Annotated in this window: 98 protein-coding genes and 3 pseudogenes (2 of these 101 cut by a window edge); 53 read left to right on the top strand and 48 right to left on the bottom strand. The window is 73.7% G+C overall.

Annotated features, from left to right (window positions below; translation table 11 throughout):
* Both ACIOD1_RS11780 and ACIOD1_RS11775 read left to right on the top strand, forming a co-directional pair.
* A protein-coding gene (locus tag ACIOD1_RS11780; RefSeq protein WP_401901746.1) for an ACT domain-containing protein crosses the window boundary here: on the top strand, nt 1-399 show its 3' portion. It extends 9 nt beyond the left edge of the window; only the last 399 of its 408 coding nucleotides appear in the window; its start codon lies beyond the left edge, outside the window; its stop codon occupies nt 397-399.
* Between the two features lie 101 nt (nt 400-500).
* Nucleotides 501-3380 carry an ATP-binding protein gene (locus tag ACIOD1_RS11775; RefSeq protein WP_401901744.1) on the top strand — a complete coding sequence of 960 codons (2880 nt, stop codon included), beginning with the start codon at nt 501-503 and terminating at the stop codon, nt 3378-3380.
* Here the strand turns inward: ACIOD1_RS11775 and ACIOD1_RS11770 are convergent.
* Nucleotides 3359-3886: a toxin-antitoxin system, toxin component gene (locus ACIOD1_RS11770; RefSeq protein ID WP_365613344.1), complete on the bottom strand. Its 528-nt coding sequence runs from the start codon at nt 3884-3886 to the stop codon at nt 3359-3361. The two genes, ACIOD1_RS11775 and ACIOD1_RS11770, sit on opposite strands and share 22 nt — an antisense overlap.
* Before the next feature lie 14 nt (nt 3887-3900).
* Nucleotides 3901-4182 (bottom strand): hypothetical protein, encoded by a 282-nt coding sequence (locus ACIOD1_RS11765; RefSeq protein ID WP_365611938.1) that lies wholly within the window; start codon nt 4180-4182, stop codon nt 3901-3903.
* A gap of 380 nt (nt 4183-4562) precedes the next feature.
* On the opposite strand from ACIOD1_RS11765, the gene ACIOD1_RS11760 reads away from it, so the two are divergent.
* Complete coding sequence (locus tag ACIOD1_RS11760; RefSeq protein ID WP_365611941.1) at nt 4563-5063, top strand: hypothetical protein; 501 nt, start codon at nt 4563-4565, stop codon at nt 5061-5063.
* Nucleotides 5064-5114: 51 nt separating this feature from the next.
* On the opposite strand, the gene kstD is transcribed toward ACIOD1_RS11760, so the two are convergent.
* A complete protein-coding gene (gene kstD, locus ACIOD1_RS11755; RefSeq protein WP_401901741.1) occupies nt 5115-6908 on the bottom strand; it encodes a 3-oxosteroid 1-dehydrogenase in 1794 nt (597 codons plus the stop codon).
* Between the two features lie 209 nt (nt 6909-7117).
* Nucleotides 7118-8242 carry an aminoglycoside phosphotransferase family protein gene (locus ACIOD1_RS11750; RefSeq protein ID WP_401901740.1) on the bottom strand — a complete coding sequence of 375 codons (1125 nt, stop codon included), beginning with the start codon at nt 8240-8242 and terminating at the stop codon, nt 7118-7120.
* Between the two features lie 231 nt (nt 8243-8473).
* Here ACIOD1_RS11750 and ACIOD1_RS11745 point away from each other — a divergent pair, with 231 nt between their 5' ends.
* Nucleotides 8474-9970 carry a hypothetical protein gene (locus ACIOD1_RS11745; RefSeq protein WP_365611950.1) on the top strand — a complete coding sequence of 499 codons (1497 nt, stop codon included), beginning with the start codon at nt 8474-8476 and terminating at the stop codon, nt 9968-9970.
* Between the two features lie 104 nt (nt 9971-10074).
* Here the strand turns inward: ACIOD1_RS11745 and ACIOD1_RS11740 are convergent, their stop codons facing one another.
* Entirely contained in the window at nt 10075-11511 is a 1437-nt protein-coding gene (locus tag ACIOD1_RS11740) for a SpoIIE family protein phosphatase (protein WP_365611953.1), read from the bottom strand.
* A 211-nt stretch (nt 11512-11722) separates the two neighbouring features.
* Nucleotides 11723-11971, bottom strand: a complete 249-nt coding sequence (locus ACIOD1_RS11735) for an SCO4226 family nickel-binding protein (protein WP_365611956.1) — start codon at nt 11969-11971, stop codon at nt 11723-11725.
* Nucleotides 11972-12312: 341 nt separating this feature from the next.
* Here ACIOD1_RS11735 and ACIOD1_RS11730 point away from each other — a divergent pair, with 341 nt between their 5' ends.
* Together ACIOD1_RS11730 and ACIOD1_RS11725 are read left to right on the top strand one after the other, a co-directional pair.
* Nucleotides 12313-14559: a molybdopterin cofactor-binding domain-containing protein gene (locus ACIOD1_RS11730; protein ID WP_401901738.1), complete on the top strand. Its 2247-nt coding sequence runs from the start codon at nt 12313-12315 to the stop codon at nt 14557-14559.
* 31 nt (nt 14560-14590) lie between these two features.
* Nucleotides 14591-15046 carry a (2Fe-2S)-binding protein gene (locus ACIOD1_RS11725; RefSeq protein WP_365611962.1) on the top strand — a complete coding sequence of 152 codons (456 nt, stop codon included), beginning with the start codon at nt 14591-14593 and terminating at the stop codon, nt 15044-15046.
* A gap of 101 nt (nt 15047-15147) precedes the next feature.
* Here the strand turns inward: ACIOD1_RS11725 and ACIOD1_RS11720 are convergent, their stop codons facing one another.
* On the bottom strand, nt 15148-15561 hold the full coding sequence (locus tag ACIOD1_RS11720) for an SHOCT domain-containing protein (RefSeq protein ID WP_365611965.1): 414 nt from the start codon (nt 15559-15561) through the stop codon (nt 15148-15150).
* Nucleotides 15562-15792: 231 nt separating this feature from the next.
* On the opposite strand from ACIOD1_RS11720, the gene ACIOD1_RS11715 reads away from it, so the two are divergent.
* Nucleotides 15793-17742 carry an APC family permease gene (locus tag ACIOD1_RS11715; RefSeq protein ID WP_401901736.1) on the top strand — a complete coding sequence of 650 codons (1950 nt, stop codon included), beginning with the start codon at nt 15793-15795 and terminating at the stop codon, nt 17740-17742.
* Here ACIOD1_RS11715 and ACIOD1_RS11710 read toward each other — a convergent pair.
* Nucleotides 17651-18943: a PucR family transcriptional regulator gene (locus tag ACIOD1_RS11710; RefSeq protein WP_401901734.1), complete on the bottom strand. Its 1293-nt coding sequence runs from the start codon at nt 18941-18943 to the stop codon at nt 17651-17653. The genes ACIOD1_RS11715 and ACIOD1_RS11710 overlap by 92 nt on opposite strands.
* 340 nt (nt 18944-19283) lie before the next feature.
* A complete protein-coding gene (locus ACIOD1_RS11705) occupies nt 19284-20591 on the bottom strand; it encodes a M48 family metallopeptidase (RefSeq protein ID WP_401901732.1) in 1308 nt (435 codons plus the stop codon).
* A gap of 221 nt (nt 20592-20812) precedes the next feature.
* Between ACIOD1_RS11705 and ACIOD1_RS11700 the strand changes: the two are divergent.
* From ACIOD1_RS11700 to ACIOD1_RS11670, 7 genes and pseudogenes are all read left to right on the top strand, one after another.
* Nucleotides 20813-21070, top strand: a pseudogene (locus ACIOD1_RS11700) (helix-turn-helix domain-containing protein); the annotation flags it as partial.
* 232 nt (nt 21071-21302) lie between these two features.
* Nucleotides 21303-21716 (top strand): hypothetical protein, encoded by a 414-nt coding sequence (locus tag ACIOD1_RS11695; protein ID WP_365611976.1) that lies wholly within the window; start codon nt 21303-21305, stop codon nt 21714-21716.
* Nucleotides 21713-22489: a transcriptional regulator gene (locus ACIOD1_RS11690; protein WP_365611979.1), complete on the top strand. Its 777-nt coding sequence runs from the start codon at nt 21713-21715 to the stop codon at nt 22487-22489. The genes ACIOD1_RS11695 and ACIOD1_RS11690 overlap by 4 nt, the downstream gene beginning before the upstream one ends.
* Before the next feature lie 71 nt (nt 22490-22560).
* Nucleotides 22561-22989, top strand: coding sequence for a roadblock/LC7 domain-containing protein (locus ACIOD1_RS11685; RefSeq protein WP_365611982.1), 429 nt, complete (start codon nt 22561-22563; stop codon nt 22987-22989).
* A gap of 127 nt (nt 22990-23116) precedes the next feature.
* Nucleotides 23117-23491 carry a hypothetical protein gene (locus tag ACIOD1_RS11680; protein WP_365611985.1) on the top strand — a complete coding sequence of 125 codons (375 nt, stop codon included), beginning with the start codon at nt 23117-23119 and terminating at the stop codon, nt 23489-23491.
* Nucleotides 23492-23677: 186 nt separating this feature from the next.
* On the top strand, nt 23678-27244 hold the full coding sequence (locus tag ACIOD1_RS11675; RefSeq protein WP_365611988.1) for a bifunctional glycosyltransferase family 2 protein/CDP-glycerol:glycerophosphate glycerophosphotransferase: 3567 nt from the start codon (nt 23678-23680) through the stop codon (nt 27242-27244).
* 116 nt (nt 27245-27360) lie between these two features.
* Nucleotides 27361-27843: a VOC family protein gene (locus ACIOD1_RS11670; RefSeq protein ID WP_365611991.1), complete on the top strand. Its 483-nt coding sequence runs from the start codon at nt 27361-27363 to the stop codon at nt 27841-27843.
* A 49-nt stretch (nt 27844-27892) separates the two neighbouring features.
* Here ACIOD1_RS11670 and ACIOD1_RS11665 read toward each other — a convergent pair whose 3' ends face one another.
* The 3 genes from ACIOD1_RS11665 to ACIOD1_RS11655 all read right to left on the bottom strand — a co-directional run bounded on the left by ACIOD1_RS11665 (nt 27893) and on the right by ACIOD1_RS11655 (nt 29904).
* On the bottom strand, nt 27893-28225 hold the full coding sequence (locus ACIOD1_RS11665) for a hypothetical protein (RefSeq protein WP_401901729.1): 333 nt from the start codon (nt 28223-28225) through the stop codon (nt 27893-27895).
* A 126-nt stretch (nt 28226-28351) separates the two neighbouring features.
* Nucleotides 28352-29086 carry an SIR2 family NAD-dependent protein deacylase gene (locus tag ACIOD1_RS11660; RefSeq protein ID WP_401901728.1) on the bottom strand — a complete coding sequence of 245 codons (735 nt, stop codon included), beginning with the start codon at nt 29084-29086 and terminating at the stop codon, nt 28352-28354.
* A gap of 38 nt (nt 29087-29124) precedes the next feature.
* The gene (locus ACIOD1_RS11655; RefSeq protein WP_401901726.1) at nt 29125-29904 is read right to left on the bottom strand and encodes an aminoglycoside N(3)-acetyltransferase; all 780 of its coding nucleotides are present in this window, start codon (nt 29902-29904) and stop codon (nt 29125-29127) included.
* A 194-nt stretch (nt 29905-30098) separates the two neighbouring features.
* Here ACIOD1_RS11655 and ACIOD1_RS11650 point away from each other — a divergent pair, with 194 nt between their 5' ends.
* Nucleotides 30099-30563 (top strand): hypothetical protein, encoded by a 465-nt coding sequence (locus tag ACIOD1_RS11650; protein ID WP_365612003.1) that lies wholly within the window; start codon nt 30099-30101, stop codon nt 30561-30563.
* Nucleotides 30564-30605: 42 nt separating this feature from the next.
* Nucleotides 30606-31448 (top strand): GNAT family N-acetyltransferase, encoded by an 843-nt coding sequence (locus tag ACIOD1_RS11645; RefSeq protein ID WP_365612006.1) that lies wholly within the window; start codon nt 30606-30608, stop codon nt 31446-31448.
* Between the two features lie 163 nt (nt 31449-31611).
* On the opposite strand, the gene ACIOD1_RS11640 is transcribed toward ACIOD1_RS11645, so the two are convergent.
* The 3 genes from ACIOD1_RS11640 to ACIOD1_RS11630 form a co-directional block, all read right to left on the bottom strand.
* A complete protein-coding gene (locus tag ACIOD1_RS11640) occupies nt 31612-32055 on the bottom strand; it encodes a subtilase-type protease inhibitor (protein ID WP_365612009.1) in 444 nt (147 codons plus the stop codon).
* Between the two features lie 223 nt (nt 32056-32278).
* The gene (locus ACIOD1_RS11635) at nt 32279-32740 is read right to left on the bottom strand and encodes a Crp/Fnr family transcriptional regulator (RefSeq protein WP_365612013.1); all 462 of its coding nucleotides are present in this window, start codon (nt 32738-32740) and stop codon (nt 32279-32281) included.
* Between the two features lie 163 nt (nt 32741-32903).
* Complete coding sequence (locus ACIOD1_RS11630; RefSeq protein ID WP_365612016.1) at nt 32904-33206, bottom strand: hypothetical protein; 303 nt, start codon at nt 33204-33206, stop codon at nt 32904-32906.
* A 263-nt stretch (nt 33207-33469) separates the two neighbouring features.
* Between ACIOD1_RS11630 and ACIOD1_RS11625 the strand changes: the two genes are divergently transcribed.
* Nucleotides 33470-35449: a glycoside hydrolase family 5 protein gene (locus ACIOD1_RS11625; RefSeq protein WP_401901723.1), complete on the top strand. Its 1980-nt coding sequence runs from the start codon at nt 33470-33472 to the stop codon at nt 35447-35449.
* Between the two features lie 268 nt (nt 35450-35717).
* The gene (locus tag ACIOD1_RS11620) at nt 35718-38450 is read left to right on the top strand and encodes a DNRLRE domain-containing protein (RefSeq protein WP_401901721.1); all 2733 of its coding nucleotides are present in this window, start codon (nt 35718-35720) and stop codon (nt 38448-38450) included.
* A 115-nt stretch (nt 38451-38565) separates the two neighbouring features.
* Here ACIOD1_RS11620 and ACIOD1_RS11615 read toward each other — a convergent pair whose 3' ends face one another.
* Complete coding sequence (locus tag ACIOD1_RS11615; RefSeq protein ID WP_365612025.1) at nt 38566-39024, bottom strand: hypothetical protein; 459 nt, start codon at nt 39022-39024, stop codon at nt 38566-38568.
* A 92-nt stretch (nt 39025-39116) separates the two neighbouring features.
* Between ACIOD1_RS11615 and ACIOD1_RS11610 the strand changes: the two genes are divergently transcribed.
* Nucleotides 39117-39431: a hypothetical protein gene (locus ACIOD1_RS11610; RefSeq protein WP_365612027.1), complete on the top strand. Its 315-nt coding sequence runs from the start codon at nt 39117-39119 to the stop codon at nt 39429-39431.
* Here the strand turns inward: ACIOD1_RS11610 and ACIOD1_RS11605 are convergent.
* From ACIOD1_RS11605 to ACIOD1_RS11595, 3 genes are all read right to left on the bottom strand, one after another.
* Entirely contained in the window at nt 39398-39991 is a 594-nt protein-coding gene (locus ACIOD1_RS11605) for an adenylate kinase (RefSeq protein WP_401901718.1), read from the bottom strand. The genes ACIOD1_RS11610 and ACIOD1_RS11605 overlap by 34 nt on opposite strands.
* A 68-nt stretch (nt 39992-40059) precedes the next feature.
* On the bottom strand, nt 40060-40893 hold the full coding sequence (locus ACIOD1_RS11600; protein WP_401901716.1) for a MerR family transcriptional regulator: 834 nt from the start codon (nt 40891-40893) through the stop codon (nt 40060-40062).
* A gap of 73 nt (nt 40894-40966) precedes the next feature.
* Nucleotides 40967-41428 (bottom strand): hypothetical protein, encoded by a 462-nt coding sequence (locus ACIOD1_RS11595; protein WP_365612036.1) that lies wholly within the window; start codon nt 41426-41428, stop codon nt 40967-40969.
* 279 nt (nt 41429-41707) lie between these two features.
* Between ACIOD1_RS11595 and ACIOD1_RS11590 the strand changes: the two genes are divergently transcribed.
* The 4 genes from ACIOD1_RS11590 (at nt 41708) to ACIOD1_RS11575 (ending at nt 47217) form a co-directional block, all read left to right on the top strand.
* Nucleotides 41708-43060 carry an MFS transporter gene (locus tag ACIOD1_RS11590; RefSeq protein ID WP_401901715.1) on the top strand — a complete coding sequence of 451 codons (1353 nt, stop codon included), beginning with the start codon at nt 41708-41710 and terminating at the stop codon, nt 43058-43060.
* Between the two features lie 552 nt (nt 43061-43612).
* A complete protein-coding gene (locus ACIOD1_RS11585; protein ID WP_401901713.1) occupies nt 43613-44356 on the top strand; it encodes a peptidoglycan-binding protein in 744 nt (247 codons plus the stop codon).
* 368 nt (nt 44357-44724) lie between these two features.
* Entirely contained in the window at nt 44725-46077 is a 1353-nt protein-coding gene (locus ACIOD1_RS11580; protein WP_365612045.1) for a radical SAM protein, read from the top strand.
* 78 nt (nt 46078-46155) lie between these two features.
* Nucleotides 46156-47217 (top strand): DUF4241 domain-containing protein, encoded by a 1062-nt coding sequence (locus ACIOD1_RS11575; protein ID WP_401901711.1) that lies wholly within the window; start codon nt 46156-46158, stop codon nt 47215-47217.
* 89 nt (nt 47218-47306) lie between these two features.
* Here ACIOD1_RS11575 and ACIOD1_RS11570 read toward each other — a convergent pair whose 3' ends face one another.
* From ACIOD1_RS11570 to ACIOD1_RS11560, 3 genes are all read right to left on the bottom strand, one after another.
* Nucleotides 47307-48464 carry a DNA gyrase subunit B gene (locus tag ACIOD1_RS11570; protein WP_401901709.1) on the bottom strand — a complete coding sequence of 386 codons (1158 nt, stop codon included), beginning with the start codon at nt 48462-48464 and terminating at the stop codon, nt 47307-47309.
* Between the two features lie 235 nt (nt 48465-48699).
* Nucleotides 48700-49587 carry an SMI1/KNR4 family protein gene (locus ACIOD1_RS11565; RefSeq protein WP_401901707.1) on the bottom strand — a complete coding sequence of 296 codons (888 nt, stop codon included), beginning with the start codon at nt 49585-49587 and terminating at the stop codon, nt 48700-48702.
* Between the two features lie 180 nt (nt 49588-49767).
* Nucleotides 49768-50223 (bottom strand): hypothetical protein, encoded by a 456-nt coding sequence (locus ACIOD1_RS11560; protein WP_365612057.1) that lies wholly within the window; start codon nt 50221-50223, stop codon nt 49768-49770.
* Nucleotides 50224-50553: 330 nt separating this feature from the next.
* Here ACIOD1_RS11560 and ACIOD1_RS11555 point away from each other — a divergent pair, with 330 nt between their 5' ends.
* The 3 genes from ACIOD1_RS11555 to ACIOD1_RS11545 all read left to right on the top strand — a co-directional run bounded on the left by ACIOD1_RS11555 (nt 50554) and on the right by ACIOD1_RS11545 (nt 55552).
* A complete protein-coding gene (locus tag ACIOD1_RS11555) occupies nt 50554-51630 on the top strand; it encodes an RNA ligase (ATP) (protein WP_365612060.1) in 1077 nt (358 codons plus the stop codon).
* Nucleotides 51631-51803: 173 nt separating this feature from the next.
* Complete coding sequence (locus ACIOD1_RS11550) at nt 51804-54356, top strand: glycoside hydrolase family 3 C-terminal domain-containing protein (protein WP_401901703.1); 2553 nt, start codon at nt 51804-51806, stop codon at nt 54354-54356.
* A 23-nt stretch (nt 54357-54379) separates the two neighbouring features.
* Entirely contained in the window at nt 54380-55552 is a 1173-nt protein-coding gene (locus ACIOD1_RS11545; RefSeq protein WP_365612065.1) for a LacI family DNA-binding transcriptional regulator, read from the top strand.
* A gap of 52 nt (nt 55553-55604) precedes the next feature.
* Here the strand turns inward: ACIOD1_RS11545 and ACIOD1_RS11540 are convergent, their stop codons facing one another.
* On the bottom strand, nt 55605-57041 hold the full coding sequence (locus tag ACIOD1_RS11540) for an ROK family protein (protein WP_401901701.1): 1437 nt from the start codon (nt 57039-57041) through the stop codon (nt 55605-55607).
* A 192-nt stretch (nt 57042-57233) separates the two neighbouring features.
* Between ACIOD1_RS11540 and ACIOD1_RS11535 the strand changes: the two genes are divergently transcribed.
* The 5 genes from ACIOD1_RS11535 to ACIOD1_RS11515 all read left to right on the top strand — a co-directional run bounded on the left by ACIOD1_RS11535 (nt 57234) and on the right by ACIOD1_RS11515 (nt 62874).
* Nucleotides 57234-58553: a sugar ABC transporter substrate-binding protein gene (locus tag ACIOD1_RS11535; RefSeq protein WP_365612069.1), complete on the top strand. Its 1320-nt coding sequence runs from the start codon at nt 57234-57236 to the stop codon at nt 58551-58553.
* 10 nt (nt 58554-58563) lie between these two features.
* Entirely contained in the window at nt 58564-59538 is a 975-nt protein-coding gene (locus tag ACIOD1_RS11530) for a sugar ABC transporter permease (protein ID WP_365612072.1), read from the top strand.
* Nucleotides 59528-60391 (top strand): carbohydrate ABC transporter permease, encoded by an 864-nt coding sequence (locus ACIOD1_RS11525; protein WP_365612075.1) that lies wholly within the window; start codon nt 59528-59530, stop codon nt 60389-60391. The genes ACIOD1_RS11530 and ACIOD1_RS11525 overlap by 11 nt, the downstream gene beginning before the upstream one ends.
* Nucleotides 60392-60411: 20 nt before the next feature.
* Entirely contained in the window at nt 60412-61791 is a 1380-nt protein-coding gene (locus tag ACIOD1_RS11520) for a GH1 family beta-glucosidase (protein ID WP_401902337.1), read from the top strand.
* A gap of 165 nt (nt 61792-61956) precedes the next feature.
* Nucleotides 61957-62874 (top strand): NADP-dependent oxidoreductase, encoded by a 918-nt coding sequence (locus ACIOD1_RS11515; protein WP_401902335.1) that lies wholly within the window; start codon nt 61957-61959, stop codon nt 62872-62874.
* A gap of 161 nt (nt 62875-63035) precedes the next feature.
* Here ACIOD1_RS11515 and ACIOD1_RS11510 read toward each other — a convergent pair whose 3' ends face one another.
* From ACIOD1_RS11510 to ACIOD1_RS11490, 5 genes are all read right to left on the bottom strand, one after another.
* Nucleotides 63036-64754: a discoidin domain-containing protein gene (locus ACIOD1_RS11510; RefSeq protein WP_365613353.1), complete on the bottom strand. Its 1719-nt coding sequence runs from the start codon at nt 64752-64754 to the stop codon at nt 63036-63038.
* Nucleotides 64755-64809: 55 nt separating this feature from the next.
* Nucleotides 64810-65859: a DUF1996 domain-containing protein gene (locus tag ACIOD1_RS11505; RefSeq protein WP_401902333.1), complete on the bottom strand. Its 1050-nt coding sequence runs from the start codon at nt 65857-65859 to the stop codon at nt 64810-64812.
* Nucleotides 65860-66012: 153 nt separating this feature from the next.
* Nucleotides 66013-68169, bottom strand: coding sequence for a discoidin domain-containing protein (locus tag ACIOD1_RS11500; protein WP_365612081.1), 2157 nt, complete (start codon nt 68167-68169; stop codon nt 66013-66015).
* 594 nt (nt 68170-68763) lie between these two features.
* Complete coding sequence (locus ACIOD1_RS11495) at nt 68764-71730, bottom strand: poly(A) polymerase (protein ID WP_401901697.1); 2967 nt, start codon at nt 71728-71730, stop codon at nt 68764-68766.
* Entirely contained in the window at nt 71730-73496 is a 1767-nt protein-coding gene (locus ACIOD1_RS11490; protein ID WP_401901695.1) for an RNA ligase family protein, read from the bottom strand. Before ACIOD1_RS11490 ends, ACIOD1_RS11495 begins: the two co-directional genes overlap by 1 nt.
* Before the next feature lie 841 nt (nt 73497-74337).
* Here ACIOD1_RS11490 and ACIOD1_RS11485 point away from each other — a divergent pair.
* The gene (locus tag ACIOD1_RS11485) at nt 74338-74538 is read left to right on the top strand and encodes a hypothetical protein (protein WP_401901694.1); all 201 of its coding nucleotides are present in this window, start codon (nt 74338-74340) and stop codon (nt 74536-74538) included.
* Nucleotides 74539-74662: 124 nt separating this feature from the next.
* Here ACIOD1_RS11485 and ACIOD1_RS11480 read toward each other — a convergent pair whose 3' ends face one another.
* On the bottom strand, nt 74663-75184 hold the full coding sequence (locus tag ACIOD1_RS11480) for a hypothetical protein (RefSeq protein ID WP_401901693.1): 522 nt from the start codon (nt 75182-75184) through the stop codon (nt 74663-74665).
* Nucleotides 75185-75586: 402 nt separating this feature from the next.
* Between ACIOD1_RS11480 and ACIOD1_RS11475 the strand changes: the two genes are divergently transcribed.
* From ACIOD1_RS11475 to ACIOD1_RS11465, 3 genes are all read left to right on the top strand, one after another.
* A complete protein-coding gene (locus tag ACIOD1_RS11475) occupies nt 75587-76594 on the top strand; it encodes an NUDIX domain-containing protein (RefSeq protein ID WP_365612093.1) in 1008 nt (335 codons plus the stop codon).
* An 83-nt stretch (nt 76595-76677) separates the two neighbouring features.
* Entirely contained in the window at nt 76678-77208 is a 531-nt protein-coding gene (locus ACIOD1_RS11470; RefSeq protein ID WP_365612096.1) for an SRPBCC family protein, read from the top strand.
* A 222-nt stretch (nt 77209-77430) separates the two neighbouring features.
* On the top strand, nt 77431-77973 hold the full coding sequence (locus ACIOD1_RS11465; RefSeq protein WP_401901690.1) for a hypothetical protein: 543 nt from the start codon (nt 77431-77433) through the stop codon (nt 77971-77973).
* Between the two features lie 24 nt (nt 77974-77997).
* Here ACIOD1_RS11465 and ACIOD1_RS11460 read toward each other — a convergent pair whose 3' ends face one another.
* Nucleotides 77998-79125 (bottom strand): hypothetical protein, encoded by a 1128-nt coding sequence (locus tag ACIOD1_RS11460; protein ID WP_401901689.1) that lies wholly within the window; start codon nt 79123-79125, stop codon nt 77998-78000.
* Between the two features lie 278 nt (nt 79126-79403).
* Between ACIOD1_RS11460 and ACIOD1_RS11455 the strand changes: the two genes are divergently transcribed.
* Complete coding sequence (locus ACIOD1_RS11455) at nt 79404-80318, top strand: class I SAM-dependent methyltransferase (RefSeq protein ID WP_365613356.1); 915 nt, start codon at nt 79404-79406, stop codon at nt 80316-80318.
* 51 nt (nt 80319-80369) lie between these two features.
* Here ACIOD1_RS11455 and ACIOD1_RS11450 read toward each other — a convergent pair whose 3' ends face one another.
* Nucleotides 80370-81890 carry a DEAD/DEAH box helicase gene (locus ACIOD1_RS11450; protein WP_365612105.1) on the bottom strand — a complete coding sequence of 507 codons (1521 nt, stop codon included), beginning with the start codon at nt 81888-81890 and terminating at the stop codon, nt 80370-80372.
* A 344-nt stretch (nt 81891-82234) separates the two neighbouring features.
* On the opposite strand from ACIOD1_RS11450, the gene ACIOD1_RS11445 reads away from it, so the two are divergent.
* A complete protein-coding gene (locus ACIOD1_RS11445) occupies nt 82235-82438 on the top strand; it encodes a cold-shock protein (protein ID WP_365612108.1) in 204 nt (67 codons plus the stop codon).
* A 78-nt stretch (nt 82439-82516) separates the two neighbouring features.
* Here ACIOD1_RS11445 and ACIOD1_RS11440 read toward each other — a convergent pair whose 3' ends face one another.
* From ACIOD1_RS11440 to ACIOD1_RS11420, 5 genes are all read right to left on the bottom strand, one after another.
* Nucleotides 82517-83092 carry a TetR/AcrR family transcriptional regulator gene (locus ACIOD1_RS11440; protein ID WP_401901686.1) on the bottom strand — a complete coding sequence of 192 codons (576 nt, stop codon included), beginning with the start codon at nt 83090-83092 and terminating at the stop codon, nt 82517-82519.
* Nucleotides 83089-83442 (bottom strand): DUF1304 domain-containing protein, encoded by a 354-nt coding sequence (locus tag ACIOD1_RS11435; protein ID WP_365612114.1) that lies wholly within the window; start codon nt 83440-83442, stop codon nt 83089-83091. The genes ACIOD1_RS11440 and ACIOD1_RS11435 overlap by 4 nt, the downstream gene beginning before the upstream one ends.
* Nucleotides 83443-83576: 134 nt before the next feature.
* Nucleotides 83577-83771, bottom strand: a complete 195-nt coding sequence (locus ACIOD1_RS11430) for a ferredoxin (RefSeq protein ID WP_401901684.1) — start codon at nt 83769-83771, stop codon at nt 83577-83579.
* Between the two features lie 5 nt (nt 83772-83776).
* Nucleotides 83777-84961 carry a cytochrome P450 gene (locus ACIOD1_RS11425; RefSeq protein WP_365612120.1) on the bottom strand — a complete coding sequence of 395 codons (1185 nt, stop codon included), beginning with the start codon at nt 84959-84961 and terminating at the stop codon, nt 83777-83779.
* A gap of 155 nt (nt 84962-85116) precedes the next feature.
* Entirely contained in the window at nt 85117-85455 is a 339-nt protein-coding gene (locus ACIOD1_RS11420) for a thioredoxin domain-containing protein (RefSeq protein ID WP_365612123.1), read from the bottom strand.
* 240 nt (nt 85456-85695) lie between these two features.
* Here ACIOD1_RS11420 and ACIOD1_RS11415 point away from each other — a divergent pair, with 240 nt between their 5' ends.
* From ACIOD1_RS11415 to ACIOD1_RS11400, 4 genes and pseudogenes are all read left to right on the top strand, one after another.
* The gene (locus ACIOD1_RS11415) at nt 85696-86049 is read left to right on the top strand and encodes a hypothetical protein (protein WP_365612126.1); all 354 of its coding nucleotides are present in this window, start codon (nt 85696-85698) and stop codon (nt 86047-86049) included.
* 134 nt (nt 86050-86183) lie between these two features.
* Nucleotides 86184-86339 carry a hypothetical protein gene (locus ACIOD1_RS11410; RefSeq protein WP_365612129.1) on the top strand — a complete coding sequence of 52 codons (156 nt, stop codon included), beginning with the start codon at nt 86184-86186 and terminating at the stop codon, nt 86337-86339.
* Nucleotides 86297-87304: pseudogene (locus ACIOD1_RS11405) on the top strand (Dyp-type peroxidase); the annotation flags it as partial. The gene ACIOD1_RS11410 and the pseudogene ACIOD1_RS11405, both read left to right, overlap by 43 nt.
* Before the next feature lie 92 nt (nt 87305-87396).
* Complete coding sequence (locus ACIOD1_RS11400; protein ID WP_365612132.1) at nt 87397-87666, top strand: hypothetical protein; 270 nt, start codon at nt 87397-87399, stop codon at nt 87664-87666.
* A 34-nt stretch (nt 87667-87700) separates the two neighbouring features.
* Here the strand turns inward: ACIOD1_RS11400 and ACIOD1_RS11395 are convergent, their stop codons facing one another.
* Nucleotides 87701-88075 carry a hypothetical protein gene (locus ACIOD1_RS11395; RefSeq protein ID WP_401901682.1) on the bottom strand — a complete coding sequence of 125 codons (375 nt, stop codon included), beginning with the start codon at nt 88073-88075 and terminating at the stop codon, nt 87701-87703.
* Between the two features lie 223 nt (nt 88076-88298).
* Between ACIOD1_RS11395 and ACIOD1_RS11390 the strand changes: the two genes are divergently transcribed.
* Complete coding sequence (locus ACIOD1_RS11390; protein ID WP_365612138.1) at nt 88299-88655, top strand: YciI family protein; 357 nt, start codon at nt 88299-88301, stop codon at nt 88653-88655.
* 70 nt (nt 88656-88725) lie between these two features.
* Nucleotides 88726-89961 carry a DUF6596 domain-containing protein gene (locus ACIOD1_RS11385; protein WP_365613358.1) on the top strand — a complete coding sequence of 412 codons (1236 nt, stop codon included), beginning with the start codon at nt 88726-88728 and terminating at the stop codon, nt 89959-89961.
* Here ACIOD1_RS11385 and ACIOD1_RS11380 read toward each other — a convergent pair.
* The 4 genes from ACIOD1_RS11380 to ACIOD1_RS11365 all read right to left on the bottom strand — a co-directional run bounded on the left by ACIOD1_RS11380 (nt 89951) and on the right by ACIOD1_RS11365 (nt 98672).
* On the bottom strand, nt 89951-91489 hold the full coding sequence (locus ACIOD1_RS11380; protein WP_401901681.1) for a condensation domain-containing protein: 1539 nt from the start codon (nt 91487-91489) through the stop codon (nt 89951-89953). The genes ACIOD1_RS11385 and ACIOD1_RS11380 overlap by 11 nt on opposite strands.
* A gap of 102 nt (nt 91490-91591) precedes the next feature.
* On the bottom strand, nt 91592-92629 hold the full coding sequence (locus ACIOD1_RS11375; protein WP_401901678.1) for an ABC transporter ATP-binding protein: 1038 nt from the start codon (nt 92627-92629) through the stop codon (nt 91592-91594).
* Nucleotides 92626-95376: a hypothetical protein gene (locus ACIOD1_RS11370; RefSeq protein ID WP_401901676.1), complete on the bottom strand. Its 2751-nt coding sequence runs from the start codon at nt 95374-95376 to the stop codon at nt 92626-92628. The genes ACIOD1_RS11375 and ACIOD1_RS11370 overlap by 4 nt, the downstream gene beginning before the upstream one ends.
* 41 nt (nt 95377-95417) lie before the next feature.
* Nucleotides 95418-98672, bottom strand: coding sequence for an FtsX-like permease family protein (locus ACIOD1_RS11365; protein ID WP_401901673.1), 3255 nt, complete (start codon nt 98670-98672; stop codon nt 95418-95420).
* Between the two features lie 190 nt (nt 98673-98862).
* Between ACIOD1_RS11365 and ACIOD1_RS11360 the strand changes: the two genes are divergently transcribed.
* Nucleotides 98863-99612 (top strand): ABC transporter ATP-binding protein, encoded by a 750-nt coding sequence (locus tag ACIOD1_RS11360; RefSeq protein WP_401901671.1) that lies wholly within the window; start codon nt 98863-98865, stop codon nt 99610-99612.
* 88 nt (nt 99613-99700) lie between these two features.
* On the opposite strand, the pseudogene ACIOD1_RS11355 reads toward ACIOD1_RS11360, so the two are convergent.
* The 3 genes and pseudogenes from ACIOD1_RS11355 to ACIOD1_RS11345 all read right to left on the bottom strand — a co-directional run.
* Nucleotides 99701-99940 (bottom strand): annotated as a pseudogene (locus ACIOD1_RS11355) (STAS domain-containing protein); the annotation flags it as partial.
* 300 nt (nt 99941-100240) lie between these two features.
* Nucleotides 100241-101875 carry a hypothetical protein gene (locus ACIOD1_RS11350; protein ID WP_365612150.1) on the bottom strand — a complete coding sequence of 545 codons (1635 nt, stop codon included), beginning with the start codon at nt 101873-101875 and terminating at the stop codon, nt 100241-100243.
* Nucleotides 101872-102846 carry a LysR family transcriptional regulator gene (locus ACIOD1_RS11345; protein WP_365612153.1) on the bottom strand — a complete coding sequence of 325 codons (975 nt, stop codon included), beginning with the start codon at nt 102844-102846 and terminating at the stop codon, nt 101872-101874. The genes ACIOD1_RS11350 and ACIOD1_RS11345 overlap by 4 nt, the downstream gene beginning before the upstream one ends.
* 71 nt (nt 102847-102917) lie before the next feature.
* Between ACIOD1_RS11345 and ACIOD1_RS11340 the strand changes: the two genes are divergently transcribed.
* The 3 genes from ACIOD1_RS11340 to ACIOD1_RS11330 all read left to right on the top strand — a co-directional run bounded on the left by ACIOD1_RS11340 (nt 102918) and on the right by ACIOD1_RS11330 (nt 105745).
* Entirely contained in the window at nt 102918-103841 is a 924-nt protein-coding gene (locus ACIOD1_RS11340; protein ID WP_401901668.1) for an NAD-dependent epimerase/dehydratase family protein, read from the top strand.
* Between the two features lie 248 nt (nt 103842-104089).
* Nucleotides 104090-105472, top strand: coding sequence for an NAD(P)/FAD-dependent oxidoreductase (locus tag ACIOD1_RS11335; protein ID WP_401901665.1), 1383 nt, complete (start codon nt 104090-104092; stop codon nt 105470-105472).
* Between the two features lie 141 nt (nt 105473-105613).
* Complete coding sequence (locus ACIOD1_RS11330; RefSeq protein ID WP_401901663.1) at nt 105614-105745, top strand: hypothetical protein; 132 nt, start codon at nt 105614-105616, stop codon at nt 105743-105745.
* 136 nt (nt 105746-105881) lie between these two features.
* Here the strand turns inward: ACIOD1_RS11330 and ACIOD1_RS11325 are convergent, their stop codons facing one another.
* On the bottom strand, nt 105882-106301 hold the full coding sequence (locus ACIOD1_RS11325; protein ID WP_365612164.1) for a MarR family winged helix-turn-helix transcriptional regulator: 420 nt from the start codon (nt 106299-106301) through the stop codon (nt 105882-105884).
* 61 nt (nt 106302-106362) lie between these two features.
* On the opposite strand from ACIOD1_RS11325, the gene ACIOD1_RS11320 reads away from it, so the two are divergent.
* Entirely contained in the window at nt 106363-107157 is a 795-nt protein-coding gene (locus ACIOD1_RS11320) for an alpha/beta fold hydrolase (protein WP_401901660.1), read from the top strand.
* A gap of 57 nt (nt 107158-107214) precedes the next feature.
* Here ACIOD1_RS11320 and ACIOD1_RS11315 read toward each other — a convergent pair whose 3' ends face one another.
* Nucleotides 107215-107967 carry an SDR family NAD(P)-dependent oxidoreductase gene (locus ACIOD1_RS11315; RefSeq protein WP_401901658.1) on the bottom strand — a complete coding sequence of 251 codons (753 nt, stop codon included), beginning with the start codon at nt 107965-107967 and terminating at the stop codon, nt 107215-107217.
* A 93-nt stretch (nt 107968-108060) separates the two neighbouring features.
* Between ACIOD1_RS11315 and ACIOD1_RS11310 the strand changes: the two genes are divergently transcribed.
* Nucleotides 108061-108468: a helix-turn-helix domain-containing protein gene (locus ACIOD1_RS11310; protein WP_365613362.1), complete on the top strand. Its 408-nt coding sequence runs from the start codon at nt 108061-108063 to the stop codon at nt 108466-108468.
* A gap of 229 nt (nt 108469-108697) precedes the next feature.
* On the top strand, nt 108698-109021 hold the full coding sequence (locus ACIOD1_RS11305) for a hypothetical protein (protein ID WP_401901656.1): 324 nt from the start codon (nt 108698-108700) through the stop codon (nt 109019-109021).
* A gap of 129 nt (nt 109022-109150) precedes the next feature.
* On the opposite strand, the gene ACIOD1_RS11300 is transcribed toward ACIOD1_RS11305, so the two are convergent.
* Complete coding sequence (locus ACIOD1_RS11300; RefSeq protein WP_401902330.1) at nt 109151-110152, bottom strand: helix-turn-helix transcriptional regulator; 1002 nt, start codon at nt 110150-110152, stop codon at nt 109151-109153.
* 129 nt (nt 110153-110281) lie between these two features.
* Between ACIOD1_RS11300 and ACIOD1_RS11295 the strand changes: the two genes are divergently transcribed.
* Nucleotides 110282-110758 carry a DUF3224 domain-containing protein gene (locus ACIOD1_RS11295; RefSeq protein WP_365612176.1) on the top strand — a complete coding sequence of 159 codons (477 nt, stop codon included), beginning with the start codon at nt 110282-110284 and terminating at the stop codon, nt 110756-110758.
* Nucleotides 110759-110767: 9 nt separating this feature from the next.
* Here ACIOD1_RS11295 and ACIOD1_RS11290 read toward each other — a convergent pair whose 3' ends face one another.
* Nucleotides 110768-111520, bottom strand: a complete 753-nt coding sequence (locus ACIOD1_RS11290) for a GntR family transcriptional regulator (RefSeq protein ID WP_401901655.1) — start codon at nt 111518-111520, stop codon at nt 110768-110770.
* Nucleotides 111521-111729: 209 nt separating this feature from the next.
* Between ACIOD1_RS11290 and ACIOD1_RS11285 the strand changes: the two genes are divergently transcribed.
* Both ACIOD1_RS11285 and ACIOD1_RS11280 read left to right on the top strand, forming a co-directional pair.
* On the top strand, nt 111730-112899 hold the full coding sequence (locus tag ACIOD1_RS11285) for an ABC transporter substrate-binding protein (RefSeq protein WP_401901653.1): 1170 nt from the start codon (nt 111730-111732) through the stop codon (nt 112897-112899).
* A protein-coding gene (locus ACIOD1_RS11280) for an ABC transporter permease (protein WP_401901651.1) crosses the window boundary here: on the top strand, nt 112899-113210 show its 5' end (the start). 594 nt of this gene lie beyond the right edge of the window; only the first 312 of its 906 coding nucleotides appear in the window; the start codon lies at nt 112899-112901; its stop codon lies off the right edge, out of view. Before ACIOD1_RS11285 ends, ACIOD1_RS11280 begins: the two co-directional genes overlap by 1 nt.

The following is a 113210-nucleotide window of genomic DNA, read 5'->3' as shown; positions in this document are numbered from 1 at the left end:
GAGAGCGACCTGCGGAAACTGCTGAGCGGCATGCGCCCGGAGCTGAACGAGGGGCGGTACGTCTTCTGCACCCTCCCCGTCGACGCGGAGCCCCCGACCGGCCTCGCCCCCGTGGCCACCGTCCGCGAGGCCGAGGGGCTGACCCTGGTCCTGCGTCAGGAGGAAGCGGACGCGGCCGGACTGTCGTACTCCTACACGGCCGGCTGGATCACCCTGCGGATCCACTCCGCCCTCGACGCGGTCGGCCTCACCGGAGCCTTCGCCGCCGCGCTCGCCGCGCACGGCCTCAGCTGCAACGTGATCGCCGGATACCACCACGACCACCTCTTCGTGGCCGCCGACCGGGCCGCCGAGGCCGTCTCCGTCCTGGAGGAATTGGCCACACGTTCGGCGGAATAGCGAAATCCGAAAAAGATTCCGATCTTTCCCGACCGGAGTCCTTCCCCGGCGCATACGCGGGCGTACGCTGAGGCCCCGAACCGGCCTGGGGGGTACCAGCCATGACGGACCGCCGGAGCCGCACACGGCGCACGCTCTTCGAACGCGAATCGGAACTCGTCACGGTCGACGAGGCCCTGGAACGGCTCACCGATCCCGGACCCGACGCGGGGGGCGGCCTGCTCGCCCTCTCCGGCCCGGCCGGACTCGGCAAGACCACGCTCCTCGCCGAGGTGCGCCGCCGCGCGCTCGCCCGCTCCTGCACCCTCCTCGCCGCACGCGGAGGCGAACAGGAACAGGCCCAGCCCTTCCACGTGGCCCGCCAACTCATCCAACCCCAGCTCGCCGGACGCCCCGAGAGCGAACTGCGCGAGACCCTCGGCAGCTGGTTCGCCATCGTCGGACCCGCCCTCGGCCTCTGCGCCCCCGGCCAAGGCGCCCCGCCCGACCCCCAGGGCCTGCGCGACGGACTCGACTGGGTGCTCACCCACCTCACCGTCCAGCGGCCCCCCGTCGTCCTCGTCCTCGACGACGCCCACTGGGGCGACCCCGAATCCCTCGAATGGCTCGCCGCCTTCGCCCCGCGCGCCGAACACCTCGCGCTGCTCATCGTCGTCGCCTACCGCCCCGACGAACTGCCCGCGCACGCCGAGTCCTTCCGGACCCTGCCCGGCCGGGCCGGACAGCGCCCCCTGAGCCTGGCCCCGCTCAGCGCCGACGCCGTCTCCACCCTGGTCCGCGAGGCCGTCGGCGACCACGCCGAGGACGCCTTCTGCCAGGAGGCCTGGGCCGTCACCACCGGCAACCCCTTCGAAGCCGTCGAACTCAGCGCCCGGGTCCGCGCCAAGGGGCTCGACCCCACCTCGGCCAGCGCACCGCTGCTGCGCGACCTCGCCGCCGCCCAGCGCGGCGACGGCCTCGTCGCCCGCCTGCACAGCCTCGGCCCCTCCACCGTCCGCTTCGCCTGGGCCTGCTCCGTCCTCGGCACCGCCGTCCCGCGCGAGATAGCGGCCCGCGTCGCCGGCCTCGGCGCCGAGGAGGCCACCGACGCCACCGGACGCCTGCGCGACGCCCGCATCCTGTCCACCCCGGCCGAAGGGGACGCGGGCGGACTGGACTTCGTCCACCCCCTCATCGCCACCTCCCTCTACCGGGCCATCCCCGACGCCCTGCGCGTCGCCCTCCACGGCAAGACCGCACAGGCCGTCGTCGACGCCGGACTCGGACCCTCCGCCGCCGCCCGACACCTCATGGAGACCCAGCCCGAGAACGACCCCTGGGTGGTCCGCGTCCTGCGCCAGGCCGCCGCCGAGAACCTCCGCGCCGGCGCCCCCGAGGCCGCCCGCAGACAACTCGCCCGAGCCCTCCAGGAACCCCCGGACTTCGACGAACGCGCCGCCGTCCTCTACGAACTGGGCTGCGCCTCCCTCCTCACCGAACCCGCCAACACCGTCAACCACCTGACCGCCGCCCTCGACGAACCCATCGAGGACGACGCCCTGCGCCAGGGCATCGTCATCCGCCTCGCCCAGGTCCTCTCCCACAGCGACCACCTCGCCGAGGCCTCCTCGCTCCTCGCCGCCGAGATCCCGCACACCCAGGACGCCCGCGCCCGACTGCGCCTGCAGTCCGAACAGTTCATGTGGGACGCCTTCAACGCCGCCGAACCCGACTCCCCGGCCCGCTCCCGCCGCCTCGCCAAACTCGCCGACCACCTCACCGGCCGCGACCTCACCGAGCGCTACGTCATCGGACTGCGGGCCTGGGACGCCTGCCTGCGCGGCGAGCCCGTCGAGATCGTCCTCCACCACGCCGACCGGGTCCTGCGGACTCCGTTCAGCTGGGCCTACGCCGACCGGGGCTTCGAAGTCCCCGTCCTCGTCGCCATGGTCCACATGTACGCCGACCGGCCCGGCCGCGCCGAGGAACTCTTCGAGGCCGGCACCGCCGAGTTCGAACGCCAGGGCTGGCACGGCGCCCACCTCTCCTTCGCCTACAGCCTGCGCGCCTACATCCGCTACCGGCGCGGGCGTCTGGTCGAAGCCGAGGAACTCGCCCGCGCCGGCCTGCGCCTCGCCGAGCGCGTGGGACGCCGTACGCCCGTGCACTGGTACGCCATCGCCATCCTCGTCACCACCCTGATCGCGCGCGGCCGGGTCGACGAGGCCTGGGCGCTGGCCCGTGAGCACGAGTACGGGGAGCCCTTCCCCGCCGCCGTCGTCTTCCCCGACTCCCAGACCGTCTACGCCGAACTGCTCCTCGCCCTCGGGGACCGCAAGGCCGCCGCCGCCGAACTGGAGGCCGTCGACCGCCGGCTCACCCCGCGCGGGATTCAGAACCCCGCCTGGTGCCCCTGGCGCCTCCACCTGGCCCGCGCCGTCGCCCCCGACGACCCGGTCCGCGCCCGGAACCTGGCCGGCGAGGCCGTCCGCAGGGCCCGCGCCTTCGGTGCGCCCTCCGCCGTCGGACAGGCCCTGCGGGTCGCCGCCGAGGTGGCCCCGCCCGAGGACCGCGTCCCCCTGCTCACCGAGGCCGTCGCCCTGCTGGAGACCTCCCCGGCCGCCTACGAACTCGCCGGCGCGCTCGCCGCCCTCGGCCGGGAACTGCGCGACCCCGACGTCCTCACCCGGGCCCTGCTGACCAGCCGTGCGTGCGGGGCCGTCGGCCTCACCGCGAGCCTGACCGACCTGCTCCTCGAACTCGGCGGCGCCCTGCCCTACGGATCCGATCCGGAGGACGAGCCGACCCCGGAGGAACTCCGCGCCGGCGAGGACTCCGTACGCGGTGACACCGAACCGGCGGGACCCGAACTGGCCGCGCTCTGCCGCAAGCTCGGTACGGACCCCTCGGGCCTGTCCGACGCCCTGGCGGCGTTCGCCCGCGGTGCGAGCCGAGCGGGCGCGGGGACGGGATCGGGCCGTCAGCCCATCGGGCCGCGGTAGCCGAGCGCGTCGCCGATGCGCCCCGCGACGTCGTCGCGGCGGACCCCGCCGGGCTTGCCGCCGGTCAACCAGGAGCGGCACTTGTCGCCGAGCATCAGACCGAAGCTCTCCGCCTCGATCTCCTGGACGTCGCCGTAGTGCGAGCGCGCCGCGACACTGGCGTACGTCAGGTCCGACGCGTCCGGCAGCGAACGGGCGGCGGCCGCCGCGCCGGCGCCGTGCGCGGTGCAGTGGCCGGCCTTCATGTGCCACAGCTCGTGCCCGAGGATCACCAACTGGTGGTCCGGCGTCGTGTACTTCTCCACCACGACGATGTCGTAGTCCTCCATCTTCAACCACAGCCCGGACGTGGTCAGTTCGGTGGGGAACCGCTCGAACCGCAGCAGGATCGGGCGACCGCCGCGGCTGCGGCTCATGGCGTCGCAGAGGGCGCGGAAGAGGACCTGCGGGTCGGCCGGGACGTCCAGGTCCAGCGAGGAGGTCAGTGCGGCGCACAGCTTGCGCATCGAACGGGAGGTGTTCACCGGACCACCTCCGCGGACAGCATCCCGGTGATCATGCCGAGGAGGAGGGTCTCCTGGGTCCGCGTGAGCGGCCGGCCCCGGGTGGAGAGGGAGAGCAGGCCGTACCGGTCCACGAGGCAGGCCATCGGATCGTCGCCGGCCATCAGATCGTCCGATCCGTTCTCAAGGGAGTGGAGGGTGGGGCGCGGGGTCATCTCGTGCACGTCCAGTTGCCTCTCCTCGGCGAGCGCCCGTATCCGGGCGGGTGTCGTGGCGAGGGACAGGACAGACTCGGTCATCCGTCTGTGCTCCCATTGCTCCGAAGGGCCGATCCGTCCGCGCACCCGGAGTGACCGTAGACCCCCGGGCGCCATGGTCCACGGCACCGGTTCGATCGTTGACGAATCGAAAACGATCGAATGACGGTGGAGGGACGAACAGCAAGATACAGCCAGGACGGCGGGCGATGGCGGGAAAAGGGGGCCCTTCCCGGCCCCCGTGAGCGCCCGCGCGCCGGTCCCGCGCAGGCCACCGGCCCGGACCGCCACACGGGTAAGGAGTACCCCGTGTGGAAGCCCCATACCCGCAGGTCCGCGATCTTCGGGCGCGGTCCGTGGGGGGAGGCCCCCGCGCGGGGCCCCGGCGCCGGAAAACCCGCGCGGCCACGTACCATGGCGACATGTCCTTCCTCCGCCGCCACCGCGCCGCCACCCCCGCCGGCCCGGACTTCGACGTCCTGGCCATGGACCCGGGGGACTGGCCGGGCAACCTCGGGGCCGGGCTCCTGCCCGCCGCCGACGGCAGCTGCCAGGGTGTGTTCCTCCGCTACGACCTCTTCGGCGGACGCGGCCCCGCGATGATCATCGGCAACCTCCCCGAGGGATCCCCGGCCCGGGACCTCTCCGAGGGCGAGGTCCCCTTCGAGGTGGCGCAGCTCCTCGCCGCCCTGGAGAACGAGGAGGAGGTCGAGGTCACCGGTTCGGAGGACTGCCCCGTCATGCAGGGCGACAACCTCCTCATCGTGCGCAAGGTCAAGCTCTCCGAGGGCCGGATCTCCTGCGTCCAGTTCGACCGCAGCGACAACGTCCTCGTGACCATCGCGAGCTGGGACCGTCCCATCACGGACGACCTCTACGCACTGCTGAAGCCGCTCCCGGCCGAACTCTTCCAGCAGGGCTGAAGGAGCCGGCCGGGAGCGTGCACCGGCCCGCGTCCACGGGCCGGCCAGGGCCTACGCGTCCGCGATGTCGTTGGCCGCCACGTAGCCGAAGGTCATCGCGGGTCCGATCGTCGATCCGGCCCCCGCGTAGCTGTGCCCCATCACCGCCGCGCTCGCGTTGCCCGCCGCCCACAGCCCCGGGATCACCGATCCGTCGGCCCGCAGCGCGCGCGCCCGCGCGTCGGTGACGATCCCGCCCTTGGTGCCCAGGTCGCCCGGCACGATCTTGAAGGCGTAGAACGGCGGCACCCACACCGGCGCCAGGCAGGAGTTCGGCCGCACCGCCGGGTCCGTGTAGTAGTGGTCGTAGGCCGTGTCCCCCCGGTGGAAGTCCGGGTCGGCGCCGTTCCACGCCTGGGCGTTGAACCGGTTGAGGGTCGAGCGCAGGGCGCCCGCCGGAACGCCGATCTGGTTCGCGAGGGAGTCCCAGGTCCACGCCTTCTTCGCCGCGCCCGCGTCGTACCAGGCGTCGGGGAAGGGGAGCGTCGGCAGGATGTCCTTGAACAGGTACCGGTTGCGGTAGTTCTGGTCCACGATCAGCCAGGCCGGGATGTGCGAGCCCGTCGTCCCGCGGTCCTTCTCGTACATCACGTGCACCACGTCGCTGTACGGGGCGGCCTCGTTCACGAACCGGGCCCCCGCGCGGTTGACGACCAGGCCGCCCGGCAGGGTGCGTTCCGCGAGGCAGAAGTACGGCTCCCCGGGCAGCGGGATCGTCGGACCCCACCAGGAGTCCTCCATCAACGCCGTCGCCGCGCCGGCCCGTTGGCCCGCCCGGATGCCGTCGCCGGTGTTCTCCTTCGCGCCGACCGACCACTCGGTGCCGATCGGCTGCTGTTGGTACTGCGCCCGCATCTGCGCGTTGTGCTCGAAGCCGCCGGAGCCGATCACCACCCCCTTGCGGGCCCGGACCACGCCCCGTACGCCTTCCTTCTCCACGACGACCCCCGTCACGGCGCCGCCCGCCCCGCCCTCCTGCACCAGGTCGACCAGGGGGCTGTTCAGCCAGAGGGGGACCCCCGCCCGCAGCAGTCCGGCCCGCAGCCCGGTGGCCAGTGCCTGGCCCATGGTCAGCGGTTTCTCCCCGCGCAGGGCGGCCGCTGCTCCGCGCGCCAGGCACTCGGTCGACACCGCCAGGCCCTTGGCGCTGACCGCCGCCAGGTTCAGCCACTTGTAGTCCTGGCTGAACACCACCATCCCGGCCGGCACCGGCATGTACGCGGGGTTCAGGCGCGCCAGCTCGGCGCCCAGGACGTTCCCGTCGATCTGGTCCGGCTCGATGGAGCGGCCGTTCGGCAGCCCGCCCGGCAGGTTCGGGTAGTAGTCGCTGTAGCCGTCCATGAAACGGAACTTCAGCGGGCTGTTCGCCATCACGAAGTCCAGCATCCGGGGCCCGTTGGCGAGGAAGGCGCCCTGCCGGTCGGCGGGGACTGCGGGCCCCACCACCGCCGACAGGTACTGCGCCGCCTTCTGCGGGGTGTCCGGCACGCCCGCGCCGAGGATCACCGAGTTGTTCGGCAGCCAGATCCCGGCTCCCGAACGGGCCGCCGATCCGCCGAAGGTCGGGGCCTTCTCGACGACGAGCACGCTCAGGCCCCGCTTGGCGGCGGTCAGCGCGGCGGTCATCCCCGAGGCGCCCGAGCCGACCACGACGACGTCGTACTCGCCGAGCGTGGGCTCGGCGGCGTGCGCCACGGAGCCCGGCAGCACGGTGGCGGCGAGCGCGCCCGCCCCCGCCCCGGCCAGCACCGTACGGCGGGAGGGCAGGGCGGGACGGGTCGGTGATCTGTCCTGGTGCTCGGTCATGGGAAGGCTCCAGCGGGGTGGGGAGGGGACGGCGGCTCCAGCATTTCTGATGCTGAGTCAGAAAAGGTGTTCGGGGGATCATGTGAAGTCAAGGCACACGCACCCCGGGCCGACATTCCCCGGACCCGAAGAAACCCGTGGCCCACACACCGGGTGTGTGGGCCACGGGTTGCGCACGAGGTCCCGTACGGGCGCCCGCGGGCGCCGGATCAGCGGGTTCCCACCGCCGCGCGGACCGCCCTGCGCGCCATCCCGGCGTCGTCGTGCAGGCGGCGCAGCAGCAGACGCTGCTCCTCCCCGGAGGACAGGGCGCCGGTGGGCAGCGGCTGCGCGGGGCCGGCCGCCAGCATCGTGCGGTGCAGGGCCGTCTCGCACATCCGGATCTCCCGGGTCAGCACCAGCATCAGGTTCACCAGGAAGGCGTCCCTGGACGCCGGCCCCGCGGACTGGGCGAGCCGACTGATCTGCCCCCGCGCCGCCGGGGCGTCGCCGAGCACCGTCCACAACGTCGCCAGGTCGTAGCCCGGCAGGTACCAACCCGCGTGCTCCCAGTCCAGCAGCACCGGACCGGCCGGGGACAACAGCAGGTTCGACAGCAACGCGTCACCGTGGTTGAACTGCCAGGGGATCCCGGCCGGCCGCAGCCCGTGGAGCAGCTTCTGCAGGTCGCCGAAGTCCCGGTCGGTCAGCAGCCCCAGCCCGTGGTCCCGCGCGATCCGCCGCGCGTAGTCCAGCGGCTGCCCGAACAGGTCGGCCGGCGGACGCCACTGGTTCACCCGGCACACCGCGCCGAGGGCGGCCCGTACGTCCGTACGCGGCGGAGCCTCGACCGGGTGCCGCTGCAGGGCCGCGACCCGGCCGGCCATCCGCTCCACGACCAGGACGCAGTTCTCCGGGTCGGCGGCGATCAGCCGCGGCACGCGGACCGGCGGGCGGTGCCGGACGAAGGTCCGGTACGTCGCTATTTCGTGCTGGTACCGCTCGCGCCACTCGGGCGAGTGATCCAGTAAAATCTTCGCGACGGCGGTCATCCGTCCGGTGGTCCCCACCAACAGGACCGATCGGCCGCTGCGCCGCAGGACCTGTACCGGCGCGAACTCCGGACAGATCCGCTGCACCGACGCGAGCGCGGTGCGCAGTTGCGCGCCCTGCGGACCCGACAGGTCCAGTCTGCCGCTCAGCGGCTGCGATCCGGTTCCCGGCATCCGCCGCGACCGGACGCCGCTCTGCACGGGGGCCGACGGGCGGCCGGGTTCGAGGTAGGGGCCGCCGCCCGCCTGGAGCGTGCGGTGCGACCGTACGGGGGCGGACACGGAGGTCGTTGCTGCGTACATGGCGTTTACAGTTCCCTTCGTGCGCCGACGAGTTGCGTACGCCGCCCCGCCGGATCCCGTGCTTCACCCTGGGGAGTTCCGCCGGTGACCGGGTCGGGGAGGCGCATTCCTACCTGACACCCGGGGGTCCCTGGCGAACCACCGGGCGTGCCCTGGCGAACCCTGGCGAATAGTCGCTGGGCATCTGACGGGGGGCTACTGTCAACTCAGCCGAGAACCTGGGGGCTTGACGTGAGCAAAGGTCCAAACACCCGTCTGAACGACCTGTTCGGCCTGGCCGGCTGGTCCAAGGGCGAACTGGCGAGGATGGTCAACAGGCAGGCGGCCGCCATGGGTCACCCCCAGTTGGCCACCGACACCTCGCGGGTGCGGCGCTGGATCGACATGGGGGAGACCCCGCGCGAACCGGTGCCCACGGTACTGGCAGCACTGTTCACCGAGCGGCTCGGTCGTGTCGTGACCATCGAGGACCTCGGGTTCGTACGGCAGCGGCGCACCAGCAAACGGCAACCGGACGGGGCGAAGGAGAACCCGGACGGCCTTCCCTGGGCGCCCGAACGCACAGCCGCGGTCCTCACCGAATTCACGGGAATGGACCTCATGCTCAACCGTCGCGGCCTGATGGGCGCGGGAGTCGCGCTCACCGCCGGCTCAGCCCTCAGCAACGCCATGTACGACTGGCTGCACACCGACCCCGCCACCGCCAAGAACGCGCACCGCTTCGGCGACGCCCTCCAGGCCGATCCCGCCGGATACGACCGCTACGAGGCCGCGCCGATCGGCTCCCAGGAGATCGAGGCCCTGGAGCGCTCCGTCGAGGTCTTCCGCGCCTGGGACGCCTCCAGAGGCGGCGGACTCCAGCGCAAGGCCGTCGTGGGCCAACTGAACGAAGTGGGCGGGATGCTCGCCTACCACCACCCGGACCACCTGCAGCGCAGGCTGTGGGGGGTGGCGGCCAACCTGGCGGTCCTGGCGGGCTGGATGTCGCACGACGTCGGCCTCGAACCCACCGCGCAGAAGTACTTCGTCATCGCGGCCCACGCCGCCCGTGAGGGCGGGGACCGGCCGCGTGCCGGCGAGGCCCTGTCCCGAGCCGCCCGCCAGATGGTGCACCTCGGCAAGCCGAACGAGGCCCTGGACCTGATGAAACTGGCCCAGTCCGGTTCCGGCGAGCAGACCCTGCCGCGCACCCGCGCCATGCTGCACACCATCGAGGCCTGGGCGCAGGCCGCCATGGGCAAGGGCCAGGCCATGCGCCGCACGCTGGGCGAGGCCGAGGACCTGTTCGTCTCGGACAAGGGGGACGTGCCCCCGCCCTCGTGGATGCAGCACTTCGACGAGGCGGACCTGCACGGCATGCAGGCCCTGGCGTACCGGACGCTCGCCGACCACGACGCCTCGGCCGCGCCGATCGCCGCCGACCACGCCCGGGAGGCCCTGCGGCTGCGCGGCGACGGCTACCAGCGCTCGCAGATCTTCGACTACCTCTCCCTGGCCTCCGCCTGCTTCATCGCGGACGAACCGGAGCAGGCGGACCGCTACGCCCGGCTCGCCCTGGTCTCGATGAACGAGACCTCCTCGCACCGGACGTGGGACCGCCTGCGCGAGATGTACCGGCTCACGGGCCAGTACGCCGGGTACGCGCGGATCGAGGACCTCCGCGAGGAGATCGAGCTGGCCCTCCCGGACACCCCGGCGCAGCGCGTGGGCCGGGGCTCGGAGGTCTAGGGAAGCAGGGGGGCAAGGTGCGGCGGCAACGGAGAAGGGCCGCGCCATACGGCGCGGCCCCGAGTTCCGTACGAGGCCCGGTCGGCGCCTTCGGCCGGCTTCGGCTAGAAACCGATCCGGGCCACCAGTACACAGGCGTCGTCCTCGCGACCGCCCTCGCCGAACTCCTCGGTCACCATCCGCACGCAGTCCCGCGCCGAGCGCGCCGCGGAGAACCGAGGGGCGAGCGCGAGCAACCGCTCGGTCCCGTCCGTCCGTCCGAACTCGATGCTGCGCGGTGTCAGTCCATCGGTGTGCAGGACGAGTACGTCGCCCTCTTCGAGGAGTTCCTCGGCCTGCCCGTACACCGCGCCGGAGGTCGCGCCCAACAGCACGCCCTCCGGGGGCTGGAGCGCCCGGCCCTGGCCCCGGCGGAACAGCAGCGGGGCGGGGTGGCCGGCCTGGGCCCAGGAGAGGGTGCGGCGGGCGGGATCGTAGCGGCAGCAGACGGCCGAGCCGAGTGCCGGTTGGACGGAGGTCTCCAGCAGTTGGTTGAGCCAGCCCATCAGCGGGCCCGGTTCGATCCCGGCCATGGCCATCCCGCGCAGGGCGCCGAGCATCATCGCCATCCCGGAGGTGGCGCTCACCCCGTGTCCGGTGAGGTCACCGACCGTCAGGAGTGAGCGCCCGTCCGGGAGTTCGAGGGCGTCGTACCAGTCGCCGCCGATCAGGGCGCTGGTGGAGGAGGGCAGGTAGTGGGCGGCCACGTCCATGGTGCCGGAGCTGTCGTGCGGGAACCGCAGGGAGCCGCGCCACGGGGGGAGCACCGCTTCCTGGAGTTCGACCGCCAGCCGGTGTTCGGTCTGCGCGATCTCCCGCCGGCGCTGGAGCGAGTCCCGGGACTCGCGCACCGCCCGCTGGCTGCGGCGCAGTTCGCTCACGTCCCGCAACACCGCCCACATGGAGGCCGTGCAGCCGTCGGGGTCGAGGACGGGTTCGCCCCTCATATGGAGCGTCCGGACGCGTCCGTCGGCGCGGACGATGCGGAACTCGCCGTCTATCGGCCTGCCGTCGACCAGGCAGTCGGTGACCATCGTGGTCAGCAGCGGCTGGTCCTCGGAGAAGAGGGTGGAGCCCAGTTCGTCGAGGGGCAGGGCGCCGGCCTCGGGGGCCCTGCCGAAGATCTGGAACAGCTCCTCGGACCAGGTGACCTCGTCGGTGAGGAGGTTCCACTCGGCGCTGCCGACCCGCGTCTGGCGGTCCTCGGCCGTGGCCTCCGGCGGCGCCCCGTAGGGCGGCCCGGCGGGTCCGGTGGGTTCGGGGGCGGGCGGGAGCCCCTCCTTGAGCTGGCCGAGGTGCTGGCCGATGTCGTCCAGGTGGTGCACGGCGAGATCGCACAGCGCGCGCTGCCAGCGGCCCTGGGCGTCGTCGTCGTCCACGACGGTGTCGCGGCGCACCGCGTCCACCTCGCCCCGCAGCCTGCGCGTCTGCGAGATCAGCGCATCCACCGACCCGGGCTCCGGCGGTTGCGCGGGACGGTCCGCGTACAGGTGGGACGGCATGAGAACTCCGATACAGGCGCGGCACGGCCAGGTCTGAAAGAAGGACCGGTAACGACTGTTGCACAGCGGGCGATGGGCTGTAAGGCGTTTGGCAACATCCGTAACGGTCTTGCGTCGGGCATATGCCCGAGGCCTCCCGTGCCGCGTCATCGGCGTACGAACGAATCCGGTCAGCCGGGACGGCGCCCGACCGACCGGATGGCCGGCGGCCTCAGACGATCACCGGGACCGGATGGATCTCGTTCGCGGGGTGACCCGTCCGCTCGTGGATCCGCCGCACCGCGTCGGCGGAGGGCCCCGACGACAGGCAGTACACCGTGCCCGATTCGGGATCGGCCCAGGCCCGCTCGAAGTGCACGCCCTCTTCGCCTTCGATCGCCAGGTCAGCCTGGTGAGCGGCGAGCAACTGCTCGGCGGTGATGCCCTTCATGTCCGTGTGGACATCCATGAAGGTGGCCATGGTGGAACACCTCCTCCTTCTTTCTCTCATCGTCCGCCCGCGCGCGACTCCGGGCGACCGCTGGAAGCTCCCGCCGACCGGCCGGAAATCGGCGCTCCCGAAGAGGTGGATCGAGCGTACGGACGAGGTGTGCGAACGGCCCGCACCGTCGAGCGGGTGCGCCGTCCCGCTCGCGGCTCCCTCCGGGGTACCCCCCGAACGAAGGACCCCGTGGAGCGACCGTTACAGTCCGTCCTCCCCGAGACTTCCGCGCTCAGGCCATGATCGCTACCCTACGTGTCGGTAACGAGCCGGAGCGGCCCGCTCCCGCGGGCCCGGGGCAGGGCGGGGACACGCACCACATGACCGAACAGAGCACTGCGACCGGCCGGAGCGAGCCGGCCCGCCACAGCCGGCGTTCCTTCCTGACCCACCTCGTCGCGGCCCCCACCCTGGCCCTCGTCACCCGGGCCGGCGCCGACCTCCTCGCCCCGCAGCCCGCGCACGCCGTCATCCCGACCCTGCCGGCCATCGCCGACCTGGTGGACCTCGGCGACCTGTTCATCCTGGCCGGCGCCCCCACCTCCGCCCTGCTCGCCCTGTCCGTGGAGAGGGACGGCACGATCCGCTTCCGGCTGCCCCGCGAGGAAGTGGGCCAGGGCCTCACCACCGCCGTCGCCATGCTGGTCGCCGAGGAACTCGACGCGCCCCTGGAGACCGTCCGCGTGGAGCTGGACGACGCCCGCCCCGAACTGCTGTTCAACCAGCTCACGGGGTCGTCCAACGCGATCCGCTCCCTCTACGGGCCGGTCCGCCAGTGCGCCGCCACCGCCCGGGCCCGTCTGGTCGCGGCCGCCGCCGCCCGCTGGAACCTCTCCGCCTCCGGCCTGACCACCGCGGGCGGCGCCGTACGCGCCCCCGACGGCCGCACCGCGAGCTACGGCGACCTGTCCGCCGCGGCCGCCGCGCCCGGCCTGATCGTCCTCGGCGCCTCTCCGAAGCCGGCCGCACGACACTCCCTCGTCGGCACCCCGACCAGCCGGATCGACGCCCGCGCCATGGTCACCGGCGCCCAGCGCTACACCCTCGACCTCGACGTGCCGGGTGCCAAGCCCTGCGTGGTGCGCCGCCCGCCCAGCCTCGGCGGCACGGTCCGCGCGGTCTCCAACCTCGCCGCCGTCCGGGCGATGCCGGGAGTCCTGCACGTGGTGACCGTCCCGACCGGGGTCGCCGTCGTCGCCGAGACCTTCGGGCAGGCCCTCGACGCCAAGGCCGCCCTTCAGGTGAGCTGGGGTCCCGGCCCCGCCGACCACCTCTCCGACGCGCAGATCCGTACGAAGCTGCGCGCCGCGACCCCGCCCCTGCTCGTGCCCCCGCTGCTCACCCCGTACGTGGACGCCGAGTTCGACTTCGCCTTCGTCGGGCACGCCCCGATGGAGACCAACTCCGCCATCGCCGACGTGCGCGAGGACGGGGCCGAGATCTGGTCCGGGCTCAAGTCCCCGATCGTCGCCCGGGAGACCATCGCCGCCGAACTCGGCCTGCCGCTCGCCACGGTGCGGGTGCACGTGGTCCAGGCGGGCGGTTCCTTCGGCCGCCGGCTGTTCTTCGACGCGGCCCTGGAGGCCGCCCGGATCTCCAAGGCCTGCCGGCGTCCGGTGAAGCTGATGTGGACCCGTGTGGACGACACCCGGCACGGCCGGATGCGTCCGGCGACCCACCACCGGATCCGCGCCACCCACCTCCTCGGCGAGGTGCTCAGCTTCGAACACCGGGTCGCCGCCGTGGAGACCGACTTCCGCCACGGACTGGGCGAGATCGTCACCGCCACCGCGGCGAGCCTGCCCACCGGCATCGGCAACGCCACCCTCGCCCAGACCCTGTTCCTGACCACGGTCAAGTCCCCGTACCACTTCGGCCTCACCACGCAGGCGCTGACCGAGGTGCCCACCGGCATCCCCACGGGGTCCTGGCGCTCGGTGTACTCGGCCAACACCCGCGGCGCCGAGGAGATCGTGGTCGACGAACTCGCCGCCGCCACCGGCAAGGACCCGTACCGCTTCCGATGCACCTTCCTCAAGACCGACGCCCAGCGCGCCGTCCTGGACCGGGCCGCCACCGAGGGCGGGTGGGGCCGGGCGATGCCGGCGGGCTGCGCGCAGGGCATCGCCTTCCACGAGGAGTACAAGTCCCGTACGGCCTGCCTGGTCGAGATCGACTGCCGGGACCCGGAGCACGTCCGCGTCACCAAGGCCGTCATCGCGGTGGACGTGGGCCTGCCCGTCAACCCGCGCGGGCTGGAGGCGCAGATGATCGGCGGCCTCACCGACGCGATCTCCACGACCCTGCGGGCCGGGCTCCACCTGGACAAGGGGTTGCCGCTGGAGGGCAGTTACGGGCAGTTCCACTGGGCTCGCCAGCGCGACACCCCCCGCGAGGTACGGGTGGTGGTGCTCCCGGCGACGGGCACCGAACCCGGCGGGGCCGGCGAGCTGGGAGTCCCGGCGGCCGTCGGGGCCATCGCCAACGCCTGGGCCCGGGCCACCGGTTCGAAGCCGCGCAGCTTCCCCCTCGCCTTCGACGTCGACTTCGTTCCCTATCCGCGCTAGGGCAGCCCTAGCCCGCACCCAGGAGTACGCCGTGCCCTCGCACACCTTCACCGTCAACGGGCGGAGCGTCACCGTGGACGCGCCCGACGACCTGCCGCTCCTGTGGGTGCTCCGCGACCTGCTCGGGGTCCACGGACCGAAGTACGGCTGCGGGGTGGACGTGTGCAAGGCCTGCACCAGCCACCTCGACGGCGTGGACGTCCGCCCCTGCGTGGTCCCCGTGTCCGCGTGCGCGGGCAGGACGGTCACCACGATCGAGGGGCTCGCGGACGGGGAGCGGCTGCACCCCGTGCAGGAGGCCTGGCTCGAACAGGACGTCGCCCAGTGCGGCTTCTGCCAGCCCGGACAGATCATGGCCGCCGTGGCCCTGTTGGGGCGGACGAGCGAGCCCACGGACGAGGACATCGACGCCATCGCCAACATCTGCCGGTGCGGTACCTACTTCCGCATCCGGGAGGCCATCCGCAGCGCGGCCGCGAAGATGTGACGGCCGTCGACCGGGCCCGAGGCCGATGGCCCGGGCCCGGTCGACGGCATCGCGGGTGGTCGCGGGCGGTCGCGGGTGACGCGAGTGGTCGCGGGCGGTCCTCAGGCGAGCAGCTTCGCCTTGGCCTGTTGGAACTCCGCCTCCGTCAGCTCGCCCTTCGCCTTGAGGTCGGACAGCCTGCCCAGCTCGTCCGCGGTGCCCGTGCCGGGGCCCCGCGCGGTGTCACGGACGTAGGTGTTGAAGGCCTCCTGCTGTTCCTGCACGTGCTTGATCTCGCGCCTGCCCATGTTGCGTCCGCGGGCGATCACGTAGACCAGTACGCCGAGGAACGGGATCAGGAACAGCAGGATCAGCCAGGCCGCCTTCAACCAGCCGCTCATCTCGTGGTCGCGGAAGACGTCCACCACGATCCGGAACAACAGGATCAGCCACATCACCCAGAGGAAGATCCACATCACGGTCCAGAACGCTCCCAGGACCGGGTAGTCGTAGGCCAGGTAGACAGGAGCGTCCACGGCCGTCTCCTTCCGTCGAGGCGGCCGCCCCGCGCTGCTCGCACACGTCGACGGCCCGCCCGATCACCATCCCCCCACCCCCGCATGATCGCCACTGGGCCGGACGGGGACCCTCCGGCCGCCCGCTCGCCGTCCCGTACGCCCGGCCCCCGGCCGGGTTCCGGCGGGTTTCCCGTGGGGACACAGGCACAGAGCCTCGGGAAATCGACCGAAATGCACGAGTATGCCGGAATGAGGCGTATCAATGCGAAACGTGTGCTGGTCGGTGAACCCCTCGACACGGCGCGACTGGGCGAGACCCTGCTGCCCAAACGGCTCGCCCTGCCCATCTTCTGCAGCGACCCCCTCTCCTCGGTGGCCTACGCCACCGAGGAGATCCTGCTGATCCTCGCCCTCGGCGGCGTCGCCCTGCTCCACCTCACCTGGTACGCGGCCGCCGCCATCGTCTTCCTGCTCGTCGTCGTCATCGCCTCCTACCGGCAGACCTGCCACGCCTACCCGGGCGGCGGCGGCGCCTACATCGTCAGCTCCGTGAACCTCGGCCCGTCCGCGGCGCTCACCGCGGCCAGCGCCCTCCTCGTCGACTACGTGATGACGGTCGCCGTCTCCGTCGTGTCCGGGGTCGCCGCCGTCACCTCCGCGATCCCCTCGCTCAGCGACCACGAAGTCGTCCTGTCCGTGGCCTTCGTGGTGCTGCTGACCGTCATGAACCTGCGCGGAGTACGGGAGTCGGGACGCATCTTCGCCATCCCCACCTACGGCTTCGTCCTCGTCATCTACCTCATGTTCGCCTTCGCCGCCGTCCGCCTCGCCACCGGCGACACGATCCGGGCCGAGTCCGCGCACCTGCCCATCACCGCCGAGGGGACCTACACCGGCTTCGCCCTGGTCCTGCTCGCCATGCGCGCCTTCGCCTCCGGCTGCACCGCGCTCACCGGTGTCGAGGCCATCAGCAACGGCGTGCCCGCCTTCCAGAAGCCCAAGGCCAAGAACGCGGCGACCACCCTCGCCGCGATGGGCTTCCTCTCCGTGACCATGTTCGTCGGCATCACCGTCCTCGCCATGGCGTACAAGGTGCACGTCGCCGCCGACCCCACGGAGCTGGGCCTGGCCCCCGGTACCCCGATGTCCACCGCACTCGCCCAGATCGGCCGCGCCACCTTCGGCAGTTGGCACTTCCTCTTCTACCTGCTCCAGGCCGTCACCGCCGGGGTCCTCGTCCTCGCCGCGAACACCGCCTTCAACGGCTTTCCCATGCTGGCCTCCATCCTCGCCAAGGACCGGTACGCGCCCCGCCAGCTCTTCAACCGCGGCGACCGCCTCGTCTACTCCAACGGAGTGGTCCTGCTGGCCCTGGCCGCGATCATCCTCATCGTGGCCTTCGACGCCGAACTGACCCGCCTCATCCAGCTCTACATCATCGGCGTCTTCGTCTCCTTCACCCTCTCCCAGGCCGGCATGGTCAAGCACTGGCGCACGGAGCTGGCCTCACCCGACACACCCCGCTCCGACCGCGTCCACATCCACCGCCGACTGGCCATCAACGCGGTGGGCGCCGTCATGACCGCCGTGGTCCTGATCATCGTCCTGCTCACCAAGTTCACCCACGGGGCCTGGCTGGTCGTCATCGCGATGCCCGCGCTCTTCATCGGGATGAAGGGCGTACGCCGCCACTACGACCAGGTCGCCCGCCAAGTCGCCGTCGCCCCCGGCGTCCGACCGCGCAAGCCGACCCGCCACCACGTCGTCGTCCTCGTCGCCTCCGTGCACGCCCCCACCCTCAAGGCCCTCGGCTACGCCCAAGGGCTGCGGCCCGACACCCTGACCGCGCTCTCCGTCGCCGCAGACGAAGAGGACGCGGCCCGGTTGCGGGCCGCCTGGGCCGCGCACGACCCGGGCGTTCCCCTGAAGGTGCTCCACTCGCCCTACCGGGAAGTCGTCGGGCCGGTCCTCGCCTACGTCGAGGAGCAGGCCGCCGCCGAGGGGACCGACGTCCTGTCCGTCGTCATCCCGGAGTACGTCGTCGGCCACTGGTGGGAGCAACCCCTCCACAACCAGAACGCGTTGCGGCTCAAGGCGCGGCTGCTCTTCACCCCCGGGGTCGCGGTGATCGACGTGCCGTACCTGCTGGAATCGGCACGGAGCCAGGAGTCCCGGGAGGCCGCGGAACCGAAGGGGTAGGCCGCTGGGCCACCGCGGCGTGGGCCAGCGCCAGCTCCACCACGTGCGCCGGATCGGACAGGGCGCGTCCGGTGAGCTGCTCCAGCCGGCGCAACCGGTTGGACACCGTGTTGCGGTGGCAGTAGAGCCGCTGCGCGGCGTACGTGGTCGAGCCCCGGCAGGCCAGCCAGGTGCCCAGGGTGCTCAACAGGACCCGGGAGTCGTCGGCGGGCAGCGCCAGGATCGGCCCCAGCACCACCTCCCGCAGTCGGGCGGCGAGTTCGGGGTCGGCGGCCACCAACGCCGCCGGGAGGCCCTCGTCCAGCAGGGCGGTGGCCGGGCCGGCCGCCGCGGTCGCCGTGCGCAGGGCCAGGGCCGCCAGCCGGTGGGCCCCGGCCAGCTCGACCGGGAGGGCCACGACGGGACTGACGCCGACGCGGACCCCGAGCGGGGCGAACAGCTCGCGCAGGGACTCCAGCGGGTGGTGGCCCAGCTCGACCAGGCCGACCTCCCCGTCGGGCCGGATCCGCCACAGCAGCCGCGGGAACGGACCGACGCCCTCGGCACCCCCCGCGCCGGGGCCCCCGGCCGGGTCCCCCTCGGGTCGCGGCGCCGGGACACCGTCGGGCCCCGAGCGGCCGTCCAGGGCGACCACCGCGAAGCGGCCCCGGCCGGGCAGCCCCAGCCGACCGGCGGCCTCGGCCGCGTCCGCCTCCCCGGCCGCGCCGTCGAGCAGTACGTCCAACAGGGCGGCCCGGTGCTCCCGTTCGCGCTCGCCCCGACGGGCCTCGGCCCCCCGGTACGCCTCCGAGGCGGCGTCCGCCATCTGGTCCAGTACGTCCCACAGCAGGGTCGCCCCGGCCACCAGCCCCGGCAGCGCGGCCCGGTCGTGGGCGGTCACCGCCTCGGTCAGGCTCTGCCACAGCAGCCGCCCGCAGGACCGGTAGGTCCGCCGCAAGGAGGTGAGCGGCAGCCCCTGCTCGGCGCGCAGGGCGCCGGTGGCGTGGGGCTCGGCGAGGTCGAGGGGCAGCCCCCGTGAGCTGCGTACCAGCCCCTCGACGGCTTGGCGGAAGGTGTGGTGGATCCGCTCGCGCAGCTCGGTCCGCCCGAGCAGGGCGGCGTAGGCGGGATCCTCGGTCAGGGTCCGGTCGGTGAGCCGGTCCGCCGCGACGGCGATCCGGCGGTTCAGGTCCTCGCGTATCTCCTCGATGATCCGCTCCATGACGGGCAGCCTGACACGGGGGAGGGGTCGCTGGGGAGGGCCCGGAGGGAGTCAGGTCGGCCGGCGCGTCCCGAAACCGGCGCCAACGGCGCCCGGTTACGGCCGTCCCGGACCCGGACCGACCCGTGCCGGACTCGTCCCGTGCCGACCCGTGCCGTCCCGGACCCGTCCCGACCCGACTCGACTCGGCCCGTCCCGACCCGACCCGTGCCGTGCCGTGCCGTGCCGTCCCGGACCCGATCCGACTCGACCCGTCCCGGATCCGTCCCGACGCGCCCCACCCCCGCCCCGCCCCCGCCCCGCCCCGCCCCGCCTCCGGCCGCCGGTCGGACCCGACCCGTCAGCCCGCGTACTCGCGGATCACCAGCCGGGCCAGGGCCTCGCGGGAGGGGGCCAGCTCGGCGGCCACCGCCGCCGCGCGGGCGTCGTCGCAGGAGACCAGCGCGGCCACCGGTGCGCCCGCCGCCATGTGGCGCCGGCGCGCGTGCGTCGGGGGGTGGGTGTGGTCCACGCTGTGGCCCCGCAGGGCCGAGACCCGCCGCAGCCGCTCGTACTCCCGCTCCGGCACCGCCGCCACGCGCGCCGCCAGCCGCTCCCACAGGCCCGCTTCCGCCGCCTCGCGCACCTCCCGGCCCGTGCGGCCGCCCCCCATCCGCGCCACCACCGACTGCCGCCGCAGTTCCGCCTCGACCGCGTCCCCGACCAGGAGCCGGTCCATCAGGCCCACGGCCGCCCCGGGAGAGGCGGCCCGGACCGCGCTCGCGTCGGCCAGGTACTCGGCCCGTTGCGAGGCCCGCAGGGTCAGGCGGTCCAACAGCAGGAGCAGGCCGTAGGCGACCCACCGGGGCAGGAACGTCACCGCGTTGACGAACCGGTCGAGCAACCGCTCCGCCGGGGTCGGCGCGAGCACGTAGTGCCAGACGGCCAGGGCGTGCAGGGCGCCGCCGGTGATCCGTCCGTAGCGGATGTCGCCGTGCGCGAAGTGGCCCAACTCGTGTCCCAGCAGCGCCACCCGCTCCTGCGGCGTCAGCACCTCCCAGAAGGGCAGCCCGATGGTGAGCACCCGGCGACGGCGCACGCCGTACGTGGTCACCGACGCGTTGTACTCCGCGTTGACCAGGACGGTGTGCACCCCGGTCGTGCCGACCGCGCCCGCGACCTCGTCGACCAGCTCGAACAGGTGGGGGGCGTCGGCCCGGTGGAGCACCTGGCCGTCCTTCGGCAGCCGCACCGGCCGGGGGCGCAGCGCCGCCGCCAGGCCGAGCAGCAGGGCGCCGATCACGGGCTGCACGCCGGTGTCCCATCCCAGGAGCACCAGTGCGAGGCCGCCCACCACGAGGAGCAGCGTGACCGCGTGCACCAGGAGGGCCAGCCCGAAGGCCAACACGGCGGCCGGGTCCCGGTCCGGGCGGGCGCCCCCGGCAGCGGCCTCCTCGACCTCGGAGGCCAACTGCTCGCCGAGCTCCTGTACGAGGCGCCGTCGCGCGGCGGCGAGCCGGCCGGGCGCAGGGTCGGGCGCGGCCGGGTCCACGTTCCATCCGCACTCCGCGCACCAGTCGACGTACCGCTCCGCCACCGGGACCGCGCTTCCGCACTCCGGGCACGGTCGTGTCGCCTCCGGGGCCGTCGTGACCTCGGTCTTCTCCATGATCCCCTCCCCACCGGGCCCGTCGAGGGCGCGCGGCTCAGGAAGGATAGGAGGACCGGGCCGCGGGGGCGCCGGCAGGGGTCGGGCACGGCGCGGGCAGGGGTCGGGTGGGGAGAATGAGGCGATCTTATGCCCGGATTCAAGCGCGTCCGCTGGTTTCGTGGGGGATGAGCGACTTTGATGGTGGTTTCGGCAGGCGTCGTACGGCAGGGGGCCCCACCATGGACAACGGCCGCGAGCAGAAGGACGGCACACCCGCACCGAACTCCCCACCCGCATCCACCTCCCCACCCACGCTGATCTGTTCCGTCCAACGCGCCCTGCGCCTGGTCGAGGCCATGCACGCGGAGGGCGGGGTGACCGCCAAGCGGCTCGCACGGGTCACCGGCATCCCGTTGGCGACCGTCTACCACTTGCTGCGGACACTGAGCCACGAGGGCTACGTTGAACGGGAGGGCGGCGCGTTCCGGCTCGCGGAGGGCCTTCCGCTCGCCTCGTGATGTCCTTGGTCAAATTCCCGAGTGAACCGGTCCCCGGAATGCACTCTTGATCAAAAACGATCGCGTTCCGGCCAAGCCGGCACGTGCCACCGCGCATGTTCCAGCGGAAAATGCCAGAACGCCTTTTCGTAGTGCGGAAGTTGAGTAAGTTCCCTCCTGTCGCGCCGTACGACCGTGCACCTCAGCACGTCCGGCCGGGAGGGGAGTCCGCGTGCCCGGGATCGACGAATGCCTGCTCGAAGCCATGGCCCTGCCTGGCGCGAGGGGGGCCGCGCTGGTCGACTGGAGCAGCGGGCTGGCCCTCGGTACCGCCGGAGAATCGCCGGTCGGTGACCACGAGACCACCGCCGCCGAGACGGCCGAACTGGCAAGGGCGGCAGCCGAGTACGAGTCGTTCGCACCCGCGCCCGGCGAGGTCGGCTCCGCCGACGCGACCACCGCCGACGGACCGCCCGTCGAGGACCTGATCGTCACCACCCGCTCGGGATACCACGTCCTCCGCTTCGTCGAGACGAGCTTCGACAGCAGTGTCTTCCTTCACCTATGGCTCGACCGGACCGAAGGCAACCTCGCCCTGGCCCGGCACAAACTCCGCGCCCTGGCCGAAGGGCTGGTGCTGAGATGACCACCGGAACGGCCACCGCGGTCTCACCCCTGCTCACCCGACTCGCCGCCGAACGCGCCACCGGCGCCCTGCTGCGCGACCGCGGCACCCTTTTCCTGGAGGACGGTCGCGTCGTCCACGCGGAGAGCCCCTCGACCCCGGGCCTCGACGTGCTGCTCACGACGGGCGGGGGCCTCGCCCCCGAACGCTGGAACGACGCCGTGAACCAGGCGGGCGCCCGCCGGCAGGTCGCCCGGTTCCTCGTGGACAGCGGCGGCATGGCCGGCGGCGAACTGGAGATATGCCACCTCGCCGCCATCTTCGACGCCGCCTTCTTCGCGCTCTCGCCGGGCAGCGGACCCTCGCGGTTCCGTCGCGGGGCCACCCACTGGATCGGCTCCGTCCGCTCGGTGCCGGCGGCCGCGGTCGAGCGCGAGACGTGCCGCCGCCGGGAGCTGCTTGACGCGGTCTGGCCCTACCCCCTGCTCGACACCGCTCCGGTGGTGCCCCGCCCGGCAGCGCCCGGCCAGACCGTCACCGCCCGCCAGCGGATCCTGCTCGGCCAGGCCGACGGCGTCCGGACCCCCGCCGATCTCGCGTGGGTACTGGGCCGGCCCGCGTTCCACACCCTGCTCGACGTGCGAAGACTCGCGGCGGCCGGTCTGGTCGAAACCCCGCACGAGCCGCCCGCCCCCGAACCGCTCCCGTCCCTGCCCGACTGGATGACCCAGTCCCAGTCCCCGGACGTGGCACTGCTCCGCCGATTACGCGACGCACTGGAGGCAAGTCTGTGAGGCTCCCGCTGCGCCCTGCCCTGCGGGCCGACCGACCCGAGCGGAGGCTGCCCGATGGGAGGAAGGCCGACATGAGTACGGCGCTGGTGCCCGCGGATGCCGAAGCCGAGATACTCGCCGAGCTGCGGCGGCTGAGGGCCCGGGTGCCCCAGTTGACCGGCGCCCTCGCCGCCAGCGCCGACGGCCTGGTGCTCGCCCAGGACAGCGCCGCCACCGAGGCCGAGTCCGTCGCGGCCCTGACCGCCGCCGCCCTCGGCGTGGCCCAACGGCTCAGCGACTGCACCGGCCAGGGCGGCTTCCGTGAACTGCTCGTACGCGGCGAGCACGGGTACGTCGCCACGTACGCGGCCGGCGACGCCGCCGTGCTCACCCTGATCGCGGAACCGCGCGTCAACGTGGGCCGCCTCCACCTGGAGGCCCGCCGCTCCACGCTGCGCATCACCGAACTCATCGACCGGAGCCTGGCCCGCCGCGGCCCGGCCGGGCCACCGGGCCCGTGACCCCCTGGCCCCGTCCGGCCCCTGGCGGGCCCTCCGCAGGACTGTCCTCAGGACATTCCGCATGCCTAACGAAAGCCATCAGCACACCCGGCAAGACCAACGATCACAGAAGGAAGAGGAACCTCTCATGGTCAACGTGGAGACCGCGCTCAAGGAATGCATGTCCACCATCGACGGCGCCATCGGCGCGGCCCTCGTCGACTACGGCAGCGGTATGGCCCTCGGCACGATCGGCGGGGGCAAGGAGCTCGACCTCTCGGTCGCGGCAGCGGGCAACACCGACGTGGTGCGGGCCAAGGTCCGCGCGATGGAGCTGCTCGGCCTGGACGACGAGATCGAGGACATCCTGATCACCCTCGGTAACCAATACCACCTGATCCGGCTGATGAAGGCCCGTGGCAGCGTCGGCTTCTTCCTCTACCTGGCCCTGGACCGGGGCCGGGCCAACCTCGCCATGGCCCGACACCAGCTGAAGAAGATCGAGAACGAACTGGAGATCTGACGGCGGTCACGAGGGCTCCGCGACGGCGCGGTGGCGGGCGGCCGAATTCTTTGCCGTCCGCCCCGGCGGACCCCTGCGTTATGACCGGGATGGGCGGAATTTATCATCCTGTTACAGAGTAAGATGCTGTAATCAGCTGATCATCAACCCGTCGACAAAGTGAAAACGCTGGAGAAGTCGCCACCCATGCCCCCGCGCCTGAGCATCGTCGTACCTGTCTACAACGTCGAGCTCTACCTCGACGAGTGCCTGGAATCCCTCGCAGCTCAGACGTTCGACGATTTCGAAGTCGTCATGGTCGACGACGGATCCACCGACACCAGTGCGACGATCGCCAAGTCCTTCGCGGAGCGTGACCAACGCTTCCGACTGGTCCTCCAGGAGAACGCGGGACTCGGCGCCGCGCGGAACGTCGGCTACCGGCACATCGCCGAGGGCGGCGAGTACGTGGCCTTCGTCGACAGCGACGACACCATGCCGCCGGACGCCTACCAGCGTCTCGTCGGCGCCCTCGACGAAACCGGCTCCGACTTCGCCGCGGGCAACGTCAAGCGCTTCCGCTCCGTCGGCATGCAGCAGTCGTGGGGCCACCGCCTCGCCTTCGCGACGACCCAGTTGAAGACGCACATCTCCAAGTTCCCGGCGCTGGTCACCGACCGCACCGCGTGGAACAAGGTCTACCGGCGCAGCTTCTGGGACGAGCACGGCTTCAGCTACCCGGAGGGCATCCTCTACGAGGACGCCCCCGTCAGCATCCCCGCCCACTACTTCGCGACCTCCGTCGACGTCATCGCCGACCCGGTCTACCACTGGCGGGTCCGCGAGACCGGCGAGCGCTCCATCACCCAGCGCGCCACCGACCCCGTCTCCGTCATCGACCGTGTGACCTCCGTCCGCCTGGTCCGCGAGGCGCTCCTCGGCAAGCAGGGCGAGAAGTACGCCCGCTACCTGCGCGACTACGACCGCAACGTGCTCAGCGAGGAACTCCCGCTCATCTACAAGTACGTCGCCGAGGCCGGCCCCGACTTCCGCGAGGCCTTCGTCAAGGAAGTCGGCGGCCTCATCCGGGAGATAGGCACCGAGCCCTGGGCCGACCTCACGGTCGCCGACCGGCTCAAGGCCTACCTCGCCCGCGAGGGCCGCGTCGAGGAGTTCACCGCCCTCCAGCGCCATCAGCGGGACTTCATCTACAGCGTTCCCGTCAAGGGGCTCGCCCGCCCCCAGGCCGACTACCCCTTCCTCAAGGCACCCGTCCCCGCCAAACTGCTGACCCTCGGAGCGCGCGAGCGTCGCGTCGTCAGCCGGCTGGAGCAAGTCGCCTGGAACGACGGGAAGTTGCTGCTGCGCGGCTACGCCCTCCCCGGCCACATGGGCGCCGAGAGCCGGCTCGGCTCCCGCAAGATGCTGATCTTCCGCGAGAACGGCAAGCGCCGCCGCACCGTGGTCAACACCCGCACCGTCGCCTCCCCGATGGCCACCGTGCACGCCCCCCACCTCGCCCTGCGCCACGCCGACTGGGCCGGCTTCACCGCCGCGGTCGACCCCGGCGTCTTCCAGTCGGGCGGCAAGTGGCGTGCGGGCACCTGGTCCGTCTCCGTCGCCGTCACCGGCGCGGGCGGCCTGCACCGCGCCCGCCTCAAGGGCGGCGAGCACGACAGCGCGCTCACCCCGCCCGCCTACTGGGCCACCCCCGACGTGCGGATCGTGCCCAACGTCAACAACGTCCTGACCATCCAGGTCGAGATCGTCCGCGCCCGGGCCCTCGACGTCCGCCGCACCGACGACGCCCTGGAGATCTCCGGAGAGCTGGCCGCCGAGGTCGGCGCCGGAGCCGTCCTGCGCGCGCACCACACCGGCACCGGAACCGTCCACGAGGTCCCGCTGGACACCGAGGCCCCCGCCGGCCCGGGCGGTCGGACCCCCTTCACCGTGCGCCTGCCCCTCGCCGGCCTCGGCGCCGTCCCCGACCGCCGGGGCACGAAGGGCGGCTGGGCCCCCGAGTCCTGGTACCTGCACGTGGTCCGGGCCGACGGAACCCGCCACCCCCTCGTCCACGACGAGCGCGGCGGCTTCACCGGCCTCGTCGTCCCCCTGCCGGACGACGCCTCCGGCCGGGCCGTGTACGCCAAGCGCTCCTCCGGCGGTCACCTGACCCTGTCCGTCCAGTCCTCGCCGCCGCTCGTCGACACGGTCACGGCCCACGGCGAGACCCTGACCCTGCGCGGCCCCTTCCGGGCGCCCGAGGCCGACGCCGAGCGCCCGTACGAACTGGTCCTCCACAACCAGTACGGCACGGAGTTCAGCTACCCCGTCACCCGCGACGGAGACCGCTTCGAGGCCTCCTTCGAACCCGTCCTGCCCGCCGACCGGGCCGGCCGCACCACCCTCCCGGCCGGCCGCTGGTGGCCCACCCTGCGCCCGGCCGACCACAGCCGGGACACCGCCGGACAGCTCGGCGTGGACCGGGGCGCACCCCTCCAACTCCTGCCGTCCGTCATGCTGTCGGGCCCGCACGCCGTCACCGTCCTGGGCCGCCGCATGCGCGTCGAGGCCCGCCTCCACGACCGCATGGCCCTGGTCTGCGACCCGCTCCTGAGCCCGCACGACCGCTCCCACTACGCCCAGCGCGTGGCCCGCGACGTCACCTACCCGGCCCAGCGCGAACTGCCCGTCAAGGACATGGCCGTCTACGACACCTTCCAGGGCAACGGCGCCGGCGACTCGCCCCGCGCCATCCACGAGGAACTGCTGCGCCGGGGCGAGAAGTTGGAGCACGTCTGGCTCGTCCGCGACGGCCGCACCGAGGTCCCCGCGACCGCGCGCGCCGTCCAGCACGGCAGCCTGGAGGCCTGGGAGGTCCTGGCCCGGGCCCGCTACTACGTCACCAACGACAGCGTGCCGCGCACCTTCAGGCGTCGCCCCGGCCAGACCGTCGTCCAGACCTGGCACGGGACCCCGCTGAAGCAGATCGGCTATGACTTCACGCACGACTACTACACCAGCCCCGAGGTGCTGGAGGGCCTGGAGCACGACAGTGCCCAGTGGACGCTGCTCGCCTCCCCGGGCAGCTACGCCACCCCCGTGCTCCAGCGAGCCCTCGGCTACCGCGGCGAGGTCGTCGAGTCGGGCAGCCCGCGCACCGACGCCCTCGTCCGCCCCGACGCGGACCGGATCGCCGACGTCCGCCGCCGGCTGGGACTGCCCGAGGGCAAGAAGGTCGTCCTCTACCTCCCGACCTGGCGCGAGAACCGCCTCGGCTGGACCGGCGGCTACAAGCTGGACATGCGGATCGACGTCGAAGCGGCCCGCCGCGAGCTGGGCGAGGACCACGTCCTGCTCGTCCGCGCCCACCACAAGGTGGGGGAGCAGGTCAACGGCGGCGTCCGGGACGGCTTCGTCGTGGACGTGTCCCGCTGGCCCGACACCACCGACCTGCTGCTCGTCGCCGACGTGCTGATCTCGGACTACTCCTCGGCGTTGTTCGACTTCGCGCTCACCGACCGGCCGATCCTGCTGTTCGCGTACGACCTGCCGCACTACCGCGACACCCTGCGCGGCTTCACCTTCGACCTGGAGGCGAAGGCCCCCGGGCCGCTGCTGACGGACTCCGACAGCCTGATCGCGGCCGTACGCGACGCGGACGCCCTCGGCGTCGAGTACGCCGGCGCGCGGGCCGCGTTCCGCGAGGAGTTCTGCGACCTCGACGACGGCCGCGCCACCGAGCGGGTCGTGGACCGCATGCTCGGGAAGTAGCCCGCAGGGGTGAACGTACGGAAAGGTCCCGCGCCCACCGATGAGTTTCGGGCGCGGGACCTGTCTGTAGGAGAGGGACGGCAGCGGGCCGCCCCGTACCCCTCCCGGAGGCAACCATGCCCAGCAACGGCTTCACCACCTGTCTGTGGTTCGACGGCAACGCGGAGGCCGCCGCCGACTTCTACCTGTCGGTCTTCAAGGACGGCAAGCTCGGCCGGATCGGCCGCTACAACGAGGCCGGGCCCGGTCCGGCGGGCGAGGTGATGGTCGTCGAGTTCGAGATCAACGGGCAGAAGTTCGTGGGGCTCAACGGAGGCCCGCAGTTCCGCTTCTCCGAGGCGATCTCCTTCCAGATCCACTGCGCCGACCAGGCCGAGACGGATCACTACTGGGCGGAGCTGACCCGGGACGGCGGAGAGGGAGTCGCCTGCGGCTGGGTCAGGGACAGGTTCGGAGTCTCCTGGCAGGTCATCCCCGTCGAGGCCATCGAGCTGATCTCCGACCCTGACCCGGAGCGCGCCGGCCGCGCGACCGCCGCGATGCTGAAGATGAAGAAGCTCGACGCCGCGGAGATGCGCCGGGCCGCCGACGCGGCCTGAACCGTCCTGCCGCCGCCCCCGCGCCGGCCCGCCGGGGGAGCGGGGCGGTTCAGCGGAGCGGCGGTCGGTGCAGGGTTCGGCGCAGGGCGGGCGGGGAGCCGTCGTCCAGGGACGCGCCGAGACGGCGCAGTTGGGCGCGTCTTTCCGTGTCGCCCCTCTCGCGGAGGGCCCCGGCCCAGACGCCCTTGCGCTCGTCGGTGACCGCGACGGTCCCGTGGAACAGCGCGTACAGGGCGTACCAGCGCACCACACCGTCCTCGTCCGCCGGCAGGGACGCCGCGCGCTCGGAGACGTGCCGGGTCGGCCGTCGTTGCACGGCGTCCAGGCAGGGCGAGGGACCGTCGTCCGTGTCGGCCGATCCGATCTCGCGCAACGCGCCCACGAACAACTCGCCCGTGGACGTGGACGTGGACGTGGGCGTTGGCGTTGGCGTTGGCGTGAGAGTCGACGTGGGCGGCGCCGTGGACGTGCGTGGGTCCGGGGTCGGTGGCGGCCGGTGGACCTCGGCCTAGGCCGACTCCGCGGAAACGCGGGTCAGCAGGGCCGGGAGGGCGCTGCCGATGGGTTCGCGGACGATCTCGGTGGCCAGGGAGTCGTACGGGGTCTCCTCGGCGTTCACGATGATCAGGCGGGCCCCCGCCTCGGCGGCCATCCCGGCCAGTGAGGCGGCGGGTTGGACCTGGAGGGTGCTGCCGACCGCGATGAACACCTGGCAGCCCTTGGCCACCGCCATGGCTTGGCCCAACACCTCGGGGTCGAGCCGCTCGCCGAACATCACGGTGGCCGTCTTGAGGATCCCGCCGCAGGTCAGGCAGGCCGGGTCGGGCTCCCCGGCGGCGACCCGGGCCAAGGCCTCGTCCAACGTCGTCCGGGCCCGACAGTCCGTGCACACCACCGCCCGGGCCGTCCCGTGCAGCTCGAACACCTTGCGCGCGGGCATGCCGGCCAGCTGGTGCAGCCCGTCCACGTTCTGGGTGATCACCCGGACCGGGGTGCCGCCGCGTTCCAGCTCGGCCACCGCCAGGTGCGCGGCGTTCGGCCGGGGCGCGGCGGCCCGGAGCTCGGCGCGCATCAGCCAGGAGCGGCGCCGGATCTCCGGATCGGCCATGTAGTACGCGTACGTCACGAGCTTCTCGGCGTCGGGCTCGCGCCGCCACAGGCCCTGCGGCCCCCGGTAGTCCGGAATCCCGGAGTCGGTGGACATTCCGGCCCCACTGAACACTGCGACGAGCGGCTTCCCCATGGAACCGACCCTACGCAGCCCCGCACCGGTCCGCGACCCTATTCCCCGTGGTCCAGGAGCCGCTGGAGCAGGGGCGCGGCGAAGTCGACCAGGGCGCGGGCCGGCAGCAGCCGGCAGGCCGCCCCGCCCACCTTCACCTCGGCGATCCCCGCGTGCCGCTCGAACGCGGCGCCGAGCACCGGGAAGTGCGTGCCGTTGTCGTCGCCCACGTCCGGGGTCTCGACCCACACCCGTTCGCCCGCCACCTCCATCGGGAAGCGGCGCACCTTCAACCGGGGGCGCGGCAGGAGCGATTCGACGTGGTGCAGGAAGGAGTTGCGGTCGTGCCCCACCCCGATCAGCAGGATGTGCGCGTCCAGGTCGTGGAGCCGCCCGAACGGCGAGTTCCGGCCCAGCGCGAAACCCAGGGACTGGCCCTCGGTGATCTCGGCGGCGCGCGCGCCGACCGCCGCCACCGAGGCCTGCGGATGCGCGCTGCGCAGGCTCTGCGGCAACGACCGCAGCGCCTCCGGTACGGCGCCCAGCGCGCGGGTCACCGGAAGGCCGGGCCCGAACAGCGGGACCGCCGCCCGCCGCGCGGCGACCTCCGGGCCGGGAACGCCCACGTGCTCCGGATCCGGGTCGGCGACTTCCCAGGTGAAGGCGGGCACGGCCACGGTCCCGGCGGGGCCGACCGCTTCCCGCAGGCTCGCCACCACGGTGCCCGCACCGCCCTCGACCCGTCCCAGGCTGGACAGGGAGGCGTGCACCATCAGGGTCGCGCCCTCCCGGACTCCGACCCGCCGCCACCCCGCCACCAGTTCCGTCGTACCGATCATGCCGTGCACGTGCCGTCCCGCCGTTCGTTCGTGTGCTCCGCTCCCGGCGATCAGATCATTCCCGGCCGCGGGGCGTGCGGGCGGGGCCGGGTGGCGGGGGGAGATTCGTTTCTCCGGTGAATCCGCGCACCCACCGGGGTGAGCCCGCGCCGCGCCCTTGACGCACTTCCCGGCCCTACGGCTAGAAACCGGACATGACGTTGATGCCGTACCGCTGTGGGGCCCTGCTGCTCGCCCTGTCCGCCGCTCTGTCCGGCGCCCTGTGCCCGCTGCCCGCCTCGGCGGCCCCGGCGGTTTCCGCAGCCGTGCCCGGAGATCCGGCGCCGCGCCACCGCCACCTGCACACCGCCGAGGAGATCGCCCGCTTCCTGCGCTCCTTCTACGGGAACGGCGGCCCCACCGCCGAGGACCGCGGCCACCGCGTCTCTCAGCAACTGCGCGAGAAGCAGGACCGCACCCCCGAGACCGACGTACTGCTCTGCACCCACGAGGTCCCGAGGAGCATCGCCGTCGGCCCGAGCACCGTCGCCCAGGCGGCGGGCGTGGGTTGGGCCACCGTCACCACCTCCTGGGACGGCGGGGTCACCGACACCTTCACCGCCTACGTGCGCCTCGACTCCCTCCCGATCCAGCTCGACGACGTGATCTGCGCGGGCTGATTCCCGACGGGGCCCGGCCGGCCCTCTGGTACAACACCGGACATGACGGGATTCGAGATCGCCGGCGCGAGCGCCACCGACATGGAACTGATGCGGACCTGGGCGGAGGAGGAGGGCTGGAACCCGGGCCACGGCGACCGCTTCGCCTTCGCGGTCGCCGACCCCGGGGGCTTCCTCGTCGGGCGGCGCGACGGGGAGCCCGTCGCCTGCGTCTCCGCCGTGCGCTACGGCTCCGGCTTCGGGTTCATCGGCTTCTACATCGTCCGCCCCGACCTGCGCGGCCGTGGCTACGGGATGCGGCTGTGGAACGCGGCCACGCGGAGGCTCGACGGGCGATTGACCGGCCTCGACGGAGTGGTCGAGCAGCAGGGCAACTACCGCAGGTCCGGCTTTCGTTCGGCGTGGACCAACATGCGCTACGAGGGGGTTCCGCAGGCCGGTGACGACGGGGCCGTGCGCATCGTGGACGCCGCCTCGCTGCCCTTCGCCATGCTCGCCGCGTACGACCGCCGGTTCTTCCCGGAAGCCCGCGACGCCTTCCTCGCGGCCTGGACCTCACTGCCCGACCGCACCGCCCTCGCCGCCGTCCGGGACGGGCGGATCGAGGGCCTCGGGGTGGTCCGTCCCTGTGTCGGGGCCGCCCGCATCGGGCCGCTCTACGCCGCCACCCCGCAGGTGGCCGCCGCCCTGACGCGGCGGTTGGCCGAGCACGCCCCCGACGGGGCGGTGTCCCTGGACGTGCCCGACGCGAACCCGGCGGCGGTGACCCTGGCGCAGGAGCTCGGTCTGACCCCGGCGTTCGAGACGGCCCGCATGTACACGGGGGCGCCGCCCGAGCTGGACCTGGCCGCGCTCTACGCGGTCACCAGCCTCGAACTCGGCTGAGCGGCGGGCCCGTTCGCCAGAGCCGGGCCCGCCGTCCGAGCGGATGCGGAGCCGTGCGGGGCGGCGGTCGCACGGCGCCGCCCGGCGCGGAGCACACGCGGGGTCTTGCGGGATCTTCAGGTGCGGGGCCCCGCGGTGGGGGACCCCGAGGCGCGCGGCGGCGTCAGATGCCGAACAGCACGCCGTTGCTGCTGTGGAGGTTGCACGGGTTGCCGAAGGTGTGGCTGTAGCTCAACCTGCGGCCCTGCCAGACCCCGTCGGTGGTGATCGTCACCGGGTTCCACTCGCGCGTGCACGCCGTATCGGGTCGGGGCGCGGTCAGCACGTCCAACGAGGCTCCGCTCGACCGGAGTTCGGCGCAGGCCGCCGCCGGGGCGGGGTGCGTGCCTCCCGGCCGGGGCGCGCACACCAGCGTCACGGCGCGCAGCACCGTCCCCTCGGCGGCGTCCTCCCCGGCCGTCACGCTTACCACGAGGGCGGAGGGCGCGTACAGCGTCTGCGTGCCGGACGGGGCCGCGTCGGCGGTTCCGCTCCCGGTCAGCGCGGTGAGGGCGGTGAGCGCCATGGCTCCGGAAGCCAGTCCCAGGCTCCTGGTGATGGACCGCATTTCGAACACTCCTCGACTCGGTGTTTCGGATAACGGACGGGAGTCTTGCCCATGGGGGCGGGGAACGCCCGTTCGTACCGCTGTTTCTCGTCACCGATCGTGAGGGAGTGTGTGCAGTCCGCAGCGGTGCGCCACGCCGTGACCTGTGGGGGAGCGGTCCGCCGAAACGGCCGAACACCCCCCCATCGAGCCCGATCGGACGCGCCGGGCCCGTTGATCCAGGTCAGCGGGTGGCGCCCGTACGCGGGGCGTAGAGGTCAAGGAGGCGGGTGCGGGTCTGCTGGAGCCGGACGGCGAGGACCCGACCCACCCAGTGGCCCACGGCGGATCCGAAGGCCGGGTCGGCGTCCATGAGCATCCGCACGCTCGGCCCGTCGAACTCGTAGGCGCGTACCGGCGTCATGGCCTCGGCGCCCAGCTGCCAGACGTACGGCGGGAACAGCCACGACCAGCCCACCAGCTCCCCGGGGCCCAGGCTCTCCACGGGAGCGGGCCGTTGCCCCGGCATGGGGACCTCCAGGGTCACCGTGCCGGAGCGCACGATCCAGAAGCACTCGGCCCGGTTGCCCTCGTCGAAGATGCGGGCGCCCTCGGGGAAATTGACCTCACGGGCCTGCGACATCAGTCGGCCGCGATGCTCGGTGGACAGGACGGCGGCGACCCGGATGGGGGAAGGTGTGCTCACGACGGCCTCCGATCACGACCCCCCGAAGCGCTCTGCTTCCCCCAGTGTCGCCGACGGACGCCGGAACGCACCGGGACGCGGCGCACCGGGCCGGACGGACACGTACGGTCGTCCGCCCCCCCACCGTGGGTGGCGACCCGGGCCCCGATACATCAGGCATTGCCTAGTCCTCGGCGTTGGCCTCCAGGCAGGCCAGTTCCATCGCGTCGAGCACCGCTTCGTGGCTGCGGCGGCTCAGCTCGGCCACGTTCTCGATCTGGGCCGTCGTCCAGGCGGCCAGGGTCATCACCAGGACCCGCAGCCCGTCCGTGCCGTGCTCGGCGAGGATCTCGTCCGCGACGAGCATGGCGTCCTCGGGGACCTGCTCGGCGGGCTCCAGCCCCGCGAGGCCGCGCAGCATCGCCAGGGTGCGGCGGGAGATCTCCGGAGTGATACTCGCCAGCCGCATGTCTTCTTCGTCGTCCATCAGCCCCACCCTCCGGTCCTGCCCCTGCCCGCGCGCGGGCCCAACCCCACCAGGGCACGGTAGAGGGGTGGGGCCGTCCGCGGGGCGGTTTTGACGGGCCGGTCGGTGGCAAGGGGTGGCGCGCGTACGCCGGGGTTGACGGGGGAGCGCCCCGGCGGCCCCCACGGCTCCGGGGCCTCCTGTGCCTTCCCTGTGCCGCGACCGGCCGGTAACTTGTCGGCCGCAGTCGCCCGGAGCGGGCGGCCGGAGCCGGCGGGAGCGAGATGAAGAGCCTTCTACGCGTGGTGTTGAGCGTGCTGCTTCTGGCGGGCGGGGTCCTCACCGGGCAGCCCGCGACCGCCGCCGCGCTCCCGGCGCCACCGGTCACCACTCTCCCCGCGCCGCCGGTCACCACTCTCCCCGCACCGCCGGTCTCCGCGCTCCCCGGGCCCGGGGCGGCGGAGGTCTGGACGCCGCCGCTGTCCACCCGGGGCCGCTACATCGTCGACGCCGCCGGGAACCGCTTCCGACTCCGCTCGGGGAGCTGGGACGGCGCCCAGGGATCCTGGAACGGCTCCGGCGACGCGGGCGACCCCGCCAACCACCACGCGGGCCAGGACTCCCACGGGATACCGATCGGCCTGGACCGGGTCCCGCTGCCCACCCTCCTGGCCGACTTCAGGGCCCTCGGGCTCAACAGCGTCCGCCTCCCCTTCTCCAACGAGATGCTGCACACCACCGCCACCGTCCCGGACGCCGCCGTCGCGGCCAACCCGGCGCTGCGCGGTCGCACCCCGCTCCAGGTGTTCGACGCCGTCGTCGCCGCCCTGACCGAGGCCGGATTCGCCGTCATCCTCAACAACCACACCGGCACCACCCGCTGGTGCTGTGGTCTCGACGGCAACGAGCGCTGGAACAGCGGTCGTTCCACCGCCCAGTGGGCCGACGACTGGGTCTTCCTCGCCCGGCGTTACCGCGCCAACCCGCGCGTGGTCGGCGCCGACCTCTACAACGAGGTCCGCCGCGACCTGTGGGACGACCCCAACTGGGGCCTCGGTGACGGCCACGACTGGCAGGCCGCCGCGCAGGAGGCCGCGGACAGGATCCTGATCGAGGCCAACCCGGACCTCCTCATCGTCATCGAGGGCATCAACTGGACGGGCATCCCGGCGGACGGCCTCCCGCACGGCCGTCCCGCGCTCACCCCCGTCCGCACCCTCTCCCACACCCTCGTCGTCTCCGGAAAGCTCGTCTACGCGGCCCACTTCTACGGGTACACCGGCCCCCACCACAGCGGCGCGACCGGCACGGGCGAGACCCACGACCCCCGCTACCAGGACATGACCCCGACCGAGCTCGAACGGACCCTCTACGACCAGGCCTTCTTCGTCTCCGCCGAAACCGGCACCCACTTCACCGCCCCCGTCTGGATCAGCGAGTTCGGCATCGGCGCCGACGAGACCGGCGCCGCCCCGCGCGCCTGGTTCGCCAACCTCACCGGCCGACTGGCCGCCACCGACGCCGACTTCGCGTACTGGCCCCTCGTCGGCTGGAGCACCACCGCTCAGGGAGCCCCGGGCGGCGACAGCTGGGCGATGCTCCGCTACGACCACACGGGCCGCCGCACCGGAGCCCTCGACCCCGGCGACTGGCGCACCGCCCCCTGGACCGCCCTCACCACCGGCCCCTCCCGCACCGGAGCGGTGCCGATTGGCCCGGCCTGGTACCAGCTCAGCACCGACCACCGGGACCACAACGCCTCCCTGCGCACCCTGGCCGGCGGTGACTGGGACAGCGGCGCCCGCAAGGCCGTCTGCCCGGACGGCTCCCGGCTGGCGGGCCTCGGCCACACCGGTGGGCGCGGCCTGTGCGTCGGCTCGGACCTGCGGAGCGCGTCACCGGGCCAGACCGTCGTCCGCGACGAGGCGTACGTACCGCCCGGGGGCGATTGGGCCTCGGGCTATACCAAGCTCCAGTGCCCGGCGGGGCAGTTCCTGACCGGGTACAGCCTGCGCGGGCAACGGGTCTCGGCCGCCCTGTGCGTCCCGGCCCGTACGGTCCTGCCTGCCGGAGCGGGCCGCACCGTCTGGTTCGACCGCTCGGACAACCGCCCGGCGGGTGCGGCGGGCGGCGACTTCGCCTCCGGCCACTACAAGGGCCAGTGCGGGCTCGCCGAGTACGCGGCGGGCATCGCCTTCACCACCCGCGCCGCCGCCCTTCCCTCCCCGGCGGCCCTGCTGTGCCGGCCCCTCCCGACCGGCTGAGCGGCGACCGCCGCCGGGGGCGGCCCGGCGCCCTCCCCGCAGCGGTGCGACCGTGGTGGCCGGGCCCCCGCACCCGGCCGTTCCGTGGTCCTCCGGTCACGATCGGCAACCGATGGGTCAAGTCTGATGACCGGCGCCCCGATTCGTCCTAGGGTGCGCCCGTACGCATGGCCGTCGTCCGCGTGTCGGGGCGCCCGGCCGTACGTCCGTGTGCCGCGCGGCCCGTGTGGCACACACGCACCAGTGCGCACATCGAACTGGGGGGTTCATGCGTAGATCCAGAGGGTTGGCGGTCGCTCTCGCCCTGTCCCTGGCCGGCTCCGGCGCGATCGTGGGCCTCGGCCTCGTGCCACAGGCCGCGGCCATCACCCCGCCCGTGGCCTTCACCGCCGATGCCCTGCCCACCTGGCAGCCCAACGGCGTGGTCTGGGCGCTCGCCGAGGCGGGCGGCAGCGTGTTCGTCGGCGGCACCTTCTCCGCCGTACGCCCGCCCGCCGGCGGCGGGGGCAGCGAGCAGTCGGCGGTGAACTTCGTGGCCCTGGACGCCGCGACGGGCGCCCCGACCTCCTGCAAGCTGTCCTTCACCATCGGCAGCGGCACCGCCACGGTCCGCGCCCTCACCCTCTCGCCCGACAAGCAGACCCTCTACGCGGGCGGCTACTTCGGGGCCGTCAACGGCACCCCGGTCTCCAGCATCGCCGCCATCGACGTGGACACCTGCACGGTGAAGGCGGGCTTCCGCCCCGCGTTCGCGGCCACGGTCCGGGCCATCGCCGTCACCGCCGACACCGTTTACGCGGGCGGCGACTTCCTCACCGTCGCCGGCCAGTCGCGCCAACGCTTCGCCGCCGTGGACGCCGACGACGGCGCGTTGCGCCCCTTCACCGCGAACGCGGACGAGCCCGGCCGGGCCGTGGAGGTCACCCCCGACGGCCAGAACGTGCTGCTGGGCGGCGACTTCTTCACCGTCAACGGTACGAACACGCACGCGCTGGCCGTGGTGGACGCCACCAGCGGGGCCCTCACCAAGTCCTACGCGGGCTTCATCGAGACCAACTCCGTCGTCAAGGACATCGCCACCGACGCCACCGGCTTCTACACCGGCAACGAGGGCACCGGCGGTGGGGTCTTCGACGGCCGCATCGCCCTGAACCTGTCCGACTTCAACCAGCGCTGGCGCGACACCTGCCTCGGCGCCACCCAGGCCGTGCTGCCCTACCAGAGCGTGCTCTACAGCGCCTCGCACGCCCACGACTGCTCCAGCGTCGGCGAGTACCCCGACGGCCAGCGCCACCACCTCCTCGCGCAGCCGACCGACAGCGTCGGCAAGCTGGGCTGGGCCCCCGACACCAACGACGGCATCGGGGAGGGCATCGGCCCGCGCGTGATGACCGTCGGCTCCAAGGCGGGCACCCCCTACCTGTGGGTGGGCGGCGAGTTCACCACGGTCAACGGGGCCGCGCAGCAGAGCCTGACGCGCTTCTCCTCGACCGGCGACACCGGCGCGCCCACCGTTCCCGTGGCGAGCGCCGCCGCCTTCAAACCGGGATCGGTCCAGGTGCGCTGGCGCACCAGCCTCGACCTGGACGACAGCGCGCTGACCTACCGGATCTACCGCAACGGCGCGGCCACCCCCGTCGGGACGGTCACCGCCGACTCGCTGTTCTTCCGCCGCCCGCAGGCCTCCTGGACCGACACCACCGCCCAGGGCGGCCAGTCCTACACCTACCGGGTCACGGCCACCGACGCGGCCGGCAACGTCAGCGCCCCGTCCGCGCCCACCACGGTGACGGTGCCGGCCTCCGCCGACGCCTACCCGAGCCAGGTCCGGGCCGACGGCGCCCAACTGTTCTGGCGCTACGACGACACCGCCCTGCCCTACGTCGCGGATTCCTCGGACGGCGGCGACCAGGCGGGCGTCCACTACAACGCCCCGGCCCTGCGCCAGTCGCCCGGCGCGGTCAACGGCGCGAGCACGGCCATCGGCTTCAACGGCACCAACGCCCACGTCTACGGTGACCGTCGGCAGTCGGTGGGAGCCACCTACAGCATCGAGACCTGGTTCAGGACGAACACGACCCAGGGCGGCAAGCTGGTCGGCTTCGGCAACCAACAGACCAACAACAGCAGCCAGTACGACAAGCACGTCTACATGACCAACGACGGGCGGTTGGTCTACGGCGTCTACACCGGAGCCACCCGCACCGTCACCACCTCCGGCAGCTACAACGACGACCAGTGGCACCACGTCGTCGCCACCCAGGGACCGGGCGGCATGGTCCTCTACGTGGACGGCGTCCAGCGCGGCGCCCTCAACGTCACCACGCACGAGGGCTTCTCTGGCTACTGGCGGACCGGCGGGGACAACCTCAACGCCTGGCCGGACCGTCCCACCGGCGATCACTGGGCCGGCCTGCTCGACGAGACCGCCGTCTACCCGACGGTCCTGAGCGCGGCCCAGGTCCAGAACCACTACGCGCTCGCCACCGCCCCGGCCGACTCCGTCGTCCAGGTCACGGCGGCCGAGGACACGTACGCGAACGCGGGCGCCCCGGCCACCAATTACGGCACCTCCGGCTCCCTCGCGGTGCGCGGTACCTCCCTGTACGCGAGCTACCTGCGCTTCACCCTGCCGGCGGCCCCGACGGGCACGGTGCTCAAGTCGGCGACGCTCAGCGTGAAGACCAGCACCATGAGCGGCGCCGGGACCACGGACACCGTCTCGGTGGTCCCGATCACCGGCGCGTGGACGGAGGGCGGCACCACGTACAACAACCGCCCCGGCCTCGGCGCTCCCGCCCTCGGGAGCTACCCGGGGATCCCCGACGGTTCGGCGGTCCACACCGCCGGCCTGGACACCGCCACCGTGGCGGACGCCCTGGGCGGCTCCTACGGCCTCGCGTTGACCAGCGCCGGTACGGACGCGCTGTGGCTGTGGTCCTCGCAGGCGGCGGCCAACGAGGGGACGCCCCGGCTGACCCTCACCTTCGGCGCCCCCTGATCCCTCGCCGTCCGTGCCCGTCCCGCGGGGTCGCATCCGGCCCCGCGGGACTCGTCCTCCTCACCCCGCGCCGAGACCCGCGCCGAGACCCGGGCGGACCCCGCGCCGGGCCCCGTCAGCGGCGGGGCTCGACCTCCAGGAAGCGCCGCCCGCGCGGGCCGCGGTACTGGAGGCAGTCCCAGCCGTGCCGTTCCAGCTCCGCCGCGCAGGCCGACAGCCGCTCCCGCTCCTCCAGGGCGGCCCCGCTCCCCGGCGGACCCGGCCAGGTCACCTCGACCTTCCCCGATCCCGGCCCGGCGGACGCCACCCGGTAGCCCGCCCGCACGCGCGCGCCACCCGCGTCCAGCGCGGACGGTGCGAAGCCCGCCGCCTCCAGGACGAGCGCCACCGCGCGCGGCATGAGGCGCAGCTCCCACGGGGCAGGGGCGTCCGGGCCGCCCGCGAGCAGGCGCCGGATCTGGAGCAGACCCTCGTACGCCGTCCGCAGCTCCGCCGCCCGCGCGGGCGCGGTCAGGTCCGCCTCCGGGCCGTCCCCGTCCGCCGGTTCGAACCCCTCACCCCGCACGTCCGTCACGGCCGCGCCTCCCGTCCGTCTGAGTACCTCACGCCGACGGCCTGAGTATCCGCCCCGATCCCCCGACGGGCCGCCGCTGCTGGAATGGGGGCATGACCTCAGCAACCGCCCCCGCCGCGGCCCCCGCCGCGAACCGCCCGCACCTGCGCCGCGTGACCACCGCCGGTTCGGCGCTCGCGGTGGCCCTGGTGCCGCTGGTGGTCGGGGTCCTGGTGGCCAAGGGGATCGCCGCCGACCCGCACGCCCCGGTCAACGCCCTGATCACCGGCGGGGGCCGGCGCGTCGGGCTGCCCCGCGCGGAGTGGAGCCGCCGGGGCCACGCCACGATGCGGCGCCTGCGCACCGCCCGCCGGGACACCGCCCGGCGCTGCACCTACGTCCGCGGACTGCTCGGCCCCTCGTCCTGACAGCTCGGGGTGTCGGGTGCCGCCAAGGCCGTCCCGTGCGGGAGCCGCTCCCGCAGCCAGGCCTCGGCCTCCCGGGGGCTGCGCAGCCGGACCACCCGCAGCGGTGCGTACCGCGGGTCCCCGGCCCGCCGGCCGATCTCCGCCCGCCGGTCCGCGTACCGGGCCCAGGCCCACCACACCGGATGGTCGGCGCGCAGCCACTCCCGCCAGGACTCCCGGTTCCCGCCGAACAGGCGCTCCCGCCGCAGGCTCCGGCGCAGCGATCGCAGCACCACCCGCCGCATGACCACCGCGCGCCCGAGGTCCAGCCACACCACCGTGTCGGCCCGTTCCCACATCAGGTCCCGCACCGCCTCGGGGCCCTGCCCGTCGAGCACCCACCGGTCCGCCCCGGCGACACGGGCCGTGTCCTCGGCGAAGGCGGGATTGACGGCCCACCCCGGCCCGGTGAAGTGGAGGGCGTCCAGCTCGTGGAAGGGCAGCCCGAGCCGACGCTCCAACTCCCGGGCCAGGGTGGACTTCCCGGCCCCGCTGATTCCGAGTACAAGTACGCGCCGCATGGCCGGATCCTACGCCCCGGGGATCACCGGGGCGCCGGATCACCGGGGCGCCGGGGCGCTTCACCGGGTCACGGGACGAGGGGCTCCTGGAGTTCGGTGACCCACCGGTCGCGGTCCTCGGGGCAGGCCAGGGTCAGCTCGCGCGCGTAGCCCGTCGAGCGGTGCCCGTGGGCGTCGATCCAGTGCGCCAGGGCCTGGGCCGTCGGCAGCACCCCGTCCATGGAGCCCCGGTGTACGACCGTCGCCGCCCGTTCGACCGGAGGCAGTTCGACGATCCGTACCGCGCCCCCCAGCTCCCCGGCACGGACGGCCGCCGCGACGGGCAGGCCGGCGTGCACCAGCACGGAGCCCGGCTCGCCGCCGGGAGCCGCCTCGTAGTAGGCGGTGCCCGGGCCGGTCGGTGTGACCTCCGCGCTCTCGACGCGGGCGCACAGCTCCTCGTACAAGGGGCCGATGACCGGCCCGATGTCCTGCGGGGCGTAGCTCGCGGCGATCCCGGTCAGTTCGGCGAGCCGGACGGACGGCAGGCTCTTGAGCACGATCTCTTCGGCGGGCATGGTTCCCTCGCTCTCGATGGTCCGGAGCCTCGTCTCGACCCGGGTGAGGCGGGCGACCGTCTCGGCCACCGCCGTCTCCAGTTCCGCCCGGCGCAGCCGCAGCATCCCGCGCAGCTCTTCCGGGCCCACCTCCTCGTTCAGGATCGATCCCACCTGTTCCAGGCTGAAGCCCAGTTCCTTGAGGGCGATCACCCGGTTGAGGCGGGCCAGCTGCGCCGCCTCGTAGAAGCGGTAGCCGCTGGAGGGGTCGACACGTGCCGGGCGCAGCAGTCCGAGCGCGTCGTAGTGGCGCAGCATGCGGACCGACACCCGGCCGTGCTTGGCGAAGTCTCCGATGGTGTACATGACGCCTTCCATGGGACGGCCTGACACGGTGTGAGGGTCAAGTCTGCCCCACCGCGAGGGAAGGACTCCCAGGTCAGCGGCCGTACTGGCGCACGCACAGATCCACGATCGACGGCGGAACGGTCCCCTCCGCCGCCGCGCACAGCTCCTCCCCGCGCGGGAGGCGCGGCCCCGCCTGGCGCAGATCGCGCGCGGTCGCGGACCCCGGCGGGCGTACGCGGCGGGGCGGGGCGGGCTTCACCGGCCGCTCGCCGCGCGGCCGGGCGCCGGCGGGGGGCTCGGCGGCGGGGGGCTCGGCCTGCGCCGCGTCGGCCGGGAGCGCGCCCAGCGGCAGGGCCGGCCAGTGGGCCCCCTCGGCGAGCCGGCGGTGGGCCGATCCCCCCGCGTCGGGATCGGGGGCGTCCGGCGCCCCCAAGGGCGGTACGGAGCCCCGGGCAGGGTCCGGAAGGGTGGCCTCCGGGCGTACGGAGACACAGCCGGCGCTCGCGAGGAGCGCGAGGAGGGAGAGGGGCAGGGCGGCCCGGCGTAACTGCACGCGACCACCATGCCGTAGTCCGGGGGCTGCCCGGGGCGGTTCCTCACGCGTCCGGGTGACGCGATCGGGACCGGGCGGGGGAGGCCTGGGCGGACCCCGTGTTGCCGAATCGATCCTTCGGGAGGCACACACCCTCACCCCCGACCGTCGCAGAATGGCCCTGAACGCGATCGGCACGGCAGGGCAGTGCGGGCTGTGGGGGAGGCGCGACCCCCGGAGTCCGGTGCCGCCGTGCCCCGTTCACCGTCCGCCCGCTTCCCGCCGTACGGAGTGCCGAGCATGACCGAACCCGCCGCGTCCCGCGTTCCCGAGCCGGAAACCGCACCCGAAGAGCCCGCTGCTCCCGTCGTTTCCGTTGCTGCCGTCGTTCCCGTCAGGGCGTCGAGCGGTGCCAAGGGGTGGGCGGCCGTCACCGCCGTCTCCCTCGGGATCTTCTGCCTGATCACCTCCGAGCTGCTGCCCGTCGGCCTGCTCACCCCCATCGGTGGCGCCCTCGGCGTCTCCGAGGGCACCGCCGGGCTGATGGTCACCGCCCCCGGACTGGTCGCGGGCTTCTGCGCCCCGCTCGTCGCCGTCGGCGCGGCCCGCCTGGACCGGCGGCACGTCCTGTGCGTCCTCATCGCCCTGATGGCCATCGCCAACGTCGCCGCCGCCGTCGCCCCCGGCTTCGGCGTGCTGCTGGCCGCCCGCCTGCTCGTCGGCGTCAGCGTCGGCGGGTTCTGGGCCATCGCGGGCGGCCTCGCCGCCCGGCTGGTGCCCGAGCGCCACGTCGGCCGGGCCACCGCGCTGATCTTCGGCGGGGTCCCCACCGCCTCCGTGCTCGGCGTCCCCGCGGGCACGCTCCTCGGCGAACTCGTCGGCTGGCGCACCGCCTTCGCCGCCGTCGGCGGCCTCGGCGCGCTCACCCTCCTCGCCCTGCTCCTGCTGCTCCCGCCCCTGCCCCCGACCAAGGCCGTCACCTTCGCCGAACTGCCCGCCCTGCTGCGGCGCAACCGGGGGGTGCGGGCCGGGGTGATCGTCACCTTCCTGGTGGTGACGGGCCAGTTCGCCGCCTACACCTTCGTACGGCCCATCCTGCGGGAGGTCTCCGGCATCGACGCCGCCTACGTCAGCACCCTGCTGCTGGGCTACGGCCTCGCCGGCGTCGCGGGGAACTTCCTCGCCGGGTCGCGCGACGCCCCCCGTACGGTCCTCACCGTCGGCGCCACCCTCACCGTGGTGCTCGCCCTCATCGGGCTCGTCCCCGGGGCCGTCGCCGGGACGGTCCTGCTGCTGGTCTGGGGCCTGGTGTACGGCGGGGTCTCCGTCAGCCTGCAGAGCTGGATGATCAAAGCCGCGCCCCGGGCCGCGGAGGCCGCCTCCGCCCTGATGGTGGCCATGTTCAACTTCGCCATCGCGGCGGGCGCGCTCGTGGGAGGCCTGGTGGTGGACGGGATCTCGGTGGCCGCCGCACCCCTGACCGGAGCCGCCCTGATGGGGGCCGCCGCCCTCACCGTCGTCGTCACCGCCCGGCGCGACCGGGCCCCGGAGGCGGGCGTCCCGGACCACCGGGGACCGGCCGCGCACCCTCTGGGGGACGGCGCCGGGCCATCGGTGGCGGAGCGCCCCGGGCCCGGGAAGGGCCGACCGTAGAGTCCGCGCGCGCGGGAGGGCGGAGTCGGGTCGGCACATCACGGCGCGGCGCGGCACATCGCGGCCTGACAGGGCACATCAAAGAACGACACGACACAGCACGGCACAGAGCGGATGCATGGGGCGGATCGGACATCCGGCTTGACCGGAGCGGCCCGGACGGAAAGAGTCCGGTCAAGAACCACTGTCAAGAATCACTCCACGCAGCGCACTTCGGAGACACCCCAGATGCCGACATCCGCCCGCACACCACTCGCCCCGTCCGCCGCCCGCGCGGGCGGCGGACGGGCCACCTGTGCGGACGGGGTCCCGGTCGCGCCGCGAGGCGGGGCCTGACCGGCCGGACGGGGGCCGGTTCCGCACCGCCGCAACGGCCCCCGTCCCTCGCCGAGCGTGACCCCTTCCGTCTCCTCTCCCTCCCGCGCCCCGTTCCTCCCCGCGCCCCCGTGGCGCGGTCGTACGCCCGCACCCCAGCAGTCCAGCACCCCGACCGCCGTCCCTCCCCCTCCGGGGAGTGCCCGGCGGGCGAGACCTTGTCCGGGAGACCAGCACGTGTCCCAGCACCCCGATGAGAGAGGGGCCGTCGTCCCCGACGACCGCCTGCTCGTCCGCCCGTACGTCACCCCGGCCGGGCGTCCGTCCCGTGTGAGCACCCCCGCCTGGCCGTTGGGGCCCGGCGAGGTGGCCCCTTCGAGGGCGCCGGACGCGGCGTCCCCCCAGGGCCCGGACCCCACCGCGCCGGCCGCCGACCCGGAGCGGCCCGGGAACCGGCTGCCGCTGATCGCCCTCGCGCTGCTGGCGCTGGCCGGTGCGGGCGCCCTGGTGTTCCTGGTGGGCGGGCCCGACCCGGCCCCCTCCCGGTCCGTACCGCACCCCGGCCTGGCCCTGCCGGTCCTGCCCGCGGGCAGCCCGGGCGCCGACGCCACCGCCGAATCCGCCCCCGACGGCGATCCCCCGCCCTCGGGGGCCACGCGCGGCCCCTCCGGCCCGGCGGCCACGACCGCCCCGGCGACGGCCCCGGCGTCCGCCCGCCCGGGGGCGAGCCCCGCCCGGTCCGGGTCGGCGGTCGCGAAGCCCCCGGCCGGGTCCTCGGGGACGCTGCGCCCGGGGGACAGCGGACCGGAGGTGCGCGCCCTCCAGGAGCGGCTCCGGGGGCAGGGGTTCACGTACGTCTCGCCGACCGGGGTCTATGACCGGCAGACCGAGCGCGGGGTGGCGCAACTCCAGCGGGACCGCGACATCCACGGCGACCCCTCGGGGACGTACGGCCCGGCGACCCGGGCGGCCTTCGGCTGACCCGCCCCGCCCCGCCCCGGCTCTGCCCGCCCACCTGCCCGCTTCCCCACCTGCCCGCGGCCCGGGCGCGAGAACCGGGCTCGGCGTCCTGACCGGCCGGGACGCCACGGACGGCTCCGCGGCCCGCTGCGCCAACTCCTCCGTCAGACCGCCGCCCTTCAGCTCCAGGGTCGCCCGCCGGGCCGACAGGAAGCCGATCGACACGCCCCGCTCGCCGCCGGTCACGTCCCTCTCGACACTCCCCACCCCGGGTGCGGCGTCCGTGGCTGAACATGTTCAAATGGGAGGGTTCCACAACCCGCCGGCAGGCGCAACGGGTGTCCGGGAAGACAATGGGCACCCGTGACGAGGCAGGAAGGAAGAAGCGCATGGAGAGCAGCAGTCGCACGGCGTTGATCGAGGACCTGATGGGGCGGTTCCCGCAGGTGCCCCGAGAGGCCGTGATCAAGGAGGACCTGCTGCGCGGCGGCATGGCCTTCGACGAGTCCGCGCTGAGCGGCGCCATCGACGGCGCCGGCGACGTGAAGCCGAAGTCGTACTTCATCTTCTCCTTCGACCACCGCACCCTGCCCGAGCTGGGCGCGGCGGCGCTCAACCGACCGCCGGAGGAGATCGTGCTGACCGGCGGGCCGTACGGGCTGCGCCGCACGGTCGTCTCCGTACGCGTCAACCCGGACTCGCCCTACGTCGTGCGGGGCGGTGAGGACGGGGCGCTCGGCCTGTACCTCGACGGCGCGCGCATCGCGGACGTCGGACTGCCGCCGATGCCCGAGTACTACCGGCACAAGCTGTCGAACGGCAAGTCGGTGATGGAGGTGGCCCCGACCATCCAGTGGGGCTACCTGATCTACCTGACGGTCTTCCGGGTGTGCCAGTACTTCGGCGCCAAGGAGGAGTGCCAGTTCTGCGACATCAACCACAACTGGCGCCAGCACAAGGCGGCGGGCCGCCCCTACACCGGAGTGAAGCCGGTCGAGGAGGTGCTGGAGGCCCTGGAGATCATCGACCGGTACGACACCGCCGGAGTCTCGCGGGCCTACACCCTGACGGGCGGCTCGATCACCTCCCAGGTGGCCGGACGCGACGAGGCGGACTTCTACGGGCACTACGCGAAGGCGATCGAGGAGCGCTTCCCCGGACGCTGGACCGGCAAGGTCGTGGCCCAGGCCCTGCCCCGCGAGGACGTCCAGCGCTTCCACGACTACGGCATCCGGATCTACCACCCCAACTTCGAGGTGTGGGACCGGCGGCTGTTCGAACTGCACTGCCCCGGCAAGGAACGCTACGTCGGGCGCGACGAGTGGCACCGCCGGATCCTGGAGTCGGCCGAGGTGTTCGGTCCGCGCAACGTCATCCCGAATTTCGTCGCGGGCATCGAGATGGCCGAACCCTTCGGGTTCACCAAGGTGAGCGAGGCCATCGAGTCGACCACCGAAGGCCTCCGCTACTTCATGTCCCACGGCGTCGTGCCTCGGTTCACCACCTGGTGCCCCGAGCCGACCACACCGCTGGGCAAGGCCAACCCCCTGGGCGCCCCGCTCGAATACCACATCCGCCTGCTGGAGGCCTACCGGGCCACCCTGGAGGACTTCGGCCTGAGCTCCCCGCCCGGCTACGGCCCGGCCGGCCCGGGACGGGCGGTCTTCTCCGTCAGCTCCTTCATGGACAGCCTGGAGGGCCTGGAAGCCCCGGAAACCCCGGAGGGCACGACCGCCTCCTAGGCCCTGTCGCCGTCGACGGCCGTCCCATCCGGAGCGTGGGCCTACGACACTCAGGGCCGCTGTACCCACGAGTCGGACATGCGGCTGCTGGACGACCCGACGCGGCTGCTGCGCCGGCGCACCGTCGGATGGAGCTACACCGGCCCGGAAATGGCCGAGTTCGACGAGGCGTGTCCGCGCATCACCGTGGAACTCTTCCCGGACGGGAGGGGGCGCCGGACGGAGGAGCCCCGGGGCGGGGGCGGGGGGTCGTACGTCACCGTGCCCGAGGTCCGCGACGACGAGCGCTGGACGGACCGGCCCGTCTTCGGGGAGTGGCCGCTGCTCTCGGCCCAGGTGCACGGGCTCACGGAACCACCGGTCTTCGAGATCACGGAGGCGGCCACGGCAGCCGACGGTAGCGGTCCCGCTCCCGCCACGTGCCGGCGTCCACCCCGCCCCGCGCAGCCCGGGCCGATCGGCGAACTGTTCCGGCCCGGGGTGCGCGTGACCGACGGGTACCACCCCGAGATGACGGTCGTGGAGCCCCGTCGGATCGGAACCCTGCGCGTGCCCAGCGGGCTGCTGGCCGTCTCCGGCCCTGACGACGACCCCGGCGAGGGACCGCACATCACGGTCGCCGTACCGCCGGGAGAGTACGTCCTGGACGAGGCGCCGGCCCGCCACCACCACCCCCGCACGGGGAAGGGGAGCGAGGCCCCGCGCACGGACACCACGGCCGTCCGCGTGCTCGTCGGCGAAAGCCCGGCTGTGACCTGGGAGATGGCCCGCCGGCCCGACGACGACCCCCGCCTGCTCCCGGACAACGGGATCTTCGGCTTCGACACGGACGGTGCCACGGGCTGCTTCGCCGACGCCGGTGCCTGGGATCCGCTCCTCGCGCTCTTCGAAAGGGGGCTGATCCAGGGCGACCCGGATCTGGACCCGGACGCGTACGAGGACATCAGCGACTCCATGTACCTGCTGCGCACCCGGGACCGGGCCTCCGGCGGCGAACTGGCGGCCTTCGCGACCACGGGAGACGGCACTTACCCGGTCTGGGTCGGTCGTTCCGAAGCCGGCGAGGTGATCGCGGTCGTGGTACTGGTGGAGGACATGCCCGAACTGCTCCCGGACGCCGAACCCACCGCCGGCACCTGACGTCACCTACCGCTCCCGTCCCCCGGCTGGAGCCGTCACCGGCGCGCTTCAGGCGGGGTGAGGGGTGGGGTCGGTGCTGCTGGGTCCTGTCAGACGTTCCGGATGATCCGGTCGAGGACGGCTGTGGCCTGTTCCGGGCATGACTCCAGCCACCTACCGAGGTGGTCACGGACGACTTCCCTGACGCAGTCCCTCACTTCGGTGCCGCCCAGAACGTCTCTCGTGGCGTCGAGGAACTCGGGTCGGTCCAGTTTCACCGAGACGATCGCCATCAGGCCTTCGCCGATCCGGTCGATGCCGAGATCGGGATCGGTGGCCGTCAGCAGTTGCCGCCGCCGCGCGTACGCGTTGATCGCGTCTGTCACTCCGTCGCGGAATCCCGCCGTCTGTGTGCCGCCGTCGCGCGTGGACAAGCTGTTGGCGAAGCCCCGGATCCGCTCCTGTGGGGAGTCGTACCACCGCAGGGCCACCTCCACCGTCCCGGCCATCCGAGGGTCCTCCTGCTCGAAGCCGATGACGTCCGCGTGAACGGGCGCTCCCGACCGGGCGTCGAGAAGGGTGACGAAGTCCCGCGTTCCGCCCGGGAACCGGAATCGCACCGATCGGACGTCGGCCCGGGGCCGTTCGTCGGTCAGTGCGACGTCCAGGCCGCGGTTGAGGAAGGCGAGTTCCCTGAAGCGCTCCGCCAGCACGGCGAAGGAGCACTCCGCCGTCCCGAAGATTTCGGCGTCGGGACGGAAGGTGATGGTGGTCCCACTCCCGGTGGCCGTCCCCGCGGCGGTGGGTGGGGCGACCGCCGCGCCGCGTGCGTACGTCTGGACCCAACGCACCCCCTCGCGCCGCACCTCGGCCGTCAGGCGGCTCGACAGGGCGTTGACGACGCACGGCCCGACGCCGATGGGGCTGAGGACCGGGATGTGACGGGCACGGGGCCTCACTCCGATGCACGTAAGGGTCAGCAGTGCTTCGAGAGCGGGCTCGCCCCCGTCTCCGGCGGCCCCCACCGGGATGCCCGGTCCGTCGTCGGCGACACGCACCCCGCCGTCGGACATGAGGGTGATCTCGACCGACTGCGCACGGCCTGCCAGAGCCTCGTTCACCGGACGGTCGGCGAGCTCGAACACCATCTGGTGCAGGCCGCGTTCGCCGGTCGAGCCGACGTACATCCCGGGCCGCCTCCTCATGGCCTCCAACCCCTCCAGTATTTCAATGTGGCCCGCGCTGTACTCGTTGACCTCGTCACTCACGAAGAGCCCCCTCCGATGGTGTCCGGCATGGCTCCCCAGCGTAGGCGGATCCCAAGAAGACACCAGGTCAGAGCGGGTCCTTCGAGGGCGTGGGCGGGCAGGTGTGCCTCCACCCGGAGGCAGTCGGCCCGGGGATCGCGAACCATGGCCAGAGCGTGGCCGGGGGGCCGCCGGGGCCGCGTACGCCCCCGTTCCGATCGGTCCCGAGCCTCCGATTTCGAAAGGTGGCGCCCCGCTACTCCTCGTCCTCGTCCGTGGCCGCGTCCCAGGACGGCAGAGGAGTCCCGGCCGCGGTCGTCGTCCGACGAACCTCACACCCCATGAGCTGGACAGCGGTGAAGAGACGCCGGCGAACCTGTTCGGCGTCTTCGGGCGGGAAATCGATCCGGATCTGGTGCGGCCGGGACGCGTCGTAGGTGAGCAGCCACTCGGCATCGACGGTCGCGAAGTGATCCTGTCCCATCTCGTCGTGCTCGGAGCGCCACGAGCCCCGATCCGTGGTGGGAGCCAACGCGTCGCGCAGGATCCGCAGGCGATCGGGATGGGAGAGGAGGCCTGGGGACAGGAGCAGGCACCGGTGGGTGCGGGGACGGAAGGCGTTGAACCACGGCGTCAGGTCCGGCTCCATGTCTGCGAGCACGTCGGAGGCTACGTGTCCACCGGCCCAGCCCTTGAGGAACCCGGCCGCCCCCATGCGGTGCGTCTCGTACCGGCCCTCGCTGCTCCACACCACAACAGGCCATTCTTCGGGAATCCCGGCGGTGAGCCAGCACAGCCGGTCGGCGTCCATGGTGGTGCCCCAGATCAGCAGTCCACCCGGAGCCGGGTGCAGCGGATGTGGATAGCGCTCACGGTCCGGTTCGGTGGCTTCCGTGGGGTGGGCGCACTGCCACGCGATGCCGTTGTGCCTGCTCGTACCGAACGGTGTCCTGAGGTAGAGGAAATCGCAGAACTCTCCCCAGCCGTAGGTTTCGACGAGTTGTTTGTAGTCGTCGGGCAGCCGGGTACCGATCACGGTCTCCACCGTGGCCCAGTCCCCGTGGGCGTCCACGGGGACGGCCGGCGGCGTCACGAGGTGGACCAACCGGTCACAATCGGCCGGAGTGCTCTTCGAATCAGCCATGAGGGCAGGGTAGGCATCACCCGGCGATGAGATCGACGAGATTTCAGGCTGGGGAGGAGCCTTCTCCAGTTCAGCCCGGACGGGCCGGGCGGCGGCGCCCAACCCCGCAGGGGTGCAGGCTCATCTACGGCGATCTGGTGCCCGGTTGCGTAGTCCCCGGGGCGGAGCGGCGCCCGAGGCTCAACCGCGTACGTGCGCGGGACGCACCGGTGTGTCGGACGGCTTCGCGGCTTCGCGGTCATTGGGGCCGAATTGCTCGGCGATGTTGTTCCACATGAAGCCGTCCCGCCAGCCCGGCTTCGCGCCGACCCAGCCGAGCAGCGCCCCGAGGGCTTTCTCCTGGGAGATCGTCTGCGTTTGATAGTGCAGCGCCGCCACACCGTCCCGGTATTCGAGCTGGAGGGTGTTGTTCTCCCGAAGCAGGACCTGGATGTACCAACTGCCGGGCTGTTCCGCGTCCATCCGTTCCAGGATCATGTGAGCGTTCCCTCGCCGCAGATTGGCCGGCATCGTCCCGATGGCAGGGTTGGACGGACGTTGCACCACATGGCCGCGCTCGTCGGTCGCAATAAGCATGGCCAGATCATCCAGTAGAGGTCTGACACTGCTCAGCGACCCCGTGACCAGGTCGGTCACGGCAGCGTCCATGCCGGTGCTGGTGACGAACCAGTGCAGGACCCGTGCGGCCTGCCGCTGCCACCCGTCTTCCGCGCCTGAGTCCCGTGTGTGCGTCACGAGCCGGACGCAGGCCCGTTCCCAATGCCGGCTGCGGTCCTCGGGATCGCAGCCGCGTTGGCCGGCACCGCCCGCACCCCTTCCGCCGGGGCGCGGGCGTGTGGACGTTGGACGTCGGGTGCTTCGGGGGGAGCCCTAGCATCCCGATATCCGTTGGACCAGCGGAAATGGGGTGTCCGAGAGTGGGGTCTCACCGGCGCGTCGCCGGTGAGGCCCCCCGAGGAGGCGTACGTGTCCACCCTGAGAGTCACCGTCGAGCAGCTGGCCGTGCACGAGCATCCGAACGCCGACGCGCTCGAACTCGCCCAAGTCGGCCTCTACCGCGCGGTGGTGGCCAAGGGGGCTTACCGGAACGGCGACTTCGCCCTCTACATACCCGAGCAGGCCGTCCTGCCGAGCGCCCTCATCGAGGAGTTGGGGCTGACCGGCCGGCTCGCCGGAGGCGCCCACGACCGGGTCAAGGCGGTCAGGCTGCGCGGGGAGCTGTCGCAAGGGCTGGTCTGTCGACCGCGCGCCCTCGACGGGGTCGACCTGGAAGCCGCGGCCGGGGAGGGTGTCGACTTCGCCGAGGCCCTGGGCATCGTCAAATGGTCGCCGCCGGTCCCCACGACCATGAGCGGGGACGTCGAGTCGGCGCCCGAGCTGCTGCCCTGGGTGGACATCGAGAACCTCCAGCGCTACCCGCACGTGTTCGAGCCGGGCGAACCGGTCGTGCTGACCGAGAAGGTCCACGGAACGGCCTGCCTGCTGACCTACCTCGCCGACGGTGAGCGGGTGTTGGTCTCCTCCAAGGGCGTCGGGTCCAAGAGCCTCGCCCTCAAGGAGGACGAGCGCAATCTGTATTGGCGTGCCGTGCGCGGCCACGGGGTGCCCGAGGTCGCCGCCCGGCTCGCCGGACGCCTCGGCGCGAGCCGCGTGGGGATCTTCGGGGAGGTCTACGGGGCCGGGGTGCAGGACTTGGGCTACGGAGCCCGAGCCGGATCCGCCGACGAGCTGCCCGGCTACGCCGTCTTCGACGTGTGCGCCGAGGTGGACGGCCGGCTGCGCTGGCTGGATCCCGCCGAGGTGCTTGACAGTGGTGAACTCCCCCTCGTACCTCGTCTGTTCGAGGGACCGTACGCGCTGGAGGCGGTGCTGGAGCTGGCGAGTGGCCGCGAGACGCTCTCCGGGCGGGAGTTGCACCTGCGTGAGGGGGTCGTCATCCGGCCGGTCGTGGAGCGCTACAGCCCGGTGGTCGGCGGCCGGGCCGTGGCCAAGGCGGTCAGCCCGGCCTACCTGACGCGCAAGGGCGGCACGGAGTACGAGTGATCGCCGCGCGGGCCCTCGACCACGGTGTGTTGTGTCTTGGGAACAGCAACCCGCTTGCACATAGGCGCTGTTCGACCTCGGGCCGTTGACAGGGGGTGCGGGTGCTCGGGATCATCGGGCCGTGCGGGAGAGCGCTCTCCCGCAGTTCCTCGGCGGATCTGAGAGGTCGGTACATGCCGGACGGCAGCGAGGCAGGGCCCGGCGGCGAGCCGCACGGCGCGGTGGCGGTGGCGGTGGTGGACGACGCCGGGAAGTTGGACCTCCGGCAGCGGGTGCGCCTGCTGACCGGGGCCGATACCTGGCGGACCCGCCCCGAACCGATTCTGGACATGGGCGGGTTGGTCTTCTCCGACGGCCCCGCCGGGGTGCGCGGGCCGGGCTGGGACGAGCGCTCCACGGCGGCGCTGCTGCCCTGCCCCGGGGCGCTCGGAGCCCTCTGGGATGAGGACCGTGTGCGCCGGCTCGGGGAACTGCTCGGGGACGAGGCCCGCCGCAAGGGCGTCCACGTGCTCCTCGCCCCCAACCTCAACCTGCACCGCAGCCCCCTCGCCGGCCGTCACTTCGAGTGCTACGCCGAGGATCCGCTGCTCGCGGGGCGGACCGGGGCGGCGCTCGTCCGGGGCATCCAGTCCCGAGGAGTGGCGGCGACCGCGAAGCACTACGTCGCCAACGATTCCGAGACCCAGCGGCTGACCCTCGACGTACGCGTCGACGAGCGGGTCCTGCGCGAGCTGTACCTGGCGCCCTTCGAGGAGGCCGTCCGGGCGGGGGTGTGGGTGGTGATGTCGGCCTACAACCAGGTCAACGGCACCACGATGAGCGAGAGTTCGCTGCTCGCCGAACCCCTCAAGGGGGAGTGGGGCTTCGATGGGGTGGTGGTCTCCGACTGGGGGGCCGTCCGCTCCACCGTCGCGGCGGCCGGCGCCGCCCAGGACCTCGCCATGCCGGGTCCCGCCGGACCCTGGGGCGAGGCCCTCGTCGCGGCCGTCGAGGACGGCACGGTGGAGGCCGGTGCGGTGGAGGAGAAGGTGCGCCGCCTGCTGCGGCTGGCCGTACGGGTGGGAGCCCGCCCCGGGCCGGGCGGGTGGAGCGGGCGCCCCGGGCCGGGCGGGCGAGCGGTGCGGGCAGGGCGCCCCGGGCCGGGAGCCCAGGCCGCACCCGAAGGGCCTGAAGGTCCCGACGACCCCGCCGACGTGCGGCGGCTGCTTCGGGAGAGCGCCGCCGCGAGCTTCGTGCTGCTGGAGAACCGGGGTGGCCTCCCGCTCGACCCCGACGCGCTCGGCACCCTCGCCGTCATCGGGGCGCACGCCGCCGAGCCCCGCGTCCAGGGCGGTGGTAGCTCCGAGGTGTTCCCGCACCGTGTGGTGACCCCGCTGGACGGGCTGCGGGAGGCGCTGCCCCAGAGGGTCCGGCTGCGGTACGAGCCCGGGCCGCTGCCCGCCGCCGCGGCGGGTGAACCGGCCCCGCTGGGGCCCCGCCGCGCCCGGGATCCCGAAACCGGCGAGGCCGGGGTACGGCTGCGCGTGCTCGACGCGGCGGGAGCCGTGCTGTCCTCCGCCCCGCAGCCCTCGGGCCGGGTCCTGGAGCCCGAACTGCCCCCCGGCGCCCTCACCGTGGAGCTTTCCGCCGTGCTCCACCCCGACACCACCGGGCCCTGGACCCTCGGGATCGGCGGCTTCGGCGCGCTCCGCCTCACCGTCGACGGGGTCGTACTGCTGGAGGGCGAGTTTCCGCCCGAGACGGACGACCCCGCCGTCGTGCATGTCCGCCCGCCCCAGCACACCGCCCGGGTCCACCTCACGGCCGGCCTGCCCGTCCGGGTCGTCGCCCGCCGGGGCCTGCCGCCCGGCGCCGGCCGCGCCACCGTCCTCACCGCCGCCCCGCCGCCGCCCGACCCCGGGCGGGCGCGGGTCGCCGCCCTGGCCGCCGCCCGGGAGTCCGACGCCGTCGTGGTGGTGATCGGCACCGACGAGGGCGGCGAATCGGAGGGGCGTGACCGGGACAACCTGGAACTGGACCCCCTCTACGGGCGGTTCATCGGCGAAATCGCCCGCGCGAACCCTCGTACGATCGTCGTCGTCAACTGCGGCGGACCGCTCGCGCTCCCGTGGCGCGCGGACCCCGCCGCCGTGCTCCTGACCTGGTTCCCCGGCCAGGAGGGCGGCGCCGCCCTCGCCGACGTCCTCCTCGGCCGCACCGAACCGGGCGGCCGGCTCCCCACCACCTGGCCCGCCACCCTGGACGAGGCCCCCGTCCACCGCACCCGCCCCACGGACGGGATCCTCCCCTACGAGGAAGGTCTCCACATCGGGTACCGCGCCTGGCTCCGCGCGGGCACCCTCCCCGCGTACTGGCTCGGCCACGGACTCGGCTACACGCACTGGGAGTTCGAGCGGATCGGCGCCCCCACCCCGCTGCCCGACGGCGACTACGAGGTCCCCGTGCACCTGCGCAACACCGGCCCGCGCGCCGGCCGCGAGGTCGTCCAACTGCACCTGGCCCGCCCTGACTCGGCGGTGGAGCGCCCGGCGCGCTGGCTCGCCGGCTGGGCGGCCGTGGAGGCCGGACCGGGGGAGCGCGCGACGGCCCGCGTACGGGTCCCCGCGCGCGCCCTCCAGTACTGGTCGGTGTCGACGAGAGCGTGGACGCACGAGCCGGGCCGCTTCGTCCTGTTGGCCGGCCGCACCGCCGGGCACCTTCCGCTGAGGGCCGTCCTGGACGCCTGACCGGCGGCGGCTACAGTGCCGCCATGAACACTGGGGGGCGTACGGGGGCGGCAGCCGGCGCGGCGCCGACGTTGGAGGACGTGGCGCGCGCGGCCGGAGTGTCGAGGGCGACGGTGTCCCGGGTGGTCAACGGCGTCCGCAACGTCGACCCGGCGATCCGGGGAGCGGTCCAACGGGCCGTCGTGGCCACCGGGTACGTGCCCAACCGGGCGGCGCGCTCGCTCGTCACGCGCCGTTCGGGGGCGGTGGCCCTGGTGGTCTCCGGTGCCGGACGGGACGAGGGCGCGGCCGGCGTCTTCCAGGACCCCTTCTTCGGACGGGTGGTCGGCGCGGTGGTGCACGCGCTGCGTCCGAGCGGGGTGCACCCGATGCTGATGTTCGCCGACTCCGCGTCCGACCGCGAGCAGGTGCTCGCCCACCTGGGGCAGGGCGGGGCCGACGGCGCCCTCCTCGTCACCACGCACCCCGAGGACCCGCTGCCCGCGCTCCTGGCCGAAGCCGCCCTGCCCGCCGTGCTGTTCGCCCGCCCGGCGACCGGCGCGCCCCCGGTGGACTGCGTGGACCTGCGCCACCGCGAGGGCGGCGCGCTCGCGGCCCGGCACCTCCTGGGCTCCGGGCGCCGAAGGCTCGTCGCGATCGGTGGCCCCGGACGGGTGGCGGCGAGCCGGGACCGCGTCGGGGGCTTCCGCGAAGGGGCCGGACCGGCGCTGCTGCGCGTGGCCGAGGCCGACTTCACCCTCGCCGCCGGCGAGACGGCGATGCGCACCCTGCTGGCCGAACACCCCCGGCTGGACGGGGTGTTCGCCGCCAATGACCTGATGGCCCAGGGTGCCTGCCTGGTGCTGCGCGAACACGGGCGCCGGATCCCCGAGGACGTGGCGGTGGTCGGCTTCGACGACTCCAGCGCGGCGACCGCCTGCCGGCCGACACTGACGACGGTCCGCCAACCCGTGGAGGAGATGGCCGCCGAGATGGTCCGTCTCCTGCTCGACCGCCTCGCCGGCCCCAAGGGCCCGCCCGAACCGGCCGTCGGCACCACACCGGCGGATACCGCGCCCGCGGACACCGGGCCGGACGGCGGCGGCCCGGACGCGGGAGGCCCGGACGGCGGAGGATCGGAGGGCGGCGGCCCGGTCGCGGTCGGGCCGCGTACCGTGCTGTTCGCGCCCTCCCTCATCGTCCGCGACTCCGCCTGAGCACCCCCGCGCCCGTCGGGTCCGCCCGGGTCCGGGGTGTCCGGCCCGCGGCTCAGGCCCGGCCGCGTACCTCCAGGGCCGTGGCCCAGCCGGGCTGCTGCACGACGGGCTCCGGGAGCATCCGGCGGCCGCCCCGGGCGAAGAAGTCCGACAGGGGCAGGGTGGCCGCGCCGACCGTGACCGCGTCCGGGCCGAGGGAGCCGAGGCCGATGGTGACCCGGCCGGCCGGGTGGCGCAGCGAGTAGCGCGTGGCGTGCCGACGGACCGCGGGCAGGAGGTGCGGGCCCAGCATCAGGCCCGCCCAGCCGCCGATCAGGATCCGCTCCGGCCGGAACAGGTTGATGAGGTCGGACAGCCCCGCCCCCAGGTACTCGGCCGTCTCCTCCATCAGCTGGAGGGCCACCGGGTCATCCGCGCGCGCCGCCGCGAGGAGGCTGGACAGCGCCTCCTCCTCGTCGACGCCCTCCACCGACCCGACGCCCTCCAGGCACCCGACGTCCTCCACCGACCCGACGCCGTCCCCCGACCCGAGGCCCACCACCGACCCGACGCCACGGACATCAAGGACGTCACCGCCGTCACCGTCACCACGGTCACCACCACCCCCGCCCCGCCCCGGCCCCCCGCCGAGTTCCGCCCACCGGGCCAGGATGGCCTCCGCGCCCGTGTACGCCTCCAGGCAGCCGAGCGCGCCGCAGCGGCAGCGCCGCCCGCGTACCGACACCGTCAGGTGGCCCCATTCGAGGGGCGCGCCCTCGGTGCCGCCGCCGGGCGAGCCGTCGGTGATGAGGCTGGCGCCGACGCCCGACCCGAAGAGCACCACCACGGCGTCCCGTGCGCCCCGACCCGCGCCGAACCACATCTCGGCCTGGCCGAGGGTGCGGGCTCCGTTGTCGATGAGGTACGGGATCTCGTCCGGGACGGCCTTCGTGGCGCGCAGCAGCGCCTCCAGCGGGACCGCGTCCCAGCCGACGGTCTGTCCGTGGACGACCGTGCCGCCGGGGGCCTCGCGGTCCACGATCCCGGGCACGCCCACTCCGACGCCCAGCAGGCGGTCCGTGCTGACGTCCGCATCGGCGAGGACGGTCGCGATGCCGGTGCGGATGTGTTCCACGATCGGCCCGACGTCGTACACCCCACGGGGTGCCAACGGCAGTTCGGCGCGGGCCAGTTCGGTGAGGGTCAGGTCGAACAGCTCGACCCGGACCCGGGTTTCGCCGACGTCCACCCCGATCATGTGCGCGCTGCCGGGCGCGACGCGCAGCAGGGTGCGCGGGCGGCCCCCGTCGGAGTCGACGTTCCCGGCCTCCTCCAGCAGCCCGTCCGCGATGAGTTCGCCGACCACGTTGGAGACCGACCCGGAACTCAACCCCGTCGCGGGGCCCAGCTCCTGACGGCTCATCGGGCCGCCGAAATACAACCGTTGCAATACGGCGCTGCGGTTGCCGCGCCGCAGGTCCCGCACCGTACGTCCGCTCCGACCCGTCATCTGGCTCCTTCCGCCGTGACACCGCTCGCAACATACCCCCGCGCGACCCCTTGACGCGACCCTTTCACGAGGCTTAACTCACGTCCTAAATTAAGGCCTGGAAGCACAGGGCGCCCCGAGGTCCCGGGCCGACGATCCCGGGGTGCCCGCCGCCGGCCTTCCCAAGACCCTGCCGAAAGGGGCCGATCCGCCATGCGCAGAACCCGAGCCGCAGCCGCCGCGATCACCGTCTCCCTCCTCGCCGCCACCGCCACCGCCTGCGGCGGCGGCTCCGCGGACAGCGGGGGCGGCTCCAACGCCGCCCCCAAGGAGCTCACGTACTGGGCGTCCAACCAGGGCCCCGACATCGCGACGGACCAGGCGGTCCTCGGCCCCGAGCTGAAGAAGTTCGAGCAGCAGACCGGCATCAAGGTCAAGCTCGAAGTGGTCCCGTGGTCCGACCTCCTGAACCGCATCCTCGCGGCCACCGCCTCCGGACAGGGCCCGGACGTGCTCAACATCGGCAACACGTGGTCCTCTTCCCTCCAGGCCACCGGAGCGCTGCTCCCGTGGGACGCGAAGAACTTCGACGCCATCGGCGGCAAGGACCGCTTCGTGACCTCCGCCATCGGTTCGGCGGGCGCCGTCGGGAAGGACCCGGCCGCCGTCCCGCTCTACTCGATGTCCTACGCCCTGTACTACAACAAGAAGGTCTTCCAGGAGGCGGGCATCGAGAAGCCCCCGGCCACCTGGGACGAGATGACCACCATCGGCCAGAAGCTGTCCAAGGACGGGAAGTGGGCGCTGGGGGCCGAGGGCGCGAACCTCTCCAACAACATCCACCAGGCCTTCGTCTTCTCCCAGCAGCACGGCGCCTCCTTCTTCGACGCCGCGGGCAAGCCCACCTTCGACACCGCGGCCAACGTCGACGCCGTCAAGCAGTACGTCGACCTGATGGCCAAGGACAAGATCATCGCTCCGGGCAACGCCGAGTACGACAAGAACCAGTCCCTCCAGGACTTCGCCAACGGCAAGACCGCCATGGTCCTGTGGCAGAGCGCGGCGTCCAGCTTCAAGGCCAACGGCATGAAGGAGGGCGACTGGGGCGTCGCCCCCGTCCCCGTCCCGGCCGGCGGCGCCCCCGGCACCGGCAAGAACGTCAACTCCATGGTCGCCGGCATCAACCTGGCCGTCTTCAAGAACACCGACAACACCGACGGCGCGCTGAAGTTCGTGAAGTTCATGACCAGCGACGAGGAGCAGACCCTCCTCAACAAGACCTACGGCTCCATCCCGCCGGTCAAGGCCGCCCAGAGCGACGCCGCCTTCGCCACCGACGACCTCACCGTCCTGCGCAACACCCTGGGCACCAGCGCCGCCCCGCTGCCGCAGGTGCCCGAGGAGTCCCAGTTCGAGACCGCCGTCGGCACCGCTGTCAAGGAGCTGTTCGCCGACGCCGCCGCCGGGCGGACCGTGACCGTCGAATCGGTCAAGGCGAAGCTCACCAAGGCCCAGCAGCAGATGGCGAAGTGAGCGGGACCCGATGACCTCCACCACGGCAGGGCGGGTACGGCGCACCGCCGCCCGCGTACGAAGCACCGGACGCGCGCGCCGGGCCGCCCTGCCCTACCTCCTGCTCCTGCCCGCCCTGCTCCTCGAACTCCTCATCCACCTGATCCCCATGGTGATGGGCATCGCGATGAGTTTCCGCGAGCTGACCCAGTTCTTCATCCGGGACTGGTCCCGGGCCCCCTGGACGGGCTTCGACAACTTCGCGCTGGCCGTCGACTTCGACAGGCCCGTCGGCGAGGCCCTGCTCGGCTCCTTCGTCACCACCTGCCTGTTCACCCTGCTGTCGGTCGGCCTGTGCTGGCTGACCGGCACCGCCGCCGCCATCTTCATGCAGGAGACCTTCCGGGGTCGCGGCCTGCTGCGCGCGCTCTTCCTCGTCCCGTACGCCCTGCCCGGCTACGCGGCGGTCATCACCTGGGCGTTCATGTTCCAGCGGGACAACGGCCTGGTGAACCACGTCATCCACGACCAACTCGGCCTGGGAGGCGCCGAACACACCTTCTGGCTGCTCGGCGAGAACAGCTTCTGGGCCCTGCTCACGGTGTCCGTCTGGAAGGGCTGGCCCTTCGCCTTCCTGATCGTGATGGCCGCCCTGCAGAACGTCCCCAAGGAGCTGTACGAGGCCGCCGCGCTCGACGGGGCCGGCGTCTGGCAGCAGATCCGCCGGATCACGCTGCCCTCGGTCGGAGCGGTCAATCAGGTACTGATCCTGGTGCTGTTCCTGTGGACCTTCAACGACTTCAACACGCCGTTCGTGCTCTTCGGCAAATCCGCCCCCGAGGCCGCCGACCTGATCTCCATCCACATCTACCAATCCAGCTTCGTCACCTGGAACTTCGGCACCGGATCGGCCATGTCCGTCCTCCTGCTGCTGTTCCTGCTGCTGGTCACCGCGGTGTACCTGTTCGTGACCACCCGCGGACGGAAGGACGCCGATGCCTACTAGAGCGCGCAGTCCGCTCGACCCGCCCACGTCCTTCCGGGTGGTGCGGGCCGTGTTCCTGACCCTGCTCACCGGCTTCGTGGGGCTACCGGTGTTCGTGATGGTCACCAGCTCCCTCAAGCCGCTCAAGGACGTGGCCGGGCAGTTCCGTTGGATCCCCAGCGGTCTGACCGTCCGCCCCTACTTCGACATCTGGCACACGGTCCCGCTCGCCAAGTACTTCCTGAACTCCCTGATCGTGGCGGGCAGCGCCACCGTGTGCTCGGTGGTCATCGCCGTCTTCGCTGCCTACGCCGTCAGCCGCTACCGCTTCCGCGGCAAGCGACTGTTCACCGTCACGGTTCTCTCCACCCAGATGTTCCCGGGGATCCTCTTCCTCCTGCCGCTGTTCCTCATCTTCGTCAACATCGGCAACAGCACCGGGGTGGCCCTGTACGGCTCCCGCGGCGGACTGATCCTCACCTACCTCACCTTCTCCCTCCCCTTCTCCATCTGGATGCTCATCGGGTACTTCGACTCGGTGCCCCGCGAGCTCGACGAGGCGGCCACCGTCGACGGCTGCGGCCCCCTCGGCGCGCTCTTCCGCGTCGTGGTCCCCGCCGCCGTGCCCGGGATCGTGGCCGTCGCCGTGTACGCCTTCATGACCGCCTGGAGCGAGGTCCTCTTCGCCTCCGTCATGACGAACGACGCGACCCGCACCCTCGCCGTCGGACTGCAGGGCTACTCCACGCAGAACGACGTCTACTGGAACCAGATCATGGCCGCCTCGCTCGTCGTCAGCATCCCCGTCGTCGCCGGATTCCTTCTGCTGCAGAAGTACTTGGTGGCCGGACTCACGGCAGGAGCCGTCAAGTGACCCTTTCCGAAAGCCTCCCCATGACCGACTCCCGTGCCCTCCCCGACGCCGCACCGCACGGCATCGACCTGGCCGCGCTGCCCCGCGACTTCCAGTGGGGCACCGCGACCTCCGCCTACCAGATCGAGGGCGCCGTGGCCGAGGACGGCCGGGGCCCGTCCATCTGGGACACCTTCTCCCGTACCCCCGGGGCCATCGCCAACGGCGACTCCGGGGACACCGCCTGCGACCACTACCACCGTTGGCCCGAGGACGTCGCCGTCATGAAGGGCCTCGGCGCCAACGCCTACCGGCTGTCGGTCGCCTGGCCCCGGGTGTTCCCCGGCGGCGACGGCCCCGCCAACGCCAAGGGCCTGGACTTCTACGACCGCCTGATCGACGGCCTGCTCGCCGCCGGCATCGCCCCCTCCGTCACCCTCTACCACTGGGACCTGCCCCAGGCCCTCCAGGACCGGGGAGGCTGGCCCGAGCGCGCCACCGCCGAGCACTTCGCCGCGTACGCGGGCGTCGTCGCCGAACGCCTCGGCGACCGCGTCACCCAGTGGGCCACCCTCAACGAACCGCTGTGCTCGGCGTGGATCGGCCACCTGGAGGGCGTCATGGCCCCCGGCTGGAAGGACCTCACCGCCGCCGTCCGCGCCTCCTACCACCTGCTGCTGGGCCACGGCCTGGCCACCCAGGCCGTGCGGGCCGCCGCTCCCGGCGCGCGGATCGGCATCGTCAACAACCTCTCCACCGTCGCGCCGGCCACCGACTCCGAGGCCGACCTGGCCGCCGCCCGCCGGATGGACGGCCATGTCAACCGCTGGTGGCTCGACCCCGTCCACGGCCGCGGCTTCCCCGCCGACATGCTGGAGGTCTACGGCGTCGAGCTCCCCGAACGCCCCGGCGACCTGGCCGCCATCGGCGCCCCCCTGGACTGGACCGGCCTGAACTACTACTTCCCGCAGATCGTCACCGCCGACCCGGACGGCCCCGCCCCCTTCGCCCGGATGATCGACCGGCCGGGCGTCCCGCGCACCGGAATGGACTGGGAGGTCGACGCCGGCGGGCTGGAGACCCTCATCATGCGGCTGACCGAGGAGTACGGGGCCCGGTCCATCCACATCACCGAGAACGGCTCCTCCTACCCCGACACGGTCGCCCCCGACGGCAGCGTGCACGACCCCGAGCGGGCCGCGTACCTGACCGCCCACCTCGCCGCCTGCGCCCGGGCCGCCCGCCGCGGGGCCCCGCTGGCCGGGTACTACGCCTGGTCCCTGCTGGACAACTTCGAGTGGGCCTACGGGTACGACAAGCGCTTCGGCCTCGTCCACGTCGACTACGCGACCCAGCGCCGCACCGTGAAGTCCAGCGGCCACCGGTACGCCGAGGTGGTCGCCGCCCACCGGGCGCTGTAGCCCCCGCCCCCGCCGATCGCCCGGACCCACCGACCGCCTTCCCGCGCCGCGCCGTGCCCGCCCCGCCTCCCGGGGCGGGCACGGCCTTTCGTGGTGGGATGAGGAGGGGGGGATCCAGCAGCGCACGGAGAGGTGAGGTGCATGACCGACGACGCCGAGGGCACCATGCGGGCGATGACCTACGACACGTACGGCGGAACGGAGGTGCTCCGCGAGAGCCGCGTGCCGGTCCCCAAGGTCGGTCCCGGAGAGGTCCTCGTCCGGGTCAGGTACGCGTCCGTGAACCCGGTCGACTGGAAGATCATGGCGGGCGGGCTCGACGGCATGATGGACGTCGTGTACCCCGTCGTCCCCGGCTGGGACGTGGCCGGCACCGTCGAGCACGTCGGCATCGACACCCCCGAGTTCACCGCGGGCGAGGAGGTCATCGCCTACGCCCGCAAGGACTACGTGCACGGCGGCACCTTCGCCGAGTTCGTCACCGTCCCCGTACGGGCCCTCGCCCACAAGCCCGCCTCGCTCAGCTGGAAGCAGGCCGCCGGACTGCCGCTCGCCGGCCTCACCGCCCTCCAGTTGCTCACCCGCCTCGACACCGGGGACGGCGACATCGTCCTGGTGCACGGAGCGGCGGGCGGGGTCGGGTCCTTCGGCGTGCAGATCGCCCATGCCCTGGGAGCGCGCGTCATCGGCACCGCCTCCGAGCGCAACCACGATCGTCTGCGCTCCCTCGGCTGCGAACCCGTCGCCTACGGGGACGGCCTGGTCGAGCGGGTCCGCGCCCTCGCCCCCGAGGGCGTCAGCGTTGTCGCCGACTTCGTCGGCGGGGTCCTCGACGACACCCTGGCGGTCCTCTCCAAGGGAGGGCGGCACGCCTCCATCGCCGACCCCGCGGTCCTCCAATCGGGCGGCCAGTGGATGTGGGTCCGCCCGGACGGGTCCGGCCTCGCCGAACTCGGCCGCCTCGCCGACTCCGGCCGGCTCACCGTCACCGTCGCCGAAACCTTCCCGCTCGCCGACCTCGCCGCGGCCTTCGACCTGAGTCGCGACGGCCACACGGCGGGGAAGATCGTCATCGAACTCTGAGGGCCGCCCCCGCGCCCCCGGCTTCCTGCCACCCGCCCGCGGACGCGCGGAACCGCGCGCCGCCCGGCGGGTGGGAGGGGCGGCGCGCGGAGTACCGGGAACCCGTGAGGTGTCCGCGCGGCCGCGTCAGGCGGGCCCCGCGGACACCTCCGGTCATCAGGTCAGGCGTACACCCCGAAGTGGAACAGGGAGTAGCCGTACCCCGTGCCGCGCTGGGTCAGGTCCAGGCGGACGTAGCGTCCCGACGCGGAGACGTCGAAGTCGTCGATGCCTCCGTCGCCGGTGGTGGTGGAGTAGGCCGTCCGCCAGTTCTGGCCGTCGTCCGACACCCGGATGGTGTAGGCCTTGCCGTACGCGCCCTCCCACACCAACTGCGCGTGCTTGAGCTGCTTGACGGAACCCAGGTCGACCTGGAGCCACTGCGGATCGGCCCAGGTGCTGGCCCAGCGGGTATCGTTGCGCCCGTCCGTGGCCAGCTGGGGACCGCAGGGGCAGCCGCCGTAGCCGTCGTTCTGGTAGGTGGACGCCGTGGTCGGCCGGTTCAGGGCGACGTTCGTACCCGCCACGGGCGGCGGGACCACCCGTACCGACCGCTGCTCCACGCCCACGTTGCCCCGCCCGTCCTTCACCTTGACGTAGAGCTTCCACACCCCGGTCTTCGACGGGGCCGTGGCCTTGAGCGTGCCGTTGCCCAAGTTCGTGAACGGTACGGAGGCCAGGCCGCCGCCGCCGTCCACGTACTTGCTGCCCCACAGCACCTCGTAGGCGAGCTGGTCGCCCTCGGGGTCGGTCGCCGGGGCCTGGATGGTGATCTCCTTGCCCGCCGGGACCGCCGACGCGTCGGCGACCGCCGGGACCTGCACGGTCGGCGGCAGGTTGTCCCCGGCGGTGTTCCCGCCGTAGGCCCGCTTGACCGCGTAGTACATCTTGCGGCGCTCACCGGCCGGGGTCAGGTTGAACCAGTGGCCGCCGAAGTCGTACTCGGTGCCGTAGTGGAAGACCGTCGCGCCCAGCGCCACCCCCCGGTGGCCCGTGACGCAGTTCCACGCGTTGGTGTAGCCGTCGGCCTTCGCCTGGTCGCCCGGCTCCAGCGGCACCCCGTTCGCGTCGTTGGGGACCTCCCACTCGCCGGCCGGACCGGTCTCGGTGATCAGATAGGGCTTGGTGTAACCACCCTGCTCCCAGGCCTGCTTGACCCCGCACACCTCCTTGTAGGAGTTGACGGAGTACAGGTCCAGCGCGGGGGAGTTGCGCTTGTAGTACGTCCAGGCCCCCACCCAGGCGTCGGTGGAGGTGACGGGGTGGTTGGCGTCGATGGCGTGGATGGCCTTGGCCACGTCGTTGACGAAGGTGGTGTAGGCGTTGCGCTGGTTCTCCAGCTCGGTGCCCGAGTAGCAGTTCTGCAGGCCGAGGACCGATTCGTTGCCCACGTTCCACATGAGCACGCCCGGGTGGTCGCGGTACGTCTGCACCCACTTGGTGAACTCGGCGAGCATGTTGTTCTTGTAGGTCGTGTCGGTCACGTAGTTGGTGCATCCGCCGCTGCCCGGGCCGCCGCCGGGCTGGAGCCAGAAGCCGGCCACCACCTTGATGTTGTTGGCGGCGGCGGCGTCGAAGAGCTGACGGCTGGTGCCGTCGGTGCCCCAGGTCCGGATGGTGTTGGCGCCGAGCGACTTCACGTCGGGCAGCAGCCTGCCCGCGTCCGCCGGGGACGGGCCCCAGGTGACGCCCTTGACCGTGTACGGAGAACCGTCCACGGTGAGCTGCCAGTTGCCCTGGGTGCCGGTCACCTTGACCACGCTGCCGGCGGCCTGCGCGGGGCCGGCGGGGAGTACGGTCACGAAGCCGGCGAGGAGCGCGGCCGTGACGAGGGAACGCATGCGGGAGTGCACGCCTGGGCCTCCTTGGAGGGGTCGGGGAAGAGGGCGGTGGCCGTTACGGGAGCCGGTAGTCCGGACCCAGGACGGCGCCCGCCGCCGGGTGCGTCTCGTCGTAGCCGCGGGCGTTGCACTGGAGGCCGCCCTTGATGCAGTGCTCCACCATGGCGTTCAGCGTCCGGTCGTCCCAGGCGTTGAAGAAGTCGTAGTGGAAGGAGTGGCCGCTGCCGCTGGCCAGTCTGACCTGCGACATGTCCCCGCTGACGGGGAAGGCCATCTTGAACTCGACCATCGGCAGGGCGACCGGGTGATCGGCCGGGCAGACGTTGTCGTTGCTGCCGGGCTTCACCACCGGGTAGGCCATGTGCGCCTTGTGGTCCGGCGTGTCCAGGTACTTGCCGTCCCAGCAACTCGGCGACTGCATGCGGATGTTGAGCTGGGTTCCGGCCGGGCAGTTCGCCGGGAACTCGACGTTCTTGAAGCTGTCGCCGCACTCCCAGCCCTCGACCCAGCCCCGGTGGCCGCGGAACTCGGCCGCCGTCTGCGTCGGACTGCCGACGACGAAGCGCAGGCCCTTGGGGAAGGGGCGCACGCTCGTGTAGTCGGTGACGCCCGTCTTGTAGTAGATCACCTGCGGGCCGGTCGGGAGGACCTTGGTGTTGCCGTTGAACAGGCTCGGCATCCAGTATCCGGACAGGTCGCCGGGAGCGTTGCACGCCGTACCGCCGGCGCTCAGGGAGGCGGTGGTGCTGAAGGCGTCGGTCGTGGTGTTGCCCATGAAGGTGTGGTCGTGCGAGGCGCCCGGCCGGCCGGCGAAGACGATCGGGTCGTCGGGCGCGGTCCGGGAGACCGCGCAGTTGGCCTGGAACTCGTGGAAGTACCGGTCGGGCGGGTTGTTCCACGACGGGGTGACGCCGGTGACCTGCGGGACGGCGGGGATGTAACCGTCGCCGTCCGGGTCGTCCCCGGTCGCCAGCGGGGCCAGGGCGGTGTGGTTCATGTGGACGGCCGTACCGGCGTCGGGGGTGGCCTGGGCGGTCAGGGAGGCCGCGCCGAGACCGGCTGCGGCGGTCACGGCGAAGGCCGCCGAGACCAGTAGGGCGGACATGCTCCGCGAACGGATCTTCACTGCTGCTCCTCGGGTGGGGGAGCCCTCCCGGGCGGGAGGGCGGCTCGCTTCGGGAGAGCGCTCTCTCAAGCGGCCCGGAAAACGCGGGGCGGCCGGGTGCCGCCCCGCGTGTTCAGGGGGTTCGGGGACGGGTCAGGGGAAGGAGACGACCGTCGAGGGGGTGGTGGAGGTGCCCGACGTGGCGGCGCCGGTGTTGTTGATGACGTGCTCGTACTGGCCGTTGCCGCCCAGGGAGACCACGAGCAGGTCGTGGAACTTGACGCCCGGCTTCACCGGGACCTCGAAGCCGTGGTCCTGACGGATCGTCGGGTCCACGTTGTAGTAGCAGTAGCTGCCCAGGCCCCAGCCCTCGTGGGTGTTCACCGAGTCGGCCACCTTGTAGGCCGCGTAGCCCTTGGTCGCGCCGTTCTGCACGGCGGCCTGGTTGGGGGCGTCGTAGGCCTTCTCGTTCTGGAAGAAGATCGTCCGGCCGCGCTCGCCGTTCCACTCCACGTCGTACTTGTTGAAGTGTTCGACGAACAGGCCGGTGGCCAGGACGTCGTCACCGTTCACCCGGAACCCGTAGTCGGAGCGGTTGGTCTCCCAGCCCACCCCGTCCCCGTGGTCGGCCCGCCAGATCCAGGTGTGGTCGACGATCGTGTCGTGGTTGTTGATGACCATCCCGGCGCTCGCCTTGCCCGGGCCGGCGCCGCCGACGCGGATGAAGACGTCCTGCACGGTCGTCGGGTTGGCCGCGTGGTCCGTGGTGGTGCCGGCGGGGCCGACCTCCAGCAGGGAGGGGGAGTTGACCGGGCCGGCGTCGATCAGGAAGCCGGCCAGCTTGACCCCGTCCACGTCGGCGACCTTCATCGCCGTCACGCCGTTGTCCGGGATCAGCGTGGCCAGACCGAGGCCCAGGACCACCGTGTCGGGGCGGTTGACCTGGATGGTCTGGTTCACGTGGTAGACGCCGGGGGTGAAGAGCAGGTGCAGGCCCTGGGTCAGCGCCTGGTTGATCGTGGCGGCGCTCGCGCCCGGCTTGACCACGTAGAACTGGCTCAGCGGGATCGAGGTGCCCTGCGGCGCCCCGTTGCCCCACGAGGTGCCGCGGGCGTTGGTGCGCTTGGCCGGGACGAAGACCTTGTACTCGGAGCCGTCCAGGTACAGGAAGGGCTTCTCGCGGGAGACCGGGGTGGTGTCGAGCGTCGTGTAGCGGGGCTCGGGGAAGCCCTGCGCGGGTGCGCCCTGGGTGCCGGAGAAGACCTGGTTCCAGACGCTGTTGGACCAGCCGCCGATGGAGCTGTCCCGGGTGTACCACTGCTGCTGCGAGTAGTTGCCGACCTGGCCGTCGATCTTCGAGTCGGCGATGTAGCCGCCCGAGGCCCAACCGTAGCCGTTCGGCGCCAGGTTGAGGCCGCCCTTGACGTGCATGCGACGGAAGGGCGCCGCCTGGGAGACGGCCCAGCGGTCGGTGCCGCTCACCGGGTTCAGCGCGAGGTTCTCCGCCGAACGCCAGAAGTTCTGGGTCGCGTTGCCGCCGAACCAGCCGGCGTCGACGGTGACGTCACCGTTGATCGTGGTGTCGTCGGGGTTCAGGCCGAGGCCCGAGATCGAGGTGTAGAAGCCGATCTGGGCGTTCAGTCCGTTGTAGGTGCCCGGCTTGAACAGGAACTGGTAGCGCCCGGTGCCGAACTGGGCCGACTCCTGCTGCGCGAAGACCTGGTCCAGCCTGGCCTGGATGTTCGGGGTCGACGGATCGAAGACGATCACGTTGGGGCCGAGGTCGCCGCCGCCGGGAAGGGTCGGGCCGCTCCCGGTGGTGCCGTAGACCTGGAACTCGAAGAGCGAGTAGCCGTATCCGGTGGTGCGCTGCGTGCCGAACACGCGGACGTAGCGAGCGGTGCCGCTCACGTCATGCGTGACGTTGCCGCCCGCGCCGGTGGTGGTGGAGTACGCGGTGGTCCAGTTGGAGCCGTCGGTGGACAGCTCGATCCGGTACGCCTTGGCGGCGGCGGCCTCCCAGCGCAGAGCCACCTGGCTCAACTGGGCGGGGGCGCCGAGGTCCACCTGTATCCACTGGGGGTCGGCGAACTGGCTCGACCAACGGGTGCCGTTGTCGCCGTCGACGGCGGCGCTCGCCGGGGTGCCGGCCCCCTCCACCGTGGAGGCGGTGGCGGGCTTGCCCTGCGAGAGCAGGGTGGGCGCGGCGGTGGCGGTGGATCCGGGCAACAGGACGAGGAGGGCCGCCACCAGTGCGGCGGCCAGCGTCGCGACGGTGATGCGTGGCGGACGGTCGTGGAGCAGGGGCATGCGGGGTTACTCCTGACGTAGGGATCCGGGGGGATCGAAGCGTGAGTGAACTGCCCCGGGAGAGGGCCGTCAAGAGGTTTGGCGTTCATGAAATGAAGATCGAATGAGGTGTCAATTCTGTTTGGGGCCTGTGAACTTGGAGTTTCTTCAATCCTTGTGAAAAGTGTTGACGAAAAAACCCGGCAGGTCTGTACTGAGGCTCCTGACCGCTCCGTTCCACCGTGCCCGCCAAGGCGGTGCGCAGCGTCGGGCCCGAGTCGGCCGTGGTGCGGACCGAGTTCGGGAAGTGTTGCCGCACGGCGCCTTCGGGCTGCCGTGCGTTCGTTGTTCGTCGGCGCGGGCGGCCGCGGACGGCGCGGTCGTCGGCGCCGACGGCACGGAACGCGCGGGCGGTGGGGCGGAAGGGGTCGACGGCCCCGGAGGCGATCGAGGGGGCACGCCGACCCCGCCCCGCCGCCCGCGCGGTGCCCGCACGGGTACCGGCCCCGGCCCCGGCGTCCCGACTGTCAGGAGGTGGTGCTCCATGGGCGTACGGCACCTCGCCCGCTCCGGACGCGCCTTCCCGCCTCCCGGCCGGGGCGTGTTCCGGGGGACCTACCAGGCGCCCGGATCGGGAAGCTCGCCGCCGGCCACCCGGGTGACCTCGGTGCCCGCGAGCCCGGCCGCCCACGGCGTCGTCAGCGCGGCCAGGGCCGCCGCGTCCGGCGGGGTGGGACCCAGCCCGACCGCGTACCGGGCCACGGCCGCACTCCGCTCGAAGGGGCGGGGCCACGCGTGCGCCTGCCCGAGCCCGGCGTCCGCGAGGGCGCCCAGGAGGGCCCGCAGCCGGCCCCGGGTCCTGCCCAGGTTCTCCTCGAACTCCGCCGGCGCCGCGCCCCGTACGGTCACCACCGCCCAGGCCGCGTGCCGGCGGTGCAGGGGCGGGGCGGCCAGGACCCGCCCGAGGCCGTCCGGGTCCTCCTCCAGCAACTCCCAGGCCCGGTACAGCTCCTGGACCAGCAGGTCACGCATCCCCGGCCCCACTTGGCCGGTGCAGCCGCGGACCGGCGCCGAGGGGGTCAGGACGGTCACGGGGGCGGGCGCGGCGGCGGACCCCGTGAGCCCCGGCGCCGGGTCCGGGCGAGCGGCCGGGCGGGGACCCGGGCGGGCGGCCGAACCGGGGTCCAGGTGGACGGGCTCGGCCCAGTCCCAGGCGGCCCAGGTCCCGAAGAACTCCCGGCGCAGCGCGCCCGGGGCCAGATCCCCGGCCCCGCTCACCGTCCGTGCGGCCAACACCGCCCAGGCCACCCCCGGCAGCCCGCCGAACGGCGCCGAGTCCAACCCCCGGGCCCGTGCCCAGGCCTTCACCTCCCGCGCCAGCGCCGCGAAGGCGTCGGCCCGCTCCGCGCCCACGGCCTCCCGTACGGCGTCGGCGTCGCTCGGCGCGCTCAGTGCCACCGAGGCGGCCTCGCCCCACTCGGCCCGCCGGGCCACGGCCTCCCGCGGATCCAGGGCGCCCCCGGACACCACCACCAGGTCCACGTCCAGGCCCGACACGCGCAGCCGCAACCCCGGCACGCGGGCGCCGGTCACCTCCCGCGGGCGCCGGGCCGTCGGGAGCGCCGCCGCCACCCGGGCCCGCACCGTCGAGGCGTCCGCCGTACCCGGCAGCGCCACCACCAGGTCCAGGTCGGCCCCGGTCAGGGCGCAGCCCATCCGGCGCGAGCCCGCGACCCGCACCACCCCCTCGGGCAGGGCCGCCGCGATCCGCGCCGTGACCTCCCGGGCCGTCGCCTCCTCCTCGGGGCCGACCGGGAGCGGGACGGCGCCCGGGGCGGGGTCCTCCCACCGCACCGTGCCCGTACCCAGCTCCACCGTGGCCCGGACCTCCATCGGCCCGTCCCCGCGCCGCGACAGCACGGCCAGGGACGACACCCGGACGAGCCGGCCGTCACCCGGCGGCGGCACGAACTCCCGCGCCGCCCGCCGCACATCGCGCGCCCGACCGGTCGCCGGGCGCGGGGGCCGGCCCTCGGCGGGCCCCCGGCATCCGGGGAACCGCTCGACGAGGGCGCGCCGCAGCTCCCGCCAGGACGCGTTCCCGCCCGGACCGGCCACCAAGTCCCCCCACTCTGCGGCGTCCTCCCACTCCGCGGCGTCCCCCCACTCGGCGTTCTCCCGCCGGGCGGAGCCGGGCACGGCCTCCAGGCGGGCTGCGAACGGCTCGACGCCGGTCACGGCCGCCGCCAGGAACGGCAGCGCCTCCTCGAAGGAGGACTCCGGCACGAAGCCGAACAGCAGGCCCACGGGCGCGGGCCGGAGCACGCCCCCCGACCCGTGCGCGCCCGTCTCCGCGCCCGGCTCCGAGACCGCCGGGTCCTTCGGCGGCAGCCAGGCCACCGCCGTCCGCGAGGTCGCGGGTACGTCCAGCGGGGCGGGCCGCGCGCCCGGACCGCCGTACTCCAGGGTGGCCTCCACCCCGAAGTGGTCGGAGACGAACAGCCCCTCCGGCCCCGGCGCGGTGCCCCGCAGCGCGCACTGCGTCACCCGCGGGCCACCGTCCGGACCGAGGAGGATCCGGTCCAGCCGGCCCGCCCGTCCCGTCAACGAGCCCACGGCGGCCAGGGGGTTGGCCCCCGGGTCGAAGGTCGGGGTGTCGTCCGAGGCCCCGTGCGTCTCCGTCCAGGCGTCCCGCAGCCCCAGCGCGGCGGCCGGCCCCTCGGCGCCCGAGCGGCCGTCGTTGAAGTCGCCGAGCAGTACGACCCCGGCCGCTGCCGTGTCAGCGACCCCGACCAACCCCTCCGTCAGTGCGGCCAGTTGGGCCGTACGCAGCGCCGCCCCGTCGGCGGTGTGGTCGCTGGTCAGGTGCGTACCCGCGACCACGAGGGGCCCGGCGGCGGTGTCCACGGTGACGGCGGCGACCGCCTTGTGCGGGGCGAAGTGGTGCGCCCCGGCCTCCCGTACCGGCAGCCGGCTGAGGATCAGCAGCCCGGTGTCCCGGACGTCCGGGCCCTGGGGGTCGGTGCCCACCGCGTACCCGGACCGCACCCACGGAGCGGCCAGCAGCAGGGCGAGGAGCGCGGGTTCCACCTCCTGGAGCGCGATCACGTCGGCGTCCGCCTCCGCCAGGTCCGCCAGCAGCATCGGCCGGCGCCGGTCGGTGGCGATGAGCGGGGCGTCGTAGCGGTCCCACAGGGTGTTCCAGGTCAGCAGCCGCACCCTCGTCGAGGGCGCCGCGGCGGCCGGCGGGACCCCGCCGGGCCGCCAGGAGCCACTCGACGGATCCCAGGCGTGCGCGGTCCGGGCGGTGAAGAACGGCGCGCCCAGCAGGAGTTCCTCGCGCACCCGCCCGGCCCGCGTCCCGTCGATCCGGTCCACACCCGTGGCCCGGTCCCACACCAGCTCCCCGTCCGCCTCGACGAACAGCACCCGGTGCCAGGGGATGTCACCGCCGGGCACGAAGGAGGGCAACGGCACCCGCTTGGGCGCCGCGCCGCGCTGGAGGAGCCCGAACGTGAACCGTGCCGGGTCGAACCGGGGGTCCCAGCGGACCTGGTGGTACAGCTGCTCGCTCGTACGCATCAGACCTGGTCCCCCTCATGGCCCGGGCCCTCGCCCGCGCCTGCCTCGCCGGACGGCGCCAGGCCGCCTTCCGTGTCCTCGATCCGGCCGCCCGCGCCGACGTACCAGGTCCGGTGCGCCTCGCCCGGGTAGGGCGGGACGAACCGGCGCAGCTGCCCCGTCAGGACGGGCGCCGGTACGGGATGCGGCCGCACGGCGTTGCGCCGCAACAGTTCCGCCTCCTCCACGAGCGCCACCACCTGGGTGACGAGGGCGTCCCGGCGGCCGGCCGCGCCCGTGACCAGGCCGCGCTGTCGCGGGGTGAGGCCAGTGGCGTCCCACACCACGGTGCCCCCCGAGGCCAGGGCCCGGTCGAGCCGGTCCAGGCCCTCGCGGAGCACTTCCTGATTGGCCCCTTGGTCGGCGCGCTCGCCCCGGTCGGCGCGCAGGTCGTCGAGGGCGATGTACGCGCTCACCCCGGGCAGCGACCGGGCGAAGGTGCTCTTTCCGCTGCCGGAGGGCCCCGACAACTGGACGAGCCGAGGCCGGTCGGCGCCGGCGCGCAGGCCCCAGGTGGCCGCCACCGCCTCCTCGGCGGTGGAGAGCCGGCCCTGCCCGAAGGCCTCGCGGGCCTGCGCCCAACAGCGGTCCGCCACCGCCCCGTCCCATCCGACCAGGGCTTCGCGCAGGCCCCGACGCAGCGCCCCCAGGGGGTCCGCCCCCAACAGCCCCGCCTCCTCGGCGTACAGGGCGGACCACTCGGCGCACTCCCGCTCGGCCGCGTCGCCCGGCAGGGCCGCCGCCAGCGCGTGCAGCACCCCGAGATCGGCCGCCGCCGCCATCCGTACGAGGCCGGCCCGCCGCGCCTCATCCGGGAACGGCCTGCGCAGCGCCGGGTACAGCCCGACCAGGTCCGCGACCCGCCGCGCCGTCCGCATCCCGAGCGGTCCGGCCGCGAGCCGCGCCCCGAGAGCCGCCCGAGGCTCCCGGTGCAGGGCTGCGGCCAAGACCCCGGCGAGGCGGTCCTCCCCGGTCCGGCCGGCGCCGTCCAGCAGTGCGGTGACCTCGGCGACGGCCGAGGCCGCCCCGTCGGCGGCCGTGCCCCCGACGGCCGACAGCAGCCCGGCGAGATCGGGCTCGGCGCCCGAACGGACCGCCCACAGCGGGGCGTTCGCTCCGAGGCCGTTCGGGACGACCGGGGCGTACATCCAGTGCGTGTCGGTGCGCACGTGGCCGACCCGGACCCACTTGGCCACGTACCGTCCGAAGTCCGCGCGTTCGAAGCCGGCCACCGGCCGGACCACGAAGCCCTCCTGACGGGAGGTGTCGATCCGCAGCCCGCGCAGGACCCGCTCGTCGTGGACGCCGCGCCAGAGCACGCGCGGGGTGGGGATCCCGAGACCGCGCAGGAAGCGTACGGTCCGGTCCCAGTCGAGGCAGTGGTCGCCGTCCCACACGGAGAACCCGTAGAACCAGCTGTCGAGTTCCTCGTAGGCGAGCGAGTGCCGCGCGTACAGGTTCTCCCCGCACACCCGCCACCCGCGCGGGATCCCGCCGCCGATCCGCCCCTGGAGGCCCTTCACCCAGGCGCGGGAGGGGTGGTGACCGGAGTCGAGGGAGCGGGCGTGCAGGGCGTCGGAGTACAGGGTGGTGTTCTCCCCGTCGAGCTTCTCGGTGACGACCACCTCCCGCCCGGCCAAAGCGGAGGTCCCGCTCGCCCGCACATCGTCGGAGGTGGCCCCGGGCGACCAGGGCAGGTGCGCGGTGCGGGGGTAGTGCGTGCGCATGGCGTGCTCCAGCCGGGGGGTACGGGGTGTTCCGTCACCCTAGGTACCGACGGGGGGTCGCATCCACCCGTTTTCGCCGGTCCGGGGCGGGTTCGGGAGCCCGGCGAGGGAAGCGCGAGCGGCTCATGCCCCGTGCGCGACGAGGCTCCGGGCACAGTCGAGCACCGTCTCGCGGGCCGGGCGCGGCTGCCGGTGGAGGACCCGCCCCGCCTTCTCCGTACTGTGCCGGTTGCGCCGCCCCGGGGACCGGCGCGCAGGCCGTCCTCGTCACCGGGGGAACCGACTACCTCGCCGGCTGGTGCGTCGTCGAACTGCTCCGGCGGGGTTACCGGGTCCGCACCACCGTGCGCGGCGCGGGACGCGAGCGGGCCGTCACCGAAGCCGTCTCCCGCGTCGCCGATCCGGCCTCGGCCGGCGGCACTTCGCCTTCGCTGGCCTCACCGCCGACGAGGGCCGGCGCGAGGCGATGGAGGGCGTCACCTCCGTGCTCCACGTGGCCTCGCCCCTCGGCGCGACCTCCGACCCGAACGCCGGCCTCGCCGCACCGGCCCGTGGCGGCGCGGCGCGGGTGCTGTGCGCCGCCACGGAGGCCAACGTCCGGCGGGTGGCGTCCGGTGGGTGGCGTCCGGTGGGTGGTGATGACCTCCGGCGGCGGGAGGATGCCGGGGGCGCCGCGCGTCGGACGGTAGGTCGTGGATGTGCGGGACCTCGTCGGCGTCCACCTCCGGGCGATGACCTCGCCGGACGCGGCGGGCGAACGGTTCCTGGCGACCGGGCAGTTCCTGTTGATGGCCGACATGGCCCGGGCCTGCGCGAGGGCCCCGGGGCCCGGGGCCGTTCCGTGTCGACCCGACGGATCCCCGACGCCCTCGTGCGCCTCACGGCCCGGTTCACCGACCCGACCCGACCCGACCCGACGCTCCGCGAGATCAAGCCCGCCCTCCAGCCCTTCGTCGAGGCCATCCGGACCCTCTTGGCGGCGGCGCCGCCGACGGCTCCCCGAAGCCCGGCCTGGACGCCGAGGATGTCCTCCGACAATTGAGCGTGCCGTGGCGGATCGACCCCGCGCGCGACGGGGCGCCCGCGCCGCCAGGATCCTCACCCTGATCATCGACGGCCTGCGCGCGCCCTGGGCGGCCGGGCTGCCTCCGGCCGTCCCTTCCGGGTCAGCGGCACAAGGCCGCGATCTGCGGGGAGACCGTCCCCTTCGCCGCCGCGCACAGCGGGGCCATGTCGTACGAACGCCCGGGCGCGGGCGGGGCCTTGGGGCGTACGGGCTTCTTCGCGCGCGGCTTCGCGGCGGAAGCGGCGGGGGCCCTCGCCTGGACGCGGTTGCCGGCGTGTCCCGGCGCGTGCCCCGAGGCGCGGCCGGGGGCGCGGACGGCCGTACGGCGCGGCGATCGGTCCTCGCCCGGGGGCGGGGCGGCCGGGGCGGCCTCCGGGTCGCCGCCTTCCGCGGGGCCGGGGTCCACCTCGGCGTCGGCCGGCCGGGGCGGCGGCTGCGACGCCACCACTTCCGGCAGCGACCCCAAGGGCAGGCCCGGCGACGGCGCCCGCGCGGTGCCGGCCGCCACCGGCGCCGGCCGGGAACGCCCCTCGGGCGCGGGCGACCGTACGGTCACGCACCCGGCGACCGGGACCAACACGAGCACGGCGAGGAACAGGGGCAGGGCCCGGCGCGACTGCATCCGCCCACCCTGCCGCACCGGGACCCCGGTGCGGGCACCCGCTCACACGGACGGGTGAGCGCCATCCGGGGGGTCGGCCGCCGCCGCAAGGCGTGGCAGCTCACCGCGAGGACATCGCCCTCCCGGGTCGATCACGTGGTCGGACCAGCGGCTTTCACACCGCCAGTCCGCACGACGGACCGTAGCAAGATCGACATAACCAGGTCATAAGATCCACCCGGCCGGGTCACGGCGAGGTATGCGGCAGGTAAAGAAGATCCGTCCCGGCCGCCCGGCATGCGGACGCACGGGTCCCGCCCGCGACGCCGAAGGCTCGGCGCGCTCGGGCGGTGGTCGCCGTAACCAGGGGGCCGCGCCCGCTGTTGCAGGGGCGTCGGACCCACCCACGGTGAACGGAGACCCATGCCGCAGCTGACCGAGGAACCCGGCCGCACCGGCACCTGGATGAACCCCGCCGAGTACGGCGCCTCGCGCGCCACGCTCTGGACCGGCGCGGTCGTCCTCGTCACCGACCCCGACGGCAGGGTCCTCGTCCAGACCGTCGACTACCGCTCCGACCGGCTGCTCCCCGGCGGCGCCGTCGACGCGGGGGAGGCGCCCGCCGCCGCCGCGGCCCGCGAGATGCGCGAGGAGCTGGGCATCGACGGGGACTTCCCGCGCGGGCTCGCCGTCGACTGGATCCCGGCCGACACCCCCGGCTTCCCGCCCGAGATGCGCTTCCCCGGGGAGATCCTGCACGTCTACGACGGCGGCACCTGGACCCAGGACCGGATCCGGTCCGTCCGCCTCCCGGCCCAGGAGATCACCGGCATCGACTTCGCGGAGCCCGCCGACCTGCCGGCCCTGATGGACGCGGGCGACGCCCGTCGGGCCCTGTCCGCCCTGCGCGCCCGCGTCAACGGTTCAGGCCCGGCCCTCCTGGAGGACGGCCGCCCCACCAACCCCACCGCCCTCGACCGCCTCGGGGTCCTGCGCAACCACCGCACCCCGCACCACGGCACGTGGCACCCGGGCCCCGTCCCGGCCCGGCTGCCCGTCCGGGACCGCTCCGGCTGGCTCTTCGCCCCCGACGGCCGGGTCCTGCTCCTCATCGCCCGCGCCACCGGCGCCGCGCACCTCCCCGCGCCCGACGCCGAACCGGCCGCCGGAGCCCTCCCGCTCGGCTACCGGTACGCCGACCGGGGCGCCCGGGCCCGTACGACGGCCCGGCTCACCGGCCTGTCCACCGCCCGCGACCCCGCGTACGCCCGACTGCTGGCCACCCCGGAACAGGTCCGCGAGCTGAGCGACTGGGGCCCGGCCGGGCGGGAGGAACTCGCGGCGGTCCACGAGGCCCGCGCCCGGTTCTCACTGCCCTGCCCGCCGCGCACCCCACCCACCGAACTGCCCGAGTCGGGCCTGCGCTGGTAGACCGCGGCCGCCCCCGGAGGGCCGCCGCGACCAGAACGGGCCAATCCGGCGCGCGCGGCGGCCGGTCCCGCAGCATGGGGGCCATGACCGACAGCACGATCGACTACACCCTCTACATCCAGGCCGACCCCGCCCGGGTCTGGCAGGCCCTCACCGAGCCGGCCTTCACCCGGCGCTACTGGGGCCTGAGCTTCGAGACCGACTGGGCGGTGGGCTCGCCGATGTCGTGGGTCGAACGGGGGGCCCGCACCAGCGACCCCGAGCAGGTGGTCCTGGACTGCGTCCCCGACCGCCGGCTCTCGTACACCTGGCACACCTTCACCCCGCGGTGGGCCGCCTCCGCCGGGATCTCCGAGGAGGTGCGGGCCGAGCTGGCCCGCGAGCCGCGCACCCGGGTCACGTACGAGATCGAGCCGGTCGGGGACACCCTCGCCCGGCTGACCATCCGCCACGAGGGGTTCGCCCCCGGAGGCACCCTCGTCACCATGTGCCGCCGGGCCTGGCCGATGCTCGCCTCCAGCCTCAAGACCCTGCTGGAGACGGGGGCCCCGCTCCCGGAGCCCGGACCGGAGCCGGAACAGGGCACGGGCGGCTACGAGACCCACCGGCCCTGACGCGCGATCCACCGGCCCTGACACGAGACCCACCGGGCCCGAGCGCGATCCACCGGGCCCGAGCGCGATCCACCGCGCCTGACGCGCGACCCGCCGAAGCCGCCCTCCCGCCCTCCCGGCCGCGGCCGGGAGGCTTGCGAGACGCCCCGGCCGGCCCACCCGCACCACCCGAGCGGCACCCCTGGGCACCACCCGTTCACCCCCGTCGTGTGGAATGGGGTCATGGGGAGACGCGAGCACCAGACGAGCCGGGCCTCGGGGAGCGCCCAGGCCCACCCGAAGGGGACACCGTTCCCGGAGACCGGTCCGGAGGGCCACTGGCGGTACTTCCGCCACCTCGACCGGCTCGACGCGATCTCCGTCGACCCCGACGCCGGCCCGGCGGAGGAGGCCGGGGCGGTCGCGGTCGTCCTGCGCGACCCCGACCCCGTGATGGCGGAGAGCGCCGTGGTCACCCACCTCGACCGGCGCGCCGTCCGGCTGGCGCCCGGCGCGGAGTTCGCCGCCTGGGCCCGCGCACTGGGCCCCGTGCTCGACGGTCGGGAGTTCCCGGCCCGCCGCCTGCACGAGTGGACCCTGCTCCACGCGATCGGCGGGGGCGCCGGCTGGTCCCCGGCCGATCTCACCGCCGCCTCCGACTGGTGCCAGCGCACCGCCGCCCACACCCTGGCCGACCTCGGGGCCCTGACCCTCCTGGCCGGCTCCGCCCGCACCCACCGCGTACGCCAGACCGCGGCCCAGCGGCTGCGCCGCGCCGCCGTCTGACCCCCCGGAGGCCGCGCGCGGCGGTCAGCCGCCCGCCGCCGGGGTGCGCCGCACGACCGTGCCCCGTTCATCGGCCTCCAGGGAGGCGGAGCCCTTCGGCCCGGTCACGCCCACCCTGAGGACGAGCGGGCCCGTCAGGCGCTCGGCTGTCACCTGCCAGGTCTGGACGGGGCCCGTGCCCAGGGTGGTCCTGGCCTCCTCGACCAGGGCGGGGATGCGTTCGTAGGGCAGGGAGCGCGGGTCGAAGCGCGGGGCAGGCATGCCGGTGGGGGCGAACACCACCGACAGGAGCTTGTCCTGCACGACCACCGTGAGCGCCTCGTCCGGGCTCCCGCTGGCGCCGTCGGAGCCCTTCTCCTCGGTGAGGTCCTCGATGGAGCCGCGCAGCCGGTCCTGGTCGAGCATGGACTGGCCGGGTCCGAGGAGCACCGTCCCCGAGCCCGAGGAGGTGACCGTGGTGGAGGTGGACGAGGAGACGGACGGCTGTGGCGCGGAGGGCGGCCGCGCTGTGTCCCGCGGCGCGAGGAGTTCCGCGCGCAGCGGCAGGACGACGACGGCCGCGCCGACGAGCAGGCCGACGAGGAGCGCGAGGCCGTAGGCGCGGCCCTGGGGCGGCTCGCGCACCAGCGAGGACGGGGGAGCCGTGTCCACGCGGGCCCCGGCGGCCCGCTGCGTCCACTCGGGCGTCGGCCGACCGACGAGGCGGACCCGCCAGGGCCGGTCCACGGGGTGCTCGACCACCACGACCCCGCCCGGCCGGTAGCCGGGGAGCGCCACGAGGTTGACGTACGCGGTGATCGAGACCCGGTAGGCGGGGGCGTCGTCCGGGGCCACCGTCAGGTCGAACTCCACGGGTATGTCGCCCCCTTCGCCGTCGAGGGCGCGCAGCGACTCGATCCCCGCGAGGGCCGTGCGCTTGGCCACGGCCGCCTTCCGGGCCCGCGCCGGCGCACCGGCCAGTCGGCACAGGACGCCGTACACCACGGCCAGGACCGCACCCCCGACGATCACGGGGACGCTCTCCAGGACGAACCCGACGACGACGAGCGCCAAGGAGGCGCCGATCACCCCGGAGGTCACGAACCCCCGCAGGAGGGCGACCGGATGGTTGTGGGTGGGTCGCGGACGCGCGGGGCCCGTGGGGCTGGTCATGCCGGTGATTGTGTCCTGCCCGGGGGACGGCCGGAAGGGATTCGGCCCGCCCCGCATCCCCGCACACCGGTCCCGGACAAGGCGCCGGGGAGGGGTCGGGGAGGGGCCCGACGCGGTCAAGCGGAGGCATCGGCGCCGAACTACTCTCGTCAGACGTCCGTTCGAGGGCTTATGGTCCTCGTACCTGGCCGGGTAACAGCGCGTTGAACCGATGCCATTCCGCTGGAGGATGACTCTCCGTGTCGCACGTTTCACAGGCTCCCGTCACCACCCCGGACATCGAGCCCGCACCGACCGCCCCAGCCGAGCCGACCTCGTTCGGCCAGGTCAAGGGCTGGTTCTCGGCCTATGATCAGGTGATCTTCGACTGGTTCCTGACCCGCCAGAACGCCACTCCGGGAGCGTCGGGAGACCTCCTGGAGCTGGGGGTGTTCATGGGCAAGAGCGCCATCTTCCTCGCCGGGTACCTGCGGGAGGAGGAGCGCTTCACCGTGTGCGACCTCTTCGACTCACCGGCGCCCGACGACCACAACCTCGCGGAGATGCGGGACTCGTACCCGACCCTCACGCGCCGTGGCTTCGAGACGAACTACCTGGCCTTCCACGAGGCCCTGCCGACGGTCATCCAGGCCCCCACCTCCGTCGTCGCCGACCGGGTCCGGGCGGGCAGCTGCCGCTTCGTCCACATCGACGCCTCGCACCTGTACGAGCACGTCGTCCAGGACATCGCCTCCTCGCGGGCCGTCGCCACCCCCGACGCCGTCGTGGTCTTCGACGACTACCGCTCCGCCCACTGCCCCGGCGTCGCCGCCGCGGTCTGGGCGGCGGTGGCCGAGGGCGAGCTGTCGGTGATCGCCGTGTCCGCCTCGAAGCTGTACGCGACCTGGGGCGACCCCGCTCCCCACCAGGCGGCCCTGCTCGGCTGGCTGGAGGGCCGCACCGACCTGTGGCACGGCGTGGACGTGGTCGCGGGCCGTCCCCTGGTGCGCATCGGCGACGAAGGCGTCACCGCGCCCGCCGCGCCCCGCCTGCTGCGCCCCCCGGCCGCGGAGCCCGAGCCCGCCCCGGCGCCCGCTCCCGCCGCCAAGCCCGCTCCCCGGCCGGGAGTCCGTTGGCGCCGGCTGGCCAAGGACCTCCTGCCGCCGCTCGTCACCCGGACGATCGTGGCCCGCAAGCGCCGCCGCCGCGCCTGACGGAGCGGCTCCGTCGTCCGCGCCCCGGTGACGCCGGGGCACGGAGACGGGTCAGCCCGCCGGCCCCTTGCGGACGCGGGCCGCGCGGCGGGCCTCGGCGGTCTGCCGGGCCTCGATGGTCTTGCGGGACTCCTTGCCCTTGCCGGGGCGGCCCGGACGGGTGCCGATGCCCCGGAAGCCGAGGTCCGTGCCGCTGGGCCGACCCTTGGCATCGGTGGGCGCGGCGCCCGCCAGGGGCACCCCCGAAGGGGCCTTCGCGCCGGTGATCCGGCTCAGCGCCGCCTCACCGGAGCGGACCTGCGTGATGGTGGGCCGGATCTTCGCGTCGGCCATCAGCCGCACGATGTCGCGCCGCTGGTTCGGCGTGACCAGGGTGACGACCTTGCCCGACTCGCCCGCGCGCGCGGTGCGCCCGCCCCGGTGCAGGTAGTCCTTGCTGTCGGCCGGCGGGTCCACGTTCACGACCAGGTCGAGGTCGTCGATGTGGATGCCGCGCGCGGCGACGTTCGTCGCGACCAGCACCGAGACGAGACCGTCCTTGAACTGGCCCAGGGTCCGGGTGCGCTGCGGCTGCGATTTGCCGCTGTGCAGGCCCTCCGCCCGTACGCCCATCGCCCTCAGGTGCTTCACGAACTGGTCCACGCCGTGCTTGGTGTCGAGGAACATCAGCACCCGGCCCTCGCGCGCCGCGATCTCCGTCGCCGCCGAGACCTTGTCGGCCGCGTGGACGTGCAGCACGTGGTGGTCCATCGTGCCGACCGAGGCCGACTGCGGGTCGACCGAGTGCGAGACCGGGTCCTTGAGGTAGCGGCGCACGAGCTGGTCGACGTTGCGGTCCAGCGTGGCCGAGAACAGCATCCGCTGCCCCGCGTGGTGGACCTGGTCCAGGATCTCGGTGACCTGCGGCATGAAGCCCAGGTCGCACATCTGGTCCGCCTCGTCGAGGACGATGATTTTCACCCGCTCCAGGTGCACGTCCTTGCGCCCGACCAGGTCGCTGAGGCGACCCGGAGTGGCGATGACGACCTCGACCCCGGTGCGCAGGGCGCCGGACTGGCGGCCGATCGACAGCCCGCCGACCACCGTGGCCATCCGCAGGTCCAGGGCCCGCGCGTACGGGTCCAGGGCCTCGGTCACCTGCTGCGCGAGTTCGCGCGTCGGTACGAGGACGAGCGCGAGCGGCCGCTTCGGGTCCGCCCGCTGTCCCGCCGTGCGCGCGAGGAGGGCGAGGCCGAAGGCGAGGGTCTTGCCGGAGCCGGTCCGGCCGCGGCCGAGGATGTCGCGGCCGGCGAGGGAGTTCGGCAGGGTCGCGGCCTGGATCGGGAACGGCTCGCGCACCTCCTGGGCGGCCAGGGTCGTCACCAGCTCAGGGGGCAGGCCGAGTTCGTCGAACGAGGCCACGGGCGGCAGCGCCGGGGTGCCCGTACGGGGCACGGAGAACTCGCCCTGCGGACCGAGGGTGCGGGGGGTCTTCCCGGCACCCTTGCCACCGCCGGAACGGGTGCCCGGCTTGCTGCCTGCCTTGGCTCCGGCCTTGATGCCGAAGCGCCCATGAGCTGACGGGTTCTTCATGCAGAACCTTTCGTGAGGAGGACGTACGCGGGGCGGCGCACACGGGTCCGGACGACCGGACCACCGAAGGGCAGGGGAGCCGTCGAACGGCGAAGAGCCGGGGCCCGTACCGCTCGGTACGGGCCCCGGCTCTTCGTACACGTCCGTACGTCCACACGTCCGCACCGGGCGAAAGCGCCCCGCGCCGCAAGTTTCCGTCCCATTTTACCATCGGCGCGCGGTGCGACTAAGCGTTCGATCCGCCACGGTTGGCCGCGCCCGACGTGTGTTCCGAGTGACGGGTGGGCACTATCGAAACGGCCGCACGTGCGGCCCGCGTGGAACGTTGAGAAGGATCAGCACTGATGGCAACTGGCACCGTGAAGTGGTTCAACTCGGAGAAGGGATTCGGGTTCATCGAGCAGGACGGCGGAGGCCCCGACGTGTTCGTGCACTACTCCAACATCGCGTCGGGCGGGTTCAGGGAACTGCAGGAGGGCCAGAAGGTGACCTTCGACGTCACCCAGGGCCAGAAGGGCCCGCAGGCCGAGAACGTGTCCCCGTCCTGACCCGTCACCTTCACCGGGCCCGTTCGCCGAGGGCCCGCTTCACGAGGCCTGCCGCCCCGTGACCCGAGTCCCCGCCGGTCAGCCGGCGGGGGCTCGCGTGCGGTGGAGGGCCAGCAGCAGCGCCCAGATCAGGTCCGCCAGCTCCTCGGCGCCGCCCGGGACCAGGCCGTGCAGCCAGTCTGCGAGCACCCCCGTGAACGCCGACGCCACGGCCGAGGCCACCAGGTCCGGGTGCGGGGCGCCGACCGCCGCGCGCTCGGCGCGGGCCCGGGCGCGCAGCTCCCGGTGGAGCCGCTCCCCGAGCGGCCCGCCACCGCCCGGCAGGAGGAGGGCGCGGTAGAGGTCCGCGTGTTCCGCGACGTCGGTGAGGAAGTCGGCGAGGGCGGCCGGGGGGCGGGCCGGGGCGGTCGCGGCCGGACACGTCTGCCAGGCGTGCAGGGCGTCGACCGCCGCGTGCACCACGCCCGCGCAGGCGTCCACGGCGAGCGCCGGCAGGTCCTCGTAGTGCAGGTAGAAGGTGGCGCGGCCGACTCCGGCCCGCCGGACCACCGCCGAGACGCCGACCTGGGAGAGTTCCCGGCCCGCCGCGCACTCGGCGAGGAGCGCCTCGCGCAGTCTGGCCTTGGTGCGGGCCGTGCGCGGATCCCCGCTCACGCGGCGAGCAGGGCGGCGCCGAGCGCGAGCGCGCCGGGCAGGGCCTGGGCGAAGAGGATCCGCCGGTTCGCGGTGGCGGCCCCGTACAGCCCCGCGACGATCACGCAGACCAGGAAGAAGACCTGCGTGGCGAGGGAGTCGATGACCAGCCCCCACACCAGGCCGGCGGCCAGGAAGCCGTTGTAGAGCCCCTGGTTCGCGGCCAGCGGGGCGGTGAGGCGGGCGGTGGGGGCGTCGAACCCGGACAGGGCGCGCCCCTGGGGCCGCTCCCACAGGAACATCTCCAGGACCAGGAAGTACGCGTGCAGCGCGGCGACGAAGCCGACGAGAACCTGGGCGGCCGTGTGCACGGGCGTCTCCCTGAGTCGATGCGTGTGTGGGGCGGTGCGCGGGGCGGTCCGGGTGCCGGATGCGACCGAACCCCCTTAGTTCCTGGACAACTGTACAGGAACTAAGGGGGTTCGGGTCGCGCGCGGTGGGCCGCTCAGTCCTCCCCGAGGAACACGGCGGACACCGGGCAGGCCCGGGCGGCCTCCCGCAGCAGCGGGCTGCCGTGGCCGTCCTCGCGCCCCGGCAGCACCGCACCGAAGCCGTCCTCGTCCTGGGTGAACACCGCGGGAGCGGTGAGCGCGCATTGGCCGGCGCCGATGCACACGCTCTGGTCGACGGAGACCCTCATGCCGCTCACCAGGTCACGGGGAGTTCGATCATGCCCTGGATGGTGTCCCCGGGCTTGAAGGGGATCCGCTCCGGATCGGCCGCCAATCGCAGCCCCGGCAGCCGGGCGAAGAGGGTCCCGAGGGCGATCTCCATCTCGGCGCGGGCCAGGTTCTGGCCCAGGCACTGGTGGATGCCGAAGCCGAAGGCCAGGTGGTGGCGGGCCGGCCGGTGCCAGTCCAGCGTGTCGGGCTCCTCGAACACCGACTCGTCGCGGTTGATCACCGAGGTGGAGAAGACCACCCCGTCGTCCGGCCGGATCACGACCCCGCCGACCTCGATGTCCTCGGTGGCCACGCGCAACATCCCGTCGGCGATCGACAGGAAGCGCATCAGCTCCTCCACCGCCTCCGACATCAGGGCCGGGTCCGCCCGCAGCTCCTCCAACTGCTCGGGGTGGTTCAGCAGGGTGAAGGTGCCCAGCGAGATCATGTTCGCGGTGGTCTCGTGGCCCGCGATCAGCAGGATCGCCGCGAGCGAGGCGAGCTCCTCGACATCGGTCTCCCCGGTCTCCAGCCGACCGACCAACTCGTCCAGCAGCCCCTCGCCCGGCTCGGCGCGCTTGCGCAGGATCAGGCTCCGCAGGTAGTCGTCCAGTTCCTCGCGGGCCTCCTCCACGTCGGAGGCCTCGGGGCCGCGCAGCAGCCGGCGCGAGCGGCTCTCGAAGAACTCGTGGTCCTCGTAGGGGACCCCGAGCAGCGCGCAGATCACCATGGACGGCACCGGCAGCGCGAAGGCCCCGACCAGTTCCGCACCCGGACCCCGCTCCACCATCCGGTCGACGAGGCGGTCCACGGTCTCCTGGATCCGGGGCCGCAGGGCCGCCGTCCGCTTGACCGAGAAGCTCGGGATCAGCATCCGGCGCTGCGTGTTGTGCTCGGGGTCGTCCACCCCGAGCAGGGCGGTGCGCCGGTTCTGGAGGCCGCGGAACCTCCGGGTCGGGCTCGGGAAGGAGTCACGGGTCCGGTCGGTGGACAGCCGTCCGTCGGCCAGCAGCGCGCGCGCCTCGGCGTGGCCGGTGACGACCCACACGGAGCGGCCGTCGAAGAGGGTGACCCGGGAGAGAGGCCGACCCTCCCGTAGGGGTTGGTAGGCGGTCGGCGGGTGGTAGGGGCAGGTTCGGTCCTGCGGAAAGGCAACGGCTTCGGTCATGGGAATGCACCTCGCAAGCGATGGTTCCGTCTCGCCGGGATCCATTACATGCCTCAGGCACCTATCCCACCTATGCCACTTTCGGCCGGCCTGCCCGAGTTCACTCTCGGGGGCGTGCCGGACCCGTCAGAGGGGGGTGTCGAGGAACGGACCCGTCAGATGAGCGCGTCGAGGAAGGCGCGGAACTCCGCCGGGGGCAGCGGCCCCTCGTGGGTGGCCACCGCTTCCCCCGCGCGCAGCAGCACCACCGCCGGGGCGCCCGTGACCCCGTACCGGCGGGTCGTCGCGGGGCAGCGCGTGATGTCCGTACGGACCGCCGTCAGGCGACCCTCGTACTCCCGGGCCAGTTCCTCGACCGCGGCGTCCATCACCCGGCAGGACTCGACGGCCTTGGGCCAGGTCCCGATGAAATAGGCCAGAACCGGCCCCTCGGTCATCTCGACGATGAAGTCGAATTCCCGGTCCTCCAGCGGTCGGTGTACCCGACGGGTCATGGGTGGTGCTCCTCGGTCGTGCGCGCGTCTGTCGTGACCGTCAGCGTAGGTGGTTCCACCAAGGCGCGCCGACGCCCGGGGGGCCCGCGCGGAAGCCCTCCGGCGGATGCTGCAGAGTGCTCCCGGATCTGTAGGGCAGATGTCGGTGCTCAGGTATGTTGCGCACGGCCTTTACGGCGACCGGAGCCAAAAACCGCCGCATCTGCGGATCGGCATCCGGCGCTTCCGGAGGGGTCGGGCATGACGGTACGAAGGACGCGCGCGAGAGCGGCGGCGATCGGGGCGGTCATCGGGACGGGAGCGCTGCTGCTCGCCGGATGCGGCCAGGGCGCCGACGAGGGCAAGAACGCGGCCGCGCCGAGCGCCTCCGCCCCGGCCGCCGCGCCGGCGTCCGGCGGCCCCGCTGGGGCCACGGCCTCGCAGCCGCCACTGGCCCCCGGCCAGGTCCGCGTCGCCGGCGACGTCGCCAAGCCGTACACCCTGACCCTCGCCGACCTGCGCAAGCTCCCGCAGACCTCGGCCGCCGTGAAGTTCACCAGCGCCAAGGGCGAACAGGAGCACACCTACCAGGGCGTCCTGCTCGACGACGACTGAAGACCGCCGAGCCGCGCTTCGACCAGAGCAAGAAGAACGGCCAACTGCGCGGCTTCGTCTCCGCCACCGGCGGCGGCGACCACCGGACCGTCTTCGCCTGGGCCGAGATCGACCCGGGCTTCGCCAAGTCCCAGGTGCTGCTGGCCGTCTCCGAGGACGGCGTGGCCTTCGACGACGCCGCCGGCCCCCGGCTGGTCGTCCCCCAGGACACCAAGGGCGGCCGCTACGTCTCCGAGCTGAACCAGCTGTGGGTCGGGGTGGTCGACCCGGTGGTCGACGGTGCGAAGTGACGGCCGGCTCCGAGGGGCGCCCGCCGCGGCGGCGCGCCCTGCTCGGCGCCGGGGGCCTGGCCGCCCTCGCCGCGGGCGCGGCCCTGGCTGTCGGGACGCGGGACGTCGGGACGCGGGACGGGGAGGCGCCGGCGAAGGGCGCCCCGCCGGCCGGGACCCCCTTCCACGGCCCCCACCAGGCGGGGATCCTGACCCCGCGCCGGTCGCACGCCCACCTCGCCGGCTTCGATCTGCTGCCCGGCGTCGACCGGGACGGGGCGGTGACCCTGCTGAAGGCCTGGACCACCGCCGCCGAGCGGATGACCCGGGGCGAGTCGCCCGGCGCGGCCGAGGCCGACACCGGGACGGCCCTCGGGGCCGGCCCCGCCGGACTGACCGTCACCCTCGCCTTCGGGGCGGGCTTCTTCGACCGGCTCGGGATGTCCGCCGCCCGCCCCGAGGCCCTGGCGCCGCTGCCCGCCTTCCCCGACGACCGGCTCGATCCCGCCCGTGGCGGCGGCGACCTCTTCCTCCAGACCTCCGCCGACGACCCCTTCGTCGCCGTCCACGCCCTGCGCGCCCTCCAGCGCCTGACCCGGGGCGCGGCCGGCCCCCGTTGGTCGATGACCGGCTTCACCGGGGCGTCCGGAGGGGCCGGCACCCACCGCAACCTCATGGGTCAGCTCGACGGCACCGCCAACCCGGACCCCGTCGTGGACCCCACCCGGCTCCCGCGCGTCCTCGTCACGGGCCCGGGCGCTCCGGCCTGGGCGGACGGCGGCTCGTACGTGGTCGTACGCCGGATCCGGATGCTCCTGGACCACTGGGAGGGGCTGCCCGCGCAACACCGGGAGCAGGCCGTCGGTCGGCGCGTGGCCGACGGGGCGCCCTTGACGGGAGGCACCGAGCACACTCCGGTGGACCTGGACGCCGCCCGCCCCGACGGTGTCCCGGTCATCGCGACGAACGCCCACATCCGGCCGGCCGCGCCCCGCACCAACTCCGGGGCCACGATGCTGCGGCGCGGCTGGTCGTTCGGGCCCGGCCCGATGTCAGTGCCGGCTGTGAAGCTGGGGCCATGGACGACAGGATGCTGCGCCGTCGGGTCTACGGCGCCGACCACGAGGACCCCGATCCGGGCCCGCGACCCGGCCACGTCTACGGCGAGCTGGTGGGCGGCCCGCTCGACGGTCTCCTGCTCGACGTCACCGGCTGGAGCGCCGCACAACTGGCCGAGGAGGCCCGGCTGCCCACCGAGATAGGGCGCTACGGTCCCGGCGGCCGCGCCCACTACCGCCGCCGGGCCGTCGATCCGGGTCACTGGGACTGGACCGGCGACAGCAGGTAGGCCCGGGGGCGCGGCCCTCCCGGGGGAGGCGGGGTCAGGACGCGGCGGAGCGGCTGACGCCGCGCGCCCACAGGACCAGCGGGACCTGGAGCGGCAGCCGGGCGATCGCGGCCGCCCGGAAGCCGGGGGAGCGGCGTCCGGAATCGAGGGCCATCTTCACGTTCGCCGGGAAGACGCCGACGAAGAAGGCGGCCGTGGCCAGCGCGGCCACCCGGCGGGTCCTCGGGTGGGCCACACCGGCGGCGAGGGCCAGCTCCACGGCGCCGCTCACGTAGGTCCACTGGCGCGGGGTGCCGGGCAGGGACCGGGGGACGATGGCGTCGAACTGCTTCGGCGCGACCGTGTGCGCGACGCCGGCGCCGGCCAGGAGGCCGGCGAGCAGCAGCGGGGACGAGGGGGTGCGGGGCATCGGGGATCCTCTCGAAGGGCCTGGGATCCGCGATCCTACTCGCCAGTAGCTCCGGCGGGGACCCCTTCGGAGCGGTCCGCGCGACCGGCCGCGCGCCCGTCCGGTGGCCGCCCGCGAAGATTCTTCGAAGAATCTTCGCGGGAGCTGTCGATCCGAGCCCCTCCCGTTCGACGCAGGGGTGAGAGGCGGGGGAGGTCCCCGCCCTCCCGACCGAGGAGTCACCATGCCGCGCTTCCTGACCCTGATCCGCATCAACGAGCAGAACCTGCCCCCCGAGGAGTTCCCGGCCGACTTCGAGCAGCGCATGGGCGCCCTCCTGGAGGAGATCACCAAGGCCGGCGTCATGCTCGACACCGCCGGACTGCTGCCGACCTCCGAGGCGACCCGCATCGACTGGTCCGGCGGCCGGATCGGCTTCACCGACGGCCCCTTCACCGAGACCAAGGAGGTCGTCGGCGGCTACTCCCTGATCCAGTGCAAGGACAAGGCCGAAGCCCTCGAATGGACCAAGCGGTTCCTGGAGATCCACCCGGCGAGCTGGAACGTCGGCGCCGAGGTCCGCGAGATCCAGGAGATGTGATCCGGCGGCGCCCCCGCGCCGCGTTTGCCCTGCCACGTCACGGCTGCTCTGATGGGTGGCCGTGACGGCAGTGAGTACGGCCCAGGCGGTCGAAGCGGTGTTCAGGATCGAGTACGCACGGATCATCGCAGGGGTCACGCGCGTGGTCCGCGACGTCGGCATCGCCGAGGAACTCGCCCAGGACGCGCTCGTCGCCGCCCTGGAGCAGTGGCCGCGCACCGGAGTCCCCGACCGGCCCGGAGCCTGGCTCACGGCCGCCGCCAAGAACCGGGCCGTCGACCTGGTGCGCCGCAAGGAGACCTACGCCCGCAAGCTCGCCGAGGTCGGCCGCACCCTGGAGGACGTGCCACCGCCCGAGGAGCCGGCGGACCCCGACGACATCGACGACGACCTGCTCCGCCTCGTCTTCACCGCCTGCCATCCCGTCCTGGCCACCGAGGCCCGCATCGCCCTCACCCTCCGGCTGGTCTGCGGGCTCACCACCCAGGAGATCGCCCGCGCCCACCTCGCCTCCGAACCGACCGTCGCCCAGCGCGTGGTCCGCGCCAAAAGGACCCTCGCCAAGGCGGGGGTGCCCTTCGAGGTCCCGTACGGAGCCGACCGGGAGCAACGCCTCGCCTCCGTCCTGGAGGTCATCTACCTCGTCTTCAACGAGGGTTACGCCGCCACCGCCGGAGACGACCTCCTGCGCCCGGCCCTCTGTGAGGACGCCCTGCGCCTGGCCCGGTTGCTGACCGCGCTGATGCCCGCCGAACGGGAGGTCCACGGGCTGTGCGCGCTGCTGGAGTTCCAGGCCTCCCGCACCGCCGCCCGCACCGGGCCCGAGGGGGAGCCGGTGCTGCTCGCCGACCAGAACCGCTCCCGCTGGAACCGGCTCCTGATCCGGCGCGGCGTCGAGGCCCTGGGACGGGCCGGAGCCGGCCCCTACTCCCTCCAGGCCGCCATCGCGGGCTGCCACGCGGCTGCCGTTCGGTACGAGGACACCGACTGGGCGGCCATCGCCCTGCTCTACGGCAGGCTCGTGCGGCTGGTGCCCTCACCCGTGGTCGAGCTCAACCGGGCCGTCGCCGTGTCGATGGCGGACGGGCCCGCGGCGGCCCTGCCCCTGGTCGACGCCCTCGCGGCCGCCCCCGCCCTGCGCTCCTACCACCTGCTGCCGAGCGTACGGGGAGACCTGCTGGAGCGGCTCGGGCGCGGACCCGAGGCCCGCGCCGAGTTCGAGAGGGCGGCCTCCCTCACCCGCAACGCCCGCGAACGGGACCTGCTGCTCGGCCGCGCCGCCGGGCTCGGGGAGATCAGCCCCTGACCGGAGCGTGCTCCCGCGACTGTCGCGGCGAGGTGAGGGCGACCGGCCGGCGGAAGCCGCCCGAGCGCGAGACGCTCCGCACGGTGTGGCGCAGGGCCTCCTGGAAGTCCCCCATCGTGCGGCGGGCGGCGGCGGTGTCCACGTAGATGGAGTTCATGTGCAGCCCCTCGGCGTCCCGCTGGAACCAGGAGCAGGCCCCGTTCGCCCGCGCCGACCACACGTGGGTGGCGGGCCGCCACTCCCGGTGCCGCTCCGCGCCGGCGATCTTGCGCATGTCGATGTACGAGAAGAAGTTCACCGGGTACGGCCATGACCGCGCGGCGAACTCCTCGGGCGCCAGCAGCTCCCAGGCCCGGACGAACGGCACGTCGATGTGGCCGATCATCTCCCGGAACCCGTCCCGCACCCCGGCCACGACCTGGGCGAAGTCCAGGCCCGGTGAGGCGTCGAACTCGATCGGCATCGTGTTCACGAACCAGCCCACGGCATCGTTCCAGGCACCCCGCCCCCGCTCGCTGACCGGCATGAACCCCCGGTAGACCCCCGGGCCGCCGGCCTCGCGCAGACAGACGGCCACCGAACCCAGCACCCCCATGAAGGGCTTCGCACCGGCCGCCAGACAGGTCTTCTCGAACACCTCCGCCTCGGCGGCGTCGAGCAGCGAGGAGGCCTCGTTGATGATCGGGTACATCCGGCCGGGCTCCACACCGAGGTCCAACGGGAAGCGAGGGAAGAACTCGCCGTTGCCCGCGATGAACGACTTCCAGTAGCCGAGACGTTCGTCGTCGGCGCCGATGGAGAGGTAGCGGCGGCGCTGTTCCTCGGCGAAGTCCAGATAGCTGGGGGCGGGCTCCGGCGAGAGGTCCTCGCCGCGCAGCAGGGCCTCGTAGGCGTCCTGCACCTCGCGCAGCACGATCGGCATCGACATGCCGTCGCAGACGATGTGGTCGAAGGCGAGGTAGACGGTCGCCGAGTCCGGGCGCACCACCGCGCCCATGGTGAACAGCGGCCACGCCAGGGTGTCGATGCTCCGCTTGAACCGGTCGACCAGGAAGTCGCGGACCTGCTCGGATTCGACGAAGGAGGCGATCTCCCGTGGCTCCAAGGTCAGTTCGCCCACGGGCAGGGGCTCGCAGGCCAACTCCCCGGCCAGCCGCCGGAACTCGCAGCGCAGCACCTCGTGCCGCTCGACGAAGGCCAGCAGGGCCCGGGTCAGGGCGGCCTCGTCGAGTGCGCCGTCCACCTCGAAGGTCAGGGCCAGCCAGGACGCGACCGGGTCCTCGGCGTCGCGGCTCTCCTCGGCGACGGTGAAGTGCTTGTCCTGGTTGAAGGAGGCCCTCCTGCCCGGAGCGTCGCCCGGACCCGGTGCCGGGCCCGGCCCGGAACCCTGCCCGGAACCCTGTTCGGGAACCCGGTCCGGGGTCGGGGCGGTGGGCGCCGCGGGCCGGGTGGCCGCCGTGGACCGCAACCGCCACTCGACCACGCGCCCCGGCGCCACGTGACGCATCTCCAGAGGAAACTGCCGCATTCCGTCATCCCTTCGACCCCCGAGTCAACCCCGAGCGCCTAACGACACCCGGCACGAGGAGGTGACGCCCCCGGGCGCGTCGCGACAGCCGGGGGCCGCGGATCACCCCGTGCCCACGCGGCCCGCGCCGTCCGACGGGGCGGCGGGCGGGTCCTCCGGGTCTGCCTGGTCCGCCGGGCCCGTCGGGTCCTCGGCGTCGTCGCGGCGGACCTCGATGTGGTCGGCGGCCAAGTCGACCGCGACCCGGTGCTCCATCCCCAGTGCCGCGAGGAACTTGTGCGGGAGCTGCACCCGGCCGGTGCGGTCCAACATCACGTACTCGCGCTCGCTGATCGACTCCGTGCCGTGCTCGTCGGTGACCGTGCGGCGCAGCACCTCGCTGCTGGTGCGACCGTCGCGGATGGCCACCGTCCGGCGCACCTCGCCCGCGACCATCGGGTCGTGGGTCACGATGACGACCGTCGTGCCCAGCTCGCGGTTCACGGTGCGGAAGGCCTCGAAGACCGCGGAGCCCGTCTCGGAGTCCAGCTCCCCGGTCGGCTCGTCGGCCAGCAGCACCGCCGGGTCGTTGGCCATGGCCACGGCGATGGCGGCGCGTTGCTGCTGGCCGCCCGACAGCTCGCAGGGGCGTCGATCCGCGAGCGTGTCGATCTCCAGGGCCTTCAGCAGGGACCCGATCCGCTCCCGCCGCGCCGCCGCGGCCCGGCGCCCGGAGCCCTTCAACTGCATGGGCAACGCCACATTCTGGCTGACCGTCAGAAAGGGCAGCAGATTGCGGGCGGTCTGCTGCCAGACGAATCCGACCGTCTCGCGGCGGTAGCGCAGCCGGTCCCGGGAGGTCATCTCCAACAGGTCGTAGCCGCCGACCGAGGCCGCGCCGGCCGTCGGGACGTCCAGTCCCGCCAGGATGTTCAGCAAGGTGGACTTGCCGCTCCCGGAGGCGCCGACGAGGGCCACCAGATCGCCCCGGGCCACGGTCAGTTCCAGCCCCTGGAGCGCTTGTACCTCCACCCCGGCGGAGGTGAAGATCCGCACGAGGCGATCGCAGGTGATGGCGGTCCCGGCGGCGGGAGTGCGGGGCGCGGCGGCGGCCAGTGCCTGTTGCCGCAGCTCCTCGTAGGTCGGTGCTTCGGTGTTCAACGTCCGTCTCCCGCTCTCAACTCGGTGGTGATCTGGCGCCGTCCGGCCCACGCCGCCTCGGCGAGCACGGCCAGGGCCACGAGGGCGGTCAGCCCCAACGCCTGCGTCAGTACGGGTCGGGCGGTCAGCCGTACCCCCGTCGGCACGAGGGCGCCCACCATCGTGGTCAGGTCCACGGCGGGCCCCAACAGGGCCGTCGCGCAGGCGGCGGCCACGGCCCCGCCGACTGCGGCGGCCACCGTCAGGGGCAGCGACTCGGCCAGGATCAACGCCACACCCTGCCGGGGGCGCAGGCCCATCGTCCGCAACCGGGCCAACAGGGCCGCACGTTCGGGAGCGGCCCGCACGAGCGTGAGCAGCACGGCCAGCAGGGCGAAGCCGGCCGCCCCCGCCAGGGAGACCCAGAACAACCGCTCCGCGGACGCCTGGAGCGGGTCGCTCGCCAGTTCCGCGTCCCGTTCGGAACTGGTACGCACCAGGTACCGCTCCGCGCCGGCCCGACCGCCCGGCCCCACCTCGGCGAGCAGCCCGCGCAGCCGGTCGGTCTCGACCGTGCCCACGGCGAACCAGTGCGTGGGCCGGGCCGTCTCGGGCACGCGCGCGGTGAGCGGCCCGGCGGGCAGCACGACGGTGGCGGCCCCGGAACCCGGCTGTACCGGGCTTCCGTCGACCACCGCCGCGACCCGGGCCCGCAGTTCCCGCCCGTTGCCCAGGCGCAGCAGGTAGCCGCCCTCGGCGGGGCCGTGTGCGGCCAGGTCCTTGCTGAACAGGGCGGGGAGGGGAGCGTCCGGTCCACCCGTCGGGGCCAGGAGCGCGGCGTCGAACGCTCCGCGACCGGCGGTCCGGGCCAGCTCCGCGTAGGCCGCCGGCTCGGCCACCAACACCGTGATCCGGGTGGAACTCCGGTCGGCGTCGATGAGGAAGGAGGTGCTGTCGCGCCACACTCCGAGCGAGGTCCGTACGCCGGGCAGCGCTCCGGCGGCCTTCGTGAACGCCTCCGGCACGCTCTCCCCGGGAGGCGCCGCCACCTGCGCGTCGCCACCCACGAAGGCCCGCGCCACCTGGTGCCGGGCGTCGGCCACCTCCGCCAGCACGGTGGCCCCGAAGCCCCCCGTGGTCACCGCCGCCAACAGGGCGACCAGGGGCAGCACGGGAGGCCGTGAGCGCGCCGAGGAGCCCTGGGCGGCGCGCGCCAGCCCGAGGAACCCGATGAGGCCCCGGCCCCGCCCCGCGAGCCGGGACAGCAGCCGGACGCAGGGGGGTTGGAGGCGGGCCGTCAGCAGTGCGGCGGACAGGACGAGCAGCAGGGGAGCGGCGATCAGCAGGGGGTCCGCCCCCGCGCCCGCCGGGGCGACGCCGCGCCGGCGGACCTCCAGGACGGCCGCCACCGTGGCCGCCGCCACCAGGGCCTCGACGACGAGCCGGCGGCGCGGGGCGGCCCCGCGCGGGCCGGACAGCAGCGCGAAGGCCCGCACGGGGAAGGCGGGCAGGGCCACCAGGGTCACGGCGCCGGCCGCGAGCAGGGTGGGGGCCTGCCGGTGCGCGGGCAGCAGCAGGACGGCCAGGGTCGTCGCGAGGGCGGCGGCCGGGAGCACGGTGAGCGCCGACTCGCCCAGCAGGCGTCCGATGATGCCCCGCCGCGAGCCGCCCCGGGCGTGCAGCAGCCGCAGCTCGGCCGCCCGCCGGTCGGCCGTGAGCGCCGCCGCCAGCAGCAGCACCACCAAGGCCACACCGCCGGCCCCGGCCGGACCGATCGCGGTCAGCGGGGCGGCCGCCTGCCGGCGGGCCTGGGCCTGGGCGAACAGCCTCGGCAGTTCCGAGGTGATCAGCAGGTCGGAGCGGCCGGAGCGCCGGCTCAGCTCGTTGGCCGTGGGACCGGCCACGTACGAGGCGATCTCCTTCGCCGTCGCGGCGAGCCGGTCGGCGCGCAGGGCCGCGGTGTCCACCGGAAGCCGCCAGAAGTCCTGTACGCCCCCGCCCCAGTTCTGGAGCGCGGGCAGCGCCTCGGGGCCCGTCAGGGCGGCGGTCGTCCAATAGGCGACCGGGTACTCGTCGTTGGACACCGCGCAGGCCTGCGTGGGGCAGGGCAGGTCGGTCCAGAACGGATCGGCCGGGTCCAGGGGGGTGTAGAGCCCGACGACTTCCGCGCCGATCGGGTCGGCGACGTCCGAGGCGGTGTTCAGGACCGTGCCGAGCTTCGCCCCGAGGGTGTCGGCGGCGCTCTTGGAGAGGGCGACGGGGACGCGGCCGTCGACGAGGCTCCCGCTCGGCCAGTGCCCGGAGTCCAGCCGGGCGTGCGTGGTGGCCCCGTGGGCGTAGAGGAGCCTCAACAGGGGCGGGGCTTCACTGGTCCGGGTCAGTTCGGGGTTCGACATCGCCCGGTACTTCAACGTCGCCGACCCGTACACCGGGCCGGAGCCCGCCACTGAGAAGCCGGGGCCGGCGCCGGAGCCCAGCACTTTCGCCACGGAGGACAGCGCCGTCAGGCTCTGCTCAGGCGGCGGCTTGGCCGTCGCGATCAGGCTGGTCGGGCCGGGCCCCTGACGCTCCAGGTAGGAGGCCAGGGCCCGGTCGGCGCCCCGGTCGACGGCGCGGGGCAGGGCGGCGGCCAGGAACACGGCGACGAACGCCAGCGCGGCCGTCAGCAGCGTGGCCAGGGGCGTGGCCCGCAGCCGCGTCCCGACCCACGGGGCGCCCGCGTCGCCGCGCGCGGCGCGCCGCCGCTCCGGGGCGCGATCGGACGACACAGCGGCGGGTCGGTCCCCGGCGCGACCGGGGGGCGGGGTGGTCACATCTCCTCCACGTACCGCAGCCGGGCGGCCGCGCCTCGAACGGTCCGTTCACCGCGCCCGCCGAGCACCGCCGACAGCAGCGGTACGGCCGCGACGGCCGCGGCCAACCACAGGGTCGCGGTCGCGGGCAGGTCCACGAGCACCTCGGGCACCGGGCGGGCCCCGGCCGGCGTCAACACCACCAGCGGGACGACCAAGTGCACCAGGGCGGCGCCCAACCCCAGCCCCACGACGGTGCCGAGACCCACCAGCAGGCACCCCTCGGCGGCGGCGGTGACGGCCAGGCGCCGGCGGGAGGCCCCGAGCGCGAGCAGGACGGCCTGTTCCCGGGCCCGCCGGCGTCCGGCCGCCGCGGCGGAGGCGGCGAAGCCGATCGCCGAGAGCACGGCGCACGCCACCGCCAAGGCGCCCAGGGCGGTCTGCGGACCGGCGCTCAAGGGGTCGTCCAACAGGCCCTCGACGACCTCCTCGCGCAGCAGGAGCCGGTGCCGGCCCGCGCCGGCGCGCAGTTCGGCCGCGGCCCGCGCCGGGAGGGGGTCGGCGGCGGAGGCGGCCGGCAGCCACCACTCCTCGGCGGCGGGGAGGTCCGCGCCCTCGGTGGCGGCCAACAGCCTGCCGGCGGCACCGAGGTCCACGGCGAGGGCCGGCCCGGCGGCGGTCGGGAGCGCCTTTACGGCGGAGGTGATCCGTACGGGCAGGGAGGACGTGCCCAGCCGGACGGGGACCACGTCGCCCACGGAGGCCCCCACGGCGGTGAGGAAGGCGTGGGTGGCCACACCGGGGACGGCGGCGGCGGGCGGGCCGCCCGTGGTCAGGACGGCCTGGAAGGGCCAGTCGCGGTAGGCGCTGCCCCGGTACCCCAGCCGGGCGAGGGCCGTCTCCGCGGGGAGCAGGGTCACCGCCGGGGCGTTGTCGGGCAGGGGCGGGGAAGCGAGCCGCCAGGTGGGCGCGGGACCCTCGACGGGCACGGCCGGCCCGCCGGGGGGGTCCGAGGCCGAGATCCGGTGGACGCTCAGCTCGCCGCCTACGGAGGTCGGGGCGCCGGAGTCGGACGGTTGGTTGGGGTCGTAGCTCAGCAGGAATCCGGCGATCCGCAGCGGGGCGGCCGCGGAGCCGAGCGGTGTGCCGGCGAGCGAGGCGAGATCCACGGTGACGGTGGCCCGGCCGTCGGTGGGGAGTTCGGCCGCCGCGGTGCGCTGGGTGAGCCCGAAGCGGTCGGCCAGCAGCAGTCCCAGGCGGGGCCGGCCGGCGGCCCCGGTGGTCCGTACGGACACCTCGACGTCGACGCGCTGCGGATGGCCGGGCAGGGCCATCCCTTCCGTGTGCGCGGTCTTCGGCTCCGCGAGCGGGGCGAACAGGTCGGTCATGGACCGCCCGTCGCGCAGGTCGGGCCGCAACGGCACCCGGGCGGCCACGCCCGCGGCGTCCAGCGCGAGCAGCTCGCCGGGCTTCCCGTCCGGCAGCGGCAGCTCGGCACGGACCACCGGCACCATCCGGTCGCCGCCCGGCACGGACGCGTACCGGCCGCCCCGCCCGAGGGGGGCCAGGTCGCTCCCGGTGACGCGCAGGCCCCCGGCGGTGGTGAAGTCGGCCTGTTCGTGCTGGGAGGCCGACCAGGTGGACCGGGTCCCCACGGACAGCACCCCCATGGACACCGCGAGCACCAGCAGCAGGACGGGCCCGGTGGACCGCCCCGGGCGGCGGGCGAACTGCCAGCCGACCAGCGCCGGGCCGAGACCGCGACCCCGGGCGGCGATCCGCCCGCCCAGGCGCGCCAGGTACGGCAGCAGCCGCAGGACGAGCAGCGTGCCCGCGCACAGGGCCAGGGTCGGGGCCGCCACCAGGACGGGGTCGACGTCGAGGAGCCCGCTCCCGCCGGCCGAGGACCCCGGGCTCCCGCTGTACCGGACCAGTTGCCGGTGGGCGAGGACGGCGAGGACCACCAGCGCGAGGTCGGCGCCCGAGCGGGCGAAGCGGGAGACGGCGGCCTGCCGGCGTCCGCCGATGCGCAGGGCGGCGGCGGACGCCCCGCGCAGGAGCGAGGGCAGCGCGGTCAGCAGGACACAGATCAGGGCGCAGGCGACGGATGCGCCCCACAGCAGACCGGCGCCACCGGTGGCCAGGGGCATCCCGGACAGCGGGCCGTGGCGGCCGGCCAGGCGCAGCAGGGGCGGCGCGAGCAGCGGGGCGAGGAGGGCCGCGGGAGCCGCCAACAGCGAGGACTCGATCGCGGTGAGCACGCCGAGCCGGCGACGGGAGGCGCCGCGCGCGGTCAGGAGCACCCGCTCCGGCTCCTGGCGCTCCGTGAGCAGGTGGGCGACGAGCACCAGGGCGGCCGAGGCCAGGATGGCGAGCTGGAGGGCCCCGACGAGCAGGGTGGACCGGGCCACGCGCAGGCCCGAGTTCAACTCGCCCAGGAAGGTGGGCAGTTCGCTCGACAGGGCCAGACCGCCCGGCACCGCGGCGTCGGCCGCGGTCGCTCGGGCCCGTACGGCTTCGACCCCCGCCGCGTCCAGGGCGGACAGGTCGGGGGTCAGCAGCGAGGCGCGGCTGTTCTGCGGGACGGCCCCGGCGGTGAAGGCGGAGTCGTCCACGAGGAGGGGCCCGTAGGTGACGAAGTTCCCCACCCGCACCTCGCGCCCACCGAGCGGATCGAGCCGCCAGTACGGGGCCTCGGGCTCCGCCGCCCGGTACACGCCGGTGACGAGCAGACCGAGCTGCGGGCCGCCGTAGCGGTCGTCCAGTCGCACCTCGGCCGGCAGGGCCCGCCCCGTCAGCCCGAGCCGGGCCAAGGCCGCCTGCGGCACGGCCACCGGGATCCGGTCCGGGTGCGCGGCGACGGCCCCGGGCCACCCGCCCGCGAGGAGGCGCACGCGACTCCGGTCGAGGGAGGCGAGCAGGGTCAGGTCGGCCTCCTTGCCGGGGGAGTGGGTGCCGGGCAAGCCGTACGAACGGCTGCGCGCCAGGCTCTCGACCCCGACCGGCACATCGCCGAACACCCCGGCGGCGTAGGACCGTACGGCCCCGTCGTCCGCGGCCCGGCCCTGCGCGGCGTGTTCGCCGCTGAGCAGTACGGCGGTGCGGGCGGCGGCGCCGGGGCCCGTGAGCGCCTGGCGCAGTCCCGCCTCGCCCACGCCGCGCGTGAAGGCGAGCAGGGCCGTGAGCGTGGTCGTGGTGATGAGCACGGTGAGCAGTACGGCGGTGGCGAGCGGCAGTCGTCCGCGCAGCCGGCGCACGACAAAGCCGATCATGTGCCTGAATCCTCCCCCATCCGGACCACAGGTCCCGGATAGCGGACGATGCTGTCAGATTCGGACGGACAGTGGAAGGTACTTGCGCGATTGATGTGACAGATGAGCAGAATCGGTCACGCGGGTACGAAAGTGCCGGGCAGCGCTCCCAGGCGGCGCGGCCGACGGCCGAGCCGAGGGGGAGCCCACCATGACGCAGCAGCAGGACACCACCACCGCCACCAGGGAGAACGGGCCCATGGTGGTGGTGCGCGACCTGCGGCGGAGCTTCGGGACCGGCGAACGGACCGTGCACGCCCTGCGCGGGGTCTCCTTCGAGGCCCGCCGGGGCGAACTCACCGCGCTCAAGGGCCGCTCGGGATCCGGCAAGACCACCCTGATGAACCTCGTCGGCGGACTCGACACCCCGACCGGGGGTGCCGTCGAACTCGACGGCACCGACCTGGCCTCCCTCGACGAGAACGGCCGGCTCGCCCTGCGCCGGGACCGGATCGGCTTCGTGTTCCAGTCCTTCGGGCTGATCCCGGTCCTCAGCGCCGCCGAGAACGTGGGCGTGCCGATGCGCATGCGCAAGGTCCCGGCGCGCCAACGCGAGGAGCGGGTACGGACCTTGCTGGCCCTGGTGGGTCTGGCCGAGCACGCCGATCAGCGGCCCGGGGAACTCTCCGGCGGACAGCAACAGCGCGTCGCAGTGGCCCGCGCGCTGGCCAATGAGCCCGCCCTGATCATCGCGGACGAACCCACCGGCCAGCTGGACTCCGAGACGGGCCGCTCGATCATGCGGCTGCTGCGCGCCGTCGTGCGCAGCGAGGGGGTCACCGCGCTGGTGGCCACCCATGACCCGGAGCTGATGGAACTCGCCGACCGTGTGGTGGAGTTGCGTGACGGCCGACTCGTCGAGGAAGCGGCGGCCGTGGATCCGTCGGATCGGACGCGCTGACCGGCGTCGAGATCGGGGACGGGATCGGGATCGTCAGCGGGCCCGTGTGTCTGTGCGCGGGCCGTCCCCGGGCGGACACGTCGAGCAGGAGCCGTACGGACCGCGAGGCGGTGGCCGCCTCCCAGGAGCGACCGGCCCGTGTCCACCGCTCCAGGACGTGCAGCAGTGCGGAATCACAGAAGGTCACCAGGGCCGTGTCGAGCACCAGACGGCGGGCGCCGCGTGCGGCGGCCCCGTCCAGGAGGTAGCGCAGCGGAGCGCAGGTGAAGTGGTCGAACTCCCCGGCCAGGCTGACGACGAGCACACCGTCGCGAAGCGTGGACCGCATGCGGGGGAGCGGCACTGGCGGCACTGGCGGCGCGGGTACGGAGGGTGCGGAGCGTACGGCCAGGCGGTGCGGATGGTGCGGGCGGTGCGGTTGGTGCGGTTGGTCGGGGCCGGTGCCGCCCCCGGGCGGGGGCGCCGGCGTGGCGGTGAAGGGGTCGGAAGCGGGCAGTATCGGACCGTTTATCGCGTTTATGGGGGAGTTCACGCCCCTTCCAACGGACCCCGCCCCGCCCGGGAACGGGTGACGGGGGCCGCTTCACCCGCGCGGGGCGGGGTTGCTGACCCGTTCCGGCGATCTTCCTCACCCGCCGGTGGGCGGGTCGTCCATCGGGGCCGCGGGTCGTTCGCCCAACAGTTCGCCCGTCGATTCGTGCATCGATTCGTGCATCAGTTCGCCCAGTAGTTCGCGCATCAGGGAGGGTGGCAGTGCCGGATGGGAGGCGGCCGCCTCCGCCACCTGCCAGTCCGGGTGGCGCAACAGCCCGGGCAACTCCTCGGCGGGGAAGGACGGGTGGGCGACGGCGCGCCGGCGGGCCTTGGCGTCGCCCAGACAGGCGATCAGGGCCCGAGCGGTCGCCCGCGGATGGGTGGCGACCGTACGCAGGACCCCGCGCACGGGTGGGTCCCACAGGGCGAGGTCCTCCAACAGGGCCGGTGTGACGTCAGGGTTGGCCGCCGCGAGCGCGAGCACGGGTACGCCGTGCCGTGCGACGAGGTCGCGCAGCAGGTCTTCGCCCAGGCCGGGGTGCGAGGCGACGGTCTTGACCACCTTCACGTCGGGATCGGCGGCCGGCGCCTCGCGCACCCCGACGGGCAGATCGCGGCGCTGGGCCACGAGCACCCGTACGCCCGGTTCGGTCGAGGCGGCCAGTTCCCGCACCTCGGCCTCCGAGGCGGCGGCGATCCGGGGCAACGGTTCGGCCGGGGTGCGCAGCGCGGGGGCGAGCGCGGCCAACAGGGGCAGCGGGAGGCGGGGTTGGTGGGCGAGGGCCGCGTGGACCTCGGGGTCGGCGTCGGCGGCGAACGCGCCCAGCAGTGCTTCCCCGACGCCCGGGTTCCCGGCGAGGGCGATACGGACCCGGGGGTCCGGGTCCGCGGCGAGTTCCGCGTAGACCGCCTGGGGGAGGTCTACGCGGGCGGCGGCGACCCGGCGCAGCGGCGAGGCGGGATCCCGGGCGAAGCGGACGACGGCCTCCGCCGGGGTCGCCGGATTGTCGAGCGCCGCCCACCGCGTGGTGTGGACGGCCGAACGGTGGGAGCCCTCGCAGACGCCGTCCGGGGGCACGTACCGGTTGTGCCAACGGAGCTCGGGCTCGGTGTCGCAGACCGCGCACAGGTCGGCCGGGGGCAGGCCTTCGCCGGTGAGCAGCGCTCCGAGCAGGGGCGGGGGCGTGGAGGGGTTGCCGGCGCAGGCTCGGCGGACCTCGGCGTGCGGGTGCGCCGCCAGCAGCGCGGCGGTGGCCGGATCGAGGGCCCCGTACCCCGCCAGGTGGGTCACCACCTCCAGCCGGGCGTCGCCGGCCAGGCGGGCGGCGATCTCGGGGGGCAGCCCGGGGCAACAGGCGAGCCTCTCGCGGTGGAAGGGATCGGGGTGCGCGACGAGGAGCCCCGGCCACCGCGGGAGCCCGCGGCCCTCCTCCAAGAGGGCGACGGCCGCACCCGGCCGGGCCGCCGGATCCACGTCGGCGGGGTCGAGCAGGCCACGGTAGGCCAGGGAGACGGCCACGGCCTCGTCGTGCGCGGCCAGGGCCAGGACGCGGTCCCGGCCGAGGTCCTCGCGGTCGGCGAGGGTGGAGCAGAGCCAGGTTCTGTCGTCCTCTTCGGCGTGCTTGGTGTCTTCGGTGTGCGCGGGGGAGAGGGCGAGGGCCAAGAGCCGGTCGAGGAGATCGGGCGCGAGGGCCGGATTGGCGGCCAGGCCGTGCAGCAGCGGGTTCACGGGGCGCCCTCCGTGCCGCCCGCGTCCCTGCCGACGCCGACGCCGACGCCCGCGCCCGCGCTCACGTCCGCCGTCGCCGTCGTCGTCGCCGCGAGCAGGGCTTCGCAGAAGGCCCGCGCCGAGGAGCGGGGGTCGGGGCGGGTCGGGGTGACGATCCCGAGGTGGCGGGCAGGGCGCGGCTCCCGGAGCGGGACCACCACGGACCCGTCGGCCGGGGCCAGGGCGATGCGCGGGATCAGGGAGACCCCCACCCCGGCTCCGACCAGGCTCTGGGCGAAGAAGTAGTCGGTGGTGGAGGCGGCGATCCGCAGCTCGAAACCGGCCCGGTCCGCGTAGCGCCGCAGGTAGGCCTCCGTCTTGAGGCAGCCGAGCACCCAGCGGTCCCCGGCCAGCTCCGCCGGCTCCAGGGACTCCCGGTCCGCCGACCGGTGCCCGCGCGGCAGCACCGCGTACAACGGGTCGGCCATCAGCGGCAGCCAGTCGAGGCCCGTCGTCCCCGGACCGGCCGAGGGCAGCGGCCCGTCGAAGCGGTACGTCAGCGCGAGGTCGGCCGACCCGTCGCGCACCATCGGCAGCGCCACCTCCGGTTCGGCCTCCAGCACCGTGAGTTCGACCTCCGGGTGGGCGCCGACGAACGCGGCCAACGCCCCGGGCAGGAGGTGGCGGCCCCCGCTGGTGAAGGTCGCCACCGTCAGCCGGGGCCGCCCGGCGGCCAACCGGTCGATGCGGCCGCGTACCCGGTCCAGCTCGGCGGTGACCGTCTCCGCCGTCTCCACGAGCAGCCGGCCGGCCTCGGTGAGGGTCACCCCGCGCGTGCTGCGATCGGCCACCCGGTGGCCGAGGCTCCGCTCCAGAGCGGCGATGTGTTGGGAGACGGCCGAGGGCGTCAACCGCAGCTCCGCCGCCGCCCGGTTGAAGCTGCCGTGGGTGGCGACGGAGCGCAGGATGCGCAGCCGGTGCACGTCGATCAACAGTTTTCCTTCATACGGGGCAAGGCGAAGACCAGTTCCGGTGGGGACCCTACCGGGGCAGAGTCGGCGGCATGAACGAGATTCTGGTCATCGGCGGCAGCCGGTACTTCGGCAGGCACCTCGTGACCCTGCTGCGCGACGCGGGACACGAGGTCACCGTCCTCAACCGGGGCTCCGCCGCCCCTCCCGCCGGCGTCGGCCGGCTGACGGCGGACCGCGGGGACGAGCGGGCCCTGCGCGCCGCGCTCGGCGCCCGGACCTTCGACGCCGTCGTCGACCAGGTCTGCTACACCCCGGAGCAGGCCGCCGTCGCCCGCCGGGTGTTCGCCGGCGGCCGGGCCGGGCGGTACGTGATGACCTCGACGATGGAGGTGTACGACCCCGCCACGCTCCTCGGCGACCGGCCCCCGGTGGCCCCCGTGTCCGAGTCGTACCTCGACCCCGCGCGGCCCGGCCGGGGTTCCGGCCCGGCGGCGGAGTACGCCGAGGGCAAGCGGCGGGCCGAGGCGGAGTTCCTGGGCGAGCCGGCCCTCCCGTTCGTGAGCGTGCGGTCGGCGCACGTGCTGGGCGGCGGCCCGGCCGACTTCACCGGCCGGTTGGCGCACTACGTGGAGCGGATCGGCGCCGGCCTGCCGGTCGACGTGCACGAGGGCGCGTACGCGACCTCATTCGTCCACCACCGGGAGATCGCGGCGTTCCTGGCCTGGGCGGCGACCGGCACCTTCACCGGGCCGGTCAACGCGGCCTCCCACGGGGCGCTGTCCGTCATCGACCTCGCCGAACTGGTCGGCGACCACCTCGGCCGGCGCCCGCGCTACCGGCGGGTGCCGGCGGGCGCGGAAGCGTCGCCGTTCTCCTTCGACCGCCCCTACGCGTTGGACAACACCCGCGCCACCGACCTCGGCTTCGCCTTCGGCCACACCCGCGACTGGCTGCCCGGGGCGATCGAAGCGACCGCGCGACACGCGGGGGTGGGCCGGGGGGAAGCGGGGTGACCCCACGCCGGCCACTGACGTCCGGTGGCCGCTCATGGCCTACAGGGCTCATGGCTTACAGGGCTCATGGCCTGGCGGGCCAATGCCGCCAACTTCCGATCGAGGTCCGGGTCGGGGTCCGGGGCGGAGTCCATGCCGTCAGGGTAGGCCGCCGTCCGCCACGTCGCGCCCGACGTGCGAAGCCGGTGGCCAGAACGAAGATCGTCTCGCGGTAGGCTCGTTCCGCAACACGACGCGAAGGGGCTTTCATGGCGCGGGTTGCGGTGATCGGCGGGGGTATCGGCGGGCTGGGGACGGCGCTCATGCTCGGGCGCCGGGGCCATGTGGTCACCGTGTTCGAGCAGGACGCGCGGCAGGCCGGAGACGACCTGGAGCGGGACTTCCACCAGTGGGACAGACCCCGAATACCGCAGGCCGTGCAGCCCCACTCGTTCCTCGCGCCCGTCCGTACGGTGTTGCTCGCCGAGGCCCCTGACGTGCACGCGGACCTGCTGGCACGCGGAGCCCGCGAGTACCACGATTTCGACTGGTTCGACGAACACCCGCCGTACCGCGCCGGCGACGAGGAACTGGTGACCCTGCGCACCCGCCGCATCGTGCTGGAGGCGGCCTTGACCGCGGCCGTGGGGCGGGAGCCCACCGTCCGGGTGCGCCGAGGCGTCCGGGTCCGGGCCCTCACCGTCGAGCAGGGTCGCCCCGCCCCCCGCGTCACCGGCGTCGACGTGGGCGGCGAAACCCACCGGGCGGACCTCGTCGTCGATGCGGCCGGCCGCCGCTCGCCGGTGCCCGCCTGGCTGATCGCGGCCGGCTGCCGCCCACCCGTGGTCGACAGCCACCGCGCCGGGATCGCCTACCTCTGCCGCTGGTACCGCACGCGCGCCGACGGCCCGCGCGACCCGGGGCGGGTGAAGACGGGCTCGGCCGCGCCGTTCGCGCTCGCCGGCGTCTTCCCCTCCGACAACGACACCTTCGCGGTGAACGTGGTGCTCTCCACGGGGGATCCGACCCGCGCCGCGCTCATCGACCCCGCCGTCTTCGAGGCCGCCGCCCGCCTCTTCCCCGCCACCGCCGCCTGGCTGGACCTGGCCTCCGAACCCCGCTCGCCCGTCCTGGCGATGGCCGGCCTGGACAACCGTTGGACCGGCTTCGCCGACGAGGACGGACCCGTGGTGACCGGCCTGGTCAACGTCGGGGACAGCCTCATCCACACCAACCCCACCCTGGGCCACGGCGCGGCCCTCGGCCTGCTCGCCGCCCAACACCTCGCCACCCACGTGGACCGGATCGCCGCGGACCCCGCGGACTTCCACGCCTGGACGCGACGGGCGCTCCGGCCGTGGTTCGACGCCCAGGTCACCGCCGACCGCGCCGACGAGCAACGCCTCGCGGAAGGTTCGCCCTCCTCGGACCGGCGTGCCGCCGCCCTGGGCGCCTGCGCCTTCGACGACCCCGTCGTCATGAGGGCCCGCGCCCAGGTGCGCCACCTCCTGCGCCCGGCCCCCGAGGCCTACGGCACCCCCGAAGTGGACCGCCACGTCACCGCCTGGCTGACCGCCTACCCGGACTTCTCCCCGCGCCCCGACGGCCCGACCCGCGATGAATGGGATGCGACCGTCACCTCCGAAGCCTGACCGGGCGGAGTGGCCGCGCCCTGTTGGAACGGTGCGATGCGCTGCTGTGCTCCGGCAGCCTGGAGGTCGTGCGACACTGCGTGCGCCAACAGGGCCACAGGCGGGGACGAAGGACGATGGGACGGGGAGAGCCTCGGGACCGTGGTCCTCGACGAGGTCCTGACCCACCCGAACGGCTGCCGCCACGAGATCGCGTTCTGGGAGGGCTCGCTCGTCGTCTGCCGAGACCTCGACGCGAGCTGGACCGAGGCCGACTGTCCCGGCAACCCTTGAGGGTTGTTGCGGAAGGGTGGACGTGGGCAGGCCGGTGCGCGGGGGCCACCCGTCAGCGGCGCGAGCCACGCTGTCGATGGTCGCGTGAGCGGGTGGCGAGGGGTGGGAACTGGCATGAGGTGTGCCCGCGGGGGGTCTACGCGTCTTGTTCTGCGGTGAGGCGCTGGAGTAGGTCGAGCAGCGTTGCGCGGTCCGCCCCGGGCAAGCCCGAGAAGCAGGTCGCGAGCACCTGGTCCGCAACCGTGTGGCCGGCCGCCAGGACCTGCTCGCCGGCCGGCGTGAGGTGGTGCTCGATGCGGCGGCCGGGTCCCGGGCGGCGCTCGATGAGGGCCTGGGCCGTGAGGCGACCGGCGAGCGTGCCGAAGGCTTGCTCGGTCTGAAACGTAGCGGCGGCCAACTCACGGGCCGATGAACCGGGTGAGCGGCTGATCGCACGCAGGGCATCCCACTGGGCCAGCGTCGTGCCGATGGCGGCGAGCGCGCGGTCGAGGGCCCGGTGCTGTCGATACTGGGCTTGCTTGACCGCTCTGCCGAGTTCTTGCAGCTCACCATGCATGGAACCAGTCTACTTCATAACCCAGCTAGCTTATCTAAGGATGTTTAGTTACTCTGGTCGCATGCCCACAGACACATCAGTCGTATACGCCGACCTGTCCCTCACGCTGTCCGAGGCCGGATCCGGCCGACCGGTCCTCATCCTGCACGGCGGCGGAGGCCCCGCCACAGTCGCCGGCCTCGCCCAACACCTCTCCCGCACCGCACACACCCTCACACCCGTGCACCCCGGCTGGGACGGCACCCATCGCCCCGCATGGCTCACCGGCATCGGCGACCTCGCCCTCGCCTACCTCCACCACCTGCGCGAACGAGGGCTGCGCGACGTTCTCGTCGTGGGCTCCTCGCTCGGCGGCTGGATAGCCGCCGAGATGGCCGTGCGCGACACCGCGGGAACAATCACAGGCCTTGTCCTGGTCGATGCCGTGGGCGTGCGGGTCGAGACGGAACCGATCACGGATTTCTTCGCGCTTGACGCCCGCGGCGTCGCGGAGCACTCCTGGCACGACTCGGACCGGTACTACCTCGACCCGGCCGACGTCCCGACCGAAGAACTCGCGCGCCGGCAAACCAACATGGCCACCATGCGCATCCTCGCCGGCGACCCCTACATGCACGACCCCAAGCTGCTGCGCCGGCTCGGAGATGTCCAGGTGCCCGCCCTCCTGCTCTGGGGTGGCAGCGACCGCATCGTCACCCCCGCCTACGGCGCGGCGTACGCCGGCGCCTTCGGCAACGGCCGACTTGAGGTCATCGCCGAGGCCGGCCACCTTCCGCAGATCGAACAACCGGAAGCCACCTTCGCCCTGATCGACGCCCACCTGCGCCGAACGAGCAACCCGTTCCGTCAACAATGAGCAACCGCCGGGGCCCGGTTGCCCGAAGGCCCGAAGGCCCGTCGAGCGGACGGGCTGTCAGCGCATGCCGCCGGAGGCGAGGATGACATCGCCGGTGATCCAGCGCGCGTCGTCGGAAGCCAGGAAGGCCACCAGCGGGCCGTAGTCGTCCGGGGTGCCCGTACGGCCCAGGGGGGTGGCGGCGATCGCCTGTGCCTCCTGAGCCGAGCCGGGGAATCCCATGGCCCTGGTGCCCTCGGTGTCCGACGGTCCGGGCATGATCGCGTTGACCCGGATGCCCAGCGGGCCCAACTCCTTGGCCGCCACGATGGTGAACGCGTTGACAGCGCTCTTGGACGCGACATAGAGCGAGGCGTACGGGGGGTGGGTCAGCGTGCCGGCCGTCGAGACGTTGACGATCGACGCCGCGTCGATGTCGTCCTGCGCGGCCAGGGCCTGCGTCGTGAGGATCGTGCCCAGCACGTTCGTGGTCATCTCGCGCTGGAACTCGTCTTCGGTGATGTCCGAAAGCGGCGCGAAGGCGGCGACGGCCGCGTTGTTCACGAGCACGTCCACCGGTCCGTACTCCTCGCGCGCGCGGTCGAACAGGTGCCGCACCTCGTCGCCCCGGGATACGTCCGCCCGGACCGCTATCGCCCGGCCGCCCTCGGCGGTGATGTCCGCGACGACCCGCTCGGCACCCTTCGCGTCCTCCCGGTAGTTCACCACGACGGCTGCGCCGGTCCCGGCCAGCGCCTTGGCGATCCCCGCGCCGAGGCCCTTTGACGCTCCGGTGACGATCGCCGTACGTGCGTTGTTGTTGCTGCTCACAGTGGCTCCTCGAACGTTGGTGCTTGTGGGAGTCACCGTAGGAAACCCCGTTACTGCGGGGAAGTACCTACTTTTTTGTAAGCTCATCACGTGATGGAAACTCAGCAGGTCGCGACGGCCGCCCGACTCCTGGCCCACGACACCTTCGACAACAAGTGCGCGCTCAGGCCGATCATGGACCAGACGACAAGCCGCTGGGCGACACTGATCATCTCGGCCCTCATCGCCGGCCCTCACCGCTTCGCGCAGCTGCACCAACGAGTCGGTGGCATCAGCCAGAAGATGCTGTCGCAGAACCTCAAGGCACTGGCCCGGGCCGGGCTCGTCGACCGTCATGTCGCGCCCACCAACCCGCCCCAGGTCACCTACAGCCTGACGGAACTCGGTGTCAGCCTGGCCGGCCCGCTGACCGAACTCATCCAGTGGTTCGGCCGGCACGGAGACGAGCTCCTCGCCTCCCAGGAGCGCTACGACAGCGAACAGGCGTCACCGCACGCGTAACGAGCCGATGCCTGGAAACGGGCGTGACCGGCACAACGAGGAACTCCGAGGACGGGGCCGTGCCGTTGGCGGGTCAGGCGGAGAACTCGTGGATCAGGCGGCGGTAGGTGTCGAAGGCCGGCTTGGGGGTGTAGTCGCCGAGGTGGCCCGGGTCGCCGGGGTCTCGGTCAACACGGCCTTCAATCACTTTCCCACCAAGGTAGACCTGTTCTGCAACCGGCAGGCCGAAGTGGACGCACACCTCGCGGAAGTGGTCCGTCGCCGACAGTCCCGCCCCCAGGCCCGGGGGCGCGAGATCGCGGAACGTTCCGAGGCCGCCCTCGCGGCGGCCTTGGCCGAAGAGGACGACGCCGACGCGGACGACCCCCTGCCCCGGCTGCCGGAGGGAGCCATCGCCGGCGCCCACCGGGCCCCCATGGCCGAGATCCGTCGGCAGATCGTCGCCGGCGGGGACCCGGAAGACATCCGCCGCTCGGTCGTCGCGGCGGCGGAGCGGGCGTTCGGGATGCTCGCATCGGGCCTCGACGGCGAGGGGGATCGCCGTACGCGCTGACGGCGCCACTTTGCGGCCCTTGGTGCGTGGCCCGTGTGGATGTGCGGGAGGGGCGGGTCGGGGCGTGGCGTTCGCACGGGCCGTTGGGTTCGTGAGCCGGGCGCGTGGGGCCGTGCGGCGAGCCCGTTCTCACCGGTACCGCTCGGCCAGTTCCGTCACCGCCAGGGTGAGGGCCTGGCGCAGTTCCGGCGGGCCGAGGACCTCGGCCTCCGTGCCGAGGGCGAGCAGGTCGCCGACGGCCACGGACTCCGACTCGACGGCGAGTTCCGTCCGTACCCAGCCGTCGGCGTCGGGCGGCCCGGCCTCGGCGAGGGCGCGCACGCCCGCCGCCCCGAACCGCATCGGCAACAGCCGCAGGGCGTACGGGGAGAGGCGTACGACGGAGGTCTGCCGGAGGGTGGACGCCTCCAGGCGGCGGGCTGACTCCGCCCAGTACGCGGCGAGTTCGAACTCCGTCGGGCGCTCGAAGCCCTCGGTCAGGGTCTCTACGTCGAGGAACCGCCCCACCCGGTAGGTGCGGACGGGGACTTCGCCGCCCGCGGTGCTCCCCGGCCCCCCGGCGCCCATGACCGCCCGGCCCACGAGGTACCAGATGCCGCCCTTGAGGACGAGGCCGAGCGGCCACAGCTCGCGGGTCACCTCGCCGGTCCACCGGCGGTAGCGGGTGCGCAGGATCCGTTGGTCCCACACCGCCCGGGCGATCGGGGCGAGATGCGGCACGGGGTCGGCGTCGCGGAACCAGGCGGGGGCGTCGAGGTGGAAGCGCTGCTGGATCCGCCTGGCCCGACCCGCGAGTTCGGCGGGGAGGGCGGCCTGCAGCTTCAGTTGGGCAGCCGCCAGATCGGCGCCGAGCCCCAGGTCATGGGCGGGCCCGGGGGCCCCGGCGAGGAAGAGGGATCCGGCCTGGGCGTCGGTCAGGCCGGTCAGCCGGGTGCGGTAGCCGTCCACGAGCCGGAACCCGCCCGCCGGCCCCCGATCGGCCTGGACGGGCACTCCGGAGGCGCCGAGGGCGTCGATGTCGCGGTAGACGGTCCGGACGGACACCTCCAGTTCGGCGGCGAGTTCGGGGGCGGTCATCCTGCCGCGGTTCTGGAGCAGCAGGAGGAGGGAGAGGAGCCGGTCGGCGCGCATGGCGTCATTGTCCGGCATACCTGACAGCAGATGTCAGGTAGGCCGGAGAGGCTGTTCGCAGGCGGTCCGCACCGCCCGTGTCATCCGCATCCGAGGTGTGCGCCCCGTACGTCCCGACCAGGAGGCCCCATGTCCACGTCCACATCGACGTCCACGTCCACGCCCGTATCCGCCACCCCCGACGAAGCCCCCACCGGCGCGGTGTCCGGGTCCGGCGACTTCACGTACAAGAACTGGGAGGAGCAGCCGGTGGGCCCGGCCGGCGCCGACTTCCCCCGCCTGGCCTGCGCGTCGGTCACGAACGCCTTCACCGGTGTGATCACCGCGCCCGGGACGACGTGCGCGTACACGATCTCCTACGCGGGGGAGAACGTCGGCGCCTTCACGGGCATGGAACTGGTCACGGGCTCCGTCGGCGGCCGTGAGGGCAGCTTCGTCCTGGAGGAACGCGGCACCTTCGACGCCACCGGCGCCACCCGCTGCTCCTTCGAGGTGGTCCCCGGATCGGCCACCGCCGACCTGGCCGGCCTCACGGGCTCCGGCTCCTTCGTCCACCGCCGCGGCGACACCTCGGCGGAGTACACCTTCACGTACCGACTGCCGTAGCCCCGCCCGTCAACGGTCGCCGCCGCCCGGGTGGCGTTCCAGCGGGGTGGCTACTGCCGAGTTGCTCACACTGAAAGTGACGCTGCCCGCCCGGTAGCGGTCGTCCGACCACTCGATCGGGCGGCCGGTCCGGGTCGCGGAGACGTGGCGTTGGCGCAATAGGGGGCTGCCGCGCCGGATCTCCAGCAGGCGGGCGTCCGCGCTGCCGGCCGGGAGCGCGTCGATGAGGTGCTCCCCGTAGTGCGCCACGATCCCGGAGTCCGCGGCCAGGCTGTCCATGACCGAACGGCAGTCCTCCGGCATGGCCTCGACCGCCGCGGCCACCCAGTCGGCGTACGCGGTGCGCTCCACCATCGTCGGCTCGCCGTCCAGCAGGCGCAGCCGCAGCACGGCCAGGACGACCGCGCCCGGGGCCAGCGCGAGCCGCTCCGCCTCCTCGGCCGTGGCCGGCCGGCGGGTCCGGCTCAGGAAACGGCTGCGGACCTCGTGGCCGACTCCCTCAGCCCACTGCGCGAAGCTGTTCAACTCTCCGAAACTGTGCCTGCGTTCGTGGCGCAGCACGATCCGACGGGCGCCCTGGCTGGAGCCGATGAGCCCCTCGGCGGCCAGGGTGGCCACCGCCTGGCGGACCGTACCGCGCGAGGCGGCCCAGCGGGTCGCGAGGTCGCTCTCCGAGGGCAGTCGGGCGCCCACCGGGTACTCCCCGGACACGATCGCCCGGCGCAGCGCCTCCGCGATCTCCAGATAGCGGACCGTACCCATGCCCTGCCCCCCTCGTTGCCGGATCGTCGATGATCATTCTGACCCCTCCTGTCACGACTTCTTTCGGTCATTCTCGTCTCTTCTTCGAGCCGTGCTCCGCGGTCCAGCCCCCGTTCATCGTCCGTACAGCCGGCCCGGGCGAACTGGAGCCAACTTGTTCAGACAAGTGATGCCTGACAAGTGAAGCCCCTTCGTCTCCGGGAGAGACCGTGCTCAGTTCCTCCGCCCGCCGCGGCGCGGCCGTACTGCTCAGCGCCGCCGTCCTGACCACACTCGGCGCGTGTGGTGCGGCGCCCGACCCGAAGCCCGCCGGCGCCACCGGCGACGCCAAGGGCAAGGCCCAGCCGGGCACCGCCACCTCGGTGGCCGACCTCGGCGGCATGGACGCCCTCGTCGCCGCCGCCGAGAAGGAGGGCACGCTGAACGTCATCGCGCTGCCGCCGGACTGGGCGAACTACGGCGAGATGCTGAAGGCCTTCCAGGCCAAGTACCCCAAGATCAAGGTCGGCAGCGAGAACCCGGACGCCTCCAGCTCCGACGAGATCGCCGCCGTGAAGGCCCGCAAGGGACAGAAGCGCGCCCCCGACGTCCTCGACCTCGGCATCGCCTTCGCCCGCAGCGGCGCCGCCGAGAACCTCTTCGCCCCGTACAAGGTCACCGCCTGGGACAAGATCCCCGCCTCCCAGAAGGACGTCGACGGACGCTGGTACAACGACTACGGCGGCTACGTCTCCATCGGCTGCGACGCCGCCCGCGTCCCCACCTGCCCGCAGACCTTCGCGGACCTGCTCAAGCCCGAGTACAAGGGCAAGGTCGCCCTCAACGGCAACCCGACCAAGTCCGGCTCCGCCTTCGGCGGCGTCTACGCGGCCGCCCTCGCCAACAAGGGCTCCTTCACCGACATCCAGCCCGGCATCGACTTCTTCGGGCAGCTGCGCAAGAGCGGCAACCTCATCCCCGTCGAGTCCACCCCGGCCACCGTCGAGAAGGGCGAGACCCCCATCTCGATCGACTGGGACTACCTGAACGCCGGCTACGCCGAGCAGTTCAAGGGCAAGGGCGTCGACTGGAAGGTCTCCGTGCCCTCCGACGGCGTCTACGCCCAGTACTACTCCCAGGCCATCAACAAGGACGCCCCCAACCCGGCGGCCGCCCGCCTGTGGATGGAGTTCCTCTACAGCGCCGAGGGCCAGAACATCTGGCTGCGGGGCCACGCCCGCCCCGTACTGCTCCCCGTCATGACGCAGGACGGCACCATCGACAAGGACGCCGTCACCAAGCTCCCGCAGGTCCAGGGCACCCCGTCCTTCCCGGCCTCCGCCGAGCTGGACAAGGCCAAGGCCACCCTCGCCGAGAAGTGGGACAAGGCACTCAGCTGATGTCCACACCCACCACCGTCCCCGGGCAGGGGACCGCCGGCGGCGCCACCACGCGCCGCCGGCGGCGCGGCCCCCGTACCTGGCTCGCCGCCCTCCCGCTCCTCGCCTTCACCGGGCTCTGCTTCGGCATCCCCCTCGGCGCCATCGCCTTCGGGGCGGTCACCCGCACCGACCCGGCCACCGGCGCCACCAGCCTGACCGGCGAGCACCTCGCGCGCTCCCTCCAAGGCCCCTACCTCGGCTCCCTGGTCGGCAGCGTCCAGCTCTCCGCCCTGACCGCACTGCTCGGCGGACTGCTCGGCGCCCTGATC

The sequence above is a fragment of the Streptomyces sp. NPDC088097 genome (genome assembly GCF_044741845.1).
In the GTDB taxonomy this organism is placed as follows: Bacteria; Actinomycetota; Actinomycetes; order Streptomycetales; family Streptomycetaceae; genus Streptomyces.
The sequence above is the reverse complement of the archived record's forward strand: the minus strand, read 5'-3'. Positions and strand labels throughout refer to the sequence as shown.

Coding starts and splice junctions, on each gene's coding strand:
- ACIOD1_RS11620 (WP_401901721.1), top strand. CDS start 35,718: ATGCGTAGATCCAGAGGGTTGGCGGTCGCTCTCGCCCTGTCCCTGGCC.
- ACIOD1_RS11730 (WP_401901738.1), top strand. CDS start 12,313: ATGACCGAACAGAGCACTGCGACCGGCCGGAGCGAGCCGGCCCGCCAC.
- ACIOD1_RS11575 (WP_401901711.1), top strand. CDS start 46,156: ATGCGGCTGCTGGACGACCCGACGCGGCTGCTGCGCCGGCGCACCGTC.
- ACIOD1_RS11380 (WP_401901681.1), bottom strand. CDS start 91,489: ATGCGGCAGTTTCCTCTGGAGATGCGTCACGTGGCGCCGGGGCGCGTG.
- ACIOD1_RS11395 (WP_401901682.1), bottom strand. CDS start 88,075: ATGCCCCGCACCCCCTCGTCCCCGCTGCTGCTCGCCGGCCTCCTGGCC.
- ACIOD1_RS11480 (WP_401901693.1), bottom strand. CDS start 75,184: ATGCAGTCGCGCCGGGCCCTGCCCCTGTTCCTCGCCGTGCTCGTGTTG.
- ACIOD1_RS11400 (WP_365612132.1), top strand. CDS start 87,397: ATGGACGACAGGATGCTGCGCCGTCGGGTCTACGGCGCCGACCACGAG.
- ACIOD1_RS11580 (WP_365612045.1), top strand. CDS start 44,725: ATGGAGAGCAGCAGTCGCACGGCGTTGATCGAGGACCTGATGGGGCGG.
- ACIOD1_RS11625 (WP_401901723.1), top strand. CDS start 33,470: ATGAAGAGCCTTCTACGCGTGGTGTTGAGCGTGCTGCTTCTGGCGGGC.
- ACIOD1_RS11650 (WP_365612003.1), top strand. CDS start 30,099: ATGACGTTGATGCCGTACCGCTGTGGGGCCCTGCTGCTCGCCCTGTCC.
- ACIOD1_RS11770 (WP_365613344.1), bottom strand. CDS start 3,886: ATGCGCAAGCTGTGCGCCGCACTGACCTCCTCGCTGGACCTGGACGTC.
- ACIOD1_RS11545 (WP_365612065.1), top strand. CDS start 54,380: ATGAACACTGGGGGGCGTACGGGGGCGGCAGCCGGCGCGGCGCCGACG.
- ACIOD1_RS11645 (WP_365612006.1), top strand. CDS start 30,606: ATGACGGGATTCGAGATCGCCGGCGCGAGCGCCACCGACATGGAACTG.
- ACIOD1_RS11465 (WP_401901690.1), top strand. CDS start 77,431: ATGGGGAGACGCGAGCACCAGACGAGCCGGGCCTCGGGGAGCGCCCAG.
- ACIOD1_RS11500 (WP_365612081.1), bottom strand. CDS start 68,169: ATGCCCCTGCTCCACGACCGTCCGCCACGCATCACCGTCGCGACGCTG.
- ACIOD1_RS11360 (WP_401901671.1), top strand. CDS start 98,863: ATGACGCAGCAGCAGGACACCACCACCGCCACCAGGGAGAACGGGCCC.
- ACIOD1_RS11475 (WP_365612093.1), top strand. CDS start 75,587: ATGCCGCAGCTGACCGAGGAACCCGGCCGCACCGGCACCTGGATGAAC.
- ACIOD1_RS11295 (WP_365612176.1), top strand. CDS start 110,282: ATGTCCACGTCCACATCGACGTCCACGTCCACGCCCGTATCCGCCACC.
- ACIOD1_RS11600 (WP_401901716.1), bottom strand. CDS start 40,893: ATGTACACCATCGGAGACTTCGCCAAGCACGGCCGGGTGTCGGTCCGC.
- ACIOD1_RS11510 (WP_365613353.1), bottom strand. CDS start 64,754: ATGCGTTCCCTCGTCACGGCCGCGCTCCTCGCCGGCTTCGTGACCGTA.
- ACIOD1_RS11520 (WP_401902337.1), top strand. CDS start 60,412: ATGACCGACTCCCGTGCCCTCCCCGACGCCGCACCGCACGGCATCGAC.
- ACIOD1_RS11530 (WP_365612072.1), top strand. CDS start 58,564: ATGACCTCCACCACGGCAGGGCGGGTACGGCGCACCGCCGCCCGCGTA.
- ACIOD1_RS11705 (WP_401901732.1), bottom strand. CDS start 20,591: ATGGAGAAGACCGAGGTCACGACGGCCCCGGAGGCGACACGACCGTGC.
- ACIOD1_RS11425 (WP_365612120.1), bottom strand. CDS start 84,961: ATGACCGAAGCCGTTGCCTTTCCGCAGGACCGAACCTGCCCCTACCAC.
- ACIOD1_RS11565 (WP_401901707.1), bottom strand. CDS start 49,587: ATGGCTGATTCGAAGAGCACTCCGGCCGATTGTGACCGGTTGGTCCAC.
- ACIOD1_RS11525 (WP_365612075.1), top strand. CDS start 59,528: ATGCCTACTAGAGCGCGCAGTCCGCTCGACCCGCCCACGTCCTTCCGG.
- ACIOD1_RS11740 (WP_365611953.1), bottom strand. CDS start 11,511: ATGCCGTCCCACCTGTACGCGGACCGTCCCGCGCAACCGCCGGAGCCC.
- ACIOD1_RS11655 (WP_401901726.1), bottom strand. CDS start 29,904: ATGATCGGTACGACGGAACTGGTGGCGGGGTGGCGGCGGGTCGGAGTC.
- ACIOD1_RS11640 (WP_365612009.1), bottom strand. CDS start 32,055: ATGCGGTCCATCACCAGGAGCCTGGGACTGGCTTCCGGAGCCATGGCG.
- ACIOD1_RS11715 (WP_401901736.1), top strand. CDS start 15,793: ATGAGGCGTATCAATGCGAAACGTGTGCTGGTCGGTGAACCCCTCGAC.
- ACIOD1_RS11505 (WP_401902333.1), bottom strand. CDS start 65,859: ATGTCCGCCCTACTGGTCTCGGCGGCCTTCGCCGTGACCGCCGCAGCC.
- ACIOD1_RS11415 (WP_365612126.1), top strand. CDS start 85,696: ATGACGGTACGAAGGACGCGCGCGAGAGCGGCGGCGATCGGGGCGGTC.
- ACIOD1_RS11495 (WP_401901697.1), bottom strand. CDS start 71,730: ATGCGTACGAGCGAGCAGCTGTACCACCAGGTCCGCTGGGACCCCCGG.
- kstD (WP_401901741.1), bottom strand. CDS start 6,908: ATGACCGAGCACCAGGACAGATCACCGACCCGTCCCGCCCTGCCCTCC.
- ACIOD1_RS11310 (WP_365613362.1), top strand. CDS start 108,061: ATGGAAACTCAGCAGGTCGCGACGGCCGCCCGACTCCTGGCCCACGAC.
- ACIOD1_RS11300 (WP_401902330.1), bottom strand. CDS start 110,152: ATGCGCGCCGACCGGCTCCTCTCCCTCCTCCTGCTGCTCCAGAACCGC.
- ACIOD1_RS11420 (WP_365612123.1), bottom strand. CDS start 85,455: ATGACCCGTCGGGTACACCGACCGCTGGAGGACCGGGAATTCGACTTC.
- ACIOD1_RS11680 (WP_365611985.1), top strand. CDS start 23,117: ATGGTCAACGTGGAGACCGCGCTCAAGGAATGCATGTCCACCATCGAC.
- ACIOD1_RS11430 (WP_401901684.1), bottom strand. CDS start 83,771: ATGAGGGTCTCCGTCGACCAGAGCGTGTGCATCGGCGCCGGCCAATGC.
- ACIOD1_RS11325 (WP_365612164.1), bottom strand. CDS start 106,301: ATGCATGGTGAGCTGCAAGAACTCGGCAGAGCGGTCAAGCAAGCCCAG.
- ACIOD1_RS11660 (WP_401901728.1), bottom strand. CDS start 29,086: ATGGGGAAGCCGCTCGTCGCAGTGTTCAGTGGGGCCGGAATGTCCACC.
- ACIOD1_RS11470 (WP_365612096.1), top strand. CDS start 76,678: ATGACCGACAGCACGATCGACTACACCCTCTACATCCAGGCCGACCCC.
- ACIOD1_RS11760 (WP_365611941.1), top strand. CDS start 4,563: ATGTCCTTCCTCCGCCGCCACCGCGCCGCCACCCCCGCCGGCCCGGAC.
- ACIOD1_RS11750 (WP_401901740.1), bottom strand. CDS start 8,242: ATGTACGCAGCAACGACCTCCGTGTCCGCCCCCGTACGGTCGCACCGC.
- ACIOD1_RS11390 (WP_365612138.1), top strand. CDS start 88,299: ATGCCGCGCTTCCTGACCCTGATCCGCATCAACGAGCAGAACCTGCCC.
- ACIOD1_RS11690 (WP_365611979.1), top strand. CDS start 21,713: ATGACCACCGGAACGGCCACCGCGGTCTCACCCCTGCTCACCCGACTC.
- ACIOD1_RS11590 (WP_401901715.1), top strand. CDS start 41,708: ATGACCGAACCCGCCGCGTCCCGCGTTCCCGAGCCGGAAACCGCACCC.
- ACIOD1_RS11535 (WP_365612069.1), top strand. CDS start 57,234: ATGCGCAGAACCCGAGCCGCAGCCGCCGCGATCACCGTCTCCCTCCTC.
- ACIOD1_RS11550 (WP_401901703.1), top strand. CDS start 51,804: ATGCCGGACGGCAGCGAGGCAGGGCCCGGCGGCGAGCCGCACGGCGCG.
- ACIOD1_RS11365 (WP_401901673.1), bottom strand. CDS start 98,672: ATGATCGGCTTTGTCGTGCGCCGGCTGCGCGGACGACTGCCGCTCGCC.
- ACIOD1_RS11320 (WP_401901660.1), top strand. CDS start 106,363: ATGCCCACAGACACATCAGTCGTATACGCCGACCTGTCCCTCACGCTG.
- ACIOD1_RS11290 (WP_401901655.1), bottom strand. CDS start 111,520: ATGGGTACGGTCCGCTATCTGGAGATCGCGGAGGCGCTGCGCCGGGCG.
- ACIOD1_RS11630 (WP_365612016.1), bottom strand. CDS start 33,206: ATGGACGACGAAGAAGACATGCGGCTGGCGAGTATCACTCCGGAGATC.
- ACIOD1_RS11335 (WP_401901665.1), top strand. CDS start 104,090: ATGGCGCGGGTTGCGGTGATCGGCGGGGGTATCGGCGGGCTGGGGACG.
- ACIOD1_RS11765 (WP_365611938.1), bottom strand. CDS start 4,182: ATGACCGAGTCTGTCCTGTCCCTCGCCACGACACCCGCCCGGATACGG.
- ACIOD1_RS11460 (WP_401901689.1), bottom strand. CDS start 79,125: ATGACCAGCCCCACGGGCCCCGCGCGTCCGCGACCCACCCACAACCAT.
- ACIOD1_RS11685 (WP_365611982.1), top strand. CDS start 22,561: ATGAGTACGGCGCTGGTGCCCGCGGATGCCGAAGCCGAGATACTCGCC.
- ACIOD1_RS11710 (WP_401901734.1), bottom strand. CDS start 18,943: ATGGAGCGGATCATCGAGGAGATACGCGAGGACCTGAACCGCCGGATC.
- ACIOD1_RS11515 (WP_401902335.1), top strand. CDS start 61,957: ATGCGGGCGATGACCTACGACACGTACGGCGGAACGGAGGTGCTCCGC.
- ACIOD1_RS11605 (WP_401901718.1), bottom strand. CDS start 39,991: ATGCGGCGCGTACTTGTACTCGGAATCAGCGGGGCCGGGAAGTCCACC.
- ACIOD1_RS11670 (WP_365611991.1), top strand. CDS start 27,361: ATGCCCAGCAACGGCTTCACCACCTGTCTGTGGTTCGACGGCAACGCG.
- ACIOD1_RS11610 (WP_365612027.1), top strand. CDS start 39,117: ATGACCTCAGCAACCGCCCCCGCCGCGGCCCCCGCCGCGAACCGCCCG.
- ACIOD1_RS11675 (WP_365611988.1), top strand. CDS start 23,678: ATGCCCCCGCGCCTGAGCATCGTCGTACCTGTCTACAACGTCGAGCTC.
- ACIOD1_RS11450 (WP_365612105.1), bottom strand. CDS start 81,890: ATGAAGAACCCGTCAGCTCATGGGCGCTTCGGCATCAAGGCCGGAGCC.
- ACIOD1_RS11775 (WP_401901744.1), top strand. CDS start 501: ATGACGGACCGCCGGAGCCGCACACGGCGCACGCTCTTCGAACGCGAA.
- ACIOD1_RS11540 (WP_401901701.1), bottom strand. CDS start 57,041: ATGACGGGTCGGAGCGGACGTACGGTGCGGGACCTGCGGCGCGGCAAC.
- ACIOD1_RS11445 (WP_365612108.1), top strand. CDS start 82,235: ATGGCAACTGGCACCGTGAAGTGGTTCAACTCGGAGAAGGGATTCGGG.
- ACIOD1_RS11490 (WP_401901695.1), bottom strand. CDS start 73,496: ATGCGCACGCACTACCCCCGCACCGCGCACCTGCCCTGGTCGCCCGGG.
- ACIOD1_RS11735 (WP_365611956.1), bottom strand. CDS start 11,971: ATGGCCACCTTCATGGATGTCCACACGGACATGAAGGGCATCACCGCC.
- ACIOD1_RS11340 (WP_401901668.1), top strand. CDS start 102,918: ATGAACGAGATTCTGGTCATCGGCGGCAGCCGGTACTTCGGCAGGCAC.